The organism is Vibrio zhanjiangensis (assembly GCF_030161235.1).
GTDB classification, from domain to species: Bacteria; Pseudomonadota; Gammaproteobacteria; order Enterobacterales; family Vibrionaceae; genus Vibrio; species Vibrio zhanjiangensis.
The window spans coordinates 1-115,343 of the sequence record NZ_BSPW01000067.1; the positions used below are offsets into that span (position 1 = coordinate 1).

Annotated in this window: 104 protein-coding genes and 1 pseudogene; 71 read left to right on the forward strand and 34 right to left on the reverse strand. The window is 42.9% G+C overall.

Going from position 1 to position 115,343, the window contains the following annotated elements:
• Window positions 1-358 (reverse strand): hypothetical protein (locus QQK21_RS14750; protein WP_284192948.1); only part of this gene is annotated, 358 nt, incomplete at its 3' end.
• 638 nt (window positions 359-996) lie between these two features.
• Here QQK21_RS14750 and speA point away from each other — a divergent pair.
• Complete coding sequence (gene speA, locus QQK21_RS14755; RefSeq protein WP_284193064.1) at window positions 997-2,907, forward strand: arginine decarboxylase; 1,911 nt, start codon at window positions 997-999, stop codon at window positions 2,905-2,907.
• Entirely contained in the window at window positions 2,908-3,843 is a 936-nt protein-coding gene (gene speB / locus QQK21_RS14760; protein WP_284192949.1) for an agmatinase, read from the forward strand.
• A 75-nt stretch (window positions 3,844-3,918) separates the two neighbouring features.
• Here speB and lodB read toward each other — a convergent pair whose 3' ends face one another.
• The 6 genes from lodB to QQK21_RS14790 all read right to left on the reverse strand — a co-directional run bounded on the left by lodB (window position 3,919) and on the right by QQK21_RS14790 (window position 9,885).
• Entirely contained in the window at window positions 3,919-5,049 is a 1,131-nt protein-coding gene (lodB, locus tag QQK21_RS14765; RefSeq protein WP_284192950.1) for a lysine-epsilon-oxidase maturase LodB, read from the reverse strand.
• Between the two features lie 5 nt (window positions 5,050-5,054).
• Window positions 5,055-7,145, reverse strand: coding sequence for a CTQ-dependent lysine 6-oxidase LodA (gene lodA, locus QQK21_RS14770; protein ID WP_284192951.1), 2,091 nt, complete (start codon window positions 7,143-7,145; stop codon window positions 5,055-5,057).
• Between the two features lie 345 nt (window positions 7,146-7,490).
• The gene (locus QQK21_RS14775; protein WP_284192952.1) at window positions 7,491-7,940 is read right to left on the reverse strand and encodes a copper chaperone PCu(A)C; all 450 of its coding nucleotides are present in this window, start codon (window positions 7,938-7,940) and stop codon (window positions 7,491-7,493) included.
• Entirely contained in the window at window positions 7,940-8,539 is a 600-nt protein-coding gene (locus QQK21_RS14780) for an SCO family protein (protein WP_284192953.1), read from the reverse strand. Before QQK21_RS14780 ends, QQK21_RS14775 begins: the two co-directional genes overlap by 1 nt.
• A complete protein-coding gene (locus tag QQK21_RS14785; RefSeq protein ID WP_284192954.1) occupies window positions 8,536-8,967 on the reverse strand; it encodes a hypothetical protein in 432 nt (143 codons plus the stop codon). Before QQK21_RS14785 ends, QQK21_RS14780 begins: the two co-directional genes overlap by 4 nt.
• Window positions 8,968-9,237: 270 nt before the next feature.
• The gene (locus QQK21_RS14790; protein ID WP_284192955.1) at window positions 9,238-9,885 is read right to left on the reverse strand and encodes a DUF2057 family protein; all 648 of its coding nucleotides are present in this window, start codon (window positions 9,883-9,885) and stop codon (window positions 9,238-9,240) included.
• Between the two features lie 400 nt (window positions 9,886-10,285).
• Here QQK21_RS14790 and QQK21_RS14795 point away from each other — a divergent pair, with 400 nt between their 5' ends.
• Both QQK21_RS14795 and QQK21_RS14800 read left to right on the forward strand, forming a co-directional pair.
• Complete coding sequence (locus tag QQK21_RS14795; RefSeq protein ID WP_284192956.1) at window positions 10,286-12,823, forward strand: glycosyl hydrolase family 18 protein; 2,538 nt, start codon at window positions 10,286-10,288, stop codon at window positions 12,821-12,823.
• A gap of 360 nt (window positions 12,824-13,183) precedes the next feature.
• Complete coding sequence (locus tag QQK21_RS14800) at window positions 13,184-13,780, forward strand: GTP cyclohydrolase II (RefSeq protein ID WP_284192957.1); 597 nt, start codon at window positions 13,184-13,186, stop codon at window positions 13,778-13,780.
• Window positions 13,781-13,862: 82 nt separating this feature from the next.
• On the opposite strand, the gene QQK21_RS14805 is transcribed toward QQK21_RS14800, so the two are convergent.
• The 4 genes from QQK21_RS14805 to QQK21_RS14820 are packed head-to-tail and all read right to left on the reverse strand — an operon-like array spanning window position 13,863 to window position 20,011.
• A complete protein-coding gene (locus QQK21_RS14805) occupies window positions 13,863-15,977 on the reverse strand; it encodes a type I secretion system permease/ATPase (protein WP_284192958.1) in 2,115 nt (704 codons plus the stop codon).
• 17 nt (window positions 15,978-15,994) lie between these two features.
• Window positions 15,995-17,905, reverse strand: a complete 1,911-nt coding sequence (locus QQK21_RS14810) for a bifunctional diguanylate cyclase/phosphodiesterase (RefSeq protein ID WP_284192959.1) — start codon at window positions 17,903-17,905, stop codon at window positions 15,995-15,997.
• Window positions 17,906-17,911: 6 nt separating this feature from the next.
• Entirely contained in the window at window positions 17,912-18,574 is a 663-nt protein-coding gene (locus QQK21_RS14815) for a transglutaminase-like cysteine peptidase (protein ID WP_284192960.1), read from the reverse strand.
• A gap of 45 nt (window positions 18,575-18,619) precedes the next feature.
• A complete protein-coding gene (locus tag QQK21_RS14820) occupies window positions 18,620-20,011 on the reverse strand; it encodes an HlyD family type I secretion periplasmic adaptor subunit (RefSeq protein ID WP_284192961.1) in 1,392 nt (463 codons plus the stop codon).
• Between the two features lie 411 nt (window positions 20,012-20,422).
• Between QQK21_RS14820 and QQK21_RS14825 the strand changes: the two genes are divergently transcribed.
• From QQK21_RS14825 to QQK21_RS14855, 7 genes are all read left to right on the forward strand, one after another.
• Window positions 20,423-21,343, forward strand: coding sequence for a protoglobin domain-containing protein (locus tag QQK21_RS14825; protein WP_284192962.1), 921 nt, complete (start codon window positions 20,423-20,425; stop codon window positions 21,341-21,343).
• 6 nt (window positions 21,344-21,349) lie between these two features.
• Entirely contained in the window at window positions 21,350-21,703 is a 354-nt protein-coding gene (locus QQK21_RS14830; RefSeq protein ID WP_284192963.1) for an STAS domain-containing protein, read from the forward strand.
• A gap of 25 nt (window positions 21,704-21,728) precedes the next feature.
• Window positions 21,729-22,139, forward strand: coding sequence for an anti-sigma regulatory factor (locus QQK21_RS14835; protein WP_284192964.1), 411 nt, complete (start codon window positions 21,729-21,731; stop codon window positions 22,137-22,139).
• Window positions 22,140-22,141: 2 nt separating this feature from the next.
• Entirely contained in the window at window positions 22,142-22,726 is a 585-nt protein-coding gene (locus tag QQK21_RS14840; protein ID WP_284192965.1) for a SpoIIE family protein phosphatase, read from the forward strand.
• Complete coding sequence (locus tag QQK21_RS14845) at window positions 22,719-25,916, forward strand: response regulator (RefSeq protein ID WP_284192966.1); 3,198 nt, start codon at window positions 22,719-22,721, stop codon at window positions 25,914-25,916. The genes QQK21_RS14840 and QQK21_RS14845 overlap by 8 nt, the downstream gene beginning before the upstream one ends.
• Window positions 25,906-27,030 carry a response regulator gene (locus tag QQK21_RS14850; RefSeq protein ID WP_284192967.1) on the forward strand — a complete coding sequence of 375 codons (1,125 nt, stop codon included), beginning with the start codon at window positions 25,906-25,908 and terminating at the stop codon, window positions 27,028-27,030. Before QQK21_RS14845 ends, QQK21_RS14850 begins: the two co-directional genes overlap by 11 nt.
• 226 nt (window positions 27,031-27,256) lie before the next feature.
• Window positions 27,257-27,628 carry a VOC family protein gene (locus QQK21_RS14855; protein WP_284192968.1) on the forward strand — a complete coding sequence of 124 codons (372 nt, stop codon included), beginning with the start codon at window positions 27,257-27,259 and terminating at the stop codon, window positions 27,626-27,628.
• Window positions 27,629-27,634: 6 nt separating this feature from the next.
• Here QQK21_RS14855 and QQK21_RS14860 read toward each other — a convergent pair whose 3' ends face one another.
• The 4 genes from QQK21_RS14860 to QQK21_RS14875 form a co-directional block, all read right to left on the reverse strand.
• Complete coding sequence (locus QQK21_RS14860) at window positions 27,635-28,570, reverse strand: hypothetical protein (protein WP_284192969.1); 936 nt, start codon at window positions 28,568-28,570, stop codon at window positions 27,635-27,637.
• Between the two features lie 189 nt (window positions 28,571-28,759).
• Window positions 28,760-30,511 carry an SgrR family transcriptional regulator gene (locus tag QQK21_RS14865; RefSeq protein ID WP_284192970.1) on the reverse strand — a complete coding sequence of 584 codons (1,752 nt, stop codon included), beginning with the start codon at window positions 30,509-30,511 and terminating at the stop codon, window positions 28,760-28,762.
• A 438-nt stretch (window positions 30,512-30,949) separates the two neighbouring features.
• Entirely contained in the window at window positions 30,950-31,672 is a 723-nt protein-coding gene (nfsA, locus tag QQK21_RS14870; protein ID WP_284192971.1) for an oxygen-insensitive NADPH nitroreductase, read from the reverse strand.
• Between the two features lie 163 nt (window positions 31,673-31,835).
• Window positions 31,836-33,941 (reverse strand): hypothetical protein, encoded by a 2,106-nt coding sequence (locus tag QQK21_RS14875; protein WP_284192972.1) that lies wholly within the window; start codon window positions 33,939-33,941, stop codon window positions 31,836-31,838.
• A 162-nt stretch (window positions 33,942-34,103) separates the two neighbouring features.
• Here QQK21_RS14875 and QQK21_RS14880 point away from each other — a divergent pair, with 162 nt between their 5' ends.
• From QQK21_RS14880 to QQK21_RS14970, 19 genes are all read left to right on the forward strand, one after another.
• Window positions 34,104-36,710, forward strand: a complete 2,607-nt coding sequence (locus QQK21_RS14880; RefSeq protein WP_284192973.1) for an Lcl domain-containing protein — start codon at window positions 34,104-34,106, stop codon at window positions 36,708-36,710.
• A 38-nt stretch (window positions 36,711-36,748) separates the two neighbouring features.
• On the forward strand, window positions 36,749-36,931 hold the full coding sequence (locus tag QQK21_RS14885; RefSeq protein WP_114784101.1) for a Flp family type IVb pilin: 183 nt from the start codon (window positions 36,749-36,751) through the stop codon (window positions 36,929-36,931).
• A gap of 21 nt (window positions 36,932-36,952) precedes the next feature.
• Window positions 36,953-37,792, forward strand: coding sequence for a Flp pilus assembly protein CpaB (cpaB, locus tag QQK21_RS14890; protein ID WP_284192974.1), 840 nt, complete (start codon window positions 36,953-36,955; stop codon window positions 37,790-37,792).
• A gap of 18 nt (window positions 37,793-37,810) precedes the next feature.
• A complete protein-coding gene (locus QQK21_RS14895; RefSeq protein ID WP_284192975.1) occupies window positions 37,811-39,223 on the forward strand; it encodes a type II and III secretion system protein family protein in 1,413 nt (470 codons plus the stop codon).
• Between the two features lie 7 nt (window positions 39,224-39,230).
• Window positions 39,231-39,857 carry a CpaD family pilus assembly lipoprotein gene (locus QQK21_RS14900; protein WP_284192976.1) on the forward strand — a complete coding sequence of 209 codons (627 nt, stop codon included), beginning with the start codon at window positions 39,231-39,233 and terminating at the stop codon, window positions 39,855-39,857.
• On the forward strand, window positions 39,857-41,020 hold the full coding sequence (locus QQK21_RS14905; RefSeq protein WP_284192977.1) for a nucleotide-binding protein: 1,164 nt from the start codon (window positions 39,857-39,859) through the stop codon (window positions 41,018-41,020). Before QQK21_RS14900 ends, QQK21_RS14905 begins: the two co-directional genes overlap by 1 nt.
• Complete coding sequence (locus QQK21_RS14910; RefSeq protein ID WP_431313121.1) at window positions 41,020-42,345, forward strand: TadA family conjugal transfer-associated ATPase; 1,326 nt, start codon at window positions 41,020-41,022, stop codon at window positions 42,343-42,345. The genes QQK21_RS14905 and QQK21_RS14910 overlap by 1 nt, the downstream gene beginning before the upstream one ends.
• Complete coding sequence (locus tag QQK21_RS14915; RefSeq protein WP_431313123.1) at window positions 42,345-43,250, forward strand: type II secretion system F family protein; 906 nt, start codon at window positions 42,345-42,347, stop codon at window positions 43,248-43,250. Before QQK21_RS14910 ends, QQK21_RS14915 begins: the two co-directional genes overlap by 1 nt.
• Window positions 43,247-44,101, forward strand: coding sequence for a type II secretion system F family protein (locus QQK21_RS14920; protein WP_284192979.1), 855 nt, complete (start codon window positions 43,247-43,249; stop codon window positions 44,099-44,101). The genes QQK21_RS14915 and QQK21_RS14920 overlap by 4 nt, the downstream gene beginning before the upstream one ends.
• Window positions 44,098-44,826: a tetratricopeptide repeat protein gene (locus tag QQK21_RS14925; protein WP_284192980.1), complete on the forward strand. Its 729-nt coding sequence runs from the start codon at window positions 44,098-44,100 to the stop codon at window positions 44,824-44,826. Before QQK21_RS14920 ends, QQK21_RS14925 begins: the two co-directional genes overlap by 4 nt.
• On the forward strand, window positions 44,826-45,260 hold the full coding sequence (locus QQK21_RS14930) for a TadE/TadG family type IV pilus assembly protein (RefSeq protein ID WP_284192981.1): 435 nt from the start codon (window positions 44,826-44,828) through the stop codon (window positions 45,258-45,260). The genes QQK21_RS14925 and QQK21_RS14930 overlap by 1 nt, the downstream gene beginning before the upstream one ends.
• On the forward strand, window positions 45,250-45,834 hold the full coding sequence (gene tadF / locus QQK21_RS14935; protein ID WP_284192982.1) for a tight adherence pilus pseudopilin TadF: 585 nt from the start codon (window positions 45,250-45,252) through the stop codon (window positions 45,832-45,834). The genes QQK21_RS14930 and tadF overlap by 11 nt, the downstream gene beginning before the upstream one ends.
• The gene (locus tag QQK21_RS14940) at window positions 45,827-47,020 is read left to right on the forward strand and encodes a vWA domain-containing protein (RefSeq protein WP_284192983.1); all 1,194 of its coding nucleotides are present in this window, start codon (window positions 45,827-45,829) and stop codon (window positions 47,018-47,020) included. Before tadF ends, QQK21_RS14940 begins: the two co-directional genes overlap by 8 nt.
• A 24-nt stretch (window positions 47,021-47,044) precedes the next feature.
• Entirely contained in the window at window positions 47,045-47,509 is a 465-nt protein-coding gene (locus QQK21_RS14945) for a TlpA family protein disulfide reductase (protein ID WP_284192984.1), read from the forward strand.
• Entirely contained in the window at window positions 47,506-47,976 is a 471-nt protein-coding gene (locus tag QQK21_RS14950) for a DUF4266 domain-containing protein (RefSeq protein ID WP_284192985.1), read from the forward strand. Before QQK21_RS14945 ends, QQK21_RS14950 begins: the two co-directional genes overlap by 4 nt.
• 19 nt (window positions 47,977-47,995) lie before the next feature.
• Window positions 47,996-49,219 carry a DUF3570 domain-containing protein gene (locus QQK21_RS14955; RefSeq protein ID WP_284192986.1) on the forward strand — a complete coding sequence of 408 codons (1,224 nt, stop codon included), beginning with the start codon at window positions 47,996-47,998 and terminating at the stop codon, window positions 49,217-49,219.
• Complete coding sequence (locus QQK21_RS14960; protein ID WP_284192987.1) at window positions 49,209-50,090, forward strand: FAD:protein FMN transferase; 882 nt, start codon at window positions 49,209-49,211, stop codon at window positions 50,088-50,090. Before QQK21_RS14955 ends, QQK21_RS14960 begins: the two co-directional genes overlap by 11 nt.
• Window positions 50,090-51,829 (forward strand): protein-disulfide reductase DsbD, encoded by a 1,740-nt coding sequence (gene dsbD, locus QQK21_RS14965; RefSeq protein WP_431313124.1) that lies wholly within the window; start codon window positions 50,090-50,092, stop codon window positions 51,827-51,829. Before QQK21_RS14960 ends, dsbD begins: the two co-directional genes overlap by 1 nt.
• A gap of 119 nt (window positions 51,830-51,948) precedes the next feature.
• Complete coding sequence (locus tag QQK21_RS14970) at window positions 51,949-53,385, forward strand: coniferyl aldehyde dehydrogenase (protein WP_284192989.1); 1,437 nt, start codon at window positions 51,949-51,951, stop codon at window positions 53,383-53,385.
• On the opposite strand, the gene QQK21_RS14975 is transcribed toward QQK21_RS14970, so the two are convergent.
• Entirely contained in the window at window positions 53,375-53,833 is a 459-nt protein-coding gene (locus QQK21_RS14975; RefSeq protein WP_284192990.1) for a hypothetical protein, read from the reverse strand. The genes QQK21_RS14970 and QQK21_RS14975 overlap by 11 nt on opposite strands.
• A 173-nt stretch (window positions 53,834-54,006) precedes the next feature.
• On the opposite strand from QQK21_RS14975, the gene QQK21_RS14980 reads away from it, so the two are divergent.
• The 5 genes from QQK21_RS14980 (at window position 54,007) to pstB (ending at window position 58,206) form a co-directional block, all read left to right on the forward strand.
• Complete coding sequence (locus QQK21_RS14980) at window positions 54,007-54,438, forward strand: MarR family winged helix-turn-helix transcriptional regulator (protein WP_284192991.1); 432 nt, start codon at window positions 54,007-54,009, stop codon at window positions 54,436-54,438.
• Window positions 54,439-54,681: 243 nt separating this feature from the next.
• Window positions 54,682-55,503, forward strand: a complete 822-nt coding sequence (locus tag QQK21_RS14985; protein ID WP_284192992.1) for a phosphate ABC transporter substrate-binding protein — start codon at window positions 54,682-54,684, stop codon at window positions 55,501-55,503.
• A 90-nt stretch (window positions 55,504-55,593) separates the two neighbouring features.
• Window positions 55,594-56,526, forward strand: coding sequence for a phosphate ABC transporter permease subunit PstC (gene pstC / locus QQK21_RS14990; RefSeq protein ID WP_284192993.1), 933 nt, complete (start codon window positions 55,594-55,596; stop codon window positions 56,524-56,526).
• A gap of 21 nt (window positions 56,527-56,547) precedes the next feature.
• Entirely contained in the window at window positions 56,548-57,411 is an 864-nt protein-coding gene (gene pstA / locus QQK21_RS14995) for a phosphate ABC transporter permease PstA (protein ID WP_284192994.1), read from the forward strand.
• A 45-nt stretch (window positions 57,412-57,456) separates the two neighbouring features.
• Window positions 57,457-58,206 (forward strand): phosphate ABC transporter ATP-binding protein PstB, encoded by a 750-nt coding sequence (gene pstB, locus QQK21_RS15000; RefSeq protein ID WP_284192995.1) that lies wholly within the window; start codon window positions 57,457-57,459, stop codon window positions 58,204-58,206.
• 57 nt (window positions 58,207-58,263) lie between these two features.
• Here pstB and QQK21_RS15005 read toward each other — a convergent pair whose 3' ends face one another.
• Both QQK21_RS15005 and sstT read right to left on the reverse strand, forming a co-directional pair.
• On the reverse strand, window positions 58,264-59,418 hold the full coding sequence (locus QQK21_RS15005) for an anthrax toxin-like adenylyl cyclase domain-containing protein (protein WP_284192996.1): 1,155 nt from the start codon (window positions 59,416-59,418) through the stop codon (window positions 58,264-58,266).
• A gap of 216 nt (window positions 59,419-59,634) precedes the next feature.
• Window positions 59,635-60,852: a serine/threonine transporter SstT gene (gene sstT, locus QQK21_RS15010; RefSeq protein WP_284192997.1), complete on the reverse strand. Its 1,218-nt coding sequence runs from the start codon at window positions 60,850-60,852 to the stop codon at window positions 59,635-59,637.
• Between the two features lie 569 nt (window positions 60,853-61,421).
• Here sstT and QQK21_RS15015 point away from each other — a divergent pair.
• From QQK21_RS15015 to QQK21_RS15045, 7 genes are all read left to right on the forward strand, one after another.
• Window positions 61,422-62,603: a helix-turn-helix domain-containing protein gene (locus QQK21_RS15015; RefSeq protein WP_284192998.1), complete on the forward strand. Its 1,182-nt coding sequence runs from the start codon at window positions 61,422-61,424 to the stop codon at window positions 62,601-62,603.
• 195 nt (window positions 62,604-62,798) lie between these two features.
• Window positions 62,799-63,044 carry a RebB family R body protein gene (locus QQK21_RS15020; protein ID WP_284192999.1) on the forward strand — a complete coding sequence of 82 codons (246 nt, stop codon included), beginning with the start codon at window positions 62,799-62,801 and terminating at the stop codon, window positions 63,042-63,044.
• A 69-nt stretch (window positions 63,045-63,113) separates the two neighbouring features.
• Window positions 63,114-63,380 (forward strand): RebB family R body protein, encoded by a 267-nt coding sequence (locus QQK21_RS15025; RefSeq protein ID WP_152432504.1) that lies wholly within the window; start codon window positions 63,114-63,116, stop codon window positions 63,378-63,380.
• A gap of 44 nt (window positions 63,381-63,424) precedes the next feature.
• Complete coding sequence (locus QQK21_RS15030; RefSeq protein WP_152432505.1) at window positions 63,425-63,703, forward strand: RebB family R body protein; 279 nt, start codon at window positions 63,425-63,427, stop codon at window positions 63,701-63,703.
• Window positions 63,704-63,757: 54 nt separating this feature from the next.
• Window positions 63,758-64,030 carry a hypothetical protein gene (locus QQK21_RS15035; protein ID WP_284193000.1) on the forward strand — a complete coding sequence of 91 codons (273 nt, stop codon included), beginning with the start codon at window positions 63,758-63,760 and terminating at the stop codon, window positions 64,028-64,030.
• Window positions 64,031-64,045: 15 nt separating this feature from the next.
• Window positions 64,046-64,429: a RebB family R body protein gene (locus tag QQK21_RS15040; RefSeq protein WP_284193001.1), complete on the forward strand. Its 384-nt coding sequence runs from the start codon at window positions 64,046-64,048 to the stop codon at window positions 64,427-64,429.
• Window positions 64,430-64,439: 10 nt separating this feature from the next.
• A complete protein-coding gene (locus QQK21_RS15045) occupies window positions 64,440-64,694 on the forward strand; it encodes a hypothetical protein (protein ID WP_284193002.1) in 255 nt (84 codons plus the stop codon).
• A 107-nt stretch (window positions 64,695-64,801) separates the two neighbouring features.
• Here the strand turns inward: QQK21_RS15045 and QQK21_RS15050 are convergent, their stop codons facing one another.
• Genes QQK21_RS15050 through QQK21_RS15060 form a run of 3 tightly spaced genes read right to left on the reverse strand, consistent with a single transcriptional unit; the run spans window position 64,802 to window position 66,308 of the window.
• On the reverse strand, window positions 64,802-65,158 hold the full coding sequence (locus QQK21_RS15050; protein ID WP_284193003.1) for a hypothetical protein: 357 nt from the start codon (window positions 65,156-65,158) through the stop codon (window positions 64,802-64,804).
• Between the two features lie 53 nt (window positions 65,159-65,211).
• The gene (locus QQK21_RS15055) at window positions 65,212-65,814 is read right to left on the reverse strand and encodes a DUF2589 domain-containing protein (protein WP_284193004.1); all 603 of its coding nucleotides are present in this window, start codon (window positions 65,812-65,814) and stop codon (window positions 65,212-65,214) included.
• Window positions 65,815-65,825: 11 nt separating this feature from the next.
• Window positions 65,826-66,308, reverse strand: coding sequence for a DUF2589 domain-containing protein (locus QQK21_RS15060; RefSeq protein ID WP_284193005.1), 483 nt, complete (start codon window positions 66,306-66,308; stop codon window positions 65,826-65,828).
• A 167-nt stretch (window positions 66,309-66,475) separates the two neighbouring features.
• Here QQK21_RS15060 and QQK21_RS15065 point away from each other — a divergent pair, with 167 nt between their 5' ends.
• Window positions 66,476-67,087 (forward strand): RebB family R body protein, encoded by a 612-nt coding sequence (locus tag QQK21_RS15065; RefSeq protein ID WP_284193006.1) that lies wholly within the window; start codon window positions 66,476-66,478, stop codon window positions 67,085-67,087.
• 63 nt (window positions 67,088-67,150) lie between these two features.
• Here QQK21_RS15065 and QQK21_RS15070 read toward each other — a convergent pair whose 3' ends face one another.
• Window positions 67,151-68,080, reverse strand: coding sequence for a cyanobactin maturation protease PatG family protein (locus QQK21_RS15070; protein WP_284193007.1), 930 nt, complete (start codon window positions 68,078-68,080; stop codon window positions 67,151-67,153).
• A gap of 10 nt (window positions 68,081-68,090) precedes the next feature.
• Window positions 68,091-69,101, reverse strand: coding sequence for a cyanobactin maturation protease PatG family protein (locus tag QQK21_RS15075; protein WP_284193008.1), 1,011 nt, complete (start codon window positions 69,099-69,101; stop codon window positions 68,091-68,093).
• Between the two features lie 221 nt (window positions 69,102-69,322).
• Between QQK21_RS15075 and QQK21_RS15080 the strand changes: the two genes are divergently transcribed.
• Together QQK21_RS15080 and QQK21_RS15085 are read left to right on the forward strand one after the other, a co-directional pair.
• On the forward strand, window positions 69,323-69,664 hold the full coding sequence (locus QQK21_RS15080) for an eCIS core domain-containing protein (protein WP_284193009.1): 342 nt from the start codon (window positions 69,323-69,325) through the stop codon (window positions 69,662-69,664).
• A gap of 108 nt (window positions 69,665-69,772) precedes the next feature.
• Window positions 69,773-71,095: an ATP-binding protein gene (locus QQK21_RS15085; RefSeq protein WP_284193010.1), complete on the forward strand. Its 1,323-nt coding sequence runs from the start codon at window positions 69,773-69,775 to the stop codon at window positions 71,093-71,095.
• A gap of 85 nt (window positions 71,096-71,180) precedes the next feature.
• Here QQK21_RS15085 and QQK21_RS15090 read toward each other — a convergent pair whose 3' ends face one another.
• Together QQK21_RS15090 and QQK21_RS22345 are read right to left on the reverse strand one after the other, a co-directional pair.
• Entirely contained in the window at window positions 71,181-72,290 is a 1,110-nt protein-coding gene (locus tag QQK21_RS15090) for a hypothetical protein (protein ID WP_284193011.1), read from the reverse strand.
• Window positions 72,291-72,299: 9 nt separating this feature from the next.
• Complete coding sequence (locus QQK21_RS22345) at window positions 72,300-72,428, reverse strand: N-acetylmuramidase domain-containing protein (protein ID WP_431313122.1); 129 nt, start codon at window positions 72,426-72,428, stop codon at window positions 72,300-72,302.
• Between the two features lie 231 nt (window positions 72,429-72,659).
• On the opposite strand from QQK21_RS22345, the gene QQK21_RS15095 reads away from it, so the two are divergent.
• Window positions 72,660-73,430: a PilZ domain-containing protein gene (locus tag QQK21_RS15095; protein ID WP_284193012.1), complete on the forward strand. Its 771-nt coding sequence runs from the start codon at window positions 72,660-72,662 to the stop codon at window positions 73,428-73,430.
• Between the two features lie 35 nt (window positions 73,431-73,465).
• Here the strand turns inward: QQK21_RS15095 and nagB are convergent, their stop codons facing one another.
• A complete protein-coding gene (gene nagB / locus QQK21_RS15100; RefSeq protein ID WP_284193013.1) occupies window positions 73,466-74,266 on the reverse strand; it encodes a glucosamine-6-phosphate deaminase in 801 nt (266 codons plus the stop codon).
• 346 nt (window positions 74,267-74,612) lie between these two features.
• Here nagB and QQK21_RS15105 point away from each other — a divergent pair, with 346 nt between their 5' ends.
• A complete protein-coding gene (locus tag QQK21_RS15105; protein WP_284193014.1) occupies window positions 74,613-75,767 on the forward strand; it encodes a tetratricopeptide repeat protein in 1,155 nt (384 codons plus the stop codon).
• Between the two features lie 101 nt (window positions 75,768-75,868).
• On the opposite strand, the gene QQK21_RS15110 is transcribed toward QQK21_RS15105, so the two are convergent.
• Both QQK21_RS15110 and QQK21_RS15115 read right to left on the reverse strand, forming a co-directional pair.
• Window positions 75,869-76,327, reverse strand: a complete 459-nt coding sequence (locus QQK21_RS15110; RefSeq protein ID WP_284193066.1) for a GNAT family N-acetyltransferase — start codon at window positions 76,325-76,327, stop codon at window positions 75,869-75,871.
• A gap of 350 nt (window positions 76,328-76,677) precedes the next feature.
• The gene (locus QQK21_RS15115; RefSeq protein WP_284193015.1) at window positions 76,678-77,412 is read right to left on the reverse strand and encodes a PilZ domain-containing protein; all 735 of its coding nucleotides are present in this window, start codon (window positions 77,410-77,412) and stop codon (window positions 76,678-76,680) included.
• 243 nt (window positions 77,413-77,655) lie between these two features.
• On the opposite strand from QQK21_RS15115, the gene QQK21_RS15120 reads away from it, so the two are divergent.
• The 3 genes from QQK21_RS15120 to QQK21_RS15130 all read left to right on the forward strand — a co-directional run bounded on the left by QQK21_RS15120 (window position 77,656) and on the right by QQK21_RS15130 (window position 80,705).
• Window positions 77,656-78,834, forward strand: coding sequence for an MFS transporter (locus QQK21_RS15120; RefSeq protein ID WP_284193016.1), 1,179 nt, complete (start codon window positions 77,656-77,658; stop codon window positions 78,832-78,834).
• Between the two features lie 102 nt (window positions 78,835-78,936).
• Window positions 78,937-79,665, forward strand: a complete 729-nt coding sequence (locus QQK21_RS15125; RefSeq protein ID WP_284193017.1) for an RNA methyltransferase — start codon at window positions 78,937-78,939, stop codon at window positions 79,663-79,665.
• 41 nt (window positions 79,666-79,706) lie between these two features.
• Window positions 79,707-80,705, forward strand: a complete 999-nt coding sequence (locus QQK21_RS15130; RefSeq protein ID WP_284193018.1) for a succinylglutamate desuccinylase/aspartoacylase family protein — start codon at window positions 79,707-79,709, stop codon at window positions 80,703-80,705.
• 13 nt (window positions 80,706-80,718) lie between these two features.
• On the opposite strand, the gene QQK21_RS15135 is transcribed toward QQK21_RS15130, so the two are convergent.
• Window positions 80,719-81,624 carry a LysR family transcriptional regulator gene (locus QQK21_RS15135; protein WP_284193019.1) on the reverse strand — a complete coding sequence of 302 codons (906 nt, stop codon included), beginning with the start codon at window positions 81,622-81,624 and terminating at the stop codon, window positions 80,719-80,721.
• Between the two features lie 149 nt (window positions 81,625-81,773).
• Between QQK21_RS15135 and QQK21_RS15140 the strand changes: the two genes are divergently transcribed.
• The 3 genes from QQK21_RS15140 (at window position 81,774) to QQK21_RS15150 (ending at window position 85,065) form a co-directional block, all read left to right on the forward strand.
• Window positions 81,774-82,940, forward strand: a complete 1,167-nt coding sequence (locus QQK21_RS15140; RefSeq protein ID WP_284193020.1) for an MFS transporter — start codon at window positions 81,774-81,776, stop codon at window positions 82,938-82,940.
• On the forward strand, window positions 82,937-83,416 hold the full coding sequence (locus QQK21_RS15145) for a chorismate--pyruvate lyase family protein (RefSeq protein WP_284193021.1): 480 nt from the start codon (window positions 82,937-82,939) through the stop codon (window positions 83,414-83,416). The genes QQK21_RS15140 and QQK21_RS15145 overlap by 4 nt, the downstream gene beginning before the upstream one ends.
• 104 nt (window positions 83,417-83,520) lie before the next feature.
• Window positions 83,521-85,065, forward strand: a complete 1,545-nt coding sequence (locus QQK21_RS15150; RefSeq protein WP_284193022.1) for a cryptochrome/photolyase family protein — start codon at window positions 83,521-83,523, stop codon at window positions 85,063-85,065.
• Between the two features lie 39 nt (window positions 85,066-85,104).
• Here the strand turns inward: QQK21_RS15150 and QQK21_RS15155 are convergent, their stop codons facing one another.
• A complete protein-coding gene (locus tag QQK21_RS15155; protein ID WP_284193023.1) occupies window positions 85,105-86,334 on the reverse strand; it encodes a hypothetical protein in 1,230 nt (409 codons plus the stop codon).
• Window positions 86,335-86,694: 360 nt separating this feature from the next.
• Here QQK21_RS15155 and QQK21_RS15160 point away from each other — a divergent pair, with 360 nt between their 5' ends.
• The 4 genes from QQK21_RS15160 to QQK21_RS15175 all read left to right on the forward strand — a co-directional run bounded on the left by QQK21_RS15160 (window position 86,695) and on the right by QQK21_RS15175 (window position 92,573).
• On the forward strand, window positions 86,695-87,423 hold the full coding sequence (locus QQK21_RS15160; protein WP_284193024.1) for a sulfite exporter TauE/SafE family protein: 729 nt from the start codon (window positions 86,695-86,697) through the stop codon (window positions 87,421-87,423).
• 75 nt (window positions 87,424-87,498) lie between these two features.
• The gene (locus tag QQK21_RS15165) at window positions 87,499-87,927 is read left to right on the forward strand and encodes a YccF domain-containing protein (protein ID WP_284193025.1); all 429 of its coding nucleotides are present in this window, start codon (window positions 87,499-87,501) and stop codon (window positions 87,925-87,927) included.
• Between the two features lie 668 nt (window positions 87,928-88,595).
• On the forward strand, window positions 88,596-90,935 hold the full coding sequence (locus tag QQK21_RS15170) for a M4 family metallopeptidase (RefSeq protein ID WP_284193026.1): 2,340 nt from the start codon (window positions 88,596-88,598) through the stop codon (window positions 90,933-90,935).
• Window positions 90,936-91,016: 81 nt separating this feature from the next.
• Window positions 91,017-92,573, forward strand: coding sequence for a M28 family metallopeptidase (locus tag QQK21_RS15175; protein ID WP_284193027.1), 1,557 nt, complete (start codon window positions 91,017-91,019; stop codon window positions 92,571-92,573).
• Between the two features lie 78 nt (window positions 92,574-92,651).
• Here QQK21_RS15175 and QQK21_RS15180 read toward each other — a convergent pair whose 3' ends face one another.
• Complete coding sequence (locus QQK21_RS15180) at window positions 92,652-93,482, reverse strand: 5'-nucleotidase, lipoprotein e(P4) family (protein WP_284193028.1); 831 nt, start codon at window positions 93,480-93,482, stop codon at window positions 92,652-92,654.
• 380 nt (window positions 93,483-93,862) lie between these two features.
• On the opposite strand from QQK21_RS15180, the gene gshB reads away from it, so the two are divergent.
• The 5 genes from gshB (at window position 93,863) to QQK21_RS15205 (ending at window position 101,583) form a co-directional block, all read left to right on the forward strand.
• Window positions 93,863-94,903: a glutathione synthase gene (gene gshB, locus QQK21_RS15185; RefSeq protein ID WP_284193029.1), complete on the forward strand. Its 1,041-nt coding sequence runs from the start codon at window positions 93,863-93,865 to the stop codon at window positions 94,901-94,903.
• Window positions 94,884-96,893 (forward strand): flavohemoglobin expression-modulating QEGLA motif protein, encoded by a 2,010-nt coding sequence (locus QQK21_RS15190; RefSeq protein ID WP_284193030.1) that lies wholly within the window; start codon window positions 94,884-94,886, stop codon window positions 96,891-96,893. The genes gshB and QQK21_RS15190 overlap by 20 nt, the downstream gene beginning before the upstream one ends.
• A 512-nt stretch (window positions 96,894-97,405) precedes the next feature.
• The gene (locus tag QQK21_RS15195) at window positions 97,406-99,325 is read left to right on the forward strand and encodes a leukocidin family pore-forming toxin (protein WP_284193031.1); all 1,920 of its coding nucleotides are present in this window, start codon (window positions 97,406-97,408) and stop codon (window positions 99,323-99,325) included.
• Window positions 99,326-99,538: 213 nt separating this feature from the next.
• On the forward strand, window positions 99,539-100,384 hold the full coding sequence (gene kynA, locus QQK21_RS15200) for a tryptophan 2,3-dioxygenase (RefSeq protein ID WP_284193032.1): 846 nt from the start codon (window positions 99,539-99,541) through the stop codon (window positions 100,382-100,384).
• 17 nt (window positions 100,385-100,401) lie between these two features.
• Window positions 100,402-101,583, forward strand: coding sequence for a kynureninase/PvdN C-terminal domain-containing protein (locus QQK21_RS15205; protein WP_284193033.1), 1,182 nt, complete (start codon window positions 100,402-100,404; stop codon window positions 101,581-101,583).
• Between the two features lie 65 nt (window positions 101,584-101,648).
• On the opposite strand, the gene QQK21_RS15210 is transcribed toward QQK21_RS15205, so the two are convergent.
• Window positions 101,649-102,257 (reverse strand): pyridoxamine 5'-phosphate oxidase family protein, encoded by a 609-nt coding sequence (locus tag QQK21_RS15210; protein WP_284193034.1) that lies wholly within the window; start codon window positions 102,255-102,257, stop codon window positions 101,649-101,651.
• Between the two features lie 253 nt (window positions 102,258-102,510).
• Here QQK21_RS15210 and QQK21_RS15215 point away from each other — a divergent pair, with 253 nt between their 5' ends.
• A complete protein-coding gene (locus QQK21_RS15215) occupies window positions 102,511-103,059 on the forward strand; it encodes a DUF2975 domain-containing protein (protein ID WP_284193035.1) in 549 nt (182 codons plus the stop codon).
• A 9-nt stretch (window positions 103,060-103,068) separates the two neighbouring features.
• Window positions 103,069-103,278, forward strand: coding sequence for a helix-turn-helix domain-containing protein (locus tag QQK21_RS15220; protein ID WP_284193036.1), 210 nt, complete (start codon window positions 103,069-103,071; stop codon window positions 103,276-103,278).
• Between the two features lie 252 nt (window positions 103,279-103,530).
• Here QQK21_RS15220 and QQK21_RS15225 read toward each other — a convergent pair whose 3' ends face one another.
• A complete protein-coding gene (locus QQK21_RS15225) occupies window positions 103,531-105,234 on the reverse strand; it encodes a protein adenylyltransferase SelO (protein WP_284193037.1) in 1,704 nt (567 codons plus the stop codon).
• A 313-nt stretch (window positions 105,235-105,547) separates the two neighbouring features.
• Between QQK21_RS15225 and QQK21_RS22350 the strand changes: the two are divergent.
• The 6 genes and pseudogenes from QQK21_RS22350 to ompW form a co-directional block, all read left to right on the forward strand.
• Window positions 105,548-106,216, forward strand: a pseudogene (locus QQK21_RS22350) (methyl-accepting chemotaxis protein); the annotation flags it as partial.
• A 102-nt stretch (window positions 106,217-106,318) separates the two neighbouring features.
• Window positions 106,319-106,633 carry a CZB domain-containing protein gene (locus tag QQK21_RS22355; RefSeq protein ID WP_431313125.1) on the forward strand — a complete coding sequence of 105 codons (315 nt, stop codon included), beginning with the start codon at window positions 106,319-106,321 and terminating at the stop codon, window positions 106,631-106,633.
• Between the two features lie 323 nt (window positions 106,634-106,956).
• Window positions 106,957-107,577, forward strand: coding sequence for a hypothetical protein (locus QQK21_RS15235; protein WP_284193039.1), 621 nt, complete (start codon window positions 106,957-106,959; stop codon window positions 107,575-107,577).
• A 227-nt stretch (window positions 107,578-107,804) separates the two neighbouring features.
• The gene (shyA, locus tag QQK21_RS15240; RefSeq protein WP_488803718.1) at window positions 107,805-109,115 is read left to right on the forward strand and encodes a peptidoglycan DD-endopeptidase ShyA; all 1,311 of its coding nucleotides are present in this window, start codon (window positions 107,805-107,807) and stop codon (window positions 109,113-109,115) included.
• Window positions 109,116-109,373: 258 nt separating this feature from the next.
• Window positions 109,374-111,002, forward strand: coding sequence for a methyl-accepting chemotaxis protein (locus tag QQK21_RS15245; RefSeq protein ID WP_284193041.1), 1,629 nt, complete (start codon window positions 109,374-109,376; stop codon window positions 111,000-111,002).
• A gap of 230 nt (window positions 111,003-111,232) precedes the next feature.
• On the forward strand, window positions 111,233-111,880 hold the full coding sequence (ompW, locus tag QQK21_RS15250; protein ID WP_284193042.1) for an outer membrane protein OmpW: 648 nt from the start codon (window positions 111,233-111,235) through the stop codon (window positions 111,878-111,880).
• Window positions 111,881-111,958: 78 nt separating this feature from the next.
• Here the strand turns inward: ompW and QQK21_RS15255 are convergent, their stop codons facing one another.
• Window positions 111,959-112,438, reverse strand: coding sequence for a PaaI family thioesterase (locus QQK21_RS15255; protein WP_284193043.1), 480 nt, complete (start codon window positions 112,436-112,438; stop codon window positions 111,959-111,961).
• Window positions 112,439-112,796: 358 nt separating this feature from the next.
• On the opposite strand from QQK21_RS15255, the gene QQK21_RS15260 reads away from it, so the two are divergent.
• Window positions 112,797-114,506 (forward strand): S8 family peptidase, encoded by a 1,710-nt coding sequence (locus tag QQK21_RS15260; RefSeq protein ID WP_284193044.1) that lies wholly within the window; start codon window positions 112,797-112,799, stop codon window positions 114,504-114,506.
• Window positions 114,507-115,343 lie beyond the last annotated feature (837 nt).

Consider the following 115,343-nt stretch of genomic DNA (forward strand, 5'->3'; position numbering starts at 1 on the left):
ATTTTACGGTGGAAACTTTACCACCTAATTTGGTGTCCGGGATCATTAAACCACTACAATTTAAACCTTTTTCAAAATGAAAGCTGTGGCACAGTTGGTTTAGATAGTCTTCAAAAAGCGATACTAACATGAGCAAAAAGGATTGTTTCTGGTATTGAGGAAATACATCTTGAAAGTGCGCGCCTAAATCATCGCGATACTTGTACCTATCCCAACAAACAGACTCGTTACTTTCTATATCAGATTCGTTGTACTTAATTAATTCTTCAGACCAATGGCGTTCTGATAGCTCGACAAAGATCCTAAATTTCTCTAAATCAGACAAAAAATACAAAGACACTTGATCGGATTTCTGCATTTTAACTCCTGATGCCTAACAGTGTTTTTTCAGCAGACATTGTCTTTCTAATATTTTAGAAAATACAGATACCACACCAGCAACATACTGTTCTGTAAGTCTTATCCTTCCTTGCACTCACAAATTGCAGAACATGTCTGCATAGTCTTGAGTGTTCAACTAGACTCATAGTCTGCCATTAAGAAAAGTAGGTCAAGAACTGACTTAACGAAAGTAGTCAAGAATTATTTACTAAATGATTTTGGGGCACAAATAAGCTAAGTTCCCATCTTGAGGTCTAGGTTGTCAATCACTCCACGGCGTCGCATTGATCATTCTACTAGGGTGTTGGCTATTATTGGCGTTCAATGACTTGTTTGGGCACTATCGTAGCGGTCACTTATTTTGTTATTGCTCCCAATTGAGAAGGGATGGCAAACACTCGTGAATGGCGCTTACGAGAAACGCAACGCTTGGCCGATCTCTTCCATAATAAACTCTTGTCGTGAAAACAAATTTTATTCATTAGACTCAGGTGACAAATTGTCCGTTAATTCGCGCTACACGCGTAGCGTGCAAGGCCATGAGGGGGACCTTCCGCTCATGTTTTGTTCTTAATATCCGTTGCTGTATGTCGGATATACTCTGTGAGATTAGATGTGGAACAAACATCCAAATTAGACCGCGTTCGCGCCGATTACAACGTGCACTACTGGAGTCAAGGGTTTTACGGTATTGATGACCAAGGTGAAATGTACGTTTCACCACGTAGTGATAATACCCACCAGATTCAGCTAAGCAAAATTGTTAAGCAGTTAGAAGAGCGTCAGCTCAATTTACCTGTGCTGGTTCGATTTCCTCAAATCCTCCATCAACGTGTGCACTCAATCTGTGACGCGTTTAATCAGGCTGTTGAAGAGTATCAATACCCAAACAAATACCTGCTAGTGTACCCAATCAAGGTAAACCAACAGCGTGAAGTGGTCGATGAGATTCTTGCCAGCCAAGCCCAATTGGAAAACAAACAGCTAGGCTTAGAAGCAGGCAGTAAACCTGAACTTCTTGCCGTTTTAGCGATGGCTCAGCACGCCAGCTCTGTTATCGTGTGTAACGGTTATAAAGACCGTGAGTACATCCGCTTAGCGCTGATTGGTGAAAAACTCGGTCACAAAGTGTTTATCGTGCTTGAGAAAATGTCTGAACTGGACCTTGTGTTAAGGGAAGCGAAAAGTCTGGGCGTTACCCCACGTCTTGGCATTCGTATTCGTCTTGCTTCTCAAGGTGCAGGCAAATGGCAAGCCAGCGGCGGCGAGAAGTCGAAATTTGGTCTCTCAGCGTCACAAGTACTCAACGCCATTGATCGCCTAAAACAAGAAAATCAATTAGATACCTTGCAACTGGTGCATTTCCATCTTGGTTCGCAAATGGCGAACATTCGTGATGTACGTAATGGGGTGAATGAGTCGGCGCGTTTTTACTGTGAGCTGCGAGCCTTGGGCGCAAACATCGCTTATTTTGATGTGGGTGGCGGTTTGGCGATTGACTACGATGGAACCCGCAGCCAATCTTCCAACTCAATGAACTACAGCTTGTTGGAGTACGCGCGTAATATTGTCAACACGGTTGGCGACGTGTGTAAAGACTACGAGCAGCCCATGCCGGTGATCATTTCTGAGTCAGGACGTTCGTTGACTGCGCACCACGCAGTGCTGATCACGAACGTGATTGGTACAGAAACCTACCAACCTGAAGCGATTACTGAGCCAGAAGAAGATTACCCTCATCTACTGAACAACATGTGGCGTAGCTGGTTGAACTTGCACAATGGCACCGATGACCGAGCACTGATCGAGATTTACAACGATACGCAAAGTGATTTGGCTGAAGTGCACTCTCAGTTTACGACAGGGGTGTTGACCCTTGAGCATCGCGCGTGGGCAGAACAAACATCGCTGCGTATCTACTACGAATTAAATCGTTTGATGAGCACAAAAAACCGCTTCCATCGCCCAATTCTTGATGAATTGTCAGAGCGCTTAGCGGATAAATTTTTTGTCAATTTCTCATTATTCCAATCGTTGCCAGATTCTTGGGGTATTGATCAGGTATTCCCTGTTTTGCCATTGTCTGGCTTGCAAAACACCGCGGATCGCCGTGCCGTTATGCTCGACATTACCTGTGATTCAGATGGTGCGATTGACGCCTATGTGGATGGTCAGGGTATCGAAAGTACGCTGCCTGTACCCGCTTGGAATGAGGATGAGCCTTATTTGATGGGCTTTTTCTTAGTCGGTGCGTATCAAGAAATCCTCGGTGACATGCACAACCTATTTGGTGATACCCATAGTGTCGTTGTGAATGTTGGCGATCAAGGCGAAATAAACATCGATTTTGTCAACGAAGGTGATACCGTCGAAGACATGATGCGTTACGTCCACATTGATGTAGACCAGATTCGTAAAAACTATCTGTTTTTGGTATCGCAGCGCGTTGACCAAGAAGAACAGCAACAGATTCTAGCAGAGCTTGAGCAAGGTCTGTCTGGTTACACCTATTTAGAGGATTTCTAAATGGATGACTTGTTTACTAAAACGGATCATTCGCTTTACTCAAACTCGATGAGTTTTGTGCGTCGTCCGTATGTCAAAGACCCTGTGGCAGCAGATGCGGATCTGGTTGTGTTTGGCGCCCCGCTGGATATGGCCACCTCTGGTCGCCCTGGTGCGCGCATGGGGCCGGATGCTATCCGTCGTGCGTCGGTAAATCTTGCGTGGGAAGGCAAAAAATTCCCGTGGGATTTCAACCTATTCGACAAAATCAAAGTGGTTGATGGTGGCGATCTTGTCTTCGATTGTGGTGATGCAGAAGATTTTACTTATCGTATGGAAGCCGCCACTTCTGCGATCCTAAAAAGCGGTAAGACGATGCTTGGTTTGGGAGGCGATCACTTTATTACACTGCCGATTTTGCGTGCCTACGCGAAACATCATGGTGAAATGGCACTCATCCATTTCGATGCTCATACCGATACGTATCAGAATGGCAGCAGCTATGATCACGGCACCATGTTTTATCATGCACCAAACGAAGGGCTGATCTCTCCTAAGCATTCGATACAAATTGGTATTCGCACAGAGTACAAGCAAGAAGGTCACGGTTTTAACGTGATCAATGCGATGCAAGCAAACGACATGAGTGTCGATGAGACCCTTGCCGATATTCGCCGTATCGTGGCCGATAAGCCAGTGTACGTAACCTTTGATATCGACTGTTTGGACCCCGCGTTTGCGCCAGGGACCGGCACACCCGTCTGTGGTGGTTTGAACTCGGATAAGATTTTGAAAATCATTCGTGGCCTAAAAGACGTCAATATCGTTGGTATGGATGTCGTGGAAGTCTCTCCTCCATACGATCAAAGTGATTTGACAGCGCTGGCTGGTGCCACTATCGCGCTTGAGCTGATGTACGCTTGGGCAGCCAATAAAGCATTCAACTCTGAATTCTAAGCAGGCAAGGTCAATAACTGGGAGCGCCTAAACGCGGATACTAGACGTATAGGGCTCCTATCAATGCCCAATCAGCTAAGCAACTTGGGTGAGGGTTTGCTGGCGCTTGCGCCAAAATTCGGCATGGCGCCATCGCTGCTCTTTGGTATAAAATTGCTGCTTTAGTTTCATGTACTGTTCAAATTGGCGAGCTAAATCGTCTTGGTAGACTCGGCAATTTTCCTTTAGCTTTTGCGGCGTTGCTGAATTGCCTATCACGCTGGCGGCTTGACACCCAGAGGCCATCGCAAACCCAAGTCCCATCGAAGAAATCGGGTCGAAAGCACATGCCGCATCACCGACAGGAATATAATTATCTACTTGGGTAAACTGAGAAAAGTGTGTGCCCGCAGGCCTTATCCACAGTGTGTCGTCAATACTGCTCGCGCCGTCAACCCACGCTGACATATGGTGACTTCGTGCTAGGTGTTGTTGCCAACCGGCGATACGATTCAACCGCTGTTTGGCAATCAGCTCGAAGTCACTAAAATACGTCACAACCAAGGTATTCTCAGAAAGTGCTGCGCTATACCACCAGCCAAACTCATCACTTTCTATCAGTTGCCGCTGTTCCAGTGAGGCGTGACGGGTATTAAAAAAAGCCCCGACCCCCGTTAACCTATCATATTGGCGCACTGAGGCACCAAGGGATTGACCAATTAATGAGTTACGACCCGATGCATCAATCAGATAGCGGCAAGTAATACTAAACTTACCATGTTGAGGGTGGCTGACGTCCACACGGTAGCCGCGCCGCCCTAACGCGTGAACCCCTTTACTTTTCGTCCTTGGAAACAGGGTGCCACCACGTTCTACAACATGCTCAAGTAACGTCATATCAAAGACTTCACGGTTTACCTGATATGTTGCTCTGTCGGGGGCAAAAATAGCGTGCCGATTGGCAGAAATATCACTGCCCCAAAAAGCACTGTTTCCCTGAGTGGGTTTAAAGCAATCATCGCCAAAATCGCGTCTTTGAATTTGCAGATAGTCAATGATTGAAAATAGGCTTGCAGAAACACTCTCGCCAACTCTGAGTTTTTGTAAATCTGACTGCTCAATTAATATTACGGATAATGGTGTGTGAGTGAGCAAGGTTAATGCGGCGCTGGCCCCACTTGGGCCAGCACCTATAACCAGCACATCACAGTGGTGTGCTTGTGTCATTTTGATTACCGTCTTATGCGTCTGCCACTGCGAGGCGTTTTTCTGCCCGCAGGTTTTGCTGTGATAGGTAGCGACATTTTTTCTTCCAAACCTTTGAGCATCGCCTTGGCTTTATTACAGCCAGATGAAAGATGGGTTTTAAGGTTATCTGGAATATAGAACACGGGGATATCGGTACCATCATCAGCAGGATTGCCAGTAATATCAGAAACAGGGACGTCTTTGTAAGCAAATAACTGATGATTGCGTTCAGTTTCGGTGAAGTAGGGGAAGTTTGGCTCATCGGCATTGTGATTGCGAATAAAGCCAAGTGCAGACCAGTGTTCAACCATTTGGACAAAGCTATTAATCCCACGAGCATAGTTCACTTGCTCACCGGCAGGTAGATGTGACAATGCTTGGTCGTCATACTGACTTGTGAGTACATCCCAAGGGCTTTGTGGTGGCCACCAGTAGCTGTAGTAAGTCGGAGCTAGTGGCACCATGTGTGGGTCGTCGTCTGTGCCCGCGTTGACTTTGTTGACGGTTGGATCAGTGAAATTGACGTTTTGTACCGTGCAGTTGAAAAAGTCAGCTTGCCATGGACATGCCATACGTTTGGTTAAGTCTCCGGGTTGGCAGCCGCCGCCTTCACACTCATCTCGAGTTGGGTCCAGACCATTTGGAAAACCTTTACCAGCGCTTTGATCTTTAATTTGATAGGGCGCTTGGTAGACGGCGGGATTTTGTAAACTCCAAGTCACCTCAATGCCTGGACACATAGGCAAGCCAACGCAATTGCCGACACTGCCTTGATCAACGTAATACAAGCCAAAACTATCTTGTACATCATCAGAGCTGACTGGACTCGTACTAGAAAATTGACCTTTTGCCCATTGGCTTAGCAAGAAGTACTGCGTTTGAGTAAGGGTCAAAAACTTATCAACGATATTATTTTCCGCGTTACTGACAGAGTTACTGCCTGAGTTAAGCGGCATTAATGGGAGATGCCCCTCAGTGCCATACTCAAAGAGTTGTTGGTTGGTTTGATCAAGTGGCGGAGTGGTTTGTACTGTGGCAGGGTCTACTGGCTTTCTAAAATAGTTAAAGTAAGCTTCTCGGTTTGCTTTGTTTTCTTCAGAGTTATCTTTAAAGTCAAAGATATTGGAGACAAATGCCGACATAGATTGTACGTTTGAGACCCATTGGTAACGGCTGATACGTTGAATAATTGGCTCGATATCACGGTAATAGTTAGCGGGATAATCAGGCTGGAATTCGCCATTACGGTACATTTCTGGGCATAGGTTTTGTTCACGAATGGCCACATCAAACATGGTGTCGCTTAGATTTGAAATATTGACAATTTCAGGCGCAAAATCAGGCGAGCCGACAATGACCCATGCAGATAAATTGACTTCGCGACCATCGTTGAATACCAGTTGGCAATATACGGTGCCATCGGCGATGTCGTCGTGCCAAGTGTCTGCTCCCCCGTAGGATTCAAGTGGTTGATCGCCGCCTGCATGACCATAACCTCCGATCACCACTAAACGGCCTTGGTTATCAGTGATGATATCACCGAGTGACTTAACTTCTGTCCCTTGGCTTGGTTTAGGAGGAAAGCTGACAGGGTAATTGTCGGGGGCACTTGCTTGGTCAAATACGGCTTTGGCATGTGCACCAGAAATGGTACGTGGCCCTGGATCAATGATGAGTTCACGACGATCAGTGCCTTCAACGTTGGCATTGCGCAGCGGCGTGTTACGGGCGGCATAACTGTTATCTTGCCCGTATAACAAATTGCCTTGCAGCTCATTGAATTCATACCACGCCGCCTTCTTATTGGCGATATGTACTGTCCATGTGATTGACTTTACGTTATCAGTTGAAAGCGTTATTTCGTTATGATTATCGTCAAAAATTTGAAATGGCTGGCCTTGGCGACGGATCTGCCCCTTGGCATCTTTAAACTGGTTAACGGGTCTATCAATTTTATTGCCCCACTCATCGGCTTCAAATGGCATACCGCCAATTTCGTTAGGAGCCAAATAAAACTGGCCATCGCTATTACCAAGCCTTGCGACGCCAACTGAAGGGTGAAGAGAATAGTTCATATTTATATCCTTTAGATACATTAACTACTGCACAATCACGCACGTAAAGATGAAATTAAGTTACCGTGCGTACTTATTTCACTGGGATACGGCTTCAGCGGAGTAATTAACTCTAGCAGCAAGAACAATAGGTGCACACTTGTGTGTCCCCGTTCTGCCAATATTCACAACGTGGATGCTGTAAACTTTTTCAGACTCAATGAGTGCTGGCCCAGTTGAAGCGTGGGGTAGGGGATGAGAGGGCGAAAGCCGATGTGCAAGTCATGCGATTGTTTGGCAGGGGTTAGGGAGGGACTAGAAAGCAACATACACACCTTGAATTTGGTGTGTATGTTGTGAGGCGATTTATTGATGCTGGTGCTGCATGCCGCTCATCACCTTTTTGATTGGTGCGGTAACGACTTTTTTCTCACCGTTGGCAAAGGTCAGGGTGACATCAATATTCTCGCCTTCAGTGAACGGCTTTTTCAGATTGAATAACATAATGTGTAAGCTGCCCGGTTTAAGCTCTACCGTGCTTTTGGCTGGGATCGTGATTTGATCCACTTGGCGCATTTTCATCACGTCGCCTTCTTTAATGACATCATGCAATTCTACCTTCCCAGCGGCTTCTGTTGTTGCCGAGACAATCACGCGGTCTTTGTCACTGTGGTTGATGATTTCACTAAAGACAGCACTGGTTGCGGCATTTGGTGGTGTTGCGCGCGCATAAGTGTGTGACAACATAATATCTTCGCACGCATGAGCAAATGGGCTAAGAGCGAGAGAGGCTAGAATTAAAGCTTTTAACTTCATTACGAGTTTCCTTGTGAAGTAAGTGTTTTCATTGCTTGTACCAGAGGTGCAGGCGTAAGCGTGTGAGGCACTTTAGTGATTAACTTGCCGTCTGGTTTTAGGAAGTAGAAATAAGAGCTGTGATCGAGTGTGTATTTCAGCTCTGAATTTTTTAGTTGAGTTTTACGGAAAATAACGCCGTATTTATGAGCGAGAGGGGTCGTGACATCCAGAGGTGCCGACAATCCTTCGATCATAGGATGAAAATACTGCGCGTATTTGTAAGAGTCTGCTGCCGCATCACGCTCTGGGTCTAAAGAGATGAATACGGGTCTAAATTTTGATGTGATAGAATCGTCGACTTGGTTTAGTGCGCCAGCTAACATGGCAAGCGAGGTTGGGCAGACATCTGGGCAGCGCGTAAAACCAAAGTAAACGATACGAATTCTTGAGTCTTCTTGGTCGAAAATGCTCACAGGCTTGTCGTCTTTTCCAAACAGGATGACGTTATCATCTGGTGACACTTGAGCTTCGACTTCGGGTTGTGAATCCAAATAAGAGTTGATGCCAAATCCCAGCGCAAATGCAGCGACCAAGATCAAAGACCATTTTTTGCTCATCTTTCCATCCTAATAGAAGCGCTCATAGTATCCTGACCATCGGTAATCTCGCCGACCCAAGTCATCGTATTCTGAGTACAGACTGGCAGCGTGATGAGGCCACTGTACTGAGTAGCGCCGCTTTTGTTGAGTGTAAACATTAGGGTACCCATCTCCATTTCATAACCTTGCAACGTGATGAGTAAACTTTGTTGCTTAGTACTATTAGGCCAATCAACCGTGATTTTAGTCGGTACCAAAGGTTGGCTAATATCGCGATCAGCTTCTACACGAATATTACCAAGTTCACAAGCCTGAGTCGTGACAAGGCAATATTCTGACAAAGGTTTGACGTGAGCTCGTATGTTAAACCATTGATAAACGTCACTAGCAAAGAAACCTGCGCCTAATGCACAGACAATAGCAAGCGGCTTAAGTATTGACGGCACGGAGTATTCTCATTTTTGGTTGAGCGCCGATCCTATCACCGGATGTTTGTCAATGGCGAAATTTGCTCAGAAATTTGTGCAGCTCATCAATGCCTGAGCAAGTGTAAGCTTCTGATCCACCATGAGATAATATCTTGAGTTAGCCTTGCTTGAGGTAGGGAGATTGGTGAGATAGTTTTAATTGTCTCGTTGAAAATCAGCAGCAATGCTATCGAATTTCTACAGGGCGGCCAGAGCTAGCCAGCGCTCAAACACGCTGGCAATGCAGTCTTACGAGTCGTTGCTTAGCAAGAACTGTTTGAATCGAGATTGTGTTTCCGCATCGGCTTTGTTGTACCAAAAGTGCAGCATTTCTTCTGCTGTCGAATCTGTTGCCAACGTCTCATTGGTCACTTTTGGGGCCGAAGGTTGAGAAACCGCTGCAATAGGAGCCACCGCTGCCACACCGCCACGACGGTTATAGTCAGCCAGTTCCAATTTGAAATTTCGGCCAATTTGCATGCCGTCTTTGACGAGTTTATCTTCTGTCACGGCTAGCGCAGAGCCACTCGCTGTGGTGAGTTGCCACTGGACATTTTTGATGTCTTTTTCGCCTTCAAAACGATCTTTGTATTTTGGTAGCTTGAAACTAAGTTCGGCATCATGAGTATTGAATTTGGCGATAATCGGATCGCTTTCAAGGATGATACGATCATTACCTTGTGTGAAATATGGTTGGTAACGGAATAGGAGTTGATTTTCTCCATCGGGTAAAACGAGGGTTTTTGTTGCGGAGAAAAAGCTCCCAGAAAACTCTGGTTTGCCATCGTTTACAACCAAGACATCTATCGTGTCTGGCACTGTGATTGTCACGTCTGCTACAGCTAGGCTACTTACAGTCAGTGCTGCCACAGCCAGAAATGTGGTTTTGATGTTCATGACTCGATCCACTTAGTTTTGGTAAGGGGACACTTTGCCTAGTGATACAGGATATTTCAATTAGATAAATGTCAAAGTGATAAGATTTCACGGAAAGTTAACTTTGATAGCTAATAATTGGATCATTAACCATAGTGATAATTTATAAATTTTGGGTCGAAATCCACTTTAGTATGTAACAGAGTAAATTTGCTCGGCGAATTTTTAAGCTTGCCTCGAAAACAAGGTTTATTTTTTTCATCAAAAAAAAAGTCTCTTAAATACTCAATTTATGTTCATCGGAATGTAGCCGAAGGATAGATCTGACCGATTTTCGCACCTATTTAGGGATGTTTGCGGATAGGGATAGACGACAAGGTTCCCAGTTTAGGGAGATTGACAAGCAATAAGAGAGACAGTTATGAATAGGATGACTTTGTATGCTGTAAGTATCGCTTTGGTATCGTCGAGCTCAGTAATGGCATTGCCTGCAGCCCCAACGATTGATGTCTATGGATCAAATAATCTTCAATTTTCTAAGATAGAGTTGGCGATGGATACCACTTCTGGATACAACCAGATGGTGAAGTATTTTGATCAAGCAGACATTAATATTAAGTTTAACCAATGGAGTGGTACAGCAGGAGATGCATACAAGGTCTATTTTGATGGTGTTGAGGTTGCCAACGGCAAGATAACAGGAAGCCAAACCACGGCTAGCTTCAAATACGCTCAAGGTGGACGTTATCAACTAACCGTTGAGGCATGTGATGCTACCGGCTGCAGTGCTAGTGCTCCGGCCACTTTGGTGGTTGCTGATACTGATGGTGCTCATTTAGACCCACTGCCAATGAATGTCGATCCCAATAATAATCAATACACTCTCGAGCCTAATACGGTTGTTGGTACGTATTTCGTCGAATGGGGCATCTATGGGCGTAATTTTACCGTTGATAACATTCCAGCACACAATTTAACTCATATACTTTACGGATTTATACCCATATGTGGTCCCAATGAGTCGCTTAAGTCGGTCGGGGGAAATAGCTATCAGGCGTTGAAGACGGCTTGTACTGGCGTACCAGACTATGAGGTCGTCATTCACGATCCATGGGCGGCATATCAAAAAAGCTTTGCTCAGGCAGGCCACACATTTAACTCTCCCATTAAAGGCAACTATGCCATGTTGATGGCGCTTAAACAGCGTTATCCTGAACTGAAAGTGATCCCTTCGGTTGGTGGTTGGACGCTATCTGATCCCTTTTACGATTTTACGAACAAGGCCAATCGAGACACTTTTGTTGCGTCAGTGAAGAAATTTTTAACGACTTGGAAGTTCTACGATGGTGTTGATATAGACTGGGAATTTCCAGGCGGTGGTGGCGCAGCGCCCGATTTAGGCGATCCAGTTAATGACGGCCCTGCCTACGTGGCTTTAATGCGAGAGTTACGCGCTATGCTCGATCAGCTAGAGCGAGATACGGGTCGTACCTATGAACTGACCTCGGCTATTGGTGTCGGTTATGACAAAATTGAAGATGTGAATTATGCAGATGCCGTTCAGTATATGGACTACATCTTTGCCATGACCTACGACTTTTATGGCGGTTGGAACAATGTACCCGGCCATCAAACCGCACTTTATTGTGGCACGTTCATGCGCCCAGGTCAGTGCGATGGTTCTGGCGTTGATGGTGATGGTGTCCCATACAAAGGCCCTGCCTACACGGGTGACAATGGCATAAAACTCATACTTGATCAGGGCGTGCCAGCCAATAAGTTGGTGCTGGGTACGGCTATGTATGGCCGAGGTTGGGAAGGGGTTACGCCAGATACGTTGAGCGATCCTAATGACCCAATGACAGGGACAGCGACAGGCAAGCTCAAAGGTTCAACGCAGCAAGGTGTGTGGGAAGAAGGGGTAATTGATTACAAAGGCATCAAGACTTACATGCTGGGTCCAAACAAATCTGGGGTTAATGGCTTTAAATATGGCTATGACACTCAAGCTGAAGCGCCTTGGGTTTGGAATCCAACCTCTGGTCAGCTGATCACGTTTGACGATGATCGATCGGTGAAAGTGAAAGGGGCCTATGCTCGAAGTTTGGGTCTGGCGGGTTTATTCTCATGGGAAATTGATGCGGATAACGGCGACATTCTCAACGCAATGCATGAAGGTTTGGCTGGTGGAGAGCCTACTAATCGGGCCCCTGTTGCCAATGCGGGGCCAGACATGACAGTTGTTGGGCCAGCCTCTGTCACGCTAGATGGTTCTCGCTCAAGCGATTCTGATGGCACGATTTCAAGTTACTTATGGGAGCAGACTGGCGGTACTCCGGTCTCTCTATCGGGTAAGAATATGTCTCAAGCGAACGTCAACGTTTTGGAAGTAACAAAGGTTGAAATACTGACATTCAAGTTGGTGGTCACGGATAACGATGGAGCGACGTCAGATGACAGCCTGATGATCACAGTTCAACCAAAAGACACAGGTCCAGGCAATACAGCACCTGTCGCGCGAATATCGGTACCAGAGAAGGTAAAAGCGGGTGAACGTGTCGTTGTCGATGCTTCGCGTTCGACTGACGCAGATAACGATCCACTGCTATTTCGTTGGGATATTCCATCTGATTTAAAAGTGGATATTGATGGTGCGCGGGTGAGCTTTATGGCTGCTGAATATGATCAAGATACTGCTTTACGCTTTAGTGTGAGTGTCAGTGATTCAAAGGTTAGTTCTGTGGCATCCGCAACGGTTGTTGTAGAAAAAGCAGGCACAGGGGGAGGAAAATGCGACAACCTTTGGAACGCTCAAACGGTTTACACCAGTGGTAATAAAGTTACTTGGGATCAAAGAGAGTGGCAAGCCAGATGGTGGACACAAGGTGAAAATCCTTCTCAATCTGGCCCGTGGGGTGTGTGGGAAGACATTGGCCCCGCTAACTGCTCTACAGATTGAATCAAAACTTGTTGGCAACGCACATGACAAACCGTGTGCGCTGCCTTTGTCTATTTACCTCAAACTCTGTCAACCCACATGCTGATCTCGTCTTATGATTTCGTCTGTTTAAGGTCATTTAAACAGTAAGTTTAGATACCGTATTTTGTACATAAAGATTAAATATTTGAGTTTTCAAACTTATATTGATTTGTGATAATTTTATCCAAAATAAAAATGAAACAAGTTTGATATGAATTTGATATTCACCTAGTCTAATAAGGTAAGTTGTCATTAGTTATGTTATTACATCACTAGCATAAAGCAATGTTCAGCAAGTGTGATAGCTAGGTATATTTTAACAATAAGGTGAGTATAGATATGTCAGAAGTACGTACACGAGTAGACTTTAAAGTCGGGCAGCAAAGCAACATTGATGCTGAAATTGTCTCTTTTCATGGTCTTAAGACGGATAAAGAGCACGTGGCAGTCATATTTAAACAAGCTGACAAACTGCAGGAAGCACCGTTAGTGCGAATGCATTCAGAATGTCTTACTGGCGACGTGTTCCATTCTTCTCGATGTGATTGTGGGGAGCAGCTTGAAGAAACCATTAACCTTATGGGGGAGGCTGGCGGTATTATTTTGTACCTGCGTCAGGAAGGGCGCGGTATTGGCTTATACAACAAAATTGATGCGTATCGTTTGCAAAGTCAGGGTATGAACACTTATGAAGCAAACAATCATTTGGGGTTTGATGATGATCTTCGTGATTTTACCGAAGCTGCTCAGATGTTAAGTGCGCTTGGTATTACTAAGGTACGCCTAGTGACAAATAATCCTAAGAAGATTAACGAACTAGCATGTTATGGTATTGATATTGCCGAGGTAGTCAACACTTCTGCACACATTAAAGATGGTAATGAAAGCTACCTAAAAGCAAAAGCATGTCATGGTAAACACTCGTTAATTGTTTAGTCGGTATAAGGTTTCAGCATCTAGACGGTATTTCCTCTGCTGAAACCTTTGTTCTTCATGCTTACTTAGATATTTTGCACGTCTAATTTACCGCTCTAATGTTGCCCTGTCTTAAGTTATTCAGAACCTCGGCTTTCGGGCCATCGGTGATGATTGTTCCTTTTTCCATCACAATGATTCTATCTACCACATCCAACATGGAAGTTTTATGGGTAATCAATACCAAAGTTTCTGATGGCTTTAGCTGAGCAAGCTGCTGTTTAATATGCATTTCAGAACGGTTATCCATAGCACTGGTTGGTTCATCTAATATCATAACAGGAGGCCGATTGAGAAAAGCTCGGGCAATGGCAACCGCTTGGCGTTGTCCACCGGAGAGTAACAATCCACCTTCGCCCACTTGCCGTTCTAGCCCCGCAGGATCTTGTTGGGTAAAGGCGGTGACCCCTGCTCGATTCGCCGCATCTAGCACATCTCGGTCATCGGCGAGCGGGCGGCCAAGCGTAATGTTGTCGCGAATAGAACCATAGAATAACTGGCTGTCTTGTGGCACACACCCTATATTACGTCTGATATCGATATGATGAAGTTGTTGTATGTCAGTGTCATCGATACGAACATGGCCTTCCGTTGGTTTGAATAGACCGAGAATAAGGCGCTCAAGTGTTGTCTTACCTGACCCTATTCTACCAATAATTGCGACTTTTTCTCCGGGATTGATTGTTAAACTTAAGTCGCGTATTGAAGCGATAGGACAGTCTGGGTAATGAAAGGTCACTTTGTCTAATTCAATCTTGCCTCTAACAATAGGGCGATGAATATAACGCTTTCCCTCTTCTTGCTCGTCCGGCAGTGTCATTATCTGTTCGATGATAGTCAGAGAAGATTTGGCTTGGTTATAGCGCGCAGAGAGTAGCGATAGTTGAACCATAGGGCCAATAGCACGATTACTTAGCATGGATGCGGCAATAAGGCCACCCATTGTGAGCTCACCATCTGCGATCAAGTATACCCCAAGAATAATCATGCCTATGCTGGAGGCTTGTTGAACAAAGCCTGCGGTGTTGTGGATTCCATCGGTAATTCGTCGACTTTTGATGCTCCAATTGGACATGTGAGCAACGGCTTCTTCCCATTTAAATTGGAATTGACTTTGTGCGCCAAACAGTTTGAGAGTCTCCAAACCCACTAAGCTTTCAATGAGATTGGCATACTTTTGTGACGCAAGGCGTGAACCTTCTTCAATCGAGCGTTTGAGTGGTCCCTGTATAATGAGTGCATAGGTGGCTAGAATGAAAACCCCTAGTATTGGGATAAGGACTAAGTTACCTGCCATTAGCCATATCAAAACCAGAAATAAAATGGCAAAAGGAAGGTCGATTAGAGCTCCAATAGTTGCTGAGGCAAAAAATTCTCTAATCGATTCAAACTCTTGCAAGTGCCTGGCAAACGCACCGACAGAAGGGGGTCTGGCTTCCATTCGTATCCCCATGACTTTACTAAACAGTTTGGAGGAGATGAGAATGTCGGATTTTTTCCCCGCGATGTCGATAAAATAACTGCGAAGAATTTTCAGAGTAAGATCGAATAAGAATATAACAAAGATTCCACTTGCCAGTACCCAGAGGGTTTCAAATGCTAAGTTAGGGACAACTTTGTCGTACACCAGACGGGTGAACATAGGTGCTGCAATGGCGAACAGATTGATCAATATTGAAGCGACGAACACATCGCGGTAGATATTTTTTGACTGCCACAATGTTCCCCAAAACCAATGGCCTTCACGAGTTTTTAAAATTTCAGGTGAACGTTCATCGTAACGAAACTGTTTTTTAACTAAGAAATAGCGGCCAGTATAGAGTTCATTGAGCTCGTCAAATGGTATGGAAATGGGCACTAAGCCTGATTCTCCGGTCACGACCTCGACTTCTTGCTTTTCTGTGCTGATTGAGTTCAAAACACAGGCATCCCCCCCTTTTAAAATCAACACAACGGGCAGAACTAGCTCAGAAATATCCGTCAGTTGTGAGCGATTTTCTTTGGCGACAAGTCCTGCGCGATCGGCTGCCCGAGGAAAGAGAAAGGGCGTCAGTTTCCCTGAAGATAGAGGTAAGCCATTGATCAGCGCTTCGGGTGAGTTTGCCAATCCGTAGTAGCGGCTGATGTATATGAGTGAGTTGAGTAAAGGATCTTGCATTGATGACTTTAACCTTATTACTTATCTACAATAAAGCCTTGGAATACATCGATAAAGTGCTCCGCCAAAAAGTCGAGTTGTGCCTGAGTTTCCACACGAGATGCAATGGTCTTGATACCAAGGTTATGAGCGGTACGTGAAATGGAAGTTAGGGTAAATTGTTGTTTCTCTTCATCTAAATGGTGAGTGTAAAGGTAGTCAACTTTAACATAAGCAGGTCTGAATTCGTTGATGTAATCTAAAGACTGGAAATTTCGTCCGTAGTTATCCACCCCAAAATCTGCTCCTGCATTGCGAATGGCGTTACAAAATAACGCAGTATGATGAGGCGTATTCACAAAGCAGTTTTCAGGAATTTCAAAATGCAGCAGTGACGCGACAGATTTGTGGCGGCTTAGTATTTGAGTAACCCAACGAATGAAACTGGGCTCGGCAATACTGCTTTGCGAGATATTTATTGCAACCGGATCTGAGAACAGGCCTTGTTCGAGTTGTGAAACCATGGTTTTTATCACGTATTCATCAAATAAGTGACTCGCATGAAGTTGTTCTAGAGCAAACATATACTGGTTGGCACTAAATCTTTCCCCATCTCTTTCAATTGCGGAGAAGACTTCTCGGTGGAAGGTTTTTCCTCCGCCATCGTTCGCCGCTTGATATCGGAATTTAAACCAGTCATTGCTTATCGCTTCTTCAACGAGCGCTTTCCATTGCTGTTTACCCATTAGATTTTCTGAGCTATCGCTGGTGACGTAGCCATAGGTAATTTCAGGATCAGACTTCGCTGTTGCTAAAGCATTGTCAAGCATAGTGAGGATGCTGGATGTATCTTTCGGTACCTCATTGTACACAACCCCAAGTGCCACACTGGATTTTGCCATTCCTGTGGGATCAGGGTTAATACCTTGGACATAGTTGACAATTCTTTCTGAAACGCTTTTGAGTTCATTCTCGCTCATATTAGGGATGATAAAGGCAAACTCTTCCGGAGAAATGCGGGCAATGGTAATGTCTGGATAGGTCAATGACACGCTCAAGTGATCAGAAAGCTCTTTTACCATGCTATCACCCGCTTTGTAGCCTTTCTCTTCGTAGAGGTCATGAATAAAGCTCGCTTCAAGGAGCGCAACACCGCCTATACCCCCTTCCCCTAACCATGCGTTGAGCTGATTCATATAGTAAGCACGGTTACCAAGTCTAGATACAGGGTCAATGTATGCGCGCTCTCTTAGTTTTTGTGCTTCTTGTGCTTGAGCTTTAAACGACTTTTCAACTTGTGCAGACATACTATTGATGCCATCGACAACATAGATAAGATCTTTGGTGGAAGGACGAGGAAGTGGGTCACCAAACTGATTACGTGCCACTTGCTCCATTTTTGTCACAATGAGCTGTAACGGACGTAGGGCGCGCTTGAGAATAAAAGCAATCGACAGCAAACCAACGGCAAAAATAAGGCTAAACGCCATTCCTAGGCGCACAAATGCGTTCCATAATTGGGTGTAGGCGTCCCCAGTGTGGCTGACAATTTCAACTTCCGCGAGTTGCATCCAACCACTGGTCACGACTCGTCGATCATGGATGCGGTCGAACAAGTGCAGATCGGTAAACCAGCTAGGCACATCGAGAGGTTTCACTGGATAGGAACGAATGATTTCTTCGCCATCATCTAAGAAAATCAGGCGCACAACGGAGTAACTACTACCATCAAACAATGCGTTGACCACAGATTCTACGGCAATTTTATCTTTGCTCTCTAGGTAGGGAGCTAAAGCGAGACCAACTGTGTTGATGGTATTGTTCATTTCTGACCGTTGCTGCTGAATCAGGTTGTTTCGCGTGGTGTTAAATTCAATGATAAAGACTGAGCCCATTAGCATCAGAAATACAGCTATCATCCCCGCGACAAGTTGTTTATATAAAGTCATTATTGCCTACTCATCGTAATTCAAAATTGGTTTATTCAATTTGAGTGATTTTTCTCTGGCCCTGAGGTCATTCCATAAGCTAAGCCTCGATGACTCTCCCGCCAGTTGTCCTTTTTTTGATTTCATTAGCCACAAATTTTTACCATTGAAGCTGTATATGGGTAGTAAATCTCTGCGTTTTGATGCTCTTTTGATTTGAGGATCAATATTGTCGAGCAAGACAGGCTCTGCACTGGGCTTTGAATAATACGCCAACACCATATGAAACTGATTTAATCGTATTGCCTTAACGTAAACGAGTCTTAATTTTCTATCCGAAACGCCGAGCTCAAGCAGTGAAAAGTACTTTGCAATCGTAAAGTCCTCACAATCTCCGCCACTACTGCCAAGAAACTCAAGCGGTGTCGCCCAGTAATCTTTTTTGCCCCAAAGCCTGTCATCATTAACAAAATTGAGCTGGTTGAAGAAGCGATTGACCTCTACCAGTTTTTGGTCTTCCGGTAGTTGCTTAAACTGCACCATTTCTCGACGCCAAGTTTCGACTCTTTTTCCAGCTCGCTCCCCATAGGTTTTGCGCACAGCGTCAACCCAACGCTGTTCTTGGGTATTAAGCGCTTGTGAAGTGGTCGAGATCAAAACAAGCAATAGGATAGAAAGGAAAAACTTCATGTCACTGCTGCTAATGTATTTGGTGGAGCCAAGCTGAAAGCATATTTATTCCTTAAGCGCGTTGTTTTTGGCACCAATGATAGGCCTTAATAAATATTCCATAACGGTTCGCTTCCCTGTAATGATATCTACGGATGCCGTCATGCCCGGTATAATGGGCAATGAATCATCATTATTGAGACTGGTTTCTTTGGTTCTTACCCGTACAAGATAAAAGCTGTTACCCTCTTCATCGGTTGTTGTATCGGCACTGATGTGTTCAAGGCTACCTTCAAGTCCACCGTATTTAGTAAAATCATATGCGCTAAATTTGACAATCGCATGCAAATTTGGCCGCAAAAAGGCAATATCTTGTGGCGCTATTTTGGCTTCAACTAACAAAGTGTCTTCACTTGGCACTATCTCTACTATATCCATTCCAGGCTGTATGACCCCTCCCACGGTATTAATATTGAGTGTTTTGACTGTGCCCATCACTGGTGAAATAACCACAGTACGATTGACTCTATCCTCCAAGCCAACACTCGACTCAGTAAGGGCGGAGAGCTTATCTTGCGCTTGATTGAGCTTTTCTTGTTGTTCAGATCGAAATTGCTGCGCGGCATCAATGCGATTTAACAGAGCCTCTTGGATGGCAGATTTGAGCACGGGTACTTTGAGTTCACTAGACGTCATTTCTCTTTGTGTATCATTGACTTGTCGTTGCAATTTCAATAATTCGATTTGAGGTACTACGCCTTCGTCAGCAAGGGGACGAGTGATCTCAAGCTCTTTTTTGGCAAAGTTGTAGCTTTCACGCAAATTTTTCACTCGCGCTTGGATCTCGACCAAATCTTGCTGCTTTTGTTTGACTTGCTGATCAATCAAAGAAATTTGATTGTTTAGGCTAGTGAGGTCTTGTTGGTACTGTGCTCGTTGTCTTGCAACCAATTGAGGTTGTTTTTCAACCAAAGATGGTGGGAATGCTAACTTGTTAAAATTAATTTCGACACTTTTTTGCCACAATTGTTGATTGAATTTTTCATTGACGGTGACGCTGGTTATAGACGCAGAGAGCTGCAAAACACTGGCAGTAAGATTGGCAATTTGCTGTTCACGCTCACGAAAGTCGGACCGAAAACGTGTGTCATCAATAAGTAGCAGTTGTTGGCCTTTTTGAACTGACTGGCCCTCACGCACTAAGATTTCTTTAACCAGCCCCCCTTCAAGGTTTTGTACTACTTGTATTTGAGAAGAGGGGACAACTTTACCTTCTCCGACGGTGACTTTATCTATCTTTGCCCAAGAAGCCCAAACGCTGGCTAGAATTAAAAATAACACCATCACCCAAAGCATCACGCGAGCACTGCTGGGCGTATTGAGCAACAAAGCGGCGGTTTTATCATCCACATACTCAAGCTCACTATTAGAAAGTTTGTTGTAGTTACCTTGAGTCATCGAACGATTCCTATTGATCTTTTGTATTGTTTTAGTCTTGTCATAAGAATAGCCAATTTTGTCGGGATGCAGTAGTAAGTTATTGGAGTATCAAACACTTAAATGAGAGAAAAGTCGTAATTTGTGCGCTGAGTTGGGTCAGTGTTCTACGTTACGGTCAGATTTGAACTAGATCATTTTTGCTGCCGTAATCTATAGTTGAGTGACTAACTTTATCGATTTTCTAGGTTGTAGGTCGACTCATCAGTATCAGTCCAAAGCGCATTGTTTGTATCTCTCGCACCACCTCAAGAGCAATACCCACAAATCCCCCCAGTTTGGAAAAAGTACAAACCTTAATATTGCCCATTGCTTTTATTGGCATTGGTCTATTATTGAAAAACACAGTATACGAAAGGTGGAGAAGCTGATATGTCACTGGGAAGTGTATTAAATAAAGTTGAGGATACAGATGAACTTCTTAAGCTTCATGATCTTACCGAAGCGGATTTAGCACTGATTCGTAAATTTGGTCAAATTATGGAGCCCAAACTAGATGAGTATGTTAAGCACTTTTATGATTGGCTTAGAAATACCCCTGAGTACGAGCAGTATTTCGATGATGCGCAAAAATTACAACGTGTAAAAACATCCCAGCTCCAGTATTGGAGGACATTTTTTGAGGCTAGGGTAGACAAGGCTTATCTTAAAGATAGACAAAGGGTCGGAGATGTTCACGCGCGCGTGGGTTTGTCATTGCCGACCTATTTTGCTGGTATGAACATCTCGATGGTGATATTTACCAAAAGAATGTACGACGGCAGTTTATACAGTGATGAATACAGCTCATTGGTGACGGCATTTACTAAATTATTGCATTTAGATACCACTATAGTGGTAGACACCTATTCGCGTTTAATTAATAAACGCATATCTGAACAGAGTGAAGCATTATTAACGATGTCGACACCGGTTACGATGATTTGGCAAGATATTTTGATGTTACCAATCGTCGGCATTATTGATTCAAAACGTGCCCAAGATATTATGTCAGCAGTACTTAATAAGATTTCGGAGAATAGAGCCAAAATATTTATTATGGATATTTCTGGTGTTGCGGTCGTCGATACCGCGGTGGCCAATCACTTTATTAAAATAACGAAAGCAACAAAATTAATGGGTTGTGATTGTCTGGTCTCTGGCGTTTCCCCCGCAATTGCGCACACAATGGTTCAATTGGGTATCAATGTTGGAGAGGTTCGTACCAATGCAACCTTACGAGATGCGCTAGAAAATGCATTCAAAATTGTCGGACTGACCGTGAGCGGTTTGAAACACTTTACTCATGAGTAGTGAGTGATGACGATGCAAAGTGCGATTTCAATTTCCAAACTACAAGATGTGTTGATCGCTTCTATTCAAGTTGATCTCACCGAAAGCACGCTGAGAGATTTCAGCCTTGATCTTTTAGATGCGGTGAAATCGACCAGAGCGAAAGGGGTCATGATTGAGCTATCGGGAGTAAAAACGCTGGATGGAGAAAGTATGCACCGCCTGTGCGATTTAGTGAAAACCGTAGAAGTAATGGGGCGACGCTGCATACTCGTTGGTCTTCGACCGGGGGTTGTAATAGGCCTTATGGACATCGGTATTGATATCGCCTCAACTCAGTGTGTTGCTGATTTAGAGAAGGGGTTTCTTTATTTGGAATGATGATGGCTAGTCATGGAAAAGAAATATGGTAGAGGTGGTCAGGAGCCTACAAACCTATTACATAGCATCAGAAACCGACGTGATGAGTGCGGTGATGGGATGTTACAACATAGCGCGTGAGTTGGGCTTTGATGAAGGGCGAGTCAGTGAAATATCTACGTCGGTATCAGAGTTGGCAATGAACGTGGTGAAGTACGCAGAGTTTGGTTGGGTAGAGCTTTCTGAACTGACAAACGGCAAAACAATTGGTCTGAGAGTAACCGTTCGAGATAAAGGGACGGGGATCTGCAACGTTGAAGATGCGCTCAGGGACCACTACAGTACAGGGCAGTCATTAGGGCTTGGTTTGCCAGGAGTGAAACGTATGATGGATAGCTTTGAATTGACGACCGAGTTAGATAAAGGCACCACGATTGTTGCCGAAAAGTGGGTGTGACGATGGGGTTTGACTTTGTTACTGTCAATGATCCTTGTAGCGGTGAATATGTTTCTGGCGATGGGGTTGTGATTCACGAATTTGAGCATGGGCTTTTGGTCGTCATTATTGATGTTCTAGGTCATGGTGAAAAAGCAGCGCAAACCGCAAGAGCAATGGAGTCATACATCAAAGAGCTCTGCTCCAGTGATATCGTGTGGTTGATGGAAAAAGTGCATGAACATTTTTTAACATCTCAAGGTGCGGCAATAACAATGGTTTATTTCGACCGATTAACACACCAGTTCAAAGGGGTCGCGATTGGCAACACCTTGGTACGCCGCTGCGGAGAAGAGTGGCAATCGTATCAAGCCCAACCCGGTGTGGTCGGAGAGTTATTGCCAACACTCAAACCGTTTCACGATGTTTTTAAAGATGGTGATACGTTTCTCTTTACCACCGATGGCATCAAGGAAAATATCGATCCAGAATCCTGCCGAAGCTTTCAATATCATTCCCTTGGTTCGTTTACTCACTTCTTAACCACCAATTTTGGTAAGTCTTATGATGATTCAACGGTAATTGCAGTTAGGTACTATTATGACTGAATCGATCTCTTTAGCCTTGACAAACAATGAAAGTAGCCGTTTTTTGATTCGCCAGCGATTACTATCCATTTTGCAAACCTTTGGCTATGATGCCTGTCGATGCGACATTCATATGCTGCGTATCGGCGAGTTTGTCCGTATTACCCTCACAGGTATTCAACGTTTTACTTTGAAGTTCGAGTTAGCTCATGACAGCGTGAAAGTCATTCTTGCCAGCCCAGAGCTTGATCCGCAAACTTGCTCATTCCCTGCTTGTGTTCATACATTTCACCATGATAAGGCCATCGGCGTCGCTATTCCTTCATTAGTTCCACTGTCTGATGAGATTTTAAACCAACTGACACAGTTTTTGGCGAAGCAGAGCCGAGATGAGTTGATGTCGGAATTGAAAGCGAAAAACCAAGAATTAGCCGAACATCAAGCTGGGCTAGAGAAAGAAATTGAGCTGCGTACCTCAGACCTTAAAGCCAGCGAAGAGTTGTCGCGCACGATTATTGATGGCGCACCATCAAGTGTCGCTATTGTGGATGAATCCCTGTCTATCTCACTGTGGAATAGTACTGCGCAAAACGTATATGGTTACAGCAGTGAAGAGGTAGCAGGAGAGAATATTTTAACGTTGCTCAATATGAGTTTGCCTGATGCACTTTCACATGTGCTCTCTGCCCCTCTGTTATTACAAAATCAGCCTGACGTTGAGGGCGGATTCTTCGAAGTTGAAACGACAACGAAAGAAGGACACATGGTGCCGATCGATTTGGGGGTCTCCATCTTTGAGCTCAATGGAGCGTGCCACGCGGCGTTGTTTCTACGTGATGTCACCTCAAGAAAGGCGGTGGAAAAAGAGCTTAATGACGCCAAAGCGAAAGCGGAAGAGGCGGTTGAAGTGAAATCGATGTTCTTGGCCAACATGAGCCATGAAATACGCACGCCGATGAACGCCATCATCGGAATGTCGCACTTAGCGTTAAAAACCGACCTTACCCCCAAGCAGCATGATTATGTCTCCAAAATTCACAGTTCAGCGACACTTTTACTTGGCATCATCAATGACATTCTCGACTTCAGCAAAATTGAAGCGGGTAAGCTAAGCATCGAAACAACGGAATTCTATCTCGACGACGTGCTGCATAACGTTTCGATGGTGACAGGACAGAAAGCATTTGAGAAAGGGTTAGAACTGATCTTTGATTTACCACGGGAGACGCCTCGATGTTTGATCGGCGATCCTCTGCGTTTGGGGCAAATCATCATCAACTTAGTCAATAACTCGGTTAAGTTTACTGAGAAAGGTGAAATCACAGTCGCCGTGCACCACATTAGAAATGTTGAAGATTCGGTGGAACTTGAATTTCGTATTTCGGATACCGGCATTGGTATGACGGATAAACAGATGAAAAGCCTGTTCACTGCTTTTACGCAAGCCGATGGCAGTACCACACGAAAATATGGTGGGACGGGCTTAGGCCTTTCAATTTGCCGCCGACTGGTGGAGTTAATGGGCGGCCAAATTCGAGTCGAAAGTGAAGCGGGCAAAGGCAGCCATTTCATTTTCAATGTGCTGGTGAAAGCCGATCCTGCCAATAGCTCGGTACCAAGCATTGTGCCTCAGTCTCTGGAAAAAATACGCATTCTTGTGGTGGATGATAATGAGCATGCACTCGAAATTATGCAAGAAATGCTCAGTACCTTGCCCGGCAAAGTGGAGCTCGCCAACTCAGGTCAACAAGCGGTGGACTACATACGGCAAGCTTCGGAACAGCGTGAAAAGTTTGATTTGATTTTTATGGATTGGAACATGCCAGAAATGGACGGCATAGAAACCAGCCGTTTGATTCGAGAATCCTTCGCCAGTGAGTATCAACCGCAAATCGTTATTGTAACGGCCTATGACAAAGAAGACGTATTGGACGCAACAGATGATCTTGATATCGCGGGTTCTCTCTCTAAGCCGGTGGGGCAATCTTACCTTTTTGATGTGCTGGTCGAGTTGTTTGGTCGTGATAAAAATCCAACTGCGCAAGTTCGTAAGAAAGATCTACCCACTCATGACAGTAAAAATGATCTCAAAGGGCTGAAAGTTCTGCTCACTGAAGATAATGAAATCAATCAACAGATTGCTGTTGAGTTGATGGAAGGCAATGGTTTAGTGGTCACAGTGGCTAATAATGGCCAAGAAGCACTCGATCATTTAGAAGCCATGGAAAAAGGCGAATCGCACTTTGATATCGTCTTCATGGACTTACAAATGCCCGTTTTGGATGGTTATGAAGCCAGCCATAGAATTCGCGCTAACTCAAGTTACGATACCATTCCGCTTATCGCGATGACGGCCCATGCCATGGTGGAAGAACGCGAACGTTGTTTAAACTTAGGGATGAATGATCATATTTCAAAACCGATTGACCCTGAGATATTGTTCAACACCATTAGGAAATGGTGTCCACGAATGCCAAACGAAAAAGAGGAACCTCCTGTTGATGTTGAACAATCTCAAGCTCAACAGATTGATTTATCTATCGAATCCGCTTCTACGCCCAAGCCGACGGAGACGCTGACACTAGAAACATTGGAATCACTCGATTACAAGAATGGACTACTCAGAGTGGCGGGAAATCAAACACTTTATCGCCGGCTCTTGTCACAGCTCATGGATAAAGAGATCTCTGCACCAGAAAGACTCACTATTGCGCTGGATAAGCAAGATACTGAGCAAGCCACTATTATTGCCCATTCTCTGAAAGGCTCGGCCTCTAATTTAGGTGCGATACGCTTGTCGGATATTGCTTCACGCTTGGAAATGGCGATACAGCATGGCAAAGAAAGAGTGGAGATCGATAAGTTGAACGAGGAGCTGAATGGATATCTAGAGCACTTTTTTCAGGATCTGGCGTTGGCATTAGGCAGACCAAAGCCAAGTAGCGATAAGCGATTGGAAGTAAAAGATGAAGAGCTAATGATTATCCACACCTTAGACGGCCTGCTGGACAGTTTAGACGCTTATGCGATCGAGTTTCTTGACGAGCACCACGCTCTACTCGACACTTTACTAAAGTCTGAGGATTTTGATGCGTGCTGCCGTTGCGTAAATGACTATGATTTTGAGTCAGCGAGTAAATCACTGAGAAAGGCCATGAGTACTTATTCTTTAGATCTTGGGAAGCTTTCGGGAGAGGAAAATGGAAGGTAATCGTGACACCGTATTGGTGGTGGATGATAACTCTGAAAATCGCTCCCTACTTAATGGTTTACTCAGCTCAACCTATCGACTATTGATTGCCACCAATGGTATGCAGGCAATTTCTGCGTGCCAGTCTCACCAGCCTGATATTGTACTTCTTGACATCATGATGCCAGAGATGGATGGCTATGAAGTGTGTATTCAACTTAAAGCCGACCCCAGAACTGCACACATTCCGATAATCTTCCTGACCGCAAAATCGCAGATTGAAGATGAGCAAAAAGGTTTCGATGTCGGAGCGGTGGATTACATCTTAAAACCGATCAGCCCACCCATTTTAATGTCTCGTGTTCGTAATCATCTCAAACTCAAACACGCGATGGAGGAGCTGGCGCAGCAAAATACAGTGTTGGAAGACAAAGTGAAAGCCAGAACCCACGAGCTGGAATCCCTGCAAGATGCCACGATTGGCGCGATGGCATCTCTGGCCGAAACACGTGACAATGAAACCGGCAATCACATTCGTCGGACTCAGCACTATATTCGTTTGTTAGGCGAACAACTGATTCGAGAAGGACTGTTTTTAGACCAACTCAATGAGAGTACGTTGGATGTATTGTTTAAGTCGGCCCCTCTGCATGATATCGGAAAAGTCGGCATCCCTGATGACGTGTTGCTAAAGCCAGGTGAGCTTACGGACCAGGAGTTTGAGATCATGAAAAGACATACCGAGCTTGGTAAACTCGTGATCGAAACTGTGGAAGAGTCGATTGATTTTCAATGTGATTTCTTAGTGTACGCCAAAGAAATTGCCTATTCTCACCAAGAAAAGTGGGATGGTTCTGGCTATCCACAGAAACTCAAAGGGGAGGCAATTCCGCTGAGTGCCCGTATGATGGCGGTTGTAGACGTGTATGATGCGTTGATTTCTCATCGTGTCTACAAACCTGCATTGAGCCATGAAAAAGCGGTATCGATCATTTCAGAGGGCAGAGGAAGCCATTTTGACCCAAGAATCGTTGACTCGTTTGTGAACATTCATGAGCAATTTAGAGATGTCGCAGCAAGATTTAGCAATGACGAACATCACCACCAAAACCACGGGAGTAATGAAGGTTTTTGACCTGACCCAACAAAATATTCTGATGCCAGAAATGGATGGTTTTGAAGTATGTCGAAGACTAAAACATGATTCAGAAACCTCTCACATCCCCGTTATTTTTTCTTGTTTGGCGAAAACAATTTTCTTTAGCGCTTAATAAAACACTACTGACAGGTTTTGACAGTGATGTGGATTATATTAGCGCCACTGTTCACTTACTTTGTCCAAATGAGGAAATAAAATGTTGATGATGGATTCAGTTGTTCTTTACGTACAAGATGTTCAGGTTAGCCAAGACTTTTACACTCAAATTCTTGGTTGTGATTCGAAGGCCTTGTCAGCGACTTGTGTGGAAATCATATTTGCCAACGATACAAGGGTGCTGCTAAAACAGAGCAAAAGTGTGGTGCCAGAGAGCCAAGTCACGGGCGGGGGCAGTGAGTTGTCCATTTTAGTTGCAGACCAAATAACGTTTCAGGCGCTCTACCAAAGCTGGAAAACACAGTCCGTTGAATTTGCCCAGCAGCCAGCGGAATTGCCTTTCGGCATGAGCTTCGTTGCGCAGGACCCTGATGAGCATCGTATTCGAGTCACGCTTCTCAACAAGATTGCAGCCTAGTCTAGATTATACGTTTTCAAACAAATTAAACTGAGCTTTTTCAAGCTCAGTTTGGTGGCGATGTATTTTCCCTTGTCGTGTTTTATCAACACCGAAGGAAAGAACGGTAGTGACGGAATACTCTGTAATAACAATCTCTCCGGTATGGTCCAGTTTAGAGTTCACACTAAGAATACATCGAATAACGGACCCACTTTGAAAGCTCATTTTCTGATTTAATACGTCTTGCTTAAAGCACTTATCACCCATGGCAAAGTTGATATTTTGACCTTGCCATATTCCTTTCCACTTATATCGACCTTGTCCGAGTACCGGAGAGATAATCTCAATTGTCGCGTCGTCAAAGGTTTGGGGTGGCAGTTTATGCGAAGGTAAAACGAATTTTTTAAATGCAGAACGTGGAATTAACGATTCTGGAGACGAAGGTATACCGCTAGAGTTAAGCCCATTGATACCAATTGTTGTGATCTTTGAGTATTCACTTAAATGTTTAAACAGGTTGGAACGTTGGGTAATCACTTTGTAGTTCTCGTTCACTATTTCTGCCATTTTTTCGATCGATTCTGGTTCCACCTTATCAAGACTAACTTGCTGTTTTAGCGTCTTTATTCTCAGTTTTCGCTCCTGAATACTAAGGCGTAAATCTTCTTTTTGCAGTCGTTCTAGCTCTGAGTCTGATTTAGGCAATAGAGGTATTGCAATAGAAGCAACCCCGACGATAACAGACAGTATACCTGCGTTGGCATTGGTGAACTTCCATATATCTCGCAATCCCCCCTCTAAACGCGCTTCGCTTTCTACCTTGAGTGAAACATCGAGGATATTGGCGATTTCCATCAGTATTGAAATAATCTCGATTTCACACCGGTTGCGAACTAACGCATCCATGGAATGAGAATCATCGTTAAAGTAGTAGTGAATTTGAAATCTGTCTTCTTTCAACTGTGCATCCATACAGTGGTTGTTGTGTAAAAAGATACGTTATCAAGGTTGAAATTCAAGCGATATCCTGTGACAGATTTCAAAGTTCAAACTGAGTTTCATGGGTTTGTTCATGGTGCGTGACAATGAACTCAAATTGCCCTTCTTGTGATGAGTTCTAAGACATTATGAAAAGTAAGATGGCTCATTTTAGTCTGTTGACCAAACATTTTTGATATCAGGCCAGCCCCAATTAGTGAGTTCAACATTGTTGAGCACACCGTGAAACCTGAGTGTCTGACGATGATGAAATAGCGGTGTTAACCAGTACTGATGAATGAATGTTGATGCGATGGGTTCGATGGCATCAAGGTATTGGGTAAGAGGAGTATGTTCTCGGATTTGCTCAAGTGAGTTCACTAACCACTGCTTCGCCTGCTGGCCGATACAATAGTGAAGTACAGGATTGGTATATAAATTATAAAAGGCAGAAGAATGGCGATTGTCATCCAAATTAATGTTGGTAATGACTAAGCTTTCTTTGAGCTGACTTGCCTGAGCGAGTTCATTTAACTGGCGATAGGAGTAGGTGTTGATTTTTGCCTTTATGCCCATTTTAGCCAAGATGTCTTTGACGGCAAACGCGCAATGGTTGAGTGCGTTATAGTCGTATACCGCAATGTTGATATTCTTAGGTAATGTGGCTTGTGACACTTGTGGTCTGAGTACCGATCGCCATAACGGCAGAATGTTTTGTGCTTCTTCGCAACCAAAGAGTGTTTGGTTTAATTCGAGCTGATGATAAACACATTTGGGGTTGAGAAGGGAAGATAAATAGCGTCTTTGTTTTTCATCAAGCGCTTTTTCTGTGGCTTGGTTGTACAGGATAAACATGCATCCATCTTCTATCCTAGATTGCTGAGTATTGGGATGGGAGTGGCTGATATTAGTACGTGATAGCTGATATTGACAGCCATTACCTGTTTCAACACCTGGCTGATTGGTTTGAATTTGTCGGCCTGTTAACTCTTTTTCATTCAGCTTCCAGATAGTGACCTGATCAGTTAAAGCTCGGCAGCCGTAATAACGATCAAATGCTTGTAGGCACAAACGATCGTCTTGATGTTCTCGGACCTCAAACGCTCCTGAGCCCACTATGGTGAAATGGTTAGCATTGTTGACTTGGCTAGTGGGTTGGATTGCGTATTTTACATCAGAGACTAAGCCACCAAACCCTAAATCTGGTTTGGAAAATTCGAACACAACCTTATTGGTTAGCGGTGAACTGACACTGACTAAATGAGTTAGCTCGCTGCGGTAATTGGGGAGCGTTGACAATTTAGCAAACAGACTCACTATACTGTCAGCATCAATTGGGGCCCCATTGTGAAAAGTTAATCCTGGCCTGAGATAAAAGGTCCACTGAAGGCCATTATCATCACATTGCCAGTGGTGTGCAAGCTCAGGGGCTAAGTGGCCCTCTGAATCGCTGCTGACAAGACAACAATAGATTTGTCTTAATAAATAGCGCTCACTGGATCGTTGCAGTTGGTGGGGCACCAAGCGTTCAAAAGAGCGTTTGTAAGTCAGCTGTATGTGCAACAACCCTTCACGTAAAGTGGCTCCAGAAGTGCTTTGTAATAATCGTCCAAAGGCTTTTTGGTCGTTATCAAGAATGGTTAAAGCTAATTCATATTTACCTTGCAGTATGCGTTTACTTGCCAATTGAGATTTCAGATCAGAGAGAGTCAGGTTGAGGACTAGGGCTGATCGTTGATTTCTTCCTACTTTAGGTGACCAAGATAACCATTCCAATTGCTGCATTTGATTGAGCAAATTCCTTGCATGGCGGTGGCTGGTAAACAGGCGTTCAGCGATATGTGGTAGCGCTGTTTTGATGGTTTCACCGACGCCCAATGGTTCCAGTCGAGCATAGTAACGCAGCAAATTAAGATCTGACATACGGTTCCTAAAATACAGAATTGGATTTATATATTCTTTCCTCATTTTATCAAATTCTAGCGATAATAAGCGCTTTTATTGTCATTTTAATTAAAAACGGGAAGGTTATTTATTAAATGTCTCAGTTTTAAGCTTCCTCATAAGAGGTAATAATGGTTGAGGCAACAAGGGAGGATTAGCGATGAATATGAGTAAGCATAACTATATGGCAGACCACTATTATACGCGGTTAAGGACCACTCAATCCCGGTGGGAACGCTATGCAATATTGGCCTTAATTAATTTGTGCCAGTGGTAGTTTGATTTTATCTACCAAGGTTGAGCTAGATTAAGAACATTCAAATAGATGAGAGTAACTCTGCAGCACTAACATAAAAATGCTCCTGATACCCCCAAGAACATTAAAGTTAGTGCTGCTTTTTACTTTATTGAGGAAAGCTAGCGCTTTGCCAATTCTTTGCTATTTAAATAACCTCTTATATGAGGGCGGGACTCACCGACGAGTTTATTGGTGACTTCTACAGACCAAGTACTTTGTTTCTGGTTAGAGCTACGATTGGTGTAATAGTCTTGCATTTTCTTATCATAGTCATGAACATCATCTAATTTTAGTGGCTGGTAGCTATTTTCATGCACGATAACTTTTGCTGGTAGGCGGGGTTTTATTTGCGGATCTTGAGCCGGATAGCCGAGGCATAAACCAAACAAAACAGCACAATGCTTGGGTAGTTCCAGCAGTTTATCGACCTCAGATGCAGAATTTCGCAGGCCACCAATATACACGCCACCTAAACCAAGAGATTCGGCCGCCAAAAGACAGTTTTGAGCCATGATTCCACAGTCGACAGCACCAATGAGAGTCAGTTCTGTGAACTCAGTGTTCACCTTATTGTTGATAGTAAAATGTCGGTGGTAATCGACACAAAAGACCAAAAACTCTGCTGCACTTGCCACATAGGGTTGGTTGCCAGCCAGTTCTGCTAAACGTTCTCGTTTATCTTGGGTTGTCACTCGAATAATAGACACGACTTGAAGCATACTCGATGAAGAAGCCGCGAGCCCAGCTTGGATAATGGTGTCTAGCTGCTCAGGTTCAATTGCTTGCTCAGTATATTTACGAATAGAACGATGAGATAAAATGGTCTCTATAGTTGGGGTCATGGGCGGGTCCTTTTGCGATAACAAGATTGAGAAACATATCGACACAGAGTCTGAATGTCGAGCTATTGGTGAGTGAAAGTTTGCGACTGTTAAGAAATAGTGAGTCAGCGTTGAATCAAATGGCGTGGCCTACCACGCTAAAGTAGGCCAATATACAGTTAACTTACAGTGGCTTGGTAATCGTGATATTTTCTCCTCGGTAATTGCCACTGATGTTCACGCTCCTTATCCGGCCATCTAGTATATTCCATTCCAAATCGATGTTTTCGAAGGGAGTGAGGGTATGGTGGGTGGCCAAATTGGTGTATTGGGGAGTTTGAACTAGCACATCATATAAAGTTACAGGACCTTGCTGTGCTTTGCCCCAGTCTTGGACTAATTCCTTGGTAAGAAGGTGAGTCGCGACGATTAAAGTTGGCCCCGAAATATTGGCAAACTGGAAATAATCAAGTTGGCCGTCACCAATGGCAATGGCCTTATCGTTTTGAACAAATAAGTGGGTTGTTCTTGCCGAATCAAAGTCGATTGTTTTTGCAACTTGCTGAGTTTGGTTATTCAATAAGTAGAGTTTTTTTTCTGTTACAGCGATTGTGAACAGGCCATTGGGCGATGACTCTAGATATTTGATAATCCCCTTATTTTCAATCGAAGATAAGAGCGTACTCGGCTCGTTTTGTTTGACCCAAATGATTTTGTGCTTGGTTTTGTCTTGGTTGTGTAAGGCAAACACAATATGTTGATCGGCTGCGAAACTGGCAGTAGTCACGGTAGCGTAATCTCCATCGTTTGGCAGACTGATGATTGATGGTGTTCCAAAAGTGCGATTACTCACAGAGATTAACCTAGCACTTAATGCTCCGTTTGTTTGGCTGTCAGTGTTTGGAATAAGAAGAATATCTTGTTCATCTTTAGATACGATGACGTTTTTTTCGGATGCTTGCACATTGTCTAGCCAGGATAATTTATTTAGGCTTATGTCGTCTAAAAGCCAAAGTTGATCCTTTGTCGTGTCCAAGCCATTATCCCAACGTACTAACAGGCTACTTTGCAAATACAGAGGTTTCATCCATTCAAAGTTGTCGTTGTAGCAAGCCGCAGAAGATGGTTCAATCACGACAGGTGCAGGAGGTAAGGTGGGCAATTCACTGCCTGATGCGCCGCCTATGGTGTCAATTCTTGCAACGGGTTGAATCGTCACTGGGTTTGGGGAACCGGCGGAACTGCTGTGCGCTGTGTTGTCTTTGAGGCTGGTGAGCAAAATGCCATTGCCTCCACTCGCTTCACACGAACTGGTTTGTATTGAGTGATTTTGTGGGTTGTACAATTTGTACGATTGAATGCTATTTAATGCAGGCAATACCTGTTTGAATTCCCTCGACGTATCTTTATCGAAAAGCGGTAGGTTACTTGCGTTACCACCGAAATCATCGTGGTGGTCTGATTGATGATCGTCACTCCGCAAGCTTGTTCTTAACTCTGGGCCGTGATTCCTCATCCGGTTTGGCGCAGCTTGCTGGCTACTTGCCAGTCCAGACGCCCTCGTTACGGAAGTACTCAGTTCCTTAACCACATCCAACTCATCAAGATAGAGCAGTTTGTTATTGGCTGGGTTTAGGGCAATCGATTTCAGTGAGTTAAGGCCAGTGTCTTGTTGAGAACCATGTATTAGTACCGCCCCGTCAACGATCAGTTGTTGTGAGTTTTCTTGAGCAAGGTTGATTGAACTTAAATCCAGCGTTTTATACTTTATCATCACATCGAGGGCGTGAGCGATTTTGACCATGGGTGATGCGCCACTGGGGCCACTTTGCTGAGCCTGGATAAGTGACTGCATCAATAGTTGGCTTTGATGCTGAGGTCCATAGTTAATGTCTAGATTATTAAAATTCACTCCCACGTAATTACCCAGTTTGACTTGCAAGTATGCTTTGGCACTAGTTGCTTGTCCTTGTACTAGCGGATTATAAAGCATCTCGCTGTGTATTAAGGTGGTAAAGGGAGAAATAATCTCAATTTCTGCCGGAGCGGTCAGGGTGGCGCCACCGATATTAAGCATTTTGGGGTAGCTGTTGCTCAGCAATACTTTTTGCTCATATTGGCTGCATTGGCCATCAAAGTTTGTGTCGGCGCATGTTTGTTGGTTGTGGTGAATATAGCTTGATTGAGTAGGGGGAGTGGCTGAGTTATCACTGCCACCACCACACCCAGAGAGTGAAATCGCGCTAGAGACAGCAAGAGCAATGATGCATGGAGTCGGTTTTCTGTTCATGTTAATTAATGGCTTATTAATTTTAACTAGGAGTGTTATTGATGCCGCTTATTTAATCACTGGTGCAAATAAAAGATCAAATGATATTGATACTAAATATCATTTGCATTAGTATCTCGGCCTGATTTTGTAGGGAACACAAAGTTTTAGGAGTAATTGGTCGTGAAAATAGTCGCTCAAACCTTTGGTATTATCGCCTGTGCGGCTTTTATTGCTGGGTGCGGAGGAGGTAATGAGTCCGACCCCAAGCTTGACTCTACTAACCTTGCTGCCAGCACGACGACAGATCATATCTCTTCTAACAATAAGTCCAAATTCCCCGCACCAGAAAATATGGTGATCCGTTCAACGTCAGGTGATAACCCTATCTACGCAAATATGATTTCTTGGGACGACCTCAGTGTGAGTATTTGGAACTCGCGTGTCACTTTTGATAAGCCAGAGCACTATGAATATACCACTGATGGTGGAAGTACATGGCAGACGGTGGTGTCCAAACCTCAGTTTATTGGCCCGCAAGCATACGCAAAAAATAAGGTTGGCATACGCGTAAAGCAAAATGCGCTTGAAGGTATGCCAACTCCACCTAGCGAGACTCTTTTTGCCACCAGCACCAGTCGAGGTGAGTTTGTTACGTTGCAATTTGTTCCTATGAATAACATAAACCAAGTGATGACCTTTGGCGATAAGGGCTGGGACTACACACGAGCGAACTGCGTTGCAGAATATAAGCCAGATGGATCTGGTGAGCCTATTTTTTGGGCCAAGAGCCAAAGTTACAATCGGCAAACGTTCGATGAGCTGAGTGATAAAGTGTCTGCAATGAATGCTTGCAATATTAAGGGGTCGCGACTTATCGAGGCTGACGAAGCAAAAAGATTGCGAAGTCGCACGGTTGATGAAAACGTCAGAAGTTTTGTAATCAATCGCCTTTCAGGTTATCTAGTCGCCAATCGAAATGGGACTCTCGTTTCTATTAAAGAATCAGGGGAAGGCGATATTAGTCCAAATCTCGCCCACCAATGGTTTGCTGTATGGTCTTTGCCTGCTGGCGCTCATTTAGTCAATGAGATTGATGGTGCCCAGATTACTCAGACAGTTCGATTAAGTGAGCAAGCTTATCGTTTACAACAAGCTCGCGATGCCGTGGTGAACCTTCTAAGCTTGTTAGATGATACCGATGTTGATTACACCAGACTTAGCGCTGACAACGACCAGTATCAAACCCTATTAAGTAGCGCTTTGGCATCATGGCAAGATATCTATTCTGGGCATCAACCCGCGATGACTTTTTTTATTCAGCAAGCGGTTTTGGCAAAAAATCGTCGCGACAGCATAAGTCAAGAGTTTGTGTTAAAAGTGAACAACTATGTTAGTGACTGGCGTGAATATGAGAAGAACTTTTTAGTCGCAACGGCCTTACTCAAAGAGCTGCAAGCGGTTGATAGCCTAACTAAACTCCAGCAGCAAAACGCTATTATTGCCAGTAGTATAGCAGCGCTGGATGCGGCTCCGGATGGTAGAAACCTGCAGATTGGCGCCAATCGTCTTCACAAGGACTTTGTAACCTACCAACAGATTCAGGTTGAGTTAGACGCTTGGCTGGAGAGTTTACCAAACCTCAAAAGTAATGGTGCCTTGGTGCTGATAGATAAATACGATTTGTTGAGTTACTACGATAAGGAAAATATCGAGCAGCTTATTACAGAGGCTCGAGAAAAGGCGCTAAACTCAGGGGAGATTGTCTCGCAATCTGAAGCCATGATTATTGATGCGGCCGGTAAACAGTATGCCAAGTTGGACAAAGCAGGGCTGTATTTGGCCAAAGATGCTACCTACGAGCATGGTTGGCGCTGCGTATTAGAGCTTGGCTCAGGTGATAGAAGACGAATTTGGATGTTACTGCCCAAGGTTGAAGCAAACGCACTTGAGTATTTCGCGTATCAAGGCAGCGGTGATGAAAGCCAAAATGTGTTAGGCCCCCAAGGGTATATTTCAAAAGTCAATCAAGAGGCACTTTGCGGGGTCAGTGATTGGAAAGTCCCCACTATACTTCAGTTACAAAGTTTAGCCTCTGGGTATGTTAAACCCTCCGGATATTTAAGTGATAAAGGCCTTAGTATCGACACCAATATATTTGTCAATCATCCGTACAATCAGCCAGTTTATTATTGGTCTTCTAAGCCAGATCAAGAGGGTAAACAAACGGCTTACTCCTATGCGTCAATAAATGACAATGACAATGACAAATACAATAACAGTGACAAAGAGGTCTCCAAGCCCCTGCTGGCTAGTAGTAAGGCGGCTCTGGTGCGTCTTGTGAGTGAAAACACTTTACCTAATCAATGGCAATATTTAGATGTAAGTGGTGGGTTGGTGGAAAACCGCGTAGAGGCAAGCTGCGCAAAAAACCTTGTGACAGGTCATATTTGGCAGTTGTTTGATGATAACGACAATAGTAAGAGATTAGTTTCTCAAAGCGAGCTTATGGATCGTTTAAACAACCAGAATTCAAACCAAGTGTGTGGAGCTTCGAATTGGCGTTTACAGGGTATTAGTGAGCTAACTAGCCTATTACCGATAGATAGAGATTTATTTGTTTACAGCGAAGTCGTGGATCCTAACATCACACCTCCTAGGATGTTAGAGACATATTTTATCTCTATTAGATCTACGTCGGATAATAGCTTTAGCCATATGAATTTGAAAGATCGCCAATTTGGTCTTGATAGTAACAAATACCTATACCGTTTTATCGCAACCCCTTAAGTCTAAATGAGGCTGAACAGCATTTCAGGAGTTTATTAATGTTACGTAATACAAAGCAACGTGGGGCAGCAGCGATTGAATACGCTATTTTAGCCGCGGCCATGTCTGTGGTTCTACTCTCATTTGTGGGTGGCAGCGATGGCAAGCTGACAAGAGCAATTGTAGGCGCCTATGACACTGTGATTGAGTCACTCGAACAGACTCAAGACTCCGGCAATTAAAAAGACAAACAAGGACAAGTCATGACAGCGAAGCGATTGATGTTGGTGTCTATCTTATTGTCAGGGATAGGGATAGGATTGCTGCTTTTAAACTCACCTAGGCCTCAGTCACCTGAGGCTAACCAAGCTGCAGCGGTGTTTAAGCGAGTTCTGGTTTCAAATCAACATATTGAAGCAGGCGATGTGTATAGCACCACCATGTTTCGTTGGCAGGCAGTGCCCCAAAATGAGTTGGATGATTATTTAGATTACATTACAGAAGATGAGCTTGAGTCTGCTCACCTTTCTACTGGGATTGCGCATATTGCGATTGAGAAAGGTCAGGTAATTAGTTCTGCGGATTTAACACCACCTAGAGGCGGTGTGTCACTGGCACTAAAAGTCAGGTCAGGTTATCGAGCTATATCTGTGCCTGTTGATCAAGTCACGGCCAACTCAGGCTTTGTTCAACCGGGAGATAAAGTTGACGTGTTACTCTTGGCGTCCAAGCTCAGTGAACTGAAAAAGTATGACAATCAGGTTGAAGGCTTATATGTCAGTACCATTGCGCATAATGTGCGTATTCTTGCTTTCAACAATTTGTCATCATCAGAAGGGTTTCAAGAGCAGCGCAGAGACTACGGCGCTAAAATTCCCGATAACAGCTCAGTCTCCCTTGAAGTTACGCCAGAGCAAGCAACACAAATTGTTTTAGCCAATCAACTTGGCCGCCTTACTTTGTCTTTGCGCGGTGCTGGAGAACCGAATTTGACCAAACCCGTTAACGCCATGATCACTTCGACGCAGCTTAACCCGCAAAGCAAAAAAATCGCACCAGATGTGGATTTGATTGAGCTTCGTCCGAATAACAAAAATAACTAACAATCTCAGGAACAACCAATGACTACATTACTGCGCTGGTGGGGCTCGTTATTGCTTCCTGGCTTGTTTTTCACATGCTTTTCATGGGCGTCGGCGCTTGAAGTGAATATAAATGAAGCGCAGATGGTGCGTTTGCCCCAAAAGGCAAAATCGATTTTCATTTCTAACACGCATATTGCTGACTATCAGCCAATGACAAATACCAAATTAATGGTGTTTGGTAAGCAGGCTGGCACAGCGACAATGACCATTTTGAATGATAAAGAGCAGGTGATTTACAGCAATAAGATCCGTGTTGTTCATGATACTCAAGAGTTAGATAGCCTGATTAAAAATCAGTTTCCTGAGGCTTCAGTCAAGACTGAATCCTTGGGTGGAAAGTTATGGCTTAAAGGCTCAGTACCCAGTCCGGCCATGGCGCACAGCATAGTGAATGTGGCGAAAGGATATCTTTCTCCGATTATTGCTCTGCAAGGCACAAGTGACAATGATTCTTCTCAGTCTGGCGACTCGTCAGCTACACAAGTCCAGCCAAGCACAGAAAATAACGATGAATTAATTAATCAACTGCTTGTCACTATGCCAACTCAAGTCAACATACGTGTTCGTATTGCTGAGGTTTCACGAAATGTCTCCAACAAACTGGGCATAAAGTGGGGCTCGGTCATGGGTGAAGGCAGCAGTGCTGAGAATATGATAGGGAGCTTTATGTATAACAAGCCATCTGGAGCCAGCAGTTGGACGAAACCTGATTTTAGCGCTTTGGTCGATGCTTTGGCGTCTACGGGTGATATGTCCATACTAGCAGAACCTAACTTATCGGCCATTTCCGGTGAAGAAGCGAGCTTTCTTGTTGGTGGAGAAGTGCCCATTCCCCTGATTCAAGGCGATACTGCAAGGGTCGAATACCGTCCTTTTGGTGTAAACCTTAATTTTAAACCCATAGTGCTCGGGCCTGATCGCATCAGCTTGAAAGTAGAGCCGGAGGTAAGCAGTGTTTCGGTGGAAAACCAAGCAGTATTTAATGGCAGTGTATTGCCTTCTTTCACCTCTCGCAGAGCATCAACCACTATCGAGTTAGCAAGCGGACAAAGTTTCGCTCTTGGTGGCTTACTGCAAAGCAGTGAAATAGAACAGTTACAAAAAGTGCCGGGAATCGGTGATATACCGGTCTTGGGTGCTTTGTTCCGCTCTAACCAATATCTGCGCCGAGAAACTGAATTGATCATTATTGCTACGGCCTATTTGGTCGAGCCTGTCCGCAGCGATAACTTGACCTTGCCGACAGATACTCTGATCCCACAAAGTGATTTGGAAAGACTACTGGCATTGCCACGCAAAAAGAGCACCACAAGCACAAGTAGTGGTAACGAGGCCTACACCGACAATCGTAAGCCACGTTTGTTAGGTGATAATGGATTTTACTACTGAGGTGTATATGAAACTAAAACTGTTTGTTTTGCCTGTTTTGTTAGTGCTCGGTGGATGCGTGCATGACCGTATCGCTCGCCAACCCGCTATTGATGTGGTCGCTGTCACCAATAAACTGACGCTTACACTCGATAACAATGAGTTATCTGTTGAGCAAATCCTTAAAGTAGAAGACTTTATTGCTAAGCGAGGTAATCCCTATGGTTTACGTGTCAAGTTAGTTAGCGATTCCGCTCAAAGGCTCGATCAGATAGAAAAATTGCGGCAAGTCCTACTGGCGCAGGGCATTGCCAACAACAAAATAACAAATGAGCGTATCAGCGCTGATCAACAAGGCGATGTTCAGGTTATTGTTGAATCATTTCGTGCCAAAGTGGCTAATTGCGGCGCCAGTAAACTGCCGCCTGTGGTGTTTAATCAATATAGGTCACATCAGGCTTTTGGCTGTACTAACGCTGCGGCTTTGGCTCAAATGGTCGCCAACCCTAAAGATTTAGTACTTGGTGAAAACTTAGGGCCTGCCAATGGAGAAAAAGCAGTGGCGGTGCTTGATGCCTATATTAGCCCTTCGACCAACAGTGATACTGGCCGAGCTACCGCGTCTAATTCCAATATCACAGCAGGTAACGAGTAATGAACGTCGATAATTTCTCTGTATTGGTTGCTGCCTCTCCTTCTCTGGATACTTATCACTTAAGCTTGGCTTTCGCTGAGCAAGGGATAACTCAACTGACTCAAGTGTCATTAGAACGCGAGCATATTATTAAAAAAGTCCTAGCAGATAACTACAAGATCGTGGCTTTAGATGTCGTTGGGATGGCACTTGAAGCTGCTCAAGATTGGGTCAGTGACATCAGTCGCCGCACAGGGTGCAAAGTGGTGGTTATTGGTGATGATGAGACAATTCCTTACTATCGCAGTGTATGCGCCGCCGGAGCCATTGAATATTTAGTCAATCCCGTTTCTCAACAGGGGCTCTCCTTGGTGGATTTTCATGGCCAAGCATCGGCGCAATTAAGTGGTCGGCGCGTGTCTGTTGTGGGCAGCAAAGGTGGGGTAGGCACATCGACAATAGTTGCAAGTTTGGCTCGCACATTAAGCCAGCGACAACATTCAGTGACAGCGGTGGATCTTGACTTTTCTGCAGGCGATCTTGACTTACATTTTGATGTGCAAGGTAACACGGCATTGGTTGAGATGTTGCAATATCCTGAACGCCTTGAGCCTGTGGTACTAGAGCGCAGTAGCATTCGTGTCGAAGCTAACCTTTCCCTATTAACGGGCTACCTCGCTTTAGACACTGATCCCTTTTGGCCAGAGAAAGGTGCACTTGAGCATCTGAGCAAATTTTGCCTCTACCATGCCGACTATATGATTTTTGATATTCCATCATTTTCGTTAAGAGATCAGGTGGGTATGAGTGCACTCAAAAGCTCTGATGTGCGTATCATTGTCGTAGAAACGAGCTTGGCATCCATTCGCAACGCAGGGCAGATATTAAGTTCACTATCTTGTGGGGGACATGCCGATCCTAACAAGGTTAACTTGGTGGTCGTCAACCATACCAAATCGGATAAATCTTCTTTGCTGACACGTAATGATATTCAGCGAGCTTTGGGCGCAGAAATCGATGTCTCAATCCCATTTGCACCGCTGCATTTTTTGAATAAAAGTGCGCTGGGTCAGTCAGCGATTAAAGGAAACCGTAAAGTCAGTCGAGCGTTCTCCTTGTTGGCGGATCATGTGGTGGGTATTGAAAGTCCTAGATCCTTTCAGTTTTGGAAGCGAGGTGCTTGATGTTTAAGTCATCTCGGGCAAAAGAAGCGATGAATAATACTCAGCCTCTCACGTCTCATTTGGACCCAATTCGTGAGCACTATCAGCTGATTCACTCGAAGGTGGTGAATGCAATTGAGGCAAGTACGGTTGTCAAACTCACTTCAAGTGAGCTTGAGTCACGAATTCTCTCCTTAGTGACCGATGTGGTTGCGACCTACCAGCTTCCGCTTGGTCATCGTGAAGTGGCCAAAGTTGTCCAGCAATTAGTTGATGAGCTTTTGGGACTCGGGCCTCTCCAGCCACTCATTGATGATCCTAGCGTGAGCGATATTATGGTCAATGGGCCAAACGAAGTGTATGTTGAAAAGCTCGGTAGGTTACATAAAACCGCGATTGAATTTCGCTCGGAAGAACAACTGCTTAACTTGGCAAGGCGCATTGTTAGTAAAGTGGGTCGACGCATCGATGAAAGCTCACCTTTGGTCGATGCACGTTTGGAAGATGGTAGCCGTGTTAATGTGATGATACCGCCACTGGCCCTCGATGGTACGTGTATTTCCATCCGTAAATTTAATCATGAAAAACTATCCCTAAGTCAAATGGCACAAAACGATGTTATGAGTGAGGGGATGATGCGTTTGCTCGATGTCATCGTACGTTGTCGATTGAATGTACTGATTGCTGGGGGAACTGGGGCAGGCAAGACAACGCTCCTTAATGCGATGTCGTTTAGTATTTCTCCTCATGAGCGCATTATTACTATTGAAGATGCGGCGGAGCTTAAGCTGCAACAACCTCATGTTGTACGGGCAGAAACTCGCTGTGAAAATGTTGAAGGACTTCGAGCAATTACCCAGCGAGAGCTGGTTAGGAATGCCTTAAGGATGCGTCCTGATCGCATCATACTTGGTGAAGTTAGAGGTGAAGAAGCCTTTGAAATGATGCAGGCGATGAATACAGGTCACGATGGGTCTTTATCTACTTTACATGCTAATTCGCCAACGGATGCCTTAGTCAGAGTTGAAAACATGCTCATGATGGCGCAATCGACGCTGCCTTTGTTTGCTTTGCGGCGGCAGATCGCTGACACGATCGATGTGATAGTACAGGTCGAAAGGATGCGTGATGGAAAACGTCGTGTGGTTACGATTACTGAAGTGATTGGTATCGAAGCTGAACAATATGTGACCCAAGATCTCTATCATTTTGATATTGCGGGTGAAGATCATCAAGGAAAAGTGCAGGGCGAATATGTAAGTGCTCGCTGTCTTCCTTCTTTTATGGCCAAAGCCCAATATTATCAGCTGGATTCTCAACTGCGTTTGGCGATGGGGTTAGCGTGATGATGATGGTGGGCATTGTTTGGTGTCTATGTATCTTGGTCATGACAGCCCATTACTGCATGCTTCGTCGCAGTATTAAAGCAAGGCTAGTAAAGTATATTCCTCAGCCGAGAGCAAGAAGCACAAAAGCGATTGTTAAGCCGCAATATTCGGGAGGTCGATTGGGTGGGTTTTACCGTCGAACTCAAGCTCTTTTGCATCGTAAAGACAAGCTGATGTTAATGTTTAGCTTTTGCACAATAGCATTTTTGGTATTTTGGTGGTTGCCACCTCAAAAATGGTATTGGCAAATTGGTTTGGCATTGTCTTGCGCGATTGGTTTGTTTGGCGCGGTTTTTAGTTTGCGTCGCAGGCAGCAAGTTGAAGAATTTGAGTGCGGAATCGTTCAGGTGCTTGGGCTGGTTAGTCGAGCGGTGGCGGCTGGTTTATCGGTTCCTCAGGCGATAGAACAGGTAGCGAATACCCAAGATGGCATCCTAGGACGAGAGTTTACCCTTATTACAGACCACTTGGCGCTTGGGATGCCGCTGCGCCAGACATTGGATCAGGCTTGCATTCGTTTACCCTACAGCACTTTTCGATATTTCACGGTGGCACTCGTGCTCAACCAAAGCAATGGTGGGCAATTACGAGATATCTTGCATAATCTGAGCAGAACAATGCATGACAATCGTGCAATGCGAAAAAAGGTTGCTAGCATTACCTCTGAGCCAAGAATGACGGCGAAATTTCTGTCACTCCTACCCATTTTCCTCATTGCAGCAATCGCGTGGATTGATGTGTCGTTATTTGATCTGCTCATCTACAGCGAAAATGGTCAATGGGTCGTTTTGTATTGCTTTATCAGTTTGGTTTTGGGTGGTTTGAGCCTTCATTCATTAACCAAAAACAGGAAGTTCTCATGATCCTAGTGCTAGCGACTTCTCTTATTGTTATTGGTGTTCTCAGTTCCATGGTGTGCTTTTATTGGGCACGGCAGCAAGACGTTGTTCAGCGCCGCCTTGCTCAGGTCAGTTGCATTTCCTTATCAGCTCATCGACACACGAACAGATGGCGCTGGAAATCCGATCCATCTCGTCGCAAACAGTTATCTTTGATTGGATTTAATCATGACTATGCTGAGACCCAGTTTGTTGTGTTTAGGTTTGCTTTCATGTTTCTAGGGGCATGGATCTGGTTTATGTTGAGAGATTTGAATGGGGCTGTGGGCGATATTGCTCAATGCATTGCGATATCAATAGTCGTGGGAATTTTGCTTGATCGCCTATTACAAATGTGGGTAGAACGCGTTCGCTGTCAAATAGCGAGAGTAACGCCTGACGCCCTTGATTTAATGGTTGTTTGTGTTGCATCTGGATTGACTTTGGAAAAAGCATTTCGCGTTGTGGGCGAGGAGATGGCTACGGTTTCGCCTGCACTTTCTCGTCAGTGGTGCCAGACAGCGACCGAAATGGCGCTACTTGATTCTCCGCTGCAAGCTCTCGCCAATTTAGACGATAGATTGGCGCTTTCGGATATCAATAATATGGTGGTAACCATGTCTCAAGCGCTGAAATTTGGGACTCCATTATCACAGGCGTTGAGCCTAATGGCGGCAGACAGTCGTCACTATCAATTGTTAGAACTCGAAGAGTGGGCGGGAAAAATCCCGGCAAAAATGTCGTTTCCGCTTGTGGTTTTGATCATGTTGCCTGTGGTGGTGATGATCGTTGCTCCTGTTGTATTAAGCCTGTTTGAAACATTGGAGAGATTATGAAGTCATCATTAATAATCTTATGCCTAGTCACCTTGATTGTCGGTTGCCAGTCAACCGAAATACCGCCCATTGATCAAGATTTACAGCTTGCGCAGACGGCACTGACAAATGGTCATGCTGACAATGCCTTAGAGATATACAAGCAAAAGCTCAAGCAAAATCCAAGTGACGCTCAGCTACTGTTTTTGGCTGGCAGTGCGTGTAACCAAGCTGCACGTTATGATGAAGCTTTGCATTATCTCAACAAAGGCAGTGCCTTGGCTCCCTCTTCAGAATTTGATCGAGAATTGGGCCGAGCATATCTTGCTTTAGGTAATATTCAAGCCGCGACAGACAGCCTGCGTAAGGCCGTTGATAATAATAATAAGGATGATGTTGCTCTGAATAGTTTAGGGGTGACTTACTCTCTGCAAAAAAACTATCTAAAGGCGCGTGACGCTTTTCAACAGGCAATAAACCTTCGTCCAGATAGCTTAGAGTATCGCAATAATCTCGCCTTGGGATGGCTTTTAGAGGGGAAAGCCGAACACAGCATTCAAATTTTGTATCCTATTTATATGCGGGGTGAGGCAACGAGTAAGATTCGGCTTAATCTGGCGTTATCTTATGCCGCCAATGGCAAGCTGGATGCGGCGAAAACGATAGCGATGGGGGAACTCAGTCAATCAGAGTTAGAGCCCACGCTCGCCTACTATCAGACTCTCGCTGAGAAGGGAATTGACTGATGACATTTCGCAGTCAGTCAGGCAGCCAGACCATTGAGTTTGCCATGGTGATTTTACCTCTAATGATGGTTGTGTTAGTTGTCTTTGAGGTTGTCCGGTTGATGTGGGTAACTATGGTGTTTGAATCTGCGGTGATGTCAGCGGTTCGTAGCGTTCGGACTATGGTTCCCTCTGCGATTGTAGAGGAGCAAATACGCACACATATTGCTGAATTTCCTTTGTTGACTCTGGAAAATATTCAAGTCGATACACCGCGTTATGCCGATAGCGTGGCATCTTTGGCTTCGCAGCAGTGGGTGAGTGCACAGTATGCTGTGGTTGCCGAATATCACATCCATTATCAATTCAGATTTCTTTTGGCTGCAAAGCTGACGCAAGCTTTTCCTGCGCTCACAACTTTGAGCCGTACTGTAATGGTGAGCTATGATGGCTGACTTTTGCAAATGTCGACCCAGCAAACAATGCGGTGCGGCGGTAATCGAATTTCCTTTGATGGTTCTCGGGCTGCTTGTGCTGATATTAGGGCTGTTCGCCGTCTACAAAATCTTGTATCTGCAAACTCGCTTAGACAGTACCGCATACTCCTTGGTGAGCGCGGCATCCCGAGCCTTAGTAGCAAATGGACATGTAAAAAGTTACCACCAAGATAGCGCAGAGCACTTAATGGTTTTGGCAAAGCCCTCAATGCCTGCAGAACTGGATCTCAGTAAATTGGGTTTAGTGCTGGAAATGCGGTTTTTTACTGAAGATCAAGCTGAAGTCATTACGCAGAGAGCGGGGAATGAGTGCCAAATTGAAAAGCCAATAGAGTCACTGGCTGAGCTTGCTCCAACTAGCCACAGTAGAGTTGCCTCTCTTGAAGGCAAAACGGCCAATCTGTATCAGGTGACGGTGTGTGTTTCTCAACCTCTAGAATCTGTGAGCCCTATTTTAAAATGGTTGGAGTTACCATTTCCCACCAAGCTTCAAAGTCAAGCGGTTGCTATTGGGAGAAGATACAGTGCGTAGGCGGGTGCATGGTTCGGTCTCTATGTCTTTTCTTGCCTTGTTGCTACCATTGCTTGCCTTGGCTCTGACCACTATTATGCTTGGACTGAATATTCAGCTTCACAATCGAGCCATGCAAGCGGCCGATGCTGCAGCATTGGCCTGTACGTACAGTGCCAGCGCAATCCCCGCACTTCCTCAGGCCTACCTTGATTATTACCAGCCGAATATCAAAGGCCTGCTTGGTGAGTCTCAGCTTGGGTCTGATTGTGAAATCAGTATCCGCTATCATCTCGATGGACCTTTTTCTCTGATCGGTATAGGCCAAGGAGCTTACTCGGCTCACTCTAACGCTTTAGAGCGTGCTTATATTCAACATGTCGCAAAAGTGACCCCCACAGAAATGGCCTTAGTTCTTGATATTTCCAGTTCAATGGCGGACTCGATAGACACGTTAAAAAGTATTCTTGGACGGGCCATTGGGCGATTCGAATACAACAACGTGAAGCTTGCTGGACGTAGAGCGGTGAGTATCGCAATTGTCCCCTTCTCTGACGGTGTTTCCGTGAAAGACCCCACTTGGGCCAATGTGCGCGGTGTGCTGTGTGCTAACGGTATCTCAAAGGACAAAAACGAGGTGTTTTCTGCCAAGCAAACCGTGGCTAATTTGGACACAACTTACTCCGAAAAAAAAGTAGAGCTTAAGGCACAAGAAAAGTTTCTATTTGATTGCAGTGGTACTTCGCCATTGGTGCCATTAACTGACAATATGAGAGAGATTAAACATGCCATCGATAATTTGGAAACGATCGGCGGAACAAGTTCATATCAAGGATTGATTTGGGGGGCTCGCCAGCTCATACCTAAATGGCGTCAAGAATGGGGTTATCGCCCTTATTCAACTCGCCCTGTACAAAAACTCATTTTGATGACAGATGGTGTTGATGCCAGCTCTAGACTGGATACGCTTATTTCGGCGGGGATTTGTGACCGTCTGGCCAATGAATTTGGTATTCAGCTCAACTTTATTGGCTTTAATGTTCCCGATCACCGATTAAAGCAATTTCGTCGCTGTGCCAATGCTGCAATAGACACTCAATTAAAAGGTCAAGTTCTGGCTGCAGCCAACAGCCAAGAATTGGATGAGTATTTTTCAAAGATGTTGTATGTCGACTACGACACGACTCTTAACTTTGGTCAGAAATAAGGTTCAGAAAATAAGGAAAATAAAATGATTAAGCCACTGGTTATTATGCTCGCTTTATGGACACCTTTTACCACATTTGCATTTCATGAAGGAGAGAACATTACACAAACTGCCTCGAATGAGTTAAAGCTGGACCCGAGTCAACTGACTATTGTCGATTTCTTCGCTGAATGGTGTGTGTCATGTCGCCATGAATTGCCAGTCGTTAATCAGTTATATGGAGAGCTATCTGGGACAGGTGTTACTTTTGTTGGTGTTGACGTTGATGAGGATATTGAAATAGGGCTCGAATTTCAAAAGTCTTTAGGGCTTAACTTTCCAGTGGTCAACGATCCAAAGCAGCAATTGATTGCAGAATTTAAACCAGTAGGGATGCCAGCTCTTTATTATCTTTATCAAGGGCAGGTCGTCAAAGTGCGTTTTGGCGCCATTACGGATATTCGTGCCGTCATCCTTGATGACTTATCCCTGCTGGGTGTGCAGTTATGAGGTTGAGTATTAGTGCATTTGTCATACTTGTTCCTCTTATGTCCAGTGCGGCATCTAACTTAGATCTCAGCCATTTGGGAAAAAAGGAGTCGCCGATCGTTGAGCCAGCTGCAGAGCGTGATGGTGTGGAAGAAGAAGTTATTTCCAGTCACGTATACTCCAGTGGCAGTTCTGAAATCGGGGTGCGGCGCAATATTGAAATGGTCAAGCCCAATACAGAACACTTAAATTTGCCCAAGCCATTATCAAAGCCTGCCAATGATGACACGTCGGTATTCGCCTTTGTCGATGAAGCACTCGGTATTGAGCCAGTAAAACCATGGCAAAAAGGCACTTTGGCCAAAAAGGAAATGAAGCCCGGTGGACCTGTTCCTGAGTTTGATTTGTTTTCGGAAAAAGTTTTTTCGTACAAACAAGGTTCGGTTGGTGGTAGTGGCGTCGGTGGCGGCGGTTGTGGTTGTAACTAAATTATCAAATTAAATAAAAATGAAAAAATTACCAATAACGCTGCTCGGAGCCGCGGCTGTGGCCAATAACGTTATGGCTGAAGATCATATTTCAGTGCACTACCTGAATTACCAAGAATATGATGACAAAGTTAAAGCGGGTGACAGCATTGTGTCGCTTGAAAAAAGCATTGGTTTAGATTGGACAATCAATCTTGAACTTGGCTATGACACTGTCTCTGGGGCCTCACCATCTTGGGGACCGACGACACCCATTGCAGGCGGTGCAGATGCCAATAACCGAGTAACGAAAACTCAGCAAGCACAAGCGATGACCGATCAAGTTATACGTGCAGGATATGATCCCAATAGCAGCAATTACAAAGTGCAGAAGTACGAACTAGAAGATACCCGTCAATCCATCAATGGAAGTGTAACTTATCGTGATGAACTTCGTAACGAATGGACCTTTGGTGGCAATTATTCCAAAGAAGAGGACTATCGAAGTATTGGTGCTAATGCAAAAGGCCTTATTTATGCGGATTCGCAAAAAAACCGTTCTTATAGCCTAGGTATATCAACTTTATTTGATGAAACTATGACCTTTGGTAAGTATGAAAGCACGGGAAATTCGCAAACTTGGCAAGATATATTCACTGGAAGTCTCGAAGCTGGGCTATCACAAACGTTTACGCCCAACTATTACATGATATTGACCGTTTTTGCCGGTTATCGCTCTGGGTATCTTAGTAACCACTATCTGACGGTGTTGCGTGAAGTCGACCTCGATGGTAACGGAAGTATAGGTTCTGATGAGGTTTTTCTCGGTCAAGATTCTCGTCCGGACAAGCGTGTTTCCGGTGGTGTGAATATTCAAGCTTTTTGGTCGATTTCAGATTCCATTGTCGTGCGTCCACGTTATAAGTTTTTCAATGATGATTGGGGGGTTAGCTCGCATCAGGTTGGAGGAAAGTTATCGTGGAACTTAAATAGCTGGTTAACATTGGCCCCGGGGTATTTTTGGTATACACAAACCGCAGCAAATTTTTATCGTGACCCAAATGGCAGTGCCCCCACTTTTGCCTCGACAGGGTATGCGACATCTGATCTGCGTTTGGGTGATTTTACGGCCAATTCCTATGAGCTAGGGTTGAGCGCGAAGCTTCATAAAAGTTTGCGCCTGAATCTTTTGGCTGCGTATTATGACCAGTCAAATGGGTTCGAAGCCCAGTGGTGGGCAGTCGGAGCGACTTATGAGTTCTAGTGTTCCATTTATACATTGTTTTCAAGCCATGACGGTGATGTGTGAAGTGCAAATCTTTGCAAACAATAACGCAAAAAATATTGCAGCCATGATAGAGTCTAATACCCGCCGTTTAGAGGATAAGTACAATTTTCATTCCTCAACATCATGGTTGAATCAAACTGTGAATCAGCGTAAAAGCTCACAGGTACCACTGGACGAGGAAAGCTACACCGTTTTTGAAGTGGTAAAGCGCTTAGTTGAGGGTACTCAGGGACTTTTTGATCCGACGATAGGCACCATAAAGTCGCTTATGAAACGCCAACCAGAGATGGTTCAAAAGGCGGCTTATGAATCGGTGAAAGAGTTTATGGGCTCGCAAGCTTGGCATCTTTCCGAGCAGTCTCTTGTGGTCAAGGAGACAAAAACTCAGTTTGATTTTGGTGGTGTGATTAAAGAATTTGCCGTCGATCAGGCCATAACCATTGCACAATCTTTCGGCGTACCCTCTGCCTTGGTGAATTTTGGTGGTGACATTCGTGCCTTGGGGTCTAAGCCTGATGGCTCGGCATTTAATATTGCGGTGAGAAATCCTAAAGAAAGAAATGAACCTTTATTCTCTGTACCGTTAGCGAATGCAGCGCTGACAACGTCGGCGCATTATGAACGAAGCTTTCAATTTGCAGATAAACAAAGTTCGCATATTTTATCTCAGCATGGCATACACCCTAAAGTACTCTCGGTGAGTGTATTGGCACCAACGGCTTTAGAGGCGGGGGCGTTAAGTACAGCGCTAACCATTAACCCACAGCTAACTTTACCTCAAGAGGTCGGGGTGGTATTCATTGACGATCATTTATCGATACATCAAGACACGGAGTTTGTCGCATGATAAAGACTTTCATTTTCGCGCTCATGGTCTATTTCCCTTTTATGTCATTAGCGCAAGACCCCGAATTTTTGCCCGTTGAGAAAGCCTTTCCCTATCAATGGTCTGTCAGTGATAGCGGTGTTCAGGTTCATTTTGCTGTCCAACCTCAATATTACCTGTATAAAGCGAGATTTAAATTTTCGTCCGATAGCCAAGTTTTGCTTAGCGAACCTCAGTTTTCCTTAGCGGGTACAGCGAAAAAAGACCAATACTTTGGCGATGTAGTGGTATTTAATCAGCCTGTGACTGTCTTGATCCCTTATAGTGGTGAAGGTCAAATTAAAGTCCGTTATCAAGGCTGCTCTGAGAAGGGGTTGTGCTATCTACCCCAGACAATCACCCTCGACTTACCACTTCGTACATCAAGTTCATTGCCAGATTTCAATTGGCAAAGTATCAGAGATTTAGCCGATGACACTGCAGGACTCTCTGAGATCTTAGTGAGTTTGCCCAGAGCTCAAGCGTTACTGATTTTCTTTTTGCTTGGGCTCGGACTTTCGTTAACGCCATGTGTATTGCCGATGATACCAATTCTCTCAAGCATTATTGGTGGTGAAGCCAAAATGACAGGCAAGAAAGGCTTGATACTGTCGAGTTCCTACGTTTTAGGTATGTCGTCAAGCTATGCGATAACGGGTATCTTGGTCACGACTTTAGCTAAAGGGGTGAACCTTCAAGCAATGATGCAGCAGCCTTGGCTATTGTCTTTGTTTGCGTTTGTTTTTATTGTTCTCGCACTCGCTATGTTTGGCTTTTACGAATTGCAACTTCCAAATGTGATTCAACAAAAACTCACCACAGAATCAGACAAAATAGGTGGTGGCAAAGTGGTGAGTGTGTTTGTGATGGGGGCTGTATCTGCTCTAGTGGTCTCACCTTGTGTCAGCGCGCCACTGGCAGGGGCTTTGTTGTATGTATCAACAACTCAAAATTGGATTCTTGGCGGGATGACTCTGTTTGTGATGGCTTTGGGTATGGGGGTTCCACTTATCTTGGTTGGCATCAGTGGTGGCAAGTGGCTTCCAAAATCTGGTCCGTGGATGGTGGTGGTTAAGCAACTGTTCGGTGTTTTGTTACTGGCTGTGGCTATTGTTCTAGTCAGTCGGTTTGCTCCATCTTGGCTCACCATGTTATTTTGGGCGATGCTGGCTATCGGTAGTGGGATTCATTTTGGTGCGTTGGACGCCGCTCAGCTTGGATGGGCAAGAGCGCGAAAGTTTGCCGCCTTTATGTCGTTATTTTACGGTCTGATTGTTTTCGTCGGTATGTTGCTTGGCTCGCAAGATCCTCTCAAACCACTAAAGCGTATCTCCGAATCAAGTGGCGGTGAAACAAGCTCACAACTGGCTTTTACTAAAGTAAACTCTGTTCTCTCTCTGCAGCAAAACTTGGCTTTAGCTAAGCAACAAAATCAGCGCGTTGTACTGGACCTTTACGCTGATTGGTGTGTGTCGTGTAAAGATATTGAACAAGAAGTCTTTGCCCATCCTTCGGTACTCGATAAATTTTCTGACTGGAAGGCCATCAAGTTTGATGTGACTCAAAGTACAAAAGAGCAAATGGCTTGGTTAGCAGAAAGGAATGTATTTGGTCCACCTGCAGTGTTTTTTTATAACTCGAGTGGCTTGGAATTCCCTGAGCAGAGAGTGGTGGGGGCGATAGGCCTTGAGCACTTTCAATCTGTGATGTCTCAGTTGTGATTTCGCTGAGGTGAGCTGAAGGTTTAAGCAGATAGGTATTTGTGCTTGCGGTCACTGCATATCAAGTCACTCTCATACTATAGTTGTCTAACAGAGTACCGATCAGGTGGTAATAGCTGATGGAAGGAGTTGTCGATTTTAGTCGCTGGCAAAAAGAACATATCCGTACCCAAGAAGAGCTGTACCAGCTGTATGCGGAAGTCAAAACATATTATCAAAGTGACCCATGTTCATCCTACGAAGGGCGTATTGAGCGACTAAAAACGCTTAAACGAACTTTGATGGATCATCAGGATGCTCTTGTGGATGCTTTGAGTTTGGACTACGGCTCTCGCACACGCTTTGATAGTCTTATTTGTGACTTATTCCCAGCCGTCGCGCATATCAACTACACGATCAAACACCTCAACAAGTGGATGAGGCCAAGTCGACGAAAATCAGGATTATTGTTATTTCCCTCATCCGTGAGAGTTGAGTATCAACCTCTTGGGGTGGTCGGCGTCATGGTTCCGTGGAATTTTCCTATCTTTCTCAGTATTGCTCCTATAGTGACTGCGATTGCAGCAGGCAATCGAGTGATGGTTAAATTAAGCGAACATACTCATCATACCAATCAAATATTGAGTAATATTTTCACCAGCGTGGACGGACATATTTATCCGGTTGAAGGTGAGATTGATATTTCAAGCTATTTTTCTAAGCTGCCATTTGATCACCTTATTTTTACGGGTTCAACCCCGGTGGGTAGATTGGTGGCCGCTGCTGCAGCAAAAAATTTAACGCCAGTCACCTTGGAGCTTGGTGGTAAGTCTCCGGTTATCATAGACAATGACATTGATTTAAGATCCGCAGTGGATGCGGTGTTACTCGGTAAATCGATTAACTCTGGGCAAATTTGCGTTTCACCTGATTATGTGCTTTTGCCAAAGGGTAAAGAGCAGGCCTTCGTTGATCTTTATCTCAAACGTTTCCAATCCTTGTATTTGCAAGATAGCGATACGACGTCGGTTACGCATATTATAAATTCACAGCAGTACAAGCGGCTTAATCTTATGTTAGAAGACGCAAAAGCTCGCGGTGCTGGTATCCATACCATCAACAATATGGAGCTGGAACAAGGGCAGATGTTGCCACATCTTATCACAGGTGTTACCGAGCATATGCAGGTCATGCAGCAAGAAATATTCGGTCCTATTTTACCTGTGATTGGTTATCGTCATCTGAATGAGGCACTCAGTTATATTAATTTTAATCCTCGCCCCTTAGCTTTATATTTGATGTCAACGGATAAAGTATTGCAGCGTCAAGTGGTTGAACAGACGCATAGTGGTAGTGTGGTCATAAACGACACCTTACTTCAGGTCGCGGTTGAAGATGCCCCTTTTGGTGGTATTGGAGCATCAGGTATTGGTCAATATCATGGTAAAGAGGGCTTCTTGACCTTTTCCAAAGCAAAAACGATTCTATATACACCAGCTTGGTTACCAAGAAGTGCACTATTACTCCGCTACAGAAAGATGGCTGAAAAGCTCCTCAGTTGGTTGTTTATTCGCTAATGGGAAGCGGTAATTTTTCTTTTGAGTGACCCCATTTGGTTACGGCAACTATTATCGTAAGTACGATCAATAGGAGGTTGATACTCCCTGCTATCGCTTCAACGAATAGGGCATTGTCTAAGGCGATTAGATCACCTAGATTGAGGGACTCAATGGAGTCTTTAATTGCTGGTAGTATAACGAAGTGAGTATTGAACATAATCAATAGAAATCCGAATATTTTGGCTTTTTTCCAACCTTGAAAAGACTTTTTACTGAGCATAATGCCACTGAATCCGACTATCCATAGAGCAGGAATCGTCAAATACTGAGTACCAGTTAAGACAACGTCTCTGCTAAAGCTGAAGTTGTTTTCCCCACTGAGAATACCAATTAGAACATAACTAATAATGGTCCCTAGAAATACAGACAATGCGATTACATGGACTATTTTAAATATACTTTTCATTGTTTTACCTTTGTTATATAAGCCAAAATAATTTACATTGCAATTGTTGCATATGCAACAATTGCAATGTAAATTATTTTGGGTTTAGCTTTCATCTATTGCGGTTTGATGATGCGAGGAGTTAGGACATGGGTTAATATGGGCTGTGTTGTTTAACCGAATAGTCAATCGTTGTGAGTGAAGAATTTAATAGAGAGGAAAGCTTTGGCTGGTTGGTTAATGCCATGGCTCACCATATGTCTAAATCCCTAGATGCCCAATTAAGAAAGCATGGTTTAAGTGTTGCACTGTGGCCTACTTTGATGTGTTTGTGGGAGCAAGAAGGCGTTACGCAAAGAGAAATCGCGAAAAAGTCAAAGGTAGAAAGTTCAACGACGACTCGAACGCTAGATAAGTTAGAAAAACTAGGCTTAGTCCAAAGGCAAGTTGATCCAAATAGTCGCAGATCCTTTCGTATCTATTTAACGGATAAGGGGCGAGCCCTACAAAAGGAAATTACGCCAATTCCACAGTCGGTTAATCACCATATTTTGAGTGCTTTATGCTCATCTGAGCAAAAAGAGATGATACGTTTACTACAAAAGTTAGTGGCTAACATTGAGTGATGACTGGTGGGTTATTATATTTCCATAGGTCAAGAAATTATCTGCTATGATGTATTTCCTTTATTTAACAATCACTTTCATTCCATTTCATCTCAATTGTTGCTTATCTATATAAAAATCAAAATAAAGTTACTTTGTCATACAGGCTTCAACGAATTGAAACACAACTGTCATAATTGAGTCCTAAAGTTAGCATCGAACAAGCTAAATACAGAGGCAATGGTGCCAAGTAAGGAAATTGTGATGAAAAAGACAGTTATCGGTGCAGTCGCACTTCTAGGTGCAATGGCAGTGACGTCCGTTTCTGCTAAGGAAACGATCTCTGCAGTGGGCTCTAGCAGCGTAACGCCACTGATGGAAGTTTTCTCTGAAACATACATGAAAACCAACTCAAACGTATTTATTGAGGTACAAGGTCCTGGTTCGTCTGCTGGCGTTAAGGCTGCAAAAAATGGCTCAGCCGATCTTGGCATGTCGTCTCGCAACTTGAAAGCGTCAGAAAAAGAGCCTGAGCTGAAAGAATTGAAAGTTGCACTAGATGGTATAGCCGTTGTTGTTAACCCTAAAAACACGCTTAAAGCGTTAACTGCTGAGCAAGTTAGTTCAATCTACAAAGGTGAAGTGACTAACTGGAAAGAAGTGGGTGGTGACGACAAGCCAATCGTAACAATTACTCGTGATACTGCATCAGGCACTCGCGGTGCGTTTGAAGAAATTATGGCGCTGACTAAGAAAATTTCTGGTCAAAAAGTGTCTGCCATTTCACAGCGAGCGCAAGTGGCAAACGGTAATGGTGCGTTAAAAACGATGGTGGCCTCTAACCCATACGCTATCGGTTATATCTCTCTAGGTACCGTCGATAGCTCGGTTCATGCGCTACCTATTGATGGTGTTGAAGCTAACGTCGATAATGTGAAAAATGGCTCTTACAAAGTGGCTCGTCCTTTCCTTGTGCTATACAAAGATGGTAAGCCATCGGCTGAAACGCAAAAGTTCCTTGACTGGATGCTGACTCCTGAAGCTCAGGCTTTGGTTGACAATCATGGCTATATTTCAGTCCAGTAATGTATTCACGCTTTTATTGCTCAGCCCACTTTGGGCTGGGCTTTTGCTTTACTTCGAGCAGACCTAGTTTGTAAGAAGGGTAAGATTATTATGACCATTGCAACAAATAGTGACGAGCTTATGAATTCACGAGCGACTCAATTATCTAAGCCTCGTTTACGCGCTAAACGTCGCGTTGACGTGAAAGAACGTGTCTTTCATGGCTTATTCCTCACCAGTGCCGTGATTGGCATTGTATCTCTGGCTGTTATTGCCTATTTTATCGTACAAGAATCGATTCCCGCATTTGAAGAAGCGGGCGTGTCAGGTATTGTTCTCGGCCAAGATTGGCTGCCGCCTGCGCTTTATGGTGTGGCCACCATGATTGTCGCATCGGTGGTGTCGACGTTTGGCGCTGTGCTTGTGGGTGTCCCTGTCGGTGTCTTGACGGCTATATTTATCGCTGAGATTGCGCCTAAGCGCCTTGCCGATGTCATTCGTCCTGCAGTGGAACTTCTGGCAGGCATTCCATCGGTTGTTTACGGATTTTTTGGCCTAGTAATCATTGTTCCCCTGATTCAGGATGTTTTTGATGTCCCTGCGGGTAATACGATTTTGGCGGGAATTATTGTACTAGGAGTGATGATACTTCCGACTGTGATTACAGTTTCAGAAACGTCAATTCGAGCCGTTCCTCGTGCTTACAAGGAAGGATCATTAGCTCTGGGAGCATCCAAGATTTTTACCATTTTTAAACTGCTTGTTCCTGCTGCGCGCTCCGGAATTATGACAGGTGTGATCCTAGGAATCGGTCGTGCACTGGGTGAAACAATGGCGATCATTATGGTGATGGGAAATGCCCCCGCGATGCCACAAGGTATTTTGGACTCAGCCCGTACTCTGACAGCAAATATTGCGATTGAGATGTCTTACGCAAGTGGCGTGCATGCGAACGCTCTCTATGCAACAGGTGTGGTTCTGTTGGTGTTTATTATGATGCTCAACGCTGGGCTGCTTTATCTCAATCGCGAGAAAGCGAAGTAAGTGGGTCAGGAGGTAAAGATTATGGATCGCATCGCATTGAAAAAGCAGCGCCAATTTAAAGACAATGTCCTCAATGTTTTGATTTGGGCTGCGGCGGCATTGACCGTTGGTTTTTTATTCTGGATCATCTGGTACATCTTATCCAATGGTCTACAACATGTAGATTGGGATTTTATCACTGATAACTACACGCGTACTGGTGAAGAGCATGGTATCTTCCCTATGATTATTTCTACGCTTTATATGGTTATCGCTTCAATTGCGGTTGCCGCTCCCATTGGGATCATGACGGCGATTTATTTGACGGAATACGCCAAAGTTGGCAGCAAACTGGTAAAAGCAATTCGTTTTTGTACTGAGTCCTTAGCAGGGATACCTTCGATTATATTCGGCTTGTTTGGCATGACATTCTTTGTCGCGATTCTCGGGCTTGGATTCTCGATTCTATCCGGCGCTTTGACCTTAAGTATCTTGATACTACCGGTCATTATCCGCACTACAGAAGAAGCATTGATGGCGGTTCCTCAAACCTATCGAGAAGGCTCTTATGGTTTAGGTGCATCTAAGATTTATACCATTTGGCGTTTAATATTGCCAAGTGCGATGCCTGGTATCATCACTTCGGTGATTTTGAGTATTGGTCGTGTTATTGGTGAGTCGGCCCCTGTGTTTTTAACCGCAGGTATGGTCGCTCGCATTCCCGACTCGCTGCTTGATTCAGGGCGCACACTAACGGTTCATTTATATAAGCTGACCACTGAGCTCTTTACCATTGAAGAGTGGAATCAGGCTTATGGCACAGCGACTGTGCTGATTGTGGTGGTTCTGGTGATCAACATGATCACTAAGTTGATTGCACGTCGATTTAACACGGCGAGTTATTAGGCAATCAAACGTTGGCACCCATTGAAGATTTAAGAGATAAAGACCATGAACAAATTTAATATCGAAAACTTAGACCTGTTTTACGGTGATAATCAGGCGCTTAAGTCGATTAATTTACCAATTCCTGTTCGCCAAGTAACTGCACTTATTGGCCCTTCTGGATGTGGTAAGTCAACCTTACTTCGTTGCCTAAATCGTATGAATGACTTGATTGAAGGTGTCAAGATCACAGGTAAGCTGGATATGGATGGCAATGACATTTACGGCAATATCGATGTGGCTGATTTGCGAATCAAAGTAGGAATGGTATTCCAAAAGCCGAATCCGTTTCCGATGAGTATCTATGAGAATGTGGCTTATGGCCTTAGAGCACAAGGTATTAAAGATAAAAAGCATATCGATCAGGTTGTGGAGCGGTCATTACGTGGTGCTGCCTTGTGGGACGAAGTTAAAGATCGATTAAAGTCTCATGCGTTCGGTTTATCTGGTGGTCAGCAGCAGCGTTTGTGTATCGCACGCACCATTGCGATGGAGCCTGATGTGATTTTGATGGATGAACCAACCTCAGCACTAGATCCCATTGCCACGCACAAGATTGAAGAATTGATGGAAGAGTTGAAAAAGAACTACACCATAGTGATTGTGACGCACTCGATGCAGCAAGCTCGCCGAATTTCAGATCGCACCGCCTTTTTTTTGATGGGCGAGTTGGTGGAACATGACTCGACTCAGGTTATTTTTAGCCAGCCTAAAGATGAGCGCACCAAAGGTTACGTCAATGGTGACTTTGGTTAAGTTCTAGCCACATCAAGATTATCACTATAATAAAAAGCGATGGTCTCTTGCCCCTCTTTACGAGGGGCTTTTTTGTTGGTGGCGATAATCGCTTGGAGGCAAAAGCACTTTGGGTTTAGCCAATAATTCACTTTCTTTGATATTGGTGTTCCATTGATAATCTCTTAGTGGTGAAGCGCTACTACTATTGACGTTGCCCGTTTGGCTCCATAGCCGATTAGGATAAAAGATATAGCCAAGACAGAGCATATCTTTGGCCAGTATTTGCAGTTCGCGTTGGTCTGTTGCGCCAACCACTTGCCCCCAAGGGGTAAAGGCTGTTATCGGATAATCTAGCTCTGTCACAGGGTTATCCACTTCACAGCCATGATGGATCACATTATTAATGCCAATATCTTGGTTGATTTCTTGTTTCACTTTTTGTGTAAGTTGTGAAATTCTACCTAAATCTGCATCGACAACTCTGCGGTCTTTTTGGGCTAATGCCGTTTGTACGACTTTTACTACGGATTTAAGCCGTGAGGGTTTAAAAGTGCTAAATTGGCTAAGATGTGGTGCAACGCAAAATAGATCATAGTCTGCGGTGAGAGGAATGCCATTTGATGGTTCAGCCAGTACCATCAGCGAATCGACTTCCTTACCTTCTCGGGTCATTACCCAATAGCCTTGTTTCAAGTGAGGCAGTTTTGCGAACATAGATTGAATATCTTTATGATACTGACGATAGAGGTGTGCATGCTCGCTCAACGGCATACCAACGTTAGGATATAGGATAAAATCTTGGTGAGGCTTTCCATGGCTTGTAACGTGATAAGTGCCCTCTTTGCTCGATATCACATGCAACATTTTTTCAGTAAGCAAAGATTGGAGTCTGGCTTTAGATATGAGGAGGGGTACCGCTTTCGCTGAACCATCACGTATGGATTCTGTTACTTTATGATTGAACTTGGCAATCTCTTGTTGACCTTTGTGATGCAGCTTGCTGTAGGATTGATCGCAGCATATAAAACCAGCCTGTGGCCCCCAATCAGAGGACTTACCTTTGACGTGTAAATCTTTGGTTGCGTAGCCTTCTTCGATAAGTGCGGTAGAAAGAGGGTTTACTGGGCGAACCATGATAATACAGTCATGTCGTTTGGCCGTATTAACAATAATTTTCTCGTGAGCAGGAACGATCCCAGAATGTTTTATAGCTGAGTTACCTAGGTGCATAATCGAAACAAACAGTAGTGGGTAGTGATGGCCAATATAGCGAATAGGGTAACTGTTGGCTTGGTTATTTTAGGTACAATGAAGGTAAAATCGTGCCAATAAATGCGATACTTTTGCGTTGGTTTGAAGTAGCGTCTAGAAGCGTGGTCGATACAGGATTTTCAATGCAAAAAGCCCCGATACACGGGGCTTTCAGTATACTGATACCAGCACGGGTTAGGCGTTATTTTTGTGTTCGGCTTTGCAAACAGCGGCAGTAAAAATAACGTCTGTTGAACTGTTTAGCGCTGTTTCTGCGGAGTCTTGTATTACTCCGATAATAAAGCCTACAGCGACGACTTGCATCGCAATCTCATTGGGAATACCAAATAGGCCACAGGCCAGAGGAATGAGCAGTAGTGAACCGCCAGCAACACCAGAAGCACCACATGCCGATATCGCCGCGACAATACTCAGCAGTAAGGCAGTTAATAGATCGATCTCAATGCCCATGGTGTGCACTGCCGCTAGCGTAAGCGTGGTGATAGTAATGGCTGCACCAGCCATATTGATGGTTGCACCAAGTGGAATTGAGACTGAGTAGGTATCTTCGTCCAGTTTAAGCTTTTCACACAAAGCCATATTGACTGGAATATTCGCGGCACTTGAACGAGTAAAAAATGCCGTTACACCACTCTCGCGTAAACATAGGAACACAAGCGGATACGGGTTTTCTCCTGTCTTAGCAAACACTATCAGTGGGTTCACAATCAGAGCAATCACCAGCATTGCACCAAGTAAAACCGCCAATAGTTGCGCGTAGCCCGCTAATGCATCAAAGCCGGTCGTCGCCATTGTGGAAGAGACCAGACCGAATATGCCAAATGGTGCTAGGCGAATAATGAAGCGCACAATTTGTGAAACGCCATGGCTTAAATCTTCAAACACGGCTTTGGTAGTAGAAGATGCGTGGTGTAAGGCAAGACCAAGGCCAACGGCCCAAGCCAAAATGCCTATGTAGTTAGCATCCATTAGTGCATTGACTGGATTATCGACGACTTTGAATAGCAATGTGTTCATTACTTCACCAATACCTTGAGGCGGTGTTGCACCTTCTGCACCAGAAACCAGAGTCAAGGTGGTTGGGAATATAAAGCTTAGTACCACTGCGGTGAGCGCGGCTGTGAAGGTACCAAATAGATACAGCACGACAATCGGACGCATGTAGGTATGTTGGTTTTTCTTTTGATTGGCAATTGAAGCGGCAACAAGGATAAAAACAAGAATAGGGGCCACAGCTTTCAAAGCGCCGACAAATAGACTTCCAAGTAAGCCAACGCTTTGTGCATATTCAGGAGAGATGGTTGCTAGACCTACACCAAGAACGATACCGGCTAAGATTTGTAACACCAAATTTCCACGCGCAAAACGGGCAAAAATAGAGTTGTGTTGCATAGTTTTCCCTGCAATGATTTGTTATATAAATTTATCGTGATCTCAGTTTTCGCTAACTGAGTGGGCTAATACTAGCGTTTTGAAATAATGTGTCTAGGGTTAATTGCCTATTAAAATGAAAATTTGGGCATATGAATACTTGGTAGCTCAAGATTTTTCATTGATTGTTTTTGACAGCAAGTGAATTCATTTTAATGGATAGCCTGAAATTTCTTATTGGATTTATTATGTTAGGAATATTTTTGGCGAACAATATTTCCATAGGCGTTGCTCATACTCTTATAAAACGCTCCGAGCTAGGCCATCCGACTCACTAACAATACTTTGATTAAAATCAAGTCATAGCTTCCGCTCTGGGGAGATTGTACTGTTCTCATCGCTCTCTTTGCCATCCCATTAAAGAAATGTACTAAACTTAGCGTTCGTACTCGCTGCGCCATATTTTTATTAAATGTATGAATGTTAAAGGTTTAATCTGTAAAATTAGTTACTCACTCCGATTCATATTGAGTTGTCCCGAATAGCATAGAGACGCAACGTCACCTTTAGCGAGATATAAGGACAATTCTATGCATAAGCCAGCTATTATTGCATCACCACAAAGGAATAAAGGTCGTGAAAAATGCGATTCTAAACACTTTGAAACCTTACTTGATTGCCCACCTATCATGGGAAATAGTGAGAGTATAATGAGGACAAAGCAGCAAATCCTTTATGCATCACAAGCGAGTTTACCGATTTTCATATGTGGAGAACCCGGAACAGAAAAACGCGCAGTGGCGCAAGAGATTCATAAGAATAGACATTTTACCTTTGGTAGATTTGTTTATGTACCAGAGCAAATTGCAGGATTTGATGAGTTTCAACTCTTTTTTAGCGACAGTATCAAAAAAGCGGAGAATGGGACCATATTTCTTGCTGAAGTTGACAAGTTAAGTGATAAACATAAAGATTATTTGACCTACATTTTCTCCAATCGAGAGATATATAACCAGCTTGCCAACGCCAATACTCAATTGATTTTGTCCAGTGAACATCTATTAACAGAAAAAACGCATTTTCTTTCTAAAATACTTTGTAGTAATGCACCATTTTTGGAACTCAGTTTGTCGCCACTTCGAGACCGAGTGCAAGATATTCCTCAGTATATTGACTATTTCCTAGCAAAGTTTGGTGGGGGGAGCCCCGCTCAAATTACGCCTTTAGCAAAAGAAAGGCTCTGCCATCTCTCGTGGCCGCAAAATGTTTCTCAGCTACAAAGGGTTATGGTGCTACTGGTTTCTTCTTGTACTTACCAAATTGGAGAGCAGGATATTACAAACTTGGGTATACCTGAGTCTATCAAAGTACGTCCGGACTTAATTGATGCACTCCTTAGCCAAGATCTGGATATCTATCGCCATATTCATCTAGGCCTGTATAAAGCATTAGAGTATTTGAGCAGACACTTTTTGGAAGATGTATCCTTGCATGATCTTTCTAATGCTTGCTATACGAGCCCATCACACCTGTCATTTTTATTCAGAGAACATTTAAATCGCCCATTTAAAAGTATATTGGTGCAATTGAGAATGCAGTACGCCAAAGGATTAATCATAGATTGTCCAACCATCAAAATCACGGATGTATGTTTGCAATCTGGGTTTGGCGATCTGAGTCATTTTGAGAAAATGTTTAAACGTCATTTTGGAACTACACCAAGGAAATTTCGTGAATATCAACGGCAAGCTCATGCCGATATGCTTTCTTAACGAATTCATATAACTAAAAAACGGTCCTTTATAGGGCCGTTTTTTTATGACTAACCCCTTGAACAAACTTTTGCTAATTCAAGCCGAATAGTGGGCGAATTCACCTGAGTTTGTTGCTTTTGATTGTTACATACTGAGTTCATACAAGCAGCGAGTTGACAGCGTTTTAGATTGTCACCATCAAAGGAAGCCACTATGTCAGACCCAGTATCACAATCTGTTTCAGAAGCCACTTTGCTCACAGTCGGTATGTCATCAGCAAACGCTGCCGCTAACTTAATCAATACGGCTAATACAGCACTTTGTCTATCACTTATGAATGCCGTTGCGAATCAGCAAGCGGGCAATATGACTCGCCAAACCTCTTCAGTTCAAGCAAATACTGGAATCATGAGTACCGGCAGTGCAGTTCAAAGCGCTGTCGTGGAGAAGATTTTATAAAAACACCAAAGCACATTACATGCGGTGTGGCACACCGTTCACTACCTCTACAAAGCAAAGGAGACAACTATGCCAAACACAGTCGATAGCTCAGTGACCGACTCTGTCACTCAGGTGAACACTAAGGTTTTGGGTGATACGCCAGCATCTGCGATGGGAAATCTGATGTTGACAACCAGCCAAAGTCTGAGTGTGTCAGGTCAGAATGCGGCAACGGGTCAGCAACAAGCCAATGTTATGCACCAAGCGGCTACGGTACAAGGAATCAACGCGTTGATGAACACAGGTAATGCGGTGACCGGAACGGTGACCGGCAACATTATCGACCGAGGATAACCTCAATAAACACACTTTAACTGACAAAGAGAAAGGAAAAAACAATGCCAAACTATGTAAATGAAGCCATCACAGATTCAGTGACTCAAGTTAATACTAAAGTTATTGGAGATGTACCCGCTACGGCAATGGGCAATCTAATGATGACCACAAGTCAAGCATTAGGTATTGCAGCGCAAAACCTAACGACTGGTCAGCAGCAAGCTAACGTGATGTGGCAAGCCGCAACAGTACAAGGAATCAACGCATTAATGAACACGGGTAATGCAGTGACAGGTACTGTTTCTGGTCAAATCATTGACCGTGGTGACACTCGACGTTAATTCAAGCAGTAGGGGGGACGCCCCCTACATTGTTTCTATTGAGGAAGGCGTATCATGTTTAAAGACGAAACCAAACAAACTTTCCATATCACAGATAAATCACTGGCTCAGTCAGGTGCGTTGGCTGTGCAAGATGCAGCAAACTCTTTTAGAGATATGAGTACGCTGCTGACCACAGCAAGCGGTGTTGCCTTGGCCAATTTTATTGAATCTGGTGACGCTTCCTATCTGCAAGCGTTAGATAAAATCAATGAGCAAGCAAGAGCGTCCAAAGAAAACTTTGTTGAACTCTACTCGCATGTCAATCAGGCAAGAAAGAACATCTGACTAGAGAACATGAAAATGGATGGAAAAATTAACCCAAACCCTGCGGGTGAGAATGCGCAAGACAATTATTCACTGGATATGGTTGATACGATTTTTGCAGACACCTTATCGCGTGGTATGCAAAACGCGATTGTGTCACAGCAAAATGCTCAAATGGCGTCATCGAGCTCCGTCACTCACGCTTGTGCGAGAATTTTGCAAGCGCAATCTAAACCTGAAGCAACCATTGAAATACACCCGAATACGAATAAACCGCCTAGGCTTGAGCAAAGTCTTGACGTTGAATCTAAGCCAAGAAAAAGGGCCAGACCAAGTTCTAAGACGGCATTGTTCGCTATTGGGGTGACACTCTTGTCTTTGTTTATTGCAGGTACAGTTTGGCAATACGTTACGACATAAGGTGAAGAGTATGACTGAAAAGCAAAGTGAACACATCGCTAAAGATGACTTAGACGTCGAAAAAGGGCGCTACACACTAAGGCCCACGGAGGCATTTGAGGCACCGCAATTTGATTTTGCGCGCTTAAATGCTCAACTTAACCAAAACTTTGAGCAATTGACCACTCAGTTAACGATGATGCATACCGATCTGGCACAAGCACTCAATGACAATATGACGTTTCTTAGAGAAAAGATGACTCAAGAATCGAATCACAAGCCATAAAGATTGAGCAATTGCCAAGCCTTCCTGGTAGTGCATTTTATGTCTACCAGGCTTTTTATTGGAGAGTATTCCAATATCAAAAATACGGAGCCATTTGGCTCCATACCTTATCGGTTTTCTTGTATGACTTTTTCAACCTCGCACAGATCAATCTCTGGCCCAAGCTCAACTTTTTGGGCATTTGGCTTAATCCAAGACGGTTTCCTTTTAAAGCCAATATGGTAGGCAACGGCTTCCAATACCACTTGATGCTCCCCAATTCGGACTAATGAAAAGCTGCGTTCAGTACCGATTATTCTTCCGCGTGGGGAAGTTTGCAAATAGGCGTTGAGCTTATCTATTTTCAGTTGGTTTTCTTTTGTCGTTGGAATCGTGTCTGGCTCTGTGGCGCCAACAATGATTCGTTCTACATGACCAATATCCGTAATATCATAACTGGAGGTGGTTCGGTCGGATTTGAACATATTTGTCTCCTTTAGTAGGCACAACCAAGTTGTGCCATAGGTGAAAGAGTTGGTTATGCAGGAATCGGCATTATGCATTGATCAAGCATATCCAAAACGCGTGACAAGCCCTCAGGTGGTGGGAGCTGCTTAGCCACCACATTGACATCATATTTGGCTGAGTTATCACTTTTTCGGGTTGACTCTTTACTGGATGAAATGGAACCGCTCATCTTGGCTTTCATTTTAAATAATCCAGCATTGAGCTCGGTCTCTACCTGGGTGCTGGCTTCCATTTCGTCTTTACTCGACTCAGAAAATGATGACTTTACTTCCATTGAGAAATTGATATCAACATCAGTGACCTGTAGAGACGGAATATTAATGATCGACATTAAAGGCACTTCAACCTTGTAAGTTTTTTGCTCGTTCCCTTCTTGTTGTTTAAATGAAAAGGGAACAGTACGTATTTCATAATTTGGGATGTGTATGGAGCCATCACTTGGTTTGTGTGCAGCATTGAGATCTTTAAAACAAACACGCTCAATAAAGTTGATAGTCGTACTTGCCAACATTTCCTGAGCGTTACAAGCCGCAGTTAGGGGGGCACCAATAAGGTCTTCCATTGGTAGCCCCCGGAATTGATCGGCAATGTTAAGTAGTTTTGAGTCTGGCATAGTGTGTCTCCTTAGATGAGTTTATATAGCTCGTTCATTAAACGCAGGTAACCCTCAGAGGGTTCTCCATTTTCGAACTCGACTTCAATACTGGCCATGCGCGAACTGTTATCGTTGTACAGGCTCGCCAGAATGTGCTTTTCCGCTTCTATCACCATATTGTCGGTTTTGGTTCTTGTTTCGACAGGCGTGACTTCAATCAAGTCATCTAAGCCGATTTCAAACTTGGTGTTCATTTGTTTGATTTTGAGTGGAGAAGGCTGGAACAAAGTAATGGTTGGGATGGAGATGGTTTTATATGTGATACCTTCAGTGGGCGAAGGGTTGTCCATATCGGGGATTTTGGCTTCGATTTGCTTTGGTGTTCCATCAGGATTAAACCACTGTTGGAAAGACGCGACTTGGGCATTATCTATTTGCTTTTGGGCTTCGGACGCTGAACCAAGAATAGCTTCCACTAGAGCTTGAAGTGTGACTTGCTTTTTCATGTGCATACGTTCCTCCTATTTTCACATGCATCACTATTGTTAAGCCTTAGTGAGATTGGTGATTGGGGGAAGCAATGGCATTTTGCGGCAATGGTAGGATTATGGCGCGTGTTTCCCCAAGTCCAGAGCAGTATTGCCAATTATTCTATCTAAGCTAACTAAAGGAGAGAGTTATGACAGTACGAGGAAACACTTATCTAGACAATGAAACTAAGGTGATTGAGATTATTGCTGGCGAGCAAGAGCCGGCAGTGGTTACCTTTATCCCTAATCGTCGCTTTGATTCTGCCATTTTGACGATTGAGATGAAGGGCGACCTGGGCCACAACAATGAGTTTGTTGATCTTTATGTGAATGGGAATAAGGCCGAAAGCTTAACGACTCACAATCATGATAAAACCTACCAAACCGTATATAAAGGCGATATTTCTCAGTGGGTTTTGGAGTCAAGTATGATCACGCTAGAATTTATCCCAACGCGTTATGTAAATAAACTTTGGAGTTATGCATGGGCTGCAAACATCACTTTATCACTAAGTGGTTTTGAAGCGTCAATGGATGGTGGAGAGATGGTTGAAATGTCGACTCCTGCAGCGGCGAGTGCCAATCAAATGCTCTCGGTAGGGCATGCGTTGTCGACGGGGGCTCAAACCGCCAGTTCAAGTCAACATCAAACAATGAATGTTCAGTTCACTGCTAATACGTTGGGCATTCAAACCATATTATCAATTGGAACGGGTGTCAGTGGCGCGGTTGCTAGTGAACTTATTGACAGTAGCCATTAGGCACTGTTGAAACAAACGCCACCTTTGGTGAGGTGGCGTGATTAGCGAGCACATGATCTACGATTAAAGCACATTGATATAGGGCTCAAACGCACTGATCAGAAACGGAAAACGATCCGTTACATCGACGGTTGAATACCAAGATTCCAGTGCGCTGGTTTTGCTGTCTTGGAAGTTAAACACCACGTAGACTAACGTTCTCTCGCCTGCATAATGGACACGAGCATCAATACTCACAAGATGAATTGATTTAGAATTACCTTCACTACGCTGGCGATACATTTTTTCATAAAAGTCATACCCGTAGCTGAGCAAATAATTGAGAGCTCGTTCCTCATCGGTTACGCCATTATTGCTCGCTAGCGATAAATACAGCTCTATCACATGAGTCAGATCTCGGCATGATTGGGGATTATGCAATTTGGGAATATGTTTGGCGATGTCGTGTGCCGTCATTGAGCGAAACTTTGTGATAGTAAGCTCATCCAGACTGCTAAGACCCCCACTTGATCTCCCAACGACGAGTACATTGATGGTTCGCCGTGGATTGGATTTGGTATCGGTTAACGCATTAATAAGCTGCTGCATGTTGTATTCGCTTGGTACCAGTTGATAGAGCCGATTGCCGTAAACATCTTCCAAATACCAGTCCAACTCTCTGGCGAGGTATCGGCATCGACGTGTCTTTAGAACTTGGCGGATTAAGCTCTGATCCGTGTCCTTATTGCTGGTGGTATCATTTGCTCTGGGAAGAGTCACTGCGCAAGGTTCAACTTTTTGGCAAAAGTCACTTTGACTAATGCTAACACCGTAGGCGTCGATCCATTTGGCGTGAGCTCGAAACTCATTTTCAACACTTTTGTCTGGCCAATCAGCGCTAATACAGCCAAGAGCGTACACATCGCTAGCCAAATCCTCTAAACCAAAAGAAGAGGTAGCGCTGCGTTTTTGAACAACGCGATTGGGATTCAATACGTGATAGGGGGTGATCATACTCGCTCTCCTATTGGTTATGGGGGATATAGTCACTCAATGGTGAATGTAAGTAGGGAAAAAGCTGGCTGACATCGACAGTGGCGTAGTAGCTAAATTGCCGGCCACTGACGCTGCGCTGGTAGTGAAAGATCACATCAACTAAGGTATGCTCTGGCGCACTTTGGGCAATACGGGTATCAATACGGCGCAAAAATTCATGTTCTGGCTGACTGAGAGTTGTCCGCTCAGAAGACTTTTCTGAGACTTCACTGGTGCGTATCGCGTAAATGTCTGGATAGCGAAAGGCCAAAAAGTTCTTTGCTCTCTCTGAGTTTGTGTTGCCACGATTTTGTTTAACGTTAAGTAGACGCAATAAATCGCTGATTGCTTTACTTGTGGTGTTAATCCCTGCGCCTGTTAGTTTTTCCTTAACTGCCTGATCATCGCTATTGAAGGAAAACATATGTTTGCAGCGCACCTTGGGCAGTATGGATGCCTCTTCATTACCGCTGTCGGTATAACCGAACTGTTCTCCAATAATCACACACAAGTTTTGATTATTGCAGTGCTTTTCATTTTGTTTCAAAAAGTTAATGAATTCATTAAGTTCCACTACACTATGTGGCTCAATCACATAGGTGTCTTGTTCATCAACCGAGAGTATCCATTTGGCATTTTCTGCCAAATAGCGATATGGGCGAGTTTTACGGCTTAAATAAGCGCTTTCATTGCTTTCTTTACCAGCTTCGTAACCAAAAATGGTGCCATAGTCGTGTGGAGCGACAGACTTATCGGATACGACCGATAACTCTTGTGCTGCAGCTTCGCACTCCTTTTCAAGCCCTTTGTTAGCAAACTCAACGCGCAGTTTACCGGCCACATAAATAGGGCTTGGCGTTAAAGGCATCTCTTCGTCGGTTACTGCGGTCTCACTTGAAAGGGTTTCGCGTTGAACAACCACATTTTCTGGGGTTGATTTAATAAGATTGGTACTGGTTTGGTCTAAATTATGGCTAGAGTCTTGTGGTGATGATGACATAGGTCCTTCCTTATTTCATGAGCTGTTTGTTATCAGATAAGAATAAAGATAAATGGGAAGTTTTATTCGGATTAAGAAATGCATTTTCCAGTAAAATAACTCAATGATGATTGAGTATTATTTAAATAATAATATTTCCTTAATTATTGATTTTTTGTCCTGAGTAATCATTTATCTTAATGATACAGTGAAAATGTAAATTACATACCAAGAGGTTTAGGATGGAAATAAAACAATACGATAAAGCGATTATTAAACCATTGCCAACAAAGTTACGGCGAGGGATGGAAAAGTTAACGGGGATGAACTTGAGCCATGTCAGGGTGTTTTTTAACTCAGAAAAACCTAGGCAAGTCCAAGCTCATGCATATGCCCAAGGGCACGAGATTTACCTAGCACCGGGGCAGGAGCAGCACTTACCCCATGAGCTTGGGCATATAGTACAACAAGCTATGGGTATGGTAAAACCGACGGTGAATATTAATGGTGTAGAAATAAATGACGATCCATGGTTGGAGGAACATGCCACTGAATTAGGGGCTTTGGCGTTTAGTAGGTATTAATTAATGTCTATAGCAAATACGATGAGTTGTACCCAATAACTGACTTATTCGTGGTAATGAATAATATTGCTTTTTTGAATGCTGTATTAGGTTGTTTGGAGATCTAGCATGAACACTAATTTGGCACTAATGCAGTGCAATTCTTTAATTCACCTTAGATTAGAACAGCGCTTTCAATTTACAGGTGAAAATAATTATAAATTTGGTTTTGATGAGTTTTCTGAACTTTGCCATGGATCTAATCGCGAGCATCTTGATGTTGAAAAAATCGCCATTAGTCTAGCGCTTATTCCTCATCTTCAACCTGAAACCTTTGAAATACTGATGCAGCCCAATGAAAGCACGCACCGACTATACATCGAGTTTGGCCTAGTTGAAAATGAAGGCGTGGTATGGGCTACAGGGCAAACACTGGCGTTTTTGCTCGGTGAACATGCAGTCGAACGTCGTCTGGAAGTGTTTCGATGGTTATCAGATATCAATGTGTCGCAGGCGCATGACCTGTTCGATCTCGATTCAGCTTGTGATGCTTTGCCCTTAATGTGGCAGGCTCTGAAGTTAAGACCAGAAGTGCTAAATCAATATTTGTTGGGGACTAATGCTAAGCCGCCAGCGATAGTCAATAACCTTGCCAGTTTGCTGACCACGCCTTTAGAATGGGATGCATTGGTACTACCGAAATCTGTATATGATGATCTGGATGAAATCGAGCTTTGGCTACAACATGGTAGGGCCTTGGAAAAGGACTGGCCGTTTGAAGGTAAACTGAGGCCTGGATTTCGTGCTTTGTTTTATGGTCCTTCGGGCACAGGAAAAACGCTGACGGCGACTTTGCTCGGAAAACGTACCAAGCGGCCTGTCTATCGGGTCGATATTGGTGCCGTCACATCCAAATACATTGGTGAAACTGAAAAGAACCTCGAGCAGGTTTTCGTCATGGCGGAGAAGCACAATTGGCTGCTTTTTTTTGATGAAGCGGATGCGCTGTTTGGCCAGCGGGTTCAAACCAGTGGTGCAAATGATCAGTTTGCTAACCAGAATGTAGCCTACTTGCTGCAACGGATTGAAGCCTTTACCGGTATTATTATTTTGGCCACCAACTTGCAGAATAATCTCGACGATGCTTTTTTCCGCCGTTTTGAAACGGCAGTCTTTTTCGTTAAACCCGATGAAAAGGTGCGTCTGGCACTATGGAAAAATGCGTTACCAGATCTTAAACGGTATGATCCCGATATATCGCTTGCGCAACTGGCGCGTGATTATGCGTTAACGGGAGCTGAGATCATCAATGTGGTACGTTATGCTGCGCTTAAGGCTTGCAGTAAAGGTTCGAGCTATTTGTTAAAAAGCGATATTGAAGTGGGCATAGTGCGCGCTAAGCGTTTGCAAAATGGTCCGGAAAGTAACGTAGGTCGTCATTCGTTTTTTTAGTTGTATTTATCGCCAAAGTGTTCAATTACGGGCTTTGGCGTTTTTGTAGCGAAAAATGAAGAAGCTTATGGTGTTCATAGTGATTTTATAATGATGCAGCAGACTTTTTGAGTTGGTCAAATAGCACCTTTCGGCTACTTTTGTCGGCAAAAACGGTAGGCTTAGATGCGTAGACTTGTCGCTTAGTATCAAGATTAAGCAGTCTTGCTTGGCCGGTTGTTCCCCAAAACGCATTGACTAAATTGCGATCTTCTACGGGCATTTGATGTAGTTCAAAAGAGTGGTAGCGTATCAATCGTGTAGAAGAAGGAGGGAGCTCGGAAGATGTTTGAAATTCATCCATCTCAAGGTTTATATCAACATAGTTGTTACTGCTAATAGTGACGCGTATTAAACCAATAGGGCGAAGTGCAGCGCTCGCTCGACCATTGTTCGTCGCGACAACATCAACTTCAAAATAGCTATAAAGGTCTTGCTGGTCACGCTGGATTTTGTTGATCTGAGCATCAATACCACGCATGCTATCACGCAGCTTCTCAAGTGTCATGTCATTGGTAGTGATAACCTCTAATAGATCTTCTTTGACATCAGATAGTAAAAACGCCAGCGCTGGAGCATTAAGTCTAGGCGCCTCACCTGATTTGAACGTCATATCGGAGTAGTTTCGGGTGATAGAAAGCACTTCATGTTCATAGTAGGCAGCCTCGTCATCATCGATATAGTTGCTCAGCCCCCAGCTTTTCATTTCACCCACTCGAAACTCTATTAACTGAAATTCGAGATTGTCGGTGGCTAGGTAAGCGTCAATGGTATCAATATAGTGTGAAAGTTGACGTTTCGTTTCTGCAATATTTTTGAGTTCAATTTTCGCTTTTTCATAGGCTTGGATGAGTGTGTCGACATCGAAACTTGGGTAACGAATTCTATCTCCTCGTTCGCCATTGGGTTCAATTTCATAAAAAAGCTCTTCGTCAATATAGGGTTTGAGTAGTTGAAGTTCTTCTGTTGACAGTGCCACGCGATAGTCATTTGAGTGAATACGGCGAATTTCACCTATTTCAATCTCGATATCCGAGGTTTCAACGAAATAAATTTGCCATATGGGCACCGCGGTCGCCGAAAAAAGGCCAATAGTAGCGACACCGATAGATTTTATATGAGTGCGCAGTGTTTGCTTTATGTTTTCAAGGTTCATATTTTCATCCTAGTCAGCACAATATTTTTTATAAGCGGCAGCGAGTTTTTGGTCATAGTGGTTTCGTGCGAAGTCTGAACCGTTATAGTGAAGGGCAAATTGCGACCAGTTGTGGGTTTGTATGGCCTTTGTGTCCAACGGAGTTTTGAATTGATATAAATTTCATCGACATGTCCCTATAACGTACTGTTAGGGACATTGTATTGGGTGGCCTTTTTTGGGTATTGGGCTGACAGATGTTTAATTGATGGTTTCTAATGGACTTATCCTTCGGTGACACAGTGGCGAATGAGTGCTTAATTTTGTGGGTGTGGGCGAATTAGGTATACACTTAAAATCACCATTGAATTTACGGTTTGGATTGATGTTATGGCAAAGAAAAAGCCTCAAGAGTCGGAAGAGGTAACTGAGCTAAAATCTTCTCAGGAGCAGCAGACCCAGTCGCCTAGTCCGGAAAGTGTTCAATATGGTGAAGATGTTTTTAGTGACGTTAAACCTCTTAGTGATGTCGCTTTCTTTATTACCACTCCGACAGGGAAAGTATTCAAAGGTAAAACCAAGTACGTAGGGCTCCATTCCAATAATCTGATGTTACTTGAAACGCCCAATGCTTCGCCAAAAGAGCTGGCGGTTTTTTTTCAGCGCGGTTATCCAATTAAGGCGTGTGTGATTTCTGAAGCTGGAGGCGGAGCCAGAATTTATTTCAAAAGTAAGGTCGAATATGTCATAGATGCTGGAGATAGCAGCCTTGTTCTTATTTCGCTTCCTATGGCGACTCAAGTGGCCTCTGGTTTGAGAGAAAGTGCTCGTTTAGAACTCGCTCTAGATGGTATTTGGGACCCCAATAGCCATAAATGGAATTGTCAGGTGCGGGATATTTCCAGTCATGGATGTCTGGTGGTGTTGGATAGAGATCTGGCCAAGCATAGGGTGGGTGATGTTATTTCTCTACGTATTGAAGACAAAGGAGGGGATGAATCGGTTTCCTCTGAAGTACTTGACGCTGTGGTTCGTAATGTGAAAACAACGGGGCGCTACAACAAGATAGGGGTTAGGTTTGAAGAAAATAGCCTTGAGCCAGTGGCAAATTTAATCGACAACTTACACTTTTGCCGTATGAGTCAGAAATTCACCCTATAGCCATTCAATATAGCGATAGGGTGAACTAACAAAAGCTAAAACCCTTTGATATTGTTCGCTTCCAATTCGGTAAAGTATTTGACTGTCTTTACTTTTAATTCTTGCGTAGAAGGTTCATCACAAACAATCACAGATTTAGGATGAAGTTGCAGAGCAGATACGGTCCAAAGATGGTTGACACATCCCTCAACCGCCGCTTCAAGAGCAAGAGCTTTATTGTGCCCGGTCACCAAGATCATGATTTCTTCGGCATCAAGCAGTGTTCCTACGCCTATAGTCAGTGCGTATTTGGGTACTTGATTCATATCGCCTTCAAAGAAACGCGAGTTAGCAATGCGTGTGTCTTCAGTCAGTGTTTTTATACGAGTGCGAGAAGAAAGAGACGAAGCTGGCTCATTAAAGGCAATGTGTCCATCATTGCCGACACCGCCCATAAATAAGTTGATGCGGCCATAAGATTTGATTTTATCTTCGTAACGTTGGCATTCAGCCTCATGGTCGGTGGCGTTACCGTCGAGAAGATTGATGTTTTTTTCTTGAATATCGATATGATTGAAGAAGTTTTTATACATAAATGAGCGGTACGATTCAGGATGATCTTCGGGTATACCAATGTATTCGTCCATATTAAAAGTGACGACATGCTTGAAGCTGACTTGCCCTTTTTTGTGGAGCTCGATAAGGGCTTTATAGGTCGCCAACGGGGTTCCCCCGGTTGGCAGACCAAGGACGAATGGGCGCTGTTCTGAGGGATTATAGTGATTAATGCGTTTGGCAATATGGGCTGCGGCCCATTTACCAACTTGGGCGGCTTCGCGTAATGGGATAAGTCTCATTGATTACCTCTGGTGATAAGTTTTAATGCTTTAATCTATTATTTTTCATTATAAAATAAGTTGTTTTTCACCGCTATTGTTTTTGGTCAACTTTACTTGTTATTTTGACTTTTTTGCTAATTAAATGAGCAAAGTCGAGGCTTTTATTTTTTGCTCATATGGCAAAATTTTCTTCGAGAAATAACGATGGTTATTTGATCTTGAGGGCGCTTTTTTACTTTATTCATCAACTAATCCCAAGAGTACTGTACACTTAGATCAGAAAAGTGAATACGCGATTAAAGTGATACGGGTTTATTGAAATTGGAGTCAGCTCTGGTTGGCTTGATGTGAAGAAAGTAAGCAGATGAATTTAATTGGGATCGCAATTGGCGCAACGGGTTTGTTATTACTGGGTACCTTTATATGGATGCTGGTACTGCAAATGCGCAAAAAGAGGTTGGAAGAGCAGCGAATTGAGCGTGGTATTGCCAAACGCAAAGCGCTTGAAAAAAACCGCCAAGAGGAAGATAAAGAACGTGTAAAAAAGGCGGAAGCTGGCGATATTCCAACGATTTTGTTTCTTGCGAAAGAAGCGGAACGAATGAACCAAAAGGAAGCTGTATATTGGTATAACAAAGCGGCTCAGCTCGATAATACGACGGGTATGTTTGGCATTATTCGCTTGAGTGAACGACTCAATGATCTTGTTTTAAAGGAACAAGCAAAATTTTGGCAACTTTGTATTCATGCTCTGGAAGGCAGTCTGCCCCACAAATTTGAAATGGCGACTGCCCTGTTTAATGGTTTGGGTACGGATCAGGATGTCGATAAGGCAGTCAAAGTAATGAAACAGGCCGCGGACAATAATTATGTTGAAGCGCAATTGTTTTTGGGGGAGTGGTTTGTATCACCGAGGAATCCTTCACCAGAGCCAAGCCTATCTACGGCGTACTATCAGAAAGCCGCTGCGTTGAGAAGTAACGAAGGGCGTTTAAAGCTGGGACAAAACTACCTCAATGGAATTGGAGTCGCACCAAATTTTCTTAAAGGTTGCTACTGGATGGAGCGTGCTGCAGAAAAAGGGCATCCAGAAGCCATGTATCAAGTCGCCGAAGCATGGATGAAACACTCATCGGACGGTGAAAGCATAGCCTACATTTGGCTTTTTATTGCTGCTCACCTTGGTCATAAACAAGCAGCTGGGCTTCGCGATCAAATTGCTTTGAATATTGGTGTTGATACTGTGGTAGGTTTGCAGTCTCTAGCAAGGCCAATTTTGAAAAAAATTCGAGAAAATAAAGTGGGTAAGCATTCCATTATTAAAGCGTTGAACAAGCTATATAAAAGAGAGATTCTTCTGGAAGAACAAGAAGTTTTACAAGATCAGGAATCGGAAGTCGATGTAGAAGCGGATCAAGAGACTGTGTCTGAAGAACCCGCAAGTGATGACACGCAGGCCACTGCTTCGTCTCCTGAGCAGAATCTCGATTTTACTCAGTCAAATATAGATAAAGCATAGCTGTTTATGACTTCGATAGCGGTATATTTATAGCTAGGCTTTTCTCCTGCTCAACTGAAGAAACGACCACGAGTTGAGCAGGTTTAAGTACTCAAAGACTATCAACCCAATTCTAGAGTCATAAAGTTGCTGTTGGGATCAGGTTGATAATGAGCAAAAGGAGAGCAGTACTTAAAGCCGAACTTTTTATACAATTCCCTCGCAGGCTTAAAAAATGACATCGACCCTGTTTCAAGGCTAAGTTGTTGGTATCCATCACTTTTGAGTTGTTCAATGATGTGCAATAGCAATGCCGATGCGACGCCCTGATTGCGAGCTTCGGCGACTGTGCGCATTGATTTTAATTCTGCATGTGAATTAGAAATGGGTTTGATTGCTGCACAGCCCAGTAACTTATTGTCTCTCCAACTCGTCCAGAGTATTGTGCCGGGTTCTTGTAGAGCTTCTTGGCTTAGCGCATGTACGCTCTCTGGCGGTGATGTTGCAGTCATATCGTCCATATGTTCTTTTAGTAACTTTATTACAGCAGGATGGTTTAACGTATCTACTTTAATTTGCATTCCTTGCCCTTGTAGATGATTCAAAATGTATCTCATTCTGCATCATAGATTTTTTGAATACAAACACTCATACGGCCGCATATGTGAGGTAGCTCTAACTACGGATTGCAGTATGATGATTTGTATAACAAAGCGCAGCATCTCATAAATGATAATTCAGTTTTTTCATCTTTCAGTGCCGTTTGATTTAAATCTCATAAATCAACGTCATCATTTGGCTTCTTAAGATCGGCGGTGCTGTTTTTTGCTGTGGGTAGATAAGACGCACAAACTCACAGCAAGCGGATTAAATCTATGGGAGGATTATGATATTGGTACCGAAACTAATTTAGGTTAGAGAGCGAATAAGCTCACCTCAGTATAAGCTTATTGCCACTAAATTTGAGCTTGGAAAGCAGTAGTTTAGATCCCTCCACGCCTTCTTCATCGAACTCTATACCGTAACTAGCATAGTGGATTGAACTTTGCGAGTTACGAATTTTCCCACTCATTGACTGAAATTGGTGTTTTCTAGCCAGAGCTTCATGAATGCACACAATAATTTCTTCACCTACTTGGAAAGCTTTGCTCAGAGGTGGAGTGACAAACCGACATCCGTGCATTGACAGGTCTCGCATTTGGCATTCCATTTTAACCCCCTGATACTTCACACTTGCGGGAAGATCTAAGTTGTACCTTGGTTCTCTACGCAGTTGATTGATTTGCATCGTATTTGGAATGTTAAATGCGACAATTGGGATGGGGCTGTGTAATACGTACTCGAGTTGTGTCTTGAATGAAACTAAAGCGCCTTCTCCTCTCGGAGAGATAGCTCGAATGGTCGCCCAAAAGCCAGATTGGAAGAAAAAACCGGTGTCTTCGAGCGATAAATTGGGCAGTTCCGCTAGAATTAAGTTATGAGAATGTGCACCGATGAATAAGGTTTTACAGCTAAAGGCTCGGCCTACAGGCGTGTTAATGGTGACGGTTAGCTCTCCTCCATGCACTAGCATACTGAGAGCATCTGTACTGTTGATCGATGTAAATCCTTTCTCGTTAGAAGGGTTAGAAAGGCGATCCGAACGGCCGTCTGCCTTTGTATCCATTCAACCTCCAAATTAATCACATTCTTATTGATGATATTATAAGTATAAATGTGCTGAGTCAAAGTTTAACGTGGTCATTTATTAAACAAATCTGTGATGTGATTTAACCTACAATAGAAGATCTCTGTGTTTCCATTAGCTTATGCAACAAAGTGGTATGCACTTTAAACTTTTATGTTAATAAGTTTGTCTATTGTTTTGGACAGATTTATAGTGGTCATGTTGGAATATAAGGACTTAGTCATGACGTACTCTACCAGCTGGAAAACACCACAAAGCTTTTTAACTATGATTTCTATTGTTGTTCCTATTGCTTTTTCAAGCTGGATGGCATTGCTTAACAATTTTGTTATTGAGCGCGCGAATTTTGATGGCTCGGATATTGGACTTTTGCAAAGTGTACGTGAAATTCCCGGTTTCTTAGCTTTTACGGCCGTGTTTGTTTTACTGTTTATCCGTGAGCAAAGGTTTATGCTGCTTGCACTTGGCGCGCTTACTCTGGGGACGGCCATCACAGGTTTTTTCCCGTCTTTATACGGACTTTTACTCACTACACTACTGATGTCAACGGGCTTTCATTATTTTGAAACATTGAAGCAGTCCTTGTCTTTACAATGGTTATCAAAGGATGAAACGCCGGAAATGCTGGGTAAATTTATTTCTGTAGGAGCATTGGCATCATTGCTGACTTACGGGGCGCTTTGGATTTGCTTACAAGTATTTAAATTGGATTACCAGTGGGTTTATCTGGTTTTTGGCGGCATCGGTTTTTTGCTGGTCGTATGGATAGCGGTTTCATTTCCTCAATTCCAAACTGAAGTTCAGCAAAACAAGACTTTGGTGCTGAGAAAAAGGTATTGGTTGTATTATGCCTTGACCTTTATGAGTGGGGCTCGCCGACAGATCTTCGTCGTATTTGCCGGCTTTTTAATGGTTGAGAAGTTTGGTTATTCTGCTGCTGAGATAACATTGTTGTTTTTGGTGAACTATGTGTTTAATTTTCTATTTGCTAAAAAAATCGGCAAATATATTGGTAAAGTTGGTGAGCGAAAGGCACTGCTGTTTGAGTACATCGGCCTAATTGGAGTCTTTGTTGGCTACGCGTTGGTTCAAAATGCGCATTGGGCTGCTGCTTTGTATGTTGTCGACCATCTGTTTTTTGCGTTAGCTCTGGCGATAAAAACCTACTTGCAGAAAATTGCTGATCCAGCAGATTTGGCGTCAACCGCTGGCGTATCTTTTACCATCAATCATATAGCTGCTGTATTTATTCCTGTCGCTTTTGGTTTTATTTGGCTTGTCTCTCCAGCGGCCGTTTTTTACGTAGGGGCGCTCATGGCAGCTGTATCACTGATTCTATCTTTGAATATTCCAGCCAAACCAGAAGAGGGTAATGAAGTGCGTATTCTTCGCTGGAGTTGAAGTAAAGCGCTAACCCGTTAGCCTCTTTAGCTCTTAAGTGCTTTATTCTATAATCCTGCACGCGTTCTTGTTGGGGAAGTCCCTTTTCACTTTGGATACATTATGATTTCAAAAAATCAGCTTAAACTCTTGCGTGCGTTAGGCCAGAAAAAACAGCGAAAGGCTCAGGGACTCTTTTTAGTCCAAGGAGAAAAAAACGTACTTGAGTTAGCAAACAGTGACTTAAAAACTAAGCAGATTTTTGCAACGGCTGATTTTCTCTCCTCTCATCAAGATAGGCTGCATCATTTTGAGTGTGTGCAAGCAACGGAAGATGAGCTGACTAAAGCGAGTACTTTAGTCAGTAATAATGCGGCGATAGCAGTCGTTGAAATACCAGATACTACAGCGCCGAAAGCTGAGGGAATCATTATTGGCTTGGATGGTGTTTCCGATCCCGGTAATCTAGGAACAATCATCCGAGTCGCGGATTGGTATGGCATACAACATATCGTTGCGAGCAATGATTGCGCCGATCCGTACAACCCGAAAACTATTAGCGCAACCATGGGTAGCTTTGGCCGAGTCAAAGTGACGCAACTGGATTTACCCGCATATCTGGAACAATCTGATATTCCGATTTATGGCGCATTTTTGGAAGGTAATAGCGTGCATAACGCGAGGTTTTCTGAACAGGGAATTTTGCTGATGGGGAGTGAATCTCATGGTATTGGTCATGAAGCTGCCCAGTTTGTGACAGATAAAATTACCATCCCGTCGTTTGGGGGGGCTGAGTCACTCAATGTGGCGATGGCCACAGGGATTATATTGGATAATATGCGTCGCAGGTAAGCATAATTAGTGTCTGTAGGATATGTGAGGTAACGAGCTGAATGAGTAAAACATTGAACGAATGCATTGTACCTATGTATCCGACGATACAGGCTTTAGATGTGAATATGCTAGAGCCGGGCGAACATAAGTTTTGGTTTGCAGTAGCAACCGATGCTATTGGTCATCCTCAAACACTACCTGTAAGAGTGTTTAAGGGTCGTAAGCCAGGTAAACGGATTGTTATTACTGCAGGCATCCATGGTGATGAACAGAATGGAATATTGGCTGCGCAGAAGTTAGCAAGGGTACTTGAAAATAAGGCTATTTCAGGTTGTATCACCATAATACCAACGGTAAATCTTTCTGGCATTGCCCGTCATAGTCGGGACTTTCACTCTGCAGCTCCTGACAGCTCATCGGCAAACCTCAATCGTATTTTTCCCGGTAACCCTGTTGGTGATGATGCAAGTCGTTACGCGCATAGCCTATGGGAAAACCTGTTAAAGCCAAATGCTGATCTTGCTATTGATCTGCACTCACAGACCAGTGGTTCAGCGTATCCTTTATACGTATTTGCAGACTATCGTCTAGATGATGCCATTCAAATGGCAAGATTAATTTGTCCTGATGTTATTTTGAATGATCCTGGCGATCCAGGTATTTTGGAAACCGTTTACAACCAAGCGGGTATCCCATCCATCACGATTGAGGTAGGAATTGGTCGATACACTGATACCGAGATGATTGAACGTGCTGTATTGGGCATCCTAAATATTTGCAAGTACTATAAAATGATTGATGGCCATGTGGTGAGCAGTGAAAGACTATGTGTGGAGGGCAATCAAATAACCAGTATTCGTGCTGAACAAGGTGGGTTTGTGATATGTCATGTTGCGCTACTTGATGAAGTGGAGCCGGGTCAAGTTTTGGCTACCCAATACAATAGTTTTGGTGATGAAATATACCTATACCGAGCTCCAATCAAAGGCACAGTGATCAGCCATAATGTCGAATCCGTAAGAGCGCCCGGTTCTTTGGTTGTACGTTTGATTGACTAAATCCCCATTTCGATTATGACCTTGTGTATTCTTGGCTGATTTCCTCCATAAACTGAATCATAGCTTTTAAGCGTGGTGATTGAGTCATTTTGCTAGCATAGACTGCTGAGATTGTGACTTTAGGGAAAACATTAAGGTCTGGCGCAATTTGTATTAGTTTGCCCTCACGGCACAACTGGCGACAATAGATATCGGGTAAAAGAGATACCCCATTTCCAGAAGTGACCATATCTCTTACCATCAGAACATCGTCAAGTCTATTTGCGTGTGGAAACACAACTTTTTGCTTGATTCCATCTAGGTCGTTGATGTACAGCTCAGACTGATTGTTCTCTTGATCATGGTAGAAGTTAACATGAGGTATCAGTGTATCTGGTGTTGCCTGTTTGAGCTCTGGGTGAGCATTCAGATAGTCGGGGGCACAGAACCAGAGTAGGGTGACGACAGCTAGAGTTTTAGCGTAAAAGCCTGAAGGTGCCAGATCCCCAAGTTGAATAACCAGATCAAATTTATCTTCAAGCAGACTCGCCTTGTTTGACATACTTCGGATAGACAGCTTTATCTCTGGATAACGTTCAGTAAAGGTTGCTAGATTAGGTGACAATATTTCTCGTGAAAAGGCTAAGGTGGTTGCTAAATTTAGAGAGCCTCTTAGGCTTTGTGAGGGCATCTGTTGTTTTATATGTAACAAGCTTTGCACCAAAGGTTGTACCTGTTGGTACAACTTCTCACCATCTGAGGTCAATTTGAGGTGACGACTGTTTCTCTCCATCAATGTCGTGTTGAACGAATCTTCTAGGCGAGATATGGCGCGACTGACACTCGATTTTTGTATGCCAAGTCTTTTTGCTGCTTTTGACATTCCCTTGGTGTCTGCAACGGTAATAAATATCGGAAGATCATTTAAGTTCCAATCCATCGTTTGCCCTTTTTCTTAAATAATATATCTAACCAATTAACATACTCTTGGCTTCAATTAAAGCAACGCTGTGTTGCTTATTTTGCTCTGTTGTACATAGGCAGAAATCCCTATTCTCTTCTGCAACTGCTGTTACTTAGGAACGACTGATGAGTAATCCTTCAATATCCAATTTATGCCGAATATGTTTGCTGCTTGGGAGCAGCTTATTGGTGATGGCCAATGCTGCCATAGCACCATCACTCACTGAACTAAATCGAGTTTTTGATGATCCATTTGGGGTATCACTGATTATGACTTTGCCAGCCATTGCGGTGATTGTATTTGCTCCTTTTGTCCCCCAGTTAATCCATCTTTTAGGAGATAAAATGAGCTTACTATTGGGTCTAGCTATATATGGTTTATTGGGTAGCACGGGTTTATGGGTAGACTCTTTACAAGCCTTATTGGTTGGCAGAGTTATGTTCGGCATAAGTATTGTTATTTGTATGACGGTGATTAATCACCTGATTGCTCACTACTTCAGTGGGCAAGAACGGCTCGATTTTATTTCCCAACAAGCCATCGCGGTCAACCTTGGGGGAATTGTCTTTGTTATGTTCAGTGGATGGTTGTCGTCGATCCACTGGCGTTTGCCTTTCGCGATCTACTTAATTGCTTTGTTTACACTGGCAATATCAATAAAAGGCATCGTATCAACGGATAAAGCAGCCCATTCATCGACTCAATCCATTCGTTTTTCTGACATCAAGCCGGTCTTAGCTTTTTACATGCTCGGTTGGCTCGGTATGCTTTGCTACTACTTGATCTTACTTTGTTTGCCTTATTTACTGACTCAATCACAAGGTTTAACGACTACTGAGATAGGTATTGCTATGGGAGTGATGAGCATATTGTCTGCAATTGTTGCCTACTACACTAGGTTTGGAGTTCATCTCTACGGCGAGCGAAATACCATGGTGTTGTGTTTGGTCGCCTTTGCTTTCGCCTTTCTGTGTTTGTCCCAAACTCAGGTCGATTGGCGAGCATACCCTGCTATCGTTTTTACCGGGATAGGGTTTGGGTGTCTATTGCCAGTACTTACGCACCTTGTCATTTGCATCAGTACTGCCAAACATAGAACTCAGATGCTCAGTGGTTTTGTGATGTTTTATTTCTTAGGTCAAGCGATGAGCTCGTTTGTGCTCGATTTTCGCAATATTTTGGGGGGAGAATATTTTTACCACGTCATTGCAGGATTGCTGTGTATTGCGAGTATTTTATGCCTCAAATTTGTCCCTGATCTACGAGAAACGGCTTCAAAGGTAGTAGTATGAAAATGAGTATTATTAATGAGGCTTTGGTTCCTGAGGTATTGAAGTATAGGGGATCGTTGACCCGTGTGTTGAAGTCCGCATGCAGTAATTTTAATATTCAGGCCCTCAGTCAAAGCAAGCAGAGCCCATTTTATATGCGTGAAGTATTGTTGTGTGATGGGGAAGCTCCACTGGTTTGGGCTAAGTCTTATCTATCTTCCAATGATGTAGCGACGGTTCAAGCGTTTTTACAGTTGCAAGGTAAATCTTTAGGCGAGCAACTTTTGTTTACAGAAGGCTCGGTGAGTCGTGGGGACTATCAATTCATTTCTTATCGTCGTCTACGAAGCGGCAGCAGAATACAGAATGATTTTTGCGAGGGGATTGGGCGAGTATCTAAATTTTCTTGGCAAGAACATCCGACGACATTAATGTTACTTGAAGTATTTCGCTACGATGCACTAAATGTACTCGAAGAAATAAAACTCAGTAAATAGAGGAGAAAATGCTCTTTTCGATGACTCTTTAATGCGATTTTTTCGTAGAAACTATTAAAGACAAAAAGTTAGGAGTCAGTGGTGAGCAAAAAGGGACAACTAATATGTCATTTAGTACCGTTCGCCTAATACTAGGCGATCAGCTTAATGCTCGGCACTCTTGGTTTGAGGAAGTAGACGATTCTATTTTATATATCATTGCCGAGCTTCACCCCGAGGCCACATATGTTAAGCATCATATACAAAAAATTTGTGCCTTCTTTAGTGCAATGAAAGCATTTTCTGCTGAGTTGAGAGAAATGGGTCATCAAGTTGAGTATTTTGATCTAGACCAAACTAAAGGATTTGAACGTATTGATCAGTTTGTTCGGCAAGTTGTTCAAACTTACCATACAGCAAGATTTGAGTACCAGAGACCCGATGAGTATCGATTGGCCACTCTGTTGCGTGATCTGACTATTGCTGGGTGTGATATTGAATGTGTTGAGAGTGAGCATTTTCTTTTACCCTTTGAGGAGATTACGCGACACTTTCCAATGGGTAAGCATATTACGATGGAACACTTTTACCGTAACATGCGCAAGAGGTTTGGTATTTTGATGGAAGGGGGCAAACCAATTGGAGGAAAGTGGAATTATGATGCTAATAACCGAAATAAGCTCAAGCCAGCAGACTTAGAAAACCTGCCTTCCCCCTTACTTTTTAGTACAGATGTCTCTATCGTATTAGCATCACTTGCTAAACACAACATACCAACCATCGGCCATATCGCAGAACCTTTACTTTGGCCGATAAATCGCAGCCAAAGCCTGACTTTGTTAGCCCATTTTTGTCGAGTATGTCTGCCGAATTTCGGTCGATTTCAAGATGCGATGACCAAAGAGCATAGTGCCAAATGGTCTCTGTATCATAGCCGAATATCTTTTGCTTTAAATGTGAAAATGCTTGAGCCTCTTGAGGTAATACACAGTGCAATATCTGCCTATGAGAGTAATTCTGCAATTGAAGTAGCTCAAGTTGAAGGGTTTGTACGGCAAATTCTTGGTTGGCGAGAATATGTGCGAGGTGTCTACTGGGCCAATATGCCAAGGTACGGACAAAAGAATCATCTTCAGGCCAATCGCAATTTGCCTGAGTACTTTTGGTCTGGTGTAACTAATATGTCTTGTTTAAAAGAATCCATCGGTCAATCGCTCGATTTCGCCTACGCCCATCACATTCAAAGGCTAATGATAACGGGTAACTTCTGCCTTCTGACCGAAATCGATCCAGACCAAGTTGAGCAATGGTACTTGGGTATTTATATTGATGCGATAGAGTGGGTTGAAATGCCAAACACTCGTGGTATGGCGTTATTTGCGGATGGGGGAATTGTTGGGACTAAGCCTTATGCCGCAAGTGGCTCCTACATCAATCGAATGAGTGACTACTGCAAAGGGTGTCACTACGATGTGAAAGGAAAATCGGAATCTAATGCCTGTCCATTCAATAGTTTATATTGGCGCTTTATGCACAAACATAGAGAACAATTGAACCAAAACCCCCGCATTGGAATGATTTATCGGTCGTGGGACAATATGGATGACAATGACAAAGATAAGATTTTGACAAGGGCCCAATTCTATTTGGATAATTTAAGCGAATTATAATTGGGCCCAGTTCGATTGCTGGCTATCTTAGTTTTGTTGTCATACTTTAGAGGGAGATTGGCGCTTTTTGGCTTTCTTGAGCTTAGTGCCCGCCGATATGCCACCTAAAAGCCCTCCAAGTTGCATCCCAACTGGTCTGGCTTCCACTTTGGCCAGTCCAACATAAACCAGATCGCTTGCTGGTGTGCATCCACCTAATAAAATTTCGGATTCGTAGTCATGTTTCCAGTTAGCGTCGTCTTTTTTAAACGACATAACAATCGTTCTGTCGTGATTTTGGTTATTCCAAGTCTCTATCGCATCTTGAATGATCAATGGATAAGTTTGCGGCGTTATTTTGATTGCGAGTCCCATATTGTAAGATGCTTGACGAAGGGAGCTTCCCGCACTGCCACGTGAATATTCTACGGCATAGTCTGGTTTACCTGATGTTGAATGAAAGCCTGAAGTGGCAACACCTGGACCTGCTTTGTGAGCATTCGCTAATTGCAATAGTTGGAACACATCAAGTTGGTTGCCATTGGTTCTCGGTAAATCCAATACAAAACGGCGTCTTAGGTATTTTGACTGACGATCATTTTTACAACGCAGTGTATTACTAGACATCTCCATGACTTGTTGATTGTACAAGTAACGTAAAGGAATAAGGCCATTTTTGAGAATTGCTCTGACCACATTCTCAGGCACTGCTTTCATTCCCATAAAAACGATGGGGGCACCTTCGACGTTATAGTCATAAACTTGTGATTGTTCTGGGGTCAAAATGGTTCGAGGATGGGCAGCCATTTCTCTTTGGTTGTCTTCAAATAATCTTTTGAACTCCAAAATTTCTCTACATCCATTTTGTGTAGAAAGAATCTGTGCAGTCCGTCTTCTTTGGTTGTCAAAATAACGTTTAACACTGCGTTCATGCGGGTTAACCAGCTCAGATTCCAATATCATGATTTGCTTAAAAAGAAAGTCGAAAGGCTTAGTGATTACTTTGGGTAAGATGAGGTTATTACTAAGGTAAATAATGTCTTTGCAGCCAATCAAATGAGATTGTTCAACGTCGAGTAGGATAGGCCGAGTGATTAACTCTGGGCGCATTGTAGCAAGGACCTGCAGGATAAGTGCGGTATAGCGAACATGACTCTCTGCTTCTGTAGTACCTAAGTCACTAACTTGAAATTGAGGAAACGGACAGTTTGCGAACTCAACTGAAGCTGCCGTGCGGGTGAAGTTGTTCTTTTTTAACCAACTGAGAGCAGTTTCTGGGGTTTCCCACATATGTTCACACCTTTAAATATTACACCTTGACTCGACTTATATCAGACATGTTTTAGCGGAGAAAAGGAAATGCGGTGCACGTTTCAATAAATGGGAAACCTTGCTATAAATCCTTGCAATTTACATAAACAACACTTTCACTCAAACCAATACCCCTCACTATTTTGATAAGCAAGGCCCCATGATTTATTGCAAGTAAACGAACAACAAGAAATTGAAGTTCAGATAACGTATCTCTCTCAAGGTTTGCTTATGGAGGAGTGCCAGTAAAATAAATGTAAGAAAGTCACCTTTACATAAGAGCCTAAAGGCAAAATTAGATTATGATAGGCCTTCAACTTAGTGAAGACTCTTTAAGATATGTACGGTGAATGGATAACCAACGAAGCATTGATTGCTGCGTTTTTAATATTTTTGGGTGCGTTTGTTCAGACAGCGATCGGTTTTGGCCTAGCGATTGTGGCAGCTCCGTTGCTGTTTCTAGTTTCCCCAGATTATGTGCCCGCCCCAATATGTTTAGTTGCACTTTATATTTCTATTCTCAACGCTCTTAAACATAGAGATAGCGTTGAAATAGGAGGGCTTAAAATGGCGTTAATTGGTCGTGTGCCAGGCTCCATTGCTGGAGGGGTATTGCTCGTCATGGTTTCCACGGATATATTGGCCCTATGGCTCGGTATGTTGGTTCTGCTGGCTGTCGCTATGAGTTTTCTCCCTTTCCGTATCGAGCCGACTTCACCAAGAATGATGGTAGCGGGTTTCTTTTCAGGTTTTTTTGGTACCAGTTCAGGTATCGGTGGGCCACCGATGGCGTTATTACTACAACATCAGGAAGCCAACCAACTTAGAGGAAATTTATCAGCGTTTTTTGTGTTTAGTTCAGTGATATCTTTAGTCGTTCAAATGCCGGTTGGTTTTTTAACCTTGCATCATCTTTGGATTACTGTTCCACTTATCCCCGCCAGTTGGCTGGGTTATAAGTTGGCAAGGGCAACAACTCAAACTCTGCAAAAAGAAAAAATTCGCTTTGCCGCTTTACTGCTTTGTACCATAAGTGGTGCCACCGCGGTATGGCAGGGTATTTCATGAATATTTGCTGATATTCATTTTGTATTAATAAAACTCTAAGATAATAAAGACTGATAGGTATTAGGAGAAAATTGAGTGCTAAGAACGATAGGTAATATTCTTTGGTTTGTGTTGGGTGGAGTGATGATGGGCTTGATGTGGTGGTTTTTTGGCCTTCTTGCTTTTATCAGCATAGTGGGGATTCCTTGGGGGCGAGCGTGCTTTGTAATAGGAAACTTCTCTTTTTTTCCATTTGGTTACGAGGCAATATCTCGGGATGAGATCACCAATCAGAAGGATATTGGTACGGGCTCATTAGGTCTGATTGGTAACGTGATTTGGTTTGTATTTGCTGGTATCTGGCTGGCGATAGGGCATATTTTATCGGCAGTGGCCTGTTTCGTTACTATAATCGGCATACCATTTGCCCTTCAGCATTTGAAGCTCGCCTATATTTCATTAGCTCCGATTGGAAAAACTATCGTTTCGAAACAGCAAGCGGCACAAGCAAAATATGGACGCTAAATTTTTATACTGACTCAAAAGTAAAGGTGTTTCAGCGAATCTTATATGCCGAGCTGGAACACCCTCACAAGCTATATCTTAATGCCCATCATAGTATTCAACCCAAGTGTGTAAGTCTATTTTCCCATTAGTCTTACAAGAACCCCTCTATAATCACTATTTTCGACTGTACATTAAGCTTGAGTGCATATGAACAATCTTGTTTATTAAATTTTTTTATGTATCAAAAAATAATATCGCTCACTTATTGGGTATGATTTTGGCAGAAGATCATAAATAGTTATTTGGCTATTGTTTGTTATGTAATTAGTGGGCTTTGTGTGGTGATGAAGAATTGCCAAGATATGATTTTTCTTAACTTTATGATTGATTCTTTTAACTATGCATGGATGATTATTCTTAATTAAGTGTGTTTTTTAATCTATTTGTGGTGTTTTTATCTTAACATTTTTGTTTGGTCGTATATTTAACTTATGACGCTTTTTTTGTAACAAAAAATTTAGGTTTGGTTTGGTTTTTTTTATTTTGTGATTCATAAAATAAATGTAACAAATACTGTGTGCTTGTTTGGTTTATTAAATTTATGTTAATAATTGGTGGTATTTTTTTTAATCATTGGTGTTATGGTTCTAGTGGCATTTACAAATGCCATGATAAGGAGAATCATAATGAAATTAGACAACCGTCTATTGGCCGTAGCCGTAGCCAGTGCACTGTCACTATCAGCACATGCCGGTGAGTCAGTCTATCTAAGCAAACCCATCAACTTTACTTCTTTTTCTGGGCTGAATTCTCAGCTTGGAGTGGATAATTCATCTAGCTTCAAAATGGTGAAACAAGTCAACATAGAGAAGCGCGGTATCCATAAAGTTAAGGTACAACAAAATATTTGGGGCGTGCCTGTATGGGGCCACTACCTAAATGCAACGCAAAGCGCCCGAGGTGGAGCCCTTAAGTCCGTTCAGGGTAACTACATAAAGATGGCCGGCGTAGATCGCAAATTTGTTAAGCCTTCACTAAATAGAGCTCAGGCATTAGAGATCGCAAGTAAGGATATTAAACCGGGTCTCACGGGCAGTAAGTCGATATCGAACACAAAAGATAACGTTTATGTCTATCAAGATGGCAGTAAGACTCGTTTGGTTTACGTCGTTTCCTATTTGGTTGAAGGTAAAAATCACCCATCACGCCCATTCACTATGTTAGATGCTCACAGCGGTGAAATTCTTAAACGCTGGGAAGGTATTGCACACGCAGAAGTCGGCACAGGCCCTGGTGGTAATGAAAAAACAGGCATGTATGAGTACGGAACTGACTACCACTATCTGGATGTTACAGAGGATGGTACAGATTGTATCATGGATTCGGAAAACGTTGTTACTGTTGACTTAGACGGTGCAACTGATGGTACCACACCATACAAATATGAATGCCCACGCAATGAGCATAAGACAATCAACGGTGCATATTCACCTCTCAATGATGCACATTACTTTGGTAATGTTGTGTTCGATATGTACAAGAACTGGTTTGATACCGCGCCCCTTACGTTCAAGCTAATGATGCGAGTTCACTACGGCAGTAGCTATGAAAACGCATTCTGGGATGGTGAAGCCATGACATTTGGTGATGGTGGGAATAGATTTTATCCACTTGTCAGTCTTGATGTCTCAGCGCATGAAGTCAGCCATGGATTCACTGAGCAGAACTCGGGTCTTATATACGCGAATCAATCCGGTGGTATGAACGAGGCATTCTCTGACATCGCAGGTGAAGCGGCTGAGTACTTTATGAAAGGTACGAATGACTGGATGGTCGGACATGATATCTTCAAAGATGAAGGCGCGTTGCGTTACATGGACGATCCGTCTCGTGATGGTGTTTCTATCAACCACGCGTCGGAGTACTACGATGGATTGAATGTTCACTATAGTTCAGGTGTATTCAATAAAGCTTTCTATCATATTGCCACGACTGAAGGTTGGGACACCAAGAAAGCGTTCGAATTGTTTGTTCTTGCAAACCAGATTTACTGGGCGGAAGACAGTAACTATTGGCAAGGTGCATGTGGCGTTAAAAATGCAGCGAACGATCTAGGTTACAGCACAGATGATGTTGTCGCGGCGTTTGATATCGTTGGTGTTGAACCTTGTGCCGAGCCACCTCTACCACCAGAACCAGAATTCCAACGCTTGGAAAATGGTCAATCTGTTAGAGTAGCTGGGGCAACAGGTTCCAAAACTTACTTTGATATTGAAGTACCAGCAGGTCAAGACAAATTCACTGTAGAGCTTACCGGCCCAAGTGGTGACCCAGACATCTATGTCGGTTTTGACTACGCTCCAAATCAGCAGCAGAACATCTGTAAGAGTGACTCTACATCGGATGAAATTTGTGTCATTGAAAATCCAGAAGCAGGACGCTATACCATCAATGTGTACGGCTACTCAGAGTATGCAGATGCAAGTCTAACCGCTTCGTATGATGCAGGTAGCACGAACGTTCCACCAGTAGCTTCATTTAACTATGTTGTAACAGACAAGAAAGTTGATTTGACGAGCACAAGTAGTGATAGCGATGGTCAAATTGTATCTTATCAGTGGGATCTAGGTGACGGTACCTCGAAGTCTGGTGCGGTTGTCAGCCACACATATGCAGCAGCAGGTGATTACGTGGTAACTCTAACGGTAACAGATGATGCAGGTTCAGCGACTTCAACTAACCAGACGATTACGGTTGAAGGTGGTCAAACAGATGCTTTCCCACTTAGATTGCAATTTGGCGACAAACAACCTGATGGTAAAGCTCGTGTTAAGTTAGCGTGGGAGTATGCAACGGATGATTACTATGTTGTCAAACGCGATGGTAAAGTGGTTGGTGCAACAGAGTTTACGTCATATGTAGATAAGTTCCGCCACAACGGCAGCATTAACGTTGAGTACCAAGTTTGTACTTCAGGTGGTATCTGTTCTGAGACTAAGCGTTATCGCTTTATCAAAGTTCAATAATTCACTCTAAATCTTCAGGGCTCCACTTGGAGCCCTACTTGGTATTCGTCCAATAGAAGTCACAAGGAATAGAATCTCACTATGAAAAAAACACTATTAGCTATTGCTTTAATGAGCAGCACATCAGTTTTTGCCTCGATTGACAACAATGTATTAAAAGAGGGAGAAGTTTGGATTACAACTGATGCAGACGCAAAGGAGCTGATCACTCTACATGGGGCTACTGTATTAAACAGTTTTTCACACAAGGGTGTTACCGGCTACCCAAATGCGGTAGTAGCAAAAGTCAAAGAAAGCCAGCTCACGGCAGTGTCAAGTCACATGCACAAAGATAAACATCGCTGTGGTGGCTACATGGTACACCCAGATAAAGAAAGCGCGATAAGAGCAGCTTCTATGCCTCTTTCTATGAGTGATTTTGAAAAACCAGTCATAAGTCATAATGACACGGTGGAATCACTGATTGCTCAGGTAGAGCCAAATAATCTAGTGTCGACCATTGAAAGTCTGATGAGTTTTACCAACCGCTTTTATACCACTTCTACAGGTATTGCCGCGTCAGACTGGTTATTTGAACGTTGGAACCAAGAGATCAAAGATGTACCGTTTGCTTCTGCGCGTCAAATTACACACAGTGACTATCCTCAAAAATCAGTTGAGGTAACATTGTTGGGTGCTAAGCATCCTGAAGAAATCGTTGTAGTTGGCGGTCACTTAGATTCTACCGTCGGCTCGTGGACAACAGAAGGAACGATTTCTCCTGGGGCGGATGATGATGCATCGGGCATTGCAACCGTTACAGAAGCGCTTCGTCTAATGATAGCCAGTGGTATTCAGCCTGATCGTACGATCAAGTTTTATGGGTATGCCGCTGAGGAAGTGGGTTTGCGTGGCTCACAAGATATCGCTGAAACGATGAAAAGTGACGGCATGAATATTGTGTCTGCGCTGCAATTGGACATGACCAACTACAATGGCTCTGCCCATGATATTACCTTTATCACAGACTACACCGACGCCAATTTAACGGTTTTCCTTAAGGAACTGATTGATACCTATACCAGCGAAATAACGTACGGGTTTGATCGCTGTGGGTATGCTTGTTCAGACCATGCTTCTTGGCATAACGCTGGATATCCTTCAGCGATGCCTTTTGAAACCATGTTCCATGAATATAATTCCAATATTCATAGTGAAGAAGATACGCTGGAAAATTCAGATCCTACAGCCAGTCATGCTATGAAGTTTGCCAAATTGGCGATTGCCTACTTGGTTGAAACAAGTCTCGATGATATTGACTCTCCAACCAATGAGTTGGAAGATGGTGTGCCAGTTGAGGATCTTTCTTCAGACTATTTTGGTGAGCAGTTCTTCACTTTCACAACGACTGAAGCTGGCGAAGTAACTATTTCCATTTCCGGTCCTCAAGGTGGTGATGCGGACTTATATGTAAGCTACGAAGGCCCTGTATCAAAGACTGAATTTGACTGTCGTCCATTCCAAAATGGCAGCAACGAACAATGTGTTTTCAACAAACCAGCAGGCGAGTTTAGCATCATGGTTCGTGGGTATAGAAACTTTGACGAAGTCGATATTGTCGCAAGTTTCAGTCCTGAAAGTTCTGAGAACCAAGAATAATTTCGCTAGTGTGAATTAAATGGTCAAAATATAGGGCTCCTATCCTAAATGGCGCCCTATTTTGTTTCGAGCAATTATCTATTTATCTTGCCATGCTGTTTTTGTTGCCGCTTTAAGAAGAACTTCTCGATTCTTTTGGCTAGCTTCTGGTTCGGATTCTCCAAAAATAGCAGCAAGCCAATGACCATCGGTTGGGTTGGGGAAAAGGATATACTTGCTGCCAAATAAATCTTTGTCTTCTTCCATCTTGGCAATGCGCCCATCTACATCACCCTTGATATAATACTTACGTCTAAAATCGTTCAAATTGTCGCCGAGAAACACAACCACGTTATAGTCTTTTAATATTTCATTTTGGCGTGTTTCTTTGTTAGAAGTGTCTGTCAAGACAGTAAGATGAGAGTCATCTTTTAAAGGGAAACCCATGGCCAAAATATTTTGCTTAGCCAAGTCCCATGTCGGCTCTCCTTGGTTACGTGATGTAACATAAAAGATGTCTATATTGTTGCGTTTAGCGTATTCAAGAAAGTCTTTAGAGCCAGGGCTTGGGATCATGCCATTTGTCGGAATCCATTCATCCCAAAGAGGATCTTCAAAGAAGTCCTTGTTGTTTTGTATCAATTTCCCCCAATATTCAAGAGGAAGCACGAGGGTGTCATCGAGATCGGTCACTATGGCAAGGGGTTTATCTCCTTTCTTATATTCCATCAGAGCTTTATCAAGATGCATTTTGGCGAGGTTGAAGCCTTGGTAATATAGCGCTCTGTACTCTGCCGCGGTTTGTTTCCAAGCGACGGAATAGCCGAGCAAGTTATGTTCATTATTGTTATCAGCCGAAGAAATTGTTGGGATAAAAGCAGAGAGCGCTGCTACACCTACTGTGATGATACTTTTCATTTGCTTTTTCACGGTTACATCCAATCCTTAGTTATTCATTTTGAAGACAGCTTTTATGTATAACTGAAAAGAGAGGCATCGTCACATTAAAACCACGCCAACGGTTTTAATGTCAGTTATCGCTTCAAAATCTTTGCTTGTCTCAATAATAAAAGCCTGTTTTGAGAGTAAATGTTTTGATTAAAAAAAAGCATCTTAACGACAAAAATTATTTGTTGTTCTGATGGGGGGAAACGAATATCTTTCGCGTACCCATAGCTCTACTAAATTGAGAGAGCATGGATTAAGTATGTAACGTTATCTGAGGGCAAGAAACATTTTCATACTTTAAGTCGTCACCCCAGCTTATCTGGTGATGAATTAAACTTTTATAGATTAGAGGATAACGAGTAGTGAATATCTGCTTTTTGATGTACCCATGGGAACGAGTTTGTCCTGAGACCGATACGACTTTGCGATTAGTGCATGAATGTGCATCCAGAGGGCATACCGTTGCTATTACTACAACGAGTGGTTTGACTATTCGAGACAGTACCGTTTTTGGCTTCTGCAACGTTATCAAAAAAGTGAGTAAAGTTTCAGACAAAATTCCAACTTTTTATAAACAGGTTCGGTTTACTAAATCACGCCTGCCTATGGCGGGTTTTGATGTTATCTTTATGAGAGCAAATCCCCCTTTAGACAATTTAGCACTCAACTTTTTAGACTCAATTAAAGATGACACTCTGATCATTAATGATCTAGAAGGCTTAAGACTTGCAAATAACAAGCTTTATACAGCAAGCATGGGAGGGGCTGCTAGTGAGTTTATACCCGCCACACATGTGTCTAAAAACCGAGATTATTTGCAGCGCGTTTTAGAAGAGACCGAAAGTGAGAAAATGATCCTTAAGCCGCTGAACGGTTTTGGCGGACATGGCGTGATTGTGATTGAAAAAAATGCTCGGCAAAACTTTCGCTCACTGCTTGATTTCTACATTGGAGAAGGTGAGCAAAGTAACTACGTCATTCTTCAAGATTATATTGAAGGAGCTGAAGAAGGCGACAAACGCATACTGATGCTAAATGGTGAACCCATTGGTGCGATGAAACGTGTACCGGCTAATGGCGAAGTACGCTCAAATGTTCATGCTGGTGGAACAGTGATGAAACATTCCATTACTAGAGAAGAAAGACGTTTATGCGCTGCAATTGGTCCTAAACTGGTTCGTGATGGACTTTATTTTACAGGGCTTGATGTCATAGGTAATAAACTTGTTGAGGTGAATGTCCTTAGTCCTGGAGGGATCATGCGAATCAATAAACTTAACCGTGTTAGGTTACAAAGACAAGTGATAGATTTTGTCGAAAATATAGTCAATTCTCGTGAGCTCCTTCAACAGAGAAAGAGCGCTTTCCGTTCGGCGGTAAAAAATGCACACATCGAGCCATAATAAGTACACTCTTAAAGAAATGCTCTCATTCATTCAGCGAGGAGAGCCTTTTGCTGGTGAGCTTATCGAAGCTGGCTGTTTGGTAAAAATTGATGAATACCTTCCGGTTGTTTGTGCGGCGATTCACGCAGGCTCACGGTTGAGAAATGAGCTTGTTCATCGATGTGTCCTTGATGAATCTGAACGCTTTTTTGAAGAAGATCCCTTTACAGACGATATGATAGCTTCACAACCGATCACTTTGGTTGGTCTTGACTCTCGGTTTGAGTACGACTTGAATCGAGCGCTTACTTTGAGCACGTATTATAAATCTGCTTGGAGTCGTATTGTATGGAAAAAACCTTTAGGATCTAGGCACCGGTCTGAAAGCCATCGTAAGCACAACGCGTTTTATGCCATTTATGAAGCAATTATCACCAAACTTGAGTCTATGCATGAGAGTGTGGTGGTGTTTGATGTGCATTCTTATAATTACAAAAGGCAAAGATGTGACACCCCTGTTTTTAATATAGGCACTTCTCAAATAGATATGGAGCGCTGGGGAACGGTCGTACAACGTTTTTGTTCGGAACTCAGTAAAGTGGTGCTGCCTAATATTACTACGACGGTTGAGATGGATGCGGTCTTTCAGGGACGAGGTTATCTTATCTCCCATACGAATGCTCATTTTGATCGTACTTTGGTTTTACCGACTGAAGTTAAGAAGGTGTTTATGGAGGAAGAGACAGGAACACCTTTTCCTCTTGTATTAGAAGCACTTCAATCAGGATTAAAAGCCGCATTTAGCCAAACAAGTGCATTTGTGCAGAGAAAATTCAATAAGAAGCGTCGTATCAGCAAAGCGGATATGTTGAGTTCTCATATTGAGCCCAATTTGATCCTGGTTGATAAAGCCTTGTATCAACTTGCTTGTAAAGTAGAAACACTCAAGTATGTTAATCCAACTAACTTAAATGCTGAGTTCAAACGTTTTGAATCTTCTCCAAGTCGTTACAAACCCAATTATCGTTACCGACAGTTACCAATAAATGTTAACGATTTTAAGCAACAGCTTTATCATTTACCCATAGAGAGTATATCAGATCCAGATATGCGCCATTTATACGCAGATATGGTGCAAAAATTAAATGATAAAATGGACTTACTGACATCGGTAGGCAGTGAAAGTTTTCTCTACAATGCTCTGCGTTATCATGGGCGACCAGAAAAGACAGATTTAGCTAATGCTAAGTTTTTGCTCTACGCGCAGCTGCTTGTTGAAGATAGCCAAGAGAGTTTAGACTCCAATGAAGCAATGGCTAGACTGTCTAAATCAGCGAATGATCTGGGGATGAAGTGCAAAGTTGTTGGCTCAAACTCAATTGCAGCAAAAGCGATGGTGACGTCTTTTCCACCAACGCTTTATGTAAATAGCAAGGCCGTTTTTACTGAGCGAGAGTTGGAACGTTTAGCCCAGCATGAGCTTGGTGTTCATATGGCAACCAATTACAATGCGCGTCACCAGCCGCTGAAGATATTCCGTTTAGGTTTACCAAATTCGACGGTATCACAAGAAGGGTTAGCGATTTTAGCCGAGTACAAATCCGGATACTTGTCTCACGAGCGTCTCAACATGCTTGCTAAGCGAGTATTGGCGGTTGACTCTATGCTGAAAGAGCAAAATTTTCACCACACATATAACTATCTTGTTGATGAATTAGACGTGGACAAAGACAGTGCTTTTTCTCTAACAACTCGAGTATACCGTGGGGGAGGGTTTACCAAAGATCACTTATACCTGAAAGGCTTTTTGCATGCTTTACATATAGATAAGCATCGTTCTATTGAGAGTCTTTTTATTGGTAAGTGTAGTTTTCGCTACCACGACCTTCTCGATGAACTTATGAAACGTGGATGGTTGAAACCACCTTTATTTATGCCTAATTTTTCTCAAGATAGTGAAAGTATCAACCCGACTCTAGACTATCTAATCCAATCTCTTGATGCCTAACATATGGTATTAATATTGCGAGATTTTTAGCTATAAATAATATTTATATTATTATTTTTTTTATTATTATTAAGGTGTGTGAGGTTTGATTTTTACATGCCTTTTTATTTCCATTAAATATAAATACTTCTAACACTAGTATGCATTATTTTTATAATCAACCAATCAATTAAAGTCTTTACTCTATCATCTTAATATTCATAATATCAATAGCGTTTGTTTATTATTTTTGATTTTTAGATCTATAGCTAAATTGTAATCATTTACACTTTAAAATGAATATTGATATTTGTATTTGTATTTGAGTCGGGACGATTAATGTAACTTCACAAACGGCCTTAGACAACCATGGAAGAATGAGTGCTACGTATATAAAACAATAAGTTTTTGATTTTTTTGCTAGATGTAGTGCTCTATAGCCGTCATTACTTATTCTACAACTTGGTTGTATATGAAAGAGAATGAGATCTATTAAAAGGTAGGACCTAAATGAAAAATTTGTAGAGGTTATTATGCTATCAAATAAAAAAAAGACACTTATTGCTATTGCTGTTAGTTCATGTTTGGCATGGAGTACTGCTAATGCATCCATAGATGAGCCACAAGGTGTATCAGTTCAAATACTAAGTAGTTTACAAAATAGTAGTCAAGTATCCTATATTAATGCCAGCTATTGGTTAAGTGGAGAATTTGAACCACCAACGATGACGGTTATTAAAAATAATGTCTTAAATCTAGAGCGGCGTTATTTAATAGACTTTAGCACAATTGAAGACCTGTCTCAGAAGTTAGAAGCGAAAAAGCTTCTGAGCAGCAAAACTGGGTTGTCTTTTACTAGCGATTTTTTGGTTATTGCACCGCATAAAGGGGAGTTATTGTATACGCCTCTCGAAGATGAGAACGATCCGAATGCATTTCGATTAGAAGCCCCTTTGACCGCCGCTCTTCGTGATGGTAGTGCAAATGTGAATTCTGAGGATGAGTCTCTGCCTCACGTCGCATTTTACTTGAACGTTAATCGTCCAATCACGGATCAAGAATGTACATTCAACACATCACATCTATTTGATGGTAGGGGACAAAGAGTCTTTTGCGATAACGCCAATATTTCTCTTATTTACCGTGTTATTATGGAACGTTCTCTCCCGCATGGTAAATCTGGATCGGCAACGCCTGATGCAAAAATTGTTCGTATTAGTTTAGATGATGATACCTCAGGTGTTGGTATTCATCTCAACGAGAATCTCGATCATGTATCCTCTCAAATCGATCTCGGTGCCGATTACGGAGCACTTGCCGGAGCCGCTGCTGCTGGGCCATTCGCCCCCGTTGTCGCTATTGGCACTCTTATTGGTCTTGGTGCATCTGGTCAAGACTATAATACTTATGATGGGTATGTGACAGATTGGGCGACGGATGCCATAGCGCAAGATTACCAATTTACCTTTAGTGCTTCCAATGACAAAGCAAAAATCTTGAGAACTGTTCCAAGAGAAAATCTCAATGCAAAATTCAGTTCGACAGAGGTGTCTGGTTTTGAATTAGGTGTGAGTGCAGGTGCAGACGTTGGTCCTGATGGCCCCAAAGGATCTTTGGGTGCAACCGCAAGTTATAGTCAGCAGCTGCGATTCACTTTTGATACACAAGACTATCGTGTTGAAAGAAGCGGTACTGATGCACAAAATATTAAGTTTAAATGGGTGCGAGATCAGTATGCAACAGCAGAGTCGATGCTGAGTCTGTGGACAGATCCGCTATGGGATAATGTGTATCCACTGGATACTAGCCTTATCCATTCTATAGGCTACACCGGCTTTGTGCCTAAAATGGAAGTCATTTACACAGCAGATCCAGATGCAACAGGTAAAACTGAATTTTCGATTGATTCTTCAGTGAATATTCGTCCTATATATAATGGTACGTATAAACATACGATTACACACCATTCGTATCATGGCTTTGAAAACGATGGTCGTCGTCGAATCAATGAGACTGTGTCGTTTGAAGTGAACTGGGATCACCCTGTATTTTCCGGCGGTAGGCCCGTGACTCTACAATTGGGCGGTTTTAACAATCGCTGTATTGTTGTCAACAAGGATGGAGCGATTGCGGCCGAGGTATGTGACTCGACCAAAGATACACAGTCGTTTATCTTTGATAAATCGGGGCGATATATGAGTGTAAATGATATGACCATGTGCTTGGACGGCGAATCATTAGATAAGCTTCAAACATGTAATCAAAGTTTGAGCCAACGTTGGACGTGGAAAGAAAACAGCGACCATTTAGTCAATGATTTTAATAATCAGAATCTAGGCCACGATAAATCAACGGGTAAGTTAGGCCTGTATTCTCAAGAAAAGGACAGCGATCAAGTGAGCCTTCGCACAATCACGACTTACGCCAATGTGTTTAATGCTGATAGTCAGTAGTCATTGGCTAGCTGCACCTATTGCATTTGGGAACACTTGCTTAGCTAGGCAGTAAAGCTGTTTGTGATAAGCCAGTAAATATCGTGATACTAACTGTGTTTAAGGGGCGCACCTAATTCTAGGTGTGCCCCTTGTAAATTGAGCTATATCCTTGAACTTATGGTACTAATATACAACTTATAACGTATTAGTATTAAAATAGGAGCTTAGCTTATGGTATGTCCACACAACAATTTTCGAGAGATGGAAAAAGACATTCATACTGATTTTAAAGACGATATGTCTTATGGTGATTATCTGAAACTCAATCAAATTCTTACCGCACAAGCCCCCCTTTCCGATCAGCACGATGAAATGTTGTTTATTGTGATTCATCAATCGAGTGAGTTGTGGTTGAAGCTTGCTGGTCATGAGCTGTCTGAGGCAATAGAGAACCTTAAACAAGGCGATTTTGGTCATGCGTTTAAAGTGATTTCGCGCGTCAAACAAATTTTTAATCAACTTACTCAGTCTTGGGCCATTCTTTCTACCCTAACTCCGGTAGATTACTTAAAATTTAGAGATGCCTTGGGTCATTCCTCAGGCTTTCAGTCATACGGCTATCGAAAGCTTGAATTTTTACTTGGTAATAAAAATCAAGCACTTCTTAAAGTTCACGAAAATGATACTCAGGTTTATCAAGAGCTTAAAGAGGTATTGGAAGCACCGAGTTTATATGATGTGACTTTATCTATGCTTGCCGAGCAAGGATTAGCGGTAGACCAGAGCCATTTGTTGAGAGATGTGAGTTTACCCTACGAGAGAAATGTTTCGGTACTCAATGCGTGGCTGACGGTTTATCGTGATGCTGATAAATATTTTGAGTTGTACGAGTTAGCGGAAAAACTGGTGGACATTGAGGACAGCTTTCAGCAATGGCGATTCAAACATATGTATACAGTGCAGCGTATTATTGGCAACAAAAAGGGGACAGGGGGGTCGTCGGGCGTGACTTTTTTGAAAAAGGCACTCGATATCAGTTTTTTCCCAGAGCTGTTTGAGTTACGAACACAACTTTAGCTGAAGCGAGATGAAATATGGATATCGTTAAAGATATACAGCCATTTTACCAAGAATTTAAGGTCGCTGAACGTATTTTGTTATCTGGACACTCTCATCAAGCGTGGCCTGATGTCGCAAGGCAAGGTGTGATGGAATGTTTCAATGACGCCGCCAAGCATATTGACGATAAGTGGGAACTTGCGTTTAAAAAAGCAGAGAAAGTGAGAGCCTTTTATCGCCGCACTATGCATGATCCCAATGGACAAATAGCGCTTGGGCAATCAACTCACGAACTTATTTTGAGATTCCTGTCTGATCTTGACGGCTTCAAAGTTAAAAAAAAGGCACCGATAAAAATAGTCACGACCGATGGCGAATTTCATTCTATGCGTCGCCAACTCAATAGACTTAAAACACTGGGTATGAGTGTAGAGGTTGTCCCCACTCAACCGTCTGAAACTCTATCTGCTCGGATCATCGAAAAATTGGATCGCTCGACAGACGCGGTTATGTTGTCCGCCGTTTTTTTTGCATCGAGCCAAATATTTCAGCAAGTGGGTGAAGTCTCCAAGGCTGCAAAGTCGCTTGCTATCCCATGTTTGGTGGATGTGTATCACGCAACGAATGTGATTGAGCTTGATCTCGCCAAATGGCAGCTGCAGGACGCTTTTATTGTTGGTGGTGGGTATAAATACTGCCAAGCGGGCGAGGGCAATTGTTTTATGCGTATTCCTGCCAACTACCAAGGCTCACCCATTATCACGGGCTGGTTCGCTGAATTTGAAGTGCTCAGCCAAGCGCCAGATCAAGTGAGTTATGGCAAAGGCCAAGCGGCATTTGCTGGCTCGACTTACGATCCGACCAGCCATTACCGCGCCGCAGCGGTATTTGATTTCTTTGATCAGCAGAACCTGTCTGTCGCGCGACTTAGCGAATTAAATCGACAACAGGTATCTAGACTTTGGCGAGGCATAGAAACCTTGCATCTTGCGCATGAGGTGTTAGCACTGCCTTGTCATGATATTGCAGATAACGCTGGCTTTTTGTCCTTAACCACACCACAAGCTGAAAAGTGGGTACAAAAGCTTAAAAGCAGAGGCGTACAAGCCGACAGTCGAGGTAATCAATTGAGATTAGGCCCTGCGCCTTATGTATCCAATGAGCAAATCGATAATGCGCTTAATGAGATAGAGCTTGTGGCTAAGCAGTTTTCGTAACAATCATTAAAGGCTCATAAATGGAAATGTTTAGGACACACGATACCTTGAGTGTCCTAGTACCTTCATAGAGTTGATTTGTAGTATTGCACCATTTCTTTTTGATCAATATCGTTACAGTCAAGGTTCTGTTGCTCCTTTAAGATTTGACCTAAAGAGGGGAGAATTGAGCGCTCAACCTTATATTCACCTGACCACACTTTTCCTCGCATTATGGCTTTAGCACAGTGAAAATAAAGGTTCTCAATGGTGATTTTAAGCACTACTTTAGGGCTTTTTTTTCCGTCAGGGCAAGCTGCCAATAACTCTGAGTCGGTGTGAATGCTTGCCCTGCCTTTAATGCGAATTACTTCATCAATGCCACTGACCATAATTAACAATCCAACCTTAGGGTTGCTAATGATATTTCTTAGGCTGTCTAATCGATTATTACCCGAACTATCAGGGATCAATATGGTGGAGTCATCAACCACTTTGATGAAACCAGGAGCGCCTCCTCTTGGAGAAACATCTGTAAAGCCTAGTGCGTCACAAGTGCTTAGAATGACAAAATGGGTATGATTGACCATGGTTTTGGCGTGACGATCTAAAGCGGGTAAAACCTTGTTCTGGGCTCTAGGACTGGGGTTGGGATAGAGAGCTTCCAACTGGTTTATCGTTTGAATTTCACTCATTTTTAAACTTTTATCGTTAAGGATAGTAAGAATCAAACTGTATCCTAAACAGATACTTATATCTAAGAATATACCTGTTATTTATCGCCTATATTGACGTTTTGCTCCCGAGATCACGTAAGTAAATTTCCAAACTTATCTTGCCTATAGGGGTGTATTTTAAGCGTTAAAAAATTAACGAATTTCGATAAATTTTTGTTGTTTTACTGGTTTTTGATGCCAAGATGACGCCATCAATCAATAGGAGACTTTTATGCAACAGATTCAAACCTACAGCCGAAGAATTGGGTTCATTCTTGATTTTTTGCTGGTGTTATTGCCTTTGGCGACGATTTACTTTTGGTTTACAGTGCAGACATCCAGTGATGTTTTAAACGAGACTGGTATCATCCAATTATCTTATGATATTGACGCTTTTATTCATCAGCCTTTAACACTGCAAACTCGCCTTTTGGCCTTGCTGGCTAGTGCCCTACCTTGTGGGATTATTTTTTATGCTCTTGTTTTGCTGAAGAAATTATTTAGAAGTTACGAAAATTCTGAAATTTTTACTATTCAGACGGTCCGATATTATCGGCAACTTGGCTTGGTGTTCTTCTACTGGGTGGTTGGTGGTTTTATCTATTCAGGGCTTATTTCAGTGGCGTTAAGCTTTAACAATCCGCCTGGTGAGCGAGTCCTATCGCTAAGTTTTTCAGGTTTGGATGTAATGGCGTTATTCTGCGGTTGTATCGTATTGGTTATTTCGCATGTTATGCACCAAGCCCAGCAAATTGCTGATGAGCAAATGCATACAATTTAGGAGTTTGCGATGGATATAATTATCAATCTGGATGTGATGATGGCCAAACGCAAGATGCGCTTAAAGGATCTGTCCGAACGAGTGGGTGTCAGTGAGCAAAATCTATCAATTTTAAAAAATGGCAAGGCAAAAGCGATTCGTTTTAGTACATTAGAAAAAATTTGTCAGGTTTTAGAATGCCAGCCCGGTGATATTTTAGAATATCAGCCAAGCGCTTAATCAAGATAATGTTAACTAGGCGCTGTTATTGAGCGTCATTAACCAATCGGATGATGTGAACTTTCCACCGAGCGTAGCAGGCACAGCTGGGGAGGGAATGTTATTGATGTTTCCAAGCCCAGTTCTTGGTAAACCAAGTTTTAAAGCACCAAAGAAATCTTGGCCCTTAAAAGGTCAATAAGACCACAACAAAGGGCCATGCGAGGCCCTTTTTATTTGGTGAGTTTATTCCGTCGGTATTTATATGACATGTTATGATGAACAGCTGTAATGGGACACACCACCTGCGGCAAAAAACTCCTTAGGTCTTAAACGGTAATAGTTGTCGGCAACTCGTTGTGATTGTTCATCATAAGGGGATTGAAAAATGTCTTGTAATTGATGGACTAAGCTATAATCGCCATGTTCTGCTTGTTGGTATGCTGGAACAATAAGCCATTCTCGCCACGTATATTTGGGATTGACTTTCTTCATTCGATTTGAGGCACTTTCGGGACTGGATGTTGAGAGAAGCTTGTCGCGCCATAAAGACAACCATTGCTGCCATTCATGCTTGATTTCATCACTAGGCTTGGTGTAGAAGCTACTGTCAATACCAGAGATACTCTGTGGTATGTTACAAAGTTCGCGGAAAAAGAGTGTGTAATCGACATGAGTTTTCATCATCAGTGAGATGAGCTGATTAAGGAGTTCATTATCTGGCGATGTTAATCCCAGTTTATCTGCCCACATCTGAGCCATTTTGTTTTGCATTATTTGAGAAAAATCGTCGCAGATCATGCTTAGCTCGACTTTATGCTCTGGTGAGGCATACAAAAGAGTTGCTAGCGCTGAGCAAAATGACTCAAAGTTTTTTTCCGCTGCTATCGGTTGATTGAGAAAAGCAAAATGCCGCCCACCGCCAGTCCATGGTTGAAAATAAGGTTCAAAATATTCACAAAACCCAAATGGACCGTAATCTAATGTGAATCCCCCAACTGCGCAATTGTCACTGTTAAAGTTACCTTGGCAGTAACCAACACGGACCCAGTTTGCGACTAAAGAGGTGAGCCTTTCTCTAAACTGACGGGCAAGCATCAAGATTTTCTCTTCAAGTGGTAACGAGGATTTAATCTCATCCTTGTATTCTCGTTCTATGATGTGCAGAACTATCATCTCTAACTCAGTCATCGCGCCACTATCGGTATGGCTGCGAGCTCGACGGCTAAAGAGCTCAAGTTGACCAACACGTAAAAATGAAGGAGCAACTCGAGTGGTAATAGCAACGGGATTGGCTACCATGATGTCAGGGTTTTCTGAGTGAGAGCCTTCACTGTACCATGGGCGATCGACAGTGTCTGACTGCGAAGCGAAAAGACATAGTGAGCGAGAGGTAGGAATGCCGAGAGCGTGCATATACTCTTGAGCAAGGAATTCTCTCACGCTTGAACGAAGTACTGCTCTACCATCGGCACCTCTACAGTATGGGGTAGGACCGCCACCTTTGAGTTGCATCTCCCAACGCCTATCATTGAATACCCCTTCAAATACAGAAATCGCGCGGCCGTCCCCATAGCCATTCCCAGTCCTAAATGGGCACTGCTCTATGTATTCAGTACCAAAGATGGACAATGCATAACCCGTTGCCCAGCCAACGTTATGCATTGGGTGAGGAACATGGCTCATATCACCGGAAAAAAGACGTTTGAAACCCTCTGATGTTGCTAGTTCATCACTGAGCCCAAGTTCGGTAAAGAAGGTTTGGCTGTGGCTAATGTAGATAGGATCAGCTATTGGAGTGGGTTTGACAGGGACGTAATGTCCAGAGAAGACTTGCCGAGGTCGATGATCTTTACCACTTTTTGTCGCATCAGGATCGGGATGCAGATTGTTGAGCAAGGAATAATCCGCCGCTGCGGCAAAATCCTCCATGCTGCCTGTGGTGTGTGTTGCCTGAGTGTCATTTGGTTTACCCATGACCTAAATACTCCAATGAACAATTTTCCTAATGGACTATGATACGTTTCTATCAAAAAAACGCATTAATCATTGACATCAAAATTGGTGTCAATTGTTTAGTTAGACAACTTTCAGGCTTTTTCTACTATATCAATTCCTTATGATTCACCAAGTCTTTGAGTAACGGTGAGTGTTTTAATCATCAAATAAAAATGTTCCATTTTTGCCTCATACACTAATTATATAACTATCATTAGTGTATGAGCTGCTCATTCCTACCATGAAGGAATAGGACTTTTTTACCATTTATAAAGCCACGGATTGATACACTATGATTTGGACATCAAAATTAAAACAACAAAATCAAGTACTGCAAGAGAGAATAGATGAGCTTGAATTGAAGCACAAAGCATCTTTAGAAGATATTGAGGCGTTAAATGCGAGCTTGGAGGAGAAAAACGCTTCGCAGCAGCAAACGGGTTTGTCGTCTCAAGTATTATCATTATTGGTAGGAAGTGGTGATTTAATCGATAGAATAAGGAATGGTTTAGCCGATTCTGCTACTCAGCTTGAGCATGAAACCACGGTGTTAGAAGATGTTGGTGACACGTTTAATGAAGCAGAAAGAGCATTGGTTAAGCTCTCTAAAAGTGCACTTCATATTCGCGAGCAATCATCGAATAGCATGAAGTCTGCAGAAACTCTCTCTGACACCGCATCTAATATCAGTCACCTAGTGGGTGCGATTCAGGAAATTTCTGAACAAACGAACCTTCTGGCTCTTAACGCAGCTATTGAGGCTGCCAGAGCTGGAGAAGCTGGACGTGGTTTTGCTGTTGTTGCGGATGAAGTAAGAACACTTGCAGAAAAGGCAAACAAATCCAGTGAAGAGATTGAAGCTCTAGTGAAAGCTATTTTAGCTCAGTCGTCTGAAATTAAGCAGTCAATTCAAAATGATGCACGTAGTGTTGAAGAAGTAGTTATATCTTCCGATGCGATACGTTCATCACTCAATGAGGTTCTTAAAAGCTCAGAAAATATGAAGCGGGTCATTTATGACAAAGCTTCAAGAGCGTTTTTGGATACTGTGAAAATGGATCATATGGTGTGGAAAAGTGCGGTATACAAGCAGGTTGTGAATGAAGATTTTGACACCCCAGTTAATCTGCATACTGAATGTCGTCTCGGTAAGTGGTATTTTGAGGGTAAAGGTCAACAATTGTATAGTCACCTAAATAGTTTTAAGGCGCTTGATGCCCCTCATAAACAAGTTCATGAATCAGGCAGATTGGCTCTTGAGTCGGGAAAAGCAGGTGATACGAAAAGTATGTTCAAACATCTAAGTACGATGGAAGCGGCGAGTGAAGAAGTTGTCGCTCTGTTGGAAAGTTTGATTGATGATATTAACGCTAGCTAGTTGGGTATTCCATGTGAAAGTGCCCACGCAATTGTCTAAGCGGAGCTACTTTTGGTTAGAATATAATTCAATTTTTTAATTTCATTTTTCGCTCGTGTTGAGTACGTAAGTAGATGCCCAAAGAACAGTTTCTCAACAATGTGGAGAAATGGTCATTGAGAGCATGCTTTAGCTTTATACTAGGCTTTGAATTCAGCTCAGCAGGTAGTTTACGCAAGTTACTGAGCTGCCTGAACCTAGATGGGAACTCACGGTTTCATTTTATCTCTTTTCTTATACTGCTATGATAATGTTCAATATTTTTATGCCATATCAAATATAACATGACTAAAAAGCGCATTCTTCCTGTCCCTCTTATCTTGCTTACACCGATTGTATTGTTAATTTTGGTCGTTATTGCTGGGGTATATAGGTTTAGCTTGCCAGCAGATAGCATTACCGCAAAGTTTTCACGTCAAGTCACCAATCAAGATGCTGTCATGCTGAGAGTATTTGGAATAAAAACACCTAATCCTTGGACGGTTAAAGTGCCAGAAACCCAAGTTTATTCATTTATACAACGCTTAGACAATGGTTCTGGGTTAGCACAAGGATACTATCAGGATCAGGCAGTACGTGGCACAGTAACACTGGATACTCGCCAGTTAATTCAGCTTAACGAGACTCTTTATGCTGTCATTATGAGGATATCGAATCAAGGCACGGGTATATTTTATTACTTGACTCTTTTTGATTACGACAAATTGAGACATCGTATGATTTCAAGAGATGCATACTTGCTTGGCGATCGAATTGAAGTTGAGCGATTAGAGCAACAAGGTCAAAATATACAAGTCAGGGTCAAACAACGTAAACTGGATCAGCCTATGGTACAGAAACCAAAGACTGCAGACATTATGCTTTTTGAATTCGATGAACGGGCGCTCTCGCCTGTCTTAAAGTAAATTCGGGTTGTGAACACCTAATCGTCTATTTTCGGGCTACAATGTTAGGTCTCGTTGCTGAACAAACGGAAATTAACTTGACAAATTGACTTATTTATCAACAATGTGTTTTGTATATTTCGGTTAGTTTGTCCTATTTTTGATTCAATAATGACAATCAAAAGGTGACAAGCCTCCCTGAAAACCGTAATCTAAACTTTTTGTTTTAACCATGTATAGGTCAAATTGTGCAACCCAACAGTTTTAGATCTCGTTTTAGAGAACTTTCTAAATCGAGAAAGATGATACTTTTGAGTCTTCCTCTTGTTGCCGCATTGGTTATCTCTGCAACAAATAATGCCAGTCAAAATAAGCGTATAATTCATCTTTCGTTACCCGAATCGAGCATTACAAATGATCTGATTAATCAGGCCGAAGAGGTTCGTGACATACCAGACTACGAATATGTGATTAAGAGAGGTGATAATCTCAGTACGATTTTCGATCAGTTGGGTTTTGGCTATAGCGAGCTGATGAAAATCATGGAGACGGATCTGAACTATTTGGCACTGGACACCCTAAAACCTGGAAATACTCTGAGGTTTTGGCGAGATGGTGACTCCAAACGCCTCGCTAAGATGGAATTGGAATTTAGCATTGTTGATAGAGCGGTATATCGATTGCTCGACGATGGAAGCTATGCTTTTAACGAAGTAAAAATTCCCGGAATATGGAAAGAGCAAGCCTTAGTTGGAGAGATCGCGGGCAGTTTTTCTCAGTCTTTACACCGTGTTGGCCTTGGCAGCAGTGAAAATGAACAAATTGTAAATTTACTAAAAGATAAACTCAATTTCTCCCGTGACCTTCGCGCTGGTGACGTGTTCGAAGTTGTTCTTTCTAAGCAGTATGTTGGAGAGAAGGATACGGGTAACCGCGAATTACAAGCAATAAAAATTTACAATCGCGGTCGAGAAATTACCGCCTATTTACACTCAGATGGTCAGTACTATGATAAGAATGGCAATAGTTTACAGCGAGCTTTTCAGCGCAAACCTGTCAGTGGCAGCTATCGTCTGAGCTCCAATTTTAATCCAGCCCGAAAACACCCTGTGACGGGTCGTATCACGGTTCACAATGGTACCGACTGGGCAACACCAACAGGAACGCCAATTCAGGCAACGGGAGATGGTGTTGTGGTAATGACACGCAAACACCCATATGCGGGTAACTATGTGGTCATTCAACATGGAAGCCGCTACAAGACCCGTTACCTTCATTTGAGTAAAATCCTCGTCAGTAAAGGGCAAAAAGTGTCTCGTGGACAACGAATAGGTTTGTCTGGTGCGACTGGTCGTGTAACAGGACCCCACATCCATTATGAGTTGATTGATCGTGGAAGAGCCGTTAATGCCATGACGGCCAATATTCCTATGGCGAGTTCCGTTCCTAAGAGTGAAATACTGGCATTTAAATCACGTCGTGATGAGTTGGATACCATGTTAAGACAGCAAGAAATTCAGTTGGCTGACAATACGGAATCAGAGAAGCCAACCAGTTAAAAATTTGTAATCTTGGTTTTGATGCCAGTCTTTATGTAATGGAATAACTCTCTAATTCATTATTGGTATCCAACTAAAATTAAACGCATACATTGGTCACTCACATGTATGCGTTTTTTTATCCATAGCCTCAGTTTAGGCTGTCCAGTCTATTATCTTGAATTTAAAGAAAATATTTTCCAATAGAGCTTTGATGCATCACAACTGGCTATTTTTCGTCTAGAATTATTGATTAAACCTCTAGTTTGGAATTGTTCTATGAATGCATTACAAAAGCTACCAACAAAAGTACTCATTTTGACTGCACTCTCTGTTGTGATTTTGGGCTTTATTTCTGTTGCTATTCTAGCCAGTCAGTCAAATCAGAATGTGATGGTCAGCCAAGAACAGGTTTCGAAGACTTATGAGATAAAGGGAACATTAGCTAGCTTGCTAGAGCAAATCCTTAATATAGAAACGGGCTTTCGAGGCTATATGCTGACCAAATCTCAGGCGTCACTTATGCCATACAACTTGGGTGTCGAAAACATTAAAAAAGATATGCAGTATTTGGCGGACATCTTTATCAACAACCCTACTGATGACCAAATCAAACGGTTAAATACGATAAAAAGTTTGTACGAAGAATGGCTTAGTGTTGAAATTGACAAGGGAATTGCTCTAAGAGCAGCAGCCAGTGACTCAGAGGTACTGAGTTTCATACAACAAGATCGCCGTAAGTATGTGGATGATATGCGGGTTATTTTTGAACAAATTGACAGTGGTGAAGAAGCCTTTTTGCAGACCCGTTATACTGCGCTTCGGTCTTCTTTATCTTCATCTGTGCTTAATGTCATTATACTCTCTGTAATTTGCTGCGCGGTATCGGGCTCATTTTTGATGTTTATTAATCATTTACTAGCGAAAAACATTAATGAAATGTCGCAAGCGATAAAGCAACTTGCCAAAGGTATATTGAAACCTTTGGAACTCACACCATCCAAGAACGAATTTTTCACCATTAAACAAACCTACAATCAATCTATTAATCAACTCTCTCAGCTGATTAGAGAACTAACCGAGTCTTCCAATAATACGACTACATCTTCAGGTCATTTGACTCAACTGATGCAAAATACAGCGGATAATACTCAAGATGTTCTCAATCGAGTTGAAAATATTTCTACGGCTATCAATGAGTTATCTAGTACTTCTAAGGAGGTATCATCGAATGCCGTTCAGGCAGAGGAGGAAACCAACAAAGCGATCAGCAATGTGAAGAATGGTAACAAAGCCTTAGATAAATCGATTGTCCTAACGCAAAACATAAACCAGTCTGTGCAAGAGACCGCGAGCATGATTGAGGAACTCAAAAACAGTGCAGTGAACATTGGCGAAGTCACTAATGTGATCAGCTCTATTTCCGATCAGACTAATCTTCTGGCTTTGAACGCAGCTATCGAAGCGGCTCGTGCTGGAGAGCAGGGACGTGGCTTTGCAGTGGTGGCTGATGAGGTTAGGCAGCTTGCGGGTAAGACACAGGAGTCTACGCAAAATATCCAAGAAATTATAACTAAGCTTCAAGAGCAATCTGAAAAAGCGAATAACAATATGATTGCAAATGTAGCGCTGATACAGGAATCAGTGGAGCTGTCTGATAATGTCAAAGCGTCGTTTGACGATATTGCTAGCTCAGTCGAAGCCATTTCAAGAATCAATACCTTGGTAGCCACAGCGTCACAAGAGCAATACAGCGTTACCGAGGAGATATCTCAAAGTACTCTCACTATGTCTGATTTGGTTAACGAGAATGTGAGTGCTGTTGATCAAGCAACGAGTTCTGCGTCAGAGCTGGCATCATTCGCTGATAAGCAAAATACAGAGCTTTCATTCTTTAAAGTGGGCTAATACACGTTGACTACTTTAGTCTATTCGAACGCTTTATATATTTTGGTGTAATAAATTCGTCATTCATAGCCGTACCAAATAGTGACCCAAACCTTAAATTAGACACTGCCTAAATATTTAGGCAGTGTCATTTGATTTCCGTCAAAGTCGATGATTATTCCTATGATAACGTGCGCCAAAAGATATCGACTTTTAGTTCAACAACAATAAAGTTGCGAGGGAAATCAAAGATGAAAAAAAGATTGTGTGGCCTTATCGTACTTACCGCGCTGATGTCTGGCCAAACTTTGGCTCATAAAGAAGGAGACTTTATTGTCCGTGCTGGCATTGCAACGGTTTCACCTAACGACAGTAGTGGAGATGTCCTTAACTCACCAGGTAATCATTTTTCTGTTAATTCCGATACTCAGCTTGGTCTGACTTTCGGCTATATGTTCACAGACAATATCAGCTTTGAGGTGCTTGCAGCCACACCATTTTCACATAAAATTTCTACAAATTATAGTAATTTAGGTGAGATTGCAGAAACTAAACATTTGCCACCAACCTTTATGCTTGAGTACTATTTTGGCAGTGCTGATAGTGATATTCGCCCATACATAGGTGCAGGTATAAACTACACCATGTTTTTTGACGAAGAACTAAATGGTGCAGGAAAAGGAGCTGGGTTGAGTGACCTGTCACTTGATGATTCATGGGGCTTAGCTGCAAACCTGGGTATCGATTATATGCTTAACGAAGACTGGTTTCTGAATGCGTCAGTTTGGTATGCAGATATTGATACAACAGCAAAATATAAAGCGGGAAACACTGAATTTTCAACCGATGTAGAGATTGACCCATGGGTGTTTATGATCGGTGGCGGCTATAAATTTTAGCTGAAGTTTCTACCAAACATATTGTGAGCCAATACTCCAAGCCAGCACGACAAAATTGCTGGCTTTTCTTGCCAGTACTTATTCCCTAGGTTCAAACCATTGGCTGGGGACTTTAACGGCGGTGACGGTACTTTGACAGCATAGACTGTCTGCGGAAAATAAATCACAGCTAAGTATAATCTTGTTTTCTTTTGCTTCGGAAATTGACGCAATTAACTCTACTTTATTGTCAATGGGCACTGGCTTTAAGAATTTTACCTCCAAACTTCCTGTTGCAAACCATACTGCTTCGCCTACTCCTATTTCTCTATCTCGCATGAGGTAGCCTTTTGCAATCGCGGTGCAAACGCAGTGACAGTCGATAATAGTCGAAATAATGCCACCATTGAGAAAATGTAAAGGGCCTGCACTGTGATGTGGTAGTGGGTTAAAGCTACAGACCGATTCGTTCTCCCCATTCCAATAACTATGAATGTTTAACCCTTGTTCATTCAAAGGACCACAGCCAAAACAGTGGTTGTTGGGTATTTGTTCTTGAAACGATCTTCTTGGCTCCATGCCTATTCCTCATATTTCAATTAGTTATATCCAACATAGTTAAGCATGGAACAAATATACTTCAAGTTTATAATGTGATTTTGTGATTTGTTACAGGCATTTTGCACTACTTTCAATATCAAAGTTAGGATATTTATCCATATGCCGTGCAGTATTTGGGACAGTCTTTTAATTTCAATTGCATCTCATGTTAATTGATTTATTTGTAAATAGAATTTATCTCAAACTTTAAGATGTAAATGTCGTTCATAGTGAGATCTTAATATCAATTAATTGAAGATATGAATGATTTTCTAAGCTTTGCATCTTATCTTTTTGTTCGCTTTTTAAGCGAATAATTAAATAGGATGTAATTAAAATGAAAAATGGATATAAACTTTCTACGCTTGCTGTTGCCATTATGGCTTCAGCATCGGTCTCAGCGAGTGTCACGGTTGAGCCAACTCCAAAGAATTTGCCGATTATCACTGATGTAAAAGGCAATATTATTGAAGACTATTCAACTCAAGTAATTAAACCTTTCGCTTTCTCACCTATGAATACGATGGTTCCGCCATCAGAGCAGCGAGGTGATTGGTTCAATATGTCTGCAAACTACTCTAATCTGCAAGGTGTTGGTGCAGATTATGTGTATGAAACTATGCTTCCGCCGCTTAAACCGCAGCCAGTTGTGGTCGCCGTACTTGACTCAGGTGTTGACATTGAACATGAAGATTTAAAAAATAAGCTTTGGACTAATGAAGACGAGATTCCAGGGAATGGCATCGATGATGATGGCAATGGCTACATTGATGATGTGCATGGCTGGAACTTTTTAGGCAATTCTCTAGGGATAAATGTTGACCAAGATACTTTGGAAGTGACTAGAGAATACAAAAAGTATCTTGAAATGGTTGCACAGCAAGAGTGGATCCCGCCTAAACTGCTGAAGTACTACAAAGGTGTCGAAGCTGACTATCTCAGTTCTGTTGCCACAGACCAGAATTTGCTTGAACAAGCAACATTGGCTTTTGAACAAGCAAATGGTTTTAAAGAGGCGATTCTAGCGTTAGTGGAACATAAAGATTTTACAGTAGATGGCTTGCAAATATTGCTATCCCACTCTAACCCAGAGGTTGTAGACGCTACGAAAGGCCTCTTGGCGGTGTTTGAGTCATGGTATTCCTTTGACTATATAGAATCGCGTAAAACCCGTTATGAGACGTCTCTAAATTATCATTACAATCTAGAGCTCGATACTCGCGCAGATATTGTTATGGATGATATCGACAACGCTTGGGAGAAAGGGTATGGCAACAATGACGTCAAAGGTCCAGTAGGCTCTCATGGTACGCATGTTGCCGGAATTATTGCTGCAGAACGCCGCAATGGAATTGGTATCGATGGTTTAGCTGATTATGCTCAGATTATGGCTGTTCGTATGGTACCAAACGGGGATGAAAGAGATAAAGACATCGCTAATGCAGTACGCTATGCGGTGGATAATGGCGCAAAAATTATCAATATGAGTTTTGGTAAAAGCTACTCGCCGCGTAAGTTTGTTGTCGATCATGCGTTTCGTTATGCTGCGAGTAAGGGGGTTTTAATTGTGCATTCCGCTGGTAATAGCCGCACTAATAATGATATTAAACCCAGCTTCCCTAATCGGTTCGCCAAACACCAATGGTCTAAACCTATCTCGACTTGGATGGATATTGGTGCTTCAGCCAAATATGCTGATGACTCCCTCGTCGCGAGCTTTAGTAACTATGGGCAAGAAACGGTAGATGTTTTTGCTCCCGGTTATCGCATTTTGTCTTCAACACCAGACAATACCTACTCTACTTATAGTGGCACGAGTATGGCTGCACCAGTGGTATCAGGAGTCGCGGCTATGGTATGGTCACATTATCCAGATTTGACAGCCGTTGAACTCAAAGAGTTACTGATGAGTAAGGCACGCATTTATCCTGAGTTATTGGTGAAAAATCCGACTTCACCAGAAGATTTAGTGCCGTTTAGCTCTATGTCTATTTCTGGTGGTGTGGTTGACGCGGAAGCGATTTTTGACGAACTTCAAAGCCGTTAATCTCTTCTTTTGTAACACGCAAGGGCTACTTAGTTAGCCCTTTTCTGTACAGCTTTCATTATCAGTGATTTTACATCGTATCGGCACGATGGATATAGCTGTGCCATGAAACCAAGGTTATATATTTCTCCTTTGCTAGTACCTTTGATTGCTGCCGTTTTGGTCATCCTCTGGGTCTTCTAGAAGTGACGACTTATCTTTCGATTGGTGAGAATTACATGTTGAGTTAGTGTATTGACTACTGAACCTACTTTGTACTCTAGTGTAATAAATCAAAAATAGGTCATATCAGACATATGAAAGCGTTCATAGTCTAAGTTTTTGATGTGTTATCTTTTACATTTATCTTCATTCTCGTAGAGAAATTATAGTAATCATTGAGTCTAAGTTATTAAAATATCCGCGTAGATTATTTTATAAATTAAATACGGTTTGTGTTTTATTAATATTTAAGATAAATAATAATTATTCATATGATATTAATAAAAATAATTTACATGCTTTCATCGGTTAAAGTATTGATAGAGAATCTTTCTTGGCTACTTTTTAATTAATGATAAATAAGATTTTAAATCATAAATATATGCAATTATTATGGTATTGAATAGGTTGGCTAACAAGTAATTAAATAATTATCCTGTACAAAACTTGTTGATTTTTTTGGATAAATATTCATTATATGAATAAGGAGTAAGGTTTTTTTAATTTTCATTCGTCATACGAATTTCATTAGAAATGAGAATTGTGTGAGAATTAGCATAGAAAAGGAATATAGAAATTAATATGCATCAACATTCTATGATTATCTTGAAACTTTTACAGTAGAAATTTTACTCT

What these genes read in the sequence shown, in the direction of transcription:
- QQK21_RS15060 (WP_284193005.1), bottom strand. Translation starts at nt 66,308, where the DNA reads ATGCACATGAAAAAGCAAGTCACACTTCAAGCTCTAGTGGAAGCTATT.
- QQK21_RS14780 (WP_284192953.1), bottom strand. Translation starts at nt 8,539, where the DNA reads ATGAGCAAAAAATGGTCTTTGATCTTGGTCGCTGCATTTGCGCTGGGA.
- QQK21_RS14820 (WP_284192961.1), bottom strand. Translation starts at nt 20,011, where the DNA reads ATGACTCAAGGTAACTACAACAAACTTTCTAATAGTGAGCTTGAGTAT.
- QQK21_RS15070 (WP_284193007.1), bottom strand. Translation starts at nt 68,080, where the DNA reads ATGATCACCCCCTATCACGTATTGAATCCCAATCGCGTTGTTCAAAAA.
- QQK21_RS14825 (WP_284192962.1), top strand. Translation starts at nt 20,423, where the DNA reads ATGTCACTGGGAAGTGTATTAAATAAAGTTGAGGATACAGATGAACTT.
- QQK21_RS15170 (WP_284193026.1), top strand. Translation starts at nt 88,596, where the DNA reads ATGAAATTAGACAACCGTCTATTGGCCGTAGCCGTAGCCAGTGCACTG.
- QQK21_RS15040 (WP_284193001.1), top strand. Translation starts at nt 64,046, where the DNA reads ATGGATGGAAAAATTAACCCAAACCCTGCGGGTGAGAATGCGCAAGAC.
- QQK21_RS14845 (WP_284192966.1), top strand. Translation starts at nt 22,719, where the DNA reads ATGACTGAATCGATCTCTTTAGCCTTGACAAACAATGAAAGTAGCCGT.
- QQK21_RS14930 (WP_284192981.1), top strand. Translation starts at nt 44,826, where the DNA reads ATGACATTTCGCAGTCAGTCAGGCAGCCAGACCATTGAGTTTGCCATG.
- QQK21_RS15025 (WP_152432504.1), top strand. Translation starts at nt 63,114, where the DNA reads ATGCCAAACACAGTCGATAGCTCAGTGACCGACTCTGTCACTCAGGTG.
- QQK21_RS14810 (WP_284192959.1), bottom strand. Translation starts at nt 17,905, where the DNA reads ATGACTTTATATAAACAACTTGTCGCGGGGATGATAGCTGTATTTCTG.
- QQK21_RS14850 (WP_284192967.1), top strand. Translation starts at nt 25,906, where the DNA reads ATGGAAGGTAATCGTGACACCGTATTGGTGGTGGATGATAACTCTGAA.
- QQK21_RS15055 (WP_284193004.1), bottom strand. Translation starts at nt 65,814, where the DNA reads ATGCCAGACTCAAAACTACTTAACATTGCCGATCAATTCCGGGGGCTA.
- QQK21_RS15095 (WP_284193012.1), top strand. Translation starts at nt 72,660, where the DNA reads ATGGCAAAGAAAAAGCCTCAAGAGTCGGAAGAGGTAACTGAGCTAAAA.
- QQK21_RS15030 (WP_152432505.1), top strand. Translation starts at nt 63,425, where the DNA reads ATGCCAAACTATGTAAATGAAGCCATCACAGATTCAGTGACTCAAGTT.
- QQK21_RS15045 (WP_284193002.1), top strand. Translation starts at nt 64,440, where the DNA reads ATGACTGAAAAGCAAAGTGAACACATCGCTAAAGATGACTTAGACGTC.
- QQK21_RS15215 (WP_284193035.1), top strand. Translation starts at nt 102,511, where the DNA reads ATGCAACAGATTCAAACCTACAGCCGAAGAATTGGGTTCATTCTTGAT.
- lodA (WP_284192951.1), bottom strand. Translation starts at nt 7,145, where the DNA reads ATGAACTATTCTCTTCACCCTTCAGTTGGCGTCGCAAGGCTTGGTAAT.
- QQK21_RS14985 (WP_284192992.1), top strand. Translation starts at nt 54,682, where the DNA reads ATGAAAAAGACAGTTATCGGTGCAGTCGCACTTCTAGGTGCAATGGCA.
- QQK21_RS15120 (WP_284193016.1), top strand. Translation starts at nt 77,656, where the DNA reads ATGACGTACTCTACCAGCTGGAAAACACCACAAAGCTTTTTAACTATG.
- QQK21_RS15005 (WP_284192996.1), bottom strand. Translation starts at nt 59,418, where the DNA reads ATGCACCTAGGTAACTCAGCTATAAAACATTCTGGGATCGTTCCTGCT.
- lodB (WP_284192950.1), bottom strand. Translation starts at nt 5,049, where the DNA reads ATGACACAAGCACACCACTGTGATGTGCTGGTTATAGGTGCTGGCCCA.
- QQK21_RS14885 (WP_114784101.1), top strand. Translation starts at nt 36,749, where the DNA reads ATGTTACGTAATACAAAGCAACGTGGGGCAGCAGCGATTGAATACGCT.
- QQK21_RS15115 (WP_284193015.1), bottom strand. Translation starts at nt 77,412, where the DNA reads ATGGATACAAAGGCAGACGGCCGTTCGGATCGCCTTTCTAACCCTTCT.
- sstT (WP_284192997.1), bottom strand. Translation starts at nt 60,852, where the DNA reads ATGCAACACAACTCTATTTTTGCCCGTTTTGCGCGTGGAAATTTGGTG.
- QQK21_RS15175 (WP_284193027.1), top strand. Translation starts at nt 91,017, where the DNA reads ATGAAAAAAACACTATTAGCTATTGCTTTAATGAGCAGCACATCAGTT.
- QQK21_RS15160 (WP_284193024.1), top strand. Translation starts at nt 86,695, where the DNA reads ATGTACGGTGAATGGATAACCAACGAAGCATTGATTGCTGCGTTTTTA.
- QQK21_RS14830 (WP_284192963.1), top strand. Translation starts at nt 21,350, where the DNA reads ATGACGATGCAAAGTGCGATTTCAATTTCCAAACTACAAGATGTGTTG.
- QQK21_RS14805 (WP_284192958.1), bottom strand. Translation starts at nt 15,977, where the DNA reads ATGCAAGATCCTTTACTCAACTCACTCATATACATCAGCCGCTACTAC.
- QQK21_RS14950 (WP_284192985.1), top strand. Translation starts at nt 47,506, where the DNA reads ATGAGGTTGAGTATTAGTGCATTTGTCATACTTGTTCCTCTTATGTCC.
- QQK21_RS14905 (WP_284192977.1), top strand. Translation starts at nt 39,857, where the DNA reads ATGAACGTCGATAATTTCTCTGTATTGGTTGCTGCCTCTCCTTCTCTG.
- QQK21_RS15190 (WP_284193030.1), top strand. Translation starts at nt 94,884, where the DNA reads ATGCACACATCGAGCCATAATAAGTACACTCTTAAAGAAATGCTCTCA.
- pstB (WP_284192995.1), top strand. Translation starts at nt 57,457, where the DNA reads ATGAACAAATTTAATATCGAAAACTTAGACCTGTTTTACGGTGATAAT.
- QQK21_RS14955 (WP_284192986.1), top strand. Translation starts at nt 47,996, where the DNA reads ATGAAAAAATTACCAATAACGCTGCTCGGAGCCGCGGCTGTGGCCAAT.
- kynA (WP_284193032.1), top strand. Translation starts at nt 99,539, where the DNA reads ATGGTATGTCCACACAACAATTTTCGAGAGATGGAAAAAGACATTCAT.
- QQK21_RS15020 (WP_284192999.1), top strand. Translation starts at nt 62,799, where the DNA reads ATGTCAGACCCAGTATCACAATCTGTTTCAGAAGCCACTTTGCTCACA.
- speB (WP_284192949.1), top strand. Translation starts at nt 2,908, where the DNA reads ATGGATGACTTGTTTACTAAAACGGATCATTCGCTTTACTCAAACTCG.
- QQK21_RS14975 (WP_284192990.1), bottom strand. Translation starts at nt 53,833, where the DNA reads ATGAAAAGTATATTTAAAATAGTCCATGTAATCGCATTGTCTGTATTT.
- QQK21_RS14800 (WP_284192957.1), top strand. Translation starts at nt 13,184, where the DNA reads ATGTCAGAAGTACGTACACGAGTAGACTTTAAAGTCGGGCAGCAAAGC.
- QQK21_RS14895 (WP_284192975.1), top strand. Translation starts at nt 37,811, where the DNA reads ATGACTACATTACTGCGCTGGTGGGGCTCGTTATTGCTTCCTGGCTTG.
- QQK21_RS14960 (WP_284192987.1), top strand. Translation starts at nt 49,209, where the DNA reads ATGAGTTCTAGTGTTCCATTTATACATTGTTTTCAAGCCATGACGGTG.
- QQK21_RS15195 (WP_284193031.1), top strand. Translation starts at nt 97,406, where the DNA reads ATGCTATCAAATAAAAAAAAGACACTTATTGCTATTGCTGTTAGTTCA.
- QQK21_RS15155 (WP_284193023.1), bottom strand. Translation starts at nt 86,334, where the DNA reads ATGTGGGAAACCCCAGAAACTGCTCTCAGTTGGTTAAAAAAGAACAAC.
- QQK21_RS15075 (WP_284193008.1), bottom strand. Translation starts at nt 69,101, where the DNA reads ATGTCATCATCACCACAAGACTCTAGCCATAATTTAGACCAAACCAGT.
- QQK21_RS14865 (WP_284192970.1), bottom strand. Translation starts at nt 30,511, where the DNA reads ATGTCAGATCTTAATTTGCTGCGTTACTATGCTCGACTGGAACCATTG.
- QQK21_RS14925 (WP_284192980.1), top strand. Translation starts at nt 44,098, where the DNA reads ATGAAGTCATCATTAATAATCTTATGCCTAGTCACCTTGATTGTCGGT.
- QQK21_RS15245 (WP_284193041.1), top strand. Translation starts at nt 109,374, where the DNA reads ATGAATGCATTACAAAAGCTACCAACAAAAGTACTCATTTTGACTGCA.
- QQK21_RS14945 (WP_284192984.1), top strand. Translation starts at nt 47,045, where the DNA reads ATGATTAAGCCACTGGTTATTATGCTCGCTTTATGGACACCTTTTACC.
- QQK21_RS14900 (WP_284192976.1), top strand. Translation starts at nt 39,231, where the DNA reads ATGAAACTAAAACTGTTTGTTTTGCCTGTTTTGTTAGTGCTCGGTGGA.
- QQK21_RS15135 (WP_284193019.1), bottom strand. Translation starts at nt 81,624, where the DNA reads ATGGATTGGAACTTAAATGATCTTCCGATATTTATTACCGTTGCAGAC.
- QQK21_RS14835 (WP_284192964.1), top strand. Translation starts at nt 21,729, where the DNA reads ATGGTAGAGGTGGTCAGGAGCCTACAAACCTATTACATAGCATCAGAA.
- QQK21_RS14775 (WP_284192952.1), bottom strand. Translation starts at nt 7,940, where the DNA reads ATGAAGTTAAAAGCTTTAATTCTAGCCTCTCTCGCTCTTAGCCCATTT.
- nfsA (WP_284192971.1), bottom strand. Translation starts at nt 31,672, where the DNA reads ATGACCCCAACTATAGAGACCATTTTATCTCATCGTTCTATTCGTAAA.
- QQK21_RS15210 (WP_284193034.1), bottom strand. Translation starts at nt 102,257, where the DNA reads ATGAGTGAAATTCAAACGATAAACCAGTTGGAAGCTCTCTATCCCAAC.
- QQK21_RS15050 (WP_284193003.1), bottom strand. Translation starts at nt 65,158, where the DNA reads ATGTTCAAATCCGACCGAACCACCTCCAGTTATGATATTACGGATATT.
- QQK21_RS15260 (WP_284193044.1), top strand. Translation starts at nt 112,797, where the DNA reads ATGAAAAATGGATATAAACTTTCTACGCTTGCTGTTGCCATTATGGCT.
- QQK21_RS15225 (WP_284193037.1), bottom strand. Translation starts at nt 105,234, where the DNA reads ATGGGTAAACCAAATGACACTCAGGCAACACACACCACAGGCAGCATG.
- QQK21_RS14915 (WP_431313123.1), top strand. Translation starts at nt 42,345, where the DNA reads ATGATGATGGTGGGCATTGTTTGGTGTCTATGTATCTTGGTCATGACA.
- QQK21_RS15105 (WP_284193014.1), top strand. Translation starts at nt 74,613, where the DNA reads ATGAATTTAATTGGGATCGCAATTGGCGCAACGGGTTTGTTATTACTG.
- QQK21_RS14795 (WP_284192956.1), top strand. Translation starts at nt 10,286, where the DNA reads ATGAATAGGATGACTTTGTATGCTGTAAGTATCGCTTTGGTATCGTCG.
- QQK21_RS15085 (WP_284193010.1), top strand. Translation starts at nt 69,773, where the DNA reads ATGAACACTAATTTGGCACTAATGCAGTGCAATTCTTTAATTCACCTT.
- pstA (WP_284192994.1), top strand. Translation starts at nt 56,548, where the DNA reads ATGGATCGCATCGCATTGAAAAAGCAGCGCCAATTTAAAGACAATGTC.
- QQK21_RS15235 (WP_284193039.1), top strand. Translation starts at nt 106,957, where the DNA reads ATGACTAAAAAGCGCATTCTTCCTGTCCCTCTTATCTTGCTTACACCG.
- QQK21_RS15255 (WP_284193043.1), bottom strand. Translation starts at nt 112,438, where the DNA reads ATGGAGCCAAGAAGATCGTTTCAAGAACAAATACCCAACAACCACTGT.
- nagB (WP_284193013.1), bottom strand. Translation starts at nt 74,266, where the DNA reads ATGAGACTTATCCCATTACGCGAAGCCGCCCAAGTTGGTAAATGGGCC.
- QQK21_RS14920 (WP_284192979.1), top strand. Translation starts at nt 43,247, where the DNA reads ATGATCCTAGTGCTAGCGACTTCTCTTATTGTTATTGGTGTTCTCAGT.
- tadF (WP_284192982.1), top strand. Translation starts at nt 45,250, where the DNA reads ATGATGGCTGACTTTTGCAAATGTCGACCCAGCAAACAATGCGGTGCG.
- QQK21_RS15150 (WP_284193022.1), top strand. Translation starts at nt 83,521, where the DNA reads ATGTCATTTAGTACCGTTCGCCTAATACTAGGCGATCAGCTTAATGCT.
- QQK21_RS15080 (WP_284193009.1), top strand. Translation starts at nt 69,323, where the DNA reads ATGGAAATAAAACAATACGATAAAGCGATTATTAAACCATTGCCAACA.
- QQK21_RS14875 (WP_284192972.1), bottom strand. Translation starts at nt 33,941, where the DNA reads ATGAACAGAAAACCGACTCCATGCATCATTGCTCTTGCTGTCTCTAGC.
- ompW (WP_284193042.1), top strand. Translation starts at nt 111,233, where the DNA reads ATGAAAAAAAGATTGTGTGGCCTTATCGTACTTACCGCGCTGATGTCT.
- QQK21_RS14815 (WP_284192960.1), bottom strand. Translation starts at nt 18,574, where the DNA reads ATGAAGTTTTTCCTTTCTATCCTATTGCTTGTTTTGATCTCGACCACT.
- QQK21_RS15125 (WP_284193017.1), top strand. Translation starts at nt 78,937, where the DNA reads ATGATTTCAAAAAATCAGCTTAAACTCTTGCGTGCGTTAGGCCAGAAA.
- QQK21_RS15140 (WP_284193020.1), top strand. Translation starts at nt 81,774, where the DNA reads ATGAGTAATCCTTCAATATCCAATTTATGCCGAATATGTTTGCTGCTT.
- QQK21_RS15220 (WP_284193036.1), top strand. Translation starts at nt 103,069, where the DNA reads ATGGATATAATTATCAATCTGGATGTGATGATGGCCAAACGCAAGATG.
- QQK21_RS14840 (WP_284192965.1), top strand. Translation starts at nt 22,142, where the DNA reads ATGGGGTTTGACTTTGTTACTGTCAATGATCCTTGTAGCGGTGAATAT.
- QQK21_RS15090 (WP_284193011.1), bottom strand. Translation starts at nt 72,290, where the DNA reads ATGAACCTTGAAAACATAAAGCAAACACTGCGCACTCATATAAAATCT.
- QQK21_RS15065 (WP_284193006.1), top strand. Translation starts at nt 66,476, where the DNA reads ATGACAGTACGAGGAAACACTTATCTAGACAATGAAACTAAGGTGATT.
- QQK21_RS15130 (WP_284193018.1), top strand. Translation starts at nt 79,707, where the DNA reads ATGAGTAAAACATTGAACGAATGCATTGTACCTATGTATCCGACGATA.
- QQK21_RS14910 (WP_431313121.1), top strand. Translation starts at nt 41,020, where the DNA reads ATGTTTAAGTCATCTCGGGCAAAAGAAGCGATGAATAATACTCAGCCT.
- QQK21_RS15015 (WP_284192998.1), top strand. Translation starts at nt 61,422, where the DNA reads ATGCATAAGCCAGCTATTATTGCATCACCACAAAGGAATAAAGGTCGT.
- QQK21_RS15205 (WP_284193033.1), top strand. Translation starts at nt 100,402, where the DNA reads ATGGATATCGTTAAAGATATACAGCCATTTTACCAAGAATTTAAGGTC.
- pstC (WP_284192993.1), top strand. Translation starts at nt 55,594, where the DNA reads ATGACCATTGCAACAAATAGTGACGAGCTTATGAATTCACGAGCGACT.
- QQK21_RS22355 (WP_431313125.1), top strand. Translation starts at nt 106,319, where the DNA reads ATGGTGTGGAAAAGTGCGGTATACAAGCAGGTTGTGAATGAAGATTTT.
- QQK21_RS14790 (WP_284192955.1), bottom strand. Translation starts at nt 9,885, where the DNA reads ATGAACATCAAAACCACATTTCTGGCTGTGGCAGCACTGACTGTAAGT.
- QQK21_RS14970 (WP_284192989.1), top strand. Translation starts at nt 51,949, where the DNA reads ATGGAAGGAGTTGTCGATTTTAGTCGCTGGCAAAAAGAACATATCCGT.
- QQK21_RS14855 (WP_284192968.1), top strand. Translation starts at nt 27,257, where the DNA reads ATGATGGATTCAGTTGTTCTTTACGTACAAGATGTTCAGGTTAGCCAA.
- QQK21_RS15145 (WP_284193021.1), top strand. Translation starts at nt 82,937, where the DNA reads ATGAAAATGAGTATTATTAATGAGGCTTTGGTTCCTGAGGTATTGAAG.
- QQK21_RS15035 (WP_284193000.1), top strand. Translation starts at nt 63,758, where the DNA reads ATGTTTAAAGACGAAACCAAACAAACTTTCCATATCACAGATAAATCA.
- QQK21_RS15110 (WP_284193066.1), bottom strand. Translation starts at nt 76,327, where the DNA reads ATGCAAATTAAAGTAGATACGTTAAACCATCCTGCTGTAATAAAGTTA.
- cpaB (WP_284192974.1), top strand. Translation starts at nt 36,953, where the DNA reads ATGACAGCGAAGCGATTGATGTTGGTGTCTATCTTATTGTCAGGGATA.